The following is a 115,343-nucleotide window of genomic DNA, read 5'->3' on the forward strand; positions in this document are numbered from 1 at the left end:
AGGCCACAGGCTTTCATGGCATGTCCGTCTACATGAATGGTACAGGCACCGCATTGAGAAATACCGCACCCGAACTTTGTTCCCATCAATCCCAGATGCTCACGTATCACCCATAATAAGGGCGTTTGTGAGTCAGTCTCCACCGATTGAGTCTGTCCATTGATCTTGAGTGTATAGGCTGGCATAGTATGAAAGATATCGTAAATTATCACAACTTAAGGTAACGAAAAATCGGATGGAATGAAAGCACAACTATACTGGCAAATGTATCCGTTTACCAGCGTAAAATGCTCTGCAAACTCCTACAACAGGAGGATACTACTACCTGCGCTGTGCTGCCAGCCATTCCATAATGCTTGCAGGTCTCCCATTGATCTCTACCAGCGAACCATCCGCGTCTCTCCTGCATTCGTTGGCATGGCAATAGATCCAGGACCAGTGACCTGGATAATGAAAATCCTCACCGCCAAAGAAGCCAGTGATATCTACCACATGATCATAAAGTGAAAGATATACATTCTCTGCTCCGACAGCTTTCAAACGCTCGTAAACCGGAATCACCGTGTTTTTGGCAACAGTAGTAGAATCATCTTGTGAGTGAACAAACCAGATTGGTATATTTTTAATACTTTCCAGTTGTTCATCTGTTACATACTGTGCGTGATAAGCTAGTGCACTGGGAAAGGCAGCGGCGAAATAATCCGGATGTAGCAAAAGAAGTTTCAATGTCATATATCCACCATTAGAACAGCCTCCCAGGTAAATACGGTCCATATCTATGTTGGGGTTTTGGGCAACAAAGTCTTCAATAAGTGCCATCAAAGCCTCGTTATACATATCGTTTTGCTGTCCGCGGGTTGACCCTCCCCGACCATCGTCCATCCAGCGTGTAGGAGTCTGAGGAACCAACACATATGCTCCGTCAAACAATGTCTGTATCTCATCAGAAGCGTAGTTGGCCGCACGGTTGGCAATGAGTGGAATGGACGGGTCCGTACCGCCTTCTCCTCCCCCATGTAACCAAATGAGTAAAGGTGATTTTCCACTGCCTGATACAGGCGCATAGGAGGCATAAGTCAGGCTAACGTCATCATGTGTGAATTTACCACTCAAATTGAAGCGGTCAAGGAGCGGCATGATGCGATTCACTTCAGTATTCCATGTTTGCTTAGAAGAAATATCTGTAATGGTCATTTGATAATCTATCCAATTGTTACCGCTGCACTTTTCGTTGCGGGAATATTGGATAGGAGAGCCTAGTGGTAAATTAGGTGCTACTTCAAGCACCAATGTTATATGCTCACCTTCAGGGACTACATTCCCATCAGCGTCTGAAACATAGGCATACACTACGCTCCTGTCTCCGGAGGCCTGATCTGCCGGCAGATCTACGCAATCAGTATGTCTCTCTACAAAAACCGAATAGGCCTGATAGTCAGCTGAAGTAACTGTTTCATCTAAATGCAGCACAACTTTATTGACGGCCGGTCCCCAGTCGTAGCCTTCTATGATGGCAGTATATTCTCCTATTTCAGTTGGAAAAGTGTTTTCATCCTTCAGGCCGCTTGCCAAAGACATATAAGGCAGGAACCCAAGGGCTAATAAAGTCAGTAAAAGTAGGTTTTCCCTGTTCATATTTGCTTGTTGTATTAGGTTATCCATTTGCAGGAATTGAGTAAACCTGAGTAGTACGTTATTCCTTAAGTTTGAATCATGATCTCAACGAAAGCAGATTGCTGATGTTATACCTCTTAGTTACAGAAAAATTAACTAGCTAAGGTGCTTTTTAAAAAATTCAATGGTTCGGTCCCAGGCGAGTTCAGCTGCGGCCTGATCGTAGCGAGGCGTAGTATCATTATGAAACCCGTGATTGACTTCAGGATATATATAGGCCTGGTATGCTTTGTCATTTTCTTTCAATGCAGCCTCATAATCCGGCCAGCCTTCATTTACCCGTTTATCCAGGCCAGCATAGTGTAATAGTAATGGTGCCTGGATATCAGGAACCATTTCGGCGGAAGGCTGCCCGCCGTAGAAGGGAACTGCCGCATCCAGACCCGGTATTTTTACAGCCATCATATTTGAAATCCAACCTCCGAAACAAAAGCCAACCACGCCGACTTTGCCGGTGCAGTCTTCATGTTCCTTAAGCACTCCATATGCGGCGATAAAGTCTTCAAGCATCTCGTCACGCTCTCTCTTGCGCTGCATTTCCCGGCCTTCATCATCCGTACCCGGATAACCTCCAAGGGGCGAAAGCGCATCAGGCGCCAAGGCGATAAAGCCCGCTAATGCAGTTCTCCGGCATACATCTTCAATGTGAGGGTTCAAGCCGCGGTTTTCGTGCACTACCACGATACCAGGCATTTCCATGCTGGACAGCTGGCCTGACATATTCGCTGGCCTGGCCAGCAAGCCCTTAATCTCTCCTCCTCCCCGGGGTGAGTTGTAGGTGATATACTCAGCGTCCAGCCTGGGGTCATCTTGTCTGACCTGAATTTTGTTGAGGTAGTCGGGCATGATAAAGCTGAGTAATGAGGCTACCGTTATGCCACCTACTGCATAGGTAGATAGCTTATCCAAAAACTGCCTGCGATTGATGCGGTTGTGTGCATAGTCATCATACAGGTTAAAGACTTCCTGACTGACATCTTCTTTGCTGAGTTTTTTCATGGGGCTAGTGTTTAATGGGTTGTAGGGTCCAACTGCTTACCAATATAGGGTTTATTCTTCTGTAGTTGTGCATCCAGAGAAAAGCGGCCGGGGCCGGTGAAGAACAAGGCAATAAATGCGAAGCCAAAAAGAATTACTTTTTCCTGCTGTCCATATGCATCATCAAAATGAGCGCTAAAGTAAGCTGTCGCCATGGTAATGATCAGAGGAATCAGCGCCGCCCGGGTAAAAAGGCCCAGCATAAGGAGCAAAGAACAGAGGACTTCGGCAAAGACTGCCAAAGCCAGGGAAGCCGCCGGTCCTATCCCAAAGGGATCAGCAAATCTGATTTCTTCAGTACCAAATAAGCGGGTAAGCTTGCCAAAGCCATGGCCATAGATCATTGAAAAACCAAAAGCCAGACGTAAAATGAGCAGACCATAATCCTGAAAACGTGGGGGGAGTTCTAAACGAAGTAAATTCATTGCTTTGTGGTAATTTGATGATTTTGTGAAATAATTATCGATAAATTATTACAATCATTGAATAGCAGGTAAAATATTCTTTGAACGACTCAAACCATCCCACAAACGACAGATTGGATGAGGGGCATACATTTAGCATATTGATCGTATTTTTGAACCATCTGTGAATCTGATGCAATACAAATGGAACCAATGAGATCAAGTGGATTGCAAAAGCAGGTATTTTCAAAAGGCTGTAATGATAACAAAGCCACCCTTTTGTAAGAATGGCTTTGCCGGATTTCATTCATTATTCTCCCAAAATAGAATAAATCATTTTTACTTATGAAAGATCCTGTATGCTAGTTGTGGTAAACTAAGTGGTATTTTTCTAAACAATTTTCAGTATCATACCAATGCTTTCCTGCAGTACTCCAGGCACCTGGCCACTTCTTGAACTGCATTAGAGCTTTCAGGAATTTCATACTCCAGTTCTACGGTAGCGGGGAAGCTATACTTCTGATCACGCATGGTTTGAAGGACTTCAGTAATAGGCGTATCTCCTTCTCCCCAGGCTAAGTTGGCCTGTCCATGTTCAGGAGTTTGTCGGTCTTTCACATGCATGCTCATAATCCTGTCGTGTTTGGCATTGATCAATTCCAAAGGGTCAGGGTTGCCAGCTGCCACATAATGTCCAAGATCCAGATTCATGGCATTGTATTTAGACTGGTCCAGTGCAGTATCCCAGAATGTAGGCGTTTCCTGAGTATGACCGTGGTAAGCCACATACATTTTATGTTTCCTGGCCAGTTTTCCGAGACGTTGAGTATGTGCATCATCGCTCGGATGCTCAAGTGTCACATGGCTGGCTCCTAATGCTTGAGCAGCCCTCATCCCATAGCTTATCTCTTCGTTGGTATTATCTTTCCCGAAGGCGTTAGGTTTGAATCCATAGATAGTCACTCCGGCATCATTGTACATTTTTTTCATCTGGCTAAATTTATCCATAGACACCTGCTGTCGCCAATCAGCTACTTCCTGATTATAGGCTTCCATCTGCGCCCGCATATCGGCCAGCTCTTTTTGCTCCTCTTCCGTTAACGCTTCTCCATCCCGCTCTTTTCTGTACAATTGATAGAAAGACCTACGATCAACCGGGTTTTCAGGCTTGCCGGCAAAAGCCTCTGCCGGATCACCCATAAGCTCTATGGCACTGATGCCTGAATCTACCACATACTGCAAAGTAGCCTCCGCACTCTGGTCGGGCATACTGCGGAAAGAATATGTAATGACGCCAATCTGCACATCATTGATGAGAGAGTCAGGCTTATTATAACGCCTGATAATATTTGGCGCCGCGATCAGCGAAGGGGCGGCAGTTACGCCAGCCACGAGTGATGCTGCTGTTCCTATAAAGCGGCGACGGGTTAAACGGTTTTGTAGGTTGTTGTGCATGATCTAAAAATATTGATGATGAGATTAAGTAGTAAAATTAATTATACATATATCAAATGGTGCTTCATCATTTTGCCAGGGTTAGACAAGAAGAAGGTTGTAAAGATACGAAACTCGTTCCTGTAAAACCTACATCCTTTTTTCCAAAACAACCTACTTCCCGAGCTTACACGCACCTGCAGCTCAGACTGATTAAAACCGCTTCTGTCCGCTGAATTCCATTGCTTCTCCTTTGCCAAAACCGTAGCTTACACCCAGCGTGATAAAGCGACCTCTCAGCCGGTAATCGTAGAGGTAAAAGGATGACTGTCGGGTTTCTGACTCAAAAATGCGGCTGGCAAACACATCCCGTATGCTCAGGTTCACTATAGTTTTACCTTTCATGATTTTTTTGCGTACACCCAGGTCAGCAAACACATAGCCCGACATCTCACGCTGAAAAGTCAGATAACCGGATTGATAGTTTCCCGTAATCTCTACGTCAAAATCAGCAGGCAAACCAAATTTAGAGGTCATACGGGCCGACCACTGATCCGCGTTGAAGTCAAATGATGTGCCTTCAAAATCACCTTCCCGTTTAAAATAGTTGTAATTAAAATCACCATTGAGCGACCACCAGTCTGCCGGATCGTACTTGGCATTTACTTCTATTCCGGTAGCTTTATTGGTACCTATATTCTCAGGGCGGGTAATGCTAATGTTATCTTCAAAGGTAGTTACATCTTCTACCACATCTGTAGTATAACGATAGTACACTGCTGCATTCAAAGAAACCGGTCCCTGATCAAAAATACCATTTACTTCATAAGAATCGGTATACTCAGGCAAAAGCTCAGGGTTTCCTGTACTGATGTTATAATTATTTCGGATATTATAAAATGGATTCAGATCCCACAGCCGGGGTCTTGAGATTCTTCTTGAATATCCTCCCTGCAAAGAAAAATTGTCAAGCACTTTATAAGACAAATGAGTTGAAGGAAAAAGATTGGTAAACAGAAGCTGATTGGATTCATCAGTATCCTGTAATACTGTCTCCAGGTCCGTGTTCTCTACCCTTAGCCCTAGTTTTACGCCAAACTTATCTCCTTCATAGGCTCCGGTACCATAAATGCCCAGCACTTTCTGATTATAATCAAACAGATTACTGAGTTCCGGAATTTCAACCCAGCGGATATCCTCCCATTCGCTGATCGCATAATCATTGGACACATCATTAATGACATATTGCGCTCCACCTTCCAGCGTGATCTTATCGCTGAATGGATGGGTATAATCCAGTTTAAAAGTATATTCTCCCTGGTAAAAATTATTAACCGTTTGTTGTCTTTCGCTAAGGCTTTCGTTTCCAATGACTGGCATATTTTCAAATTCTGAGGACTGGTCTTTGCCAAAGAAACTTCCTAACGCGCTGAACAGCAACATCTGGTCTTCATGCCTCTTAAAGCTTTTCTTGTATTGCAACTCATATTGGTATTTAGGATTCGTTGCCTCTGTTACTTCGTTTCTGCTCCACTGAGAGGTCAGGCTGTTGGCAGCATCATACTCGCTGAATAAGGAATTAGAATATTCCGTTTCAAATTCATAGGCAAAGCTACCGGTCAGTGAAAGCACATTTTGAGCGTTGATGTGGTAATCCGTTCCAAGAATGACGTTGATAAACTTTTCATTCTTCTCGCTGTCTCCCACACTATTGACGGTAGTGTCATTTTCCAGGTTCCGGTTGATGGTCTTGAAGTCTTGCGGAAATGTACGGTGTCCTATGCCTATCTGGCTGAAAAGGTTAAATTTCTCAGTCCGATTATTGAGACTAAAGCCCAGGCTATGATTGTTAGGCACACCGGTATTAAGGGTCACTGAACCATTAAGCCCTCGTTTCTCTTCCTTTTTGAGGATAATATTAATGATGCCCGATGTACCGGAAGCTTCATACTTGGCTGAGGGATTGGTGATCACTTCAATGCTCTCAATCATGTCAGCAGTAAGGGTGCCGAGTGCGTTACCTCCCTCGCTGGTCAGTACGGAGGGCTTGCCATTGATCAATATCTGAACGCCTGTGCTACCTCTTAAGCGTATCTGCCCCTCAATATTTACGGCCACCGAAGGAACATTATTGAGTACTTCCAGAGCGCTGGCACCAGTGCTGCTCAGATCTGAGCCTACATTGAATACCCGCTTGTCAAGTTTGAATACAGTCTGTGATTTTTCTCCCTGCACTACTACCTCATCCAGTGTTTCGGTGTCTTCAGACAAGGCAATTACTCCCAGCTCAACCCTGCGGTTGACAACATCAAAATCAGTAATTTTCAGCTTTATAAAACCAATGAACCCAACTTCCAGATAAAAATCAGCAGCTTTCGTTTCTAGGCTGAAAGAACCATCGGCGGCTGTAGTAGTACCGGAAATCAGTTGGTCGGTTTGAGTATCCAGCAGTTTAACCGTGCTATATTCAAGAGCCTGGTGACCTGCATTTTCTACTACCTTCCCGCTGATGGTGATGGGCTTATCCTGCGCCATCGTGGGTTGAAAGATAACAAATAGCATCAACATACAAATGGGAGCGAATTTCATAGCGCAATAGATTAATTGAATTGACAGGACAAAGAAGTAACTCTTTTTTGATATAAGAAAATAACTTCTTTGAACAACACATCTTTTCCCGTAAACGACATTCTCACAGCTTGAAGATGGCTACATGTCGTTGAGCGGAGAAAATATGTCGTTGAGCTATTTGGTTTTTACCAACTATCTTTAATTACTTATCTTAGGATAATGGTACAAAAGGTTAAATCTGCACTGCTCACCTCCAGGGAGTTATTCTTCCAACTGGTGCTGCACGCGCTGGTGTTCAGTTTTTATGTATTTGACAGAGAGCATCCGCAAGTTGCATTTCATCTTGAAGCTTATCAATTTGTATTTTTTCTAAATTATACGTTGGCAAATGCCTTTATCAGCTATTTCTTATTACCTCGTTTTTTCTATAAAAAAAAATATATTCACTTTTTTGCCTTTACAGCACTGATCGTAGGCGGTGTCATCTTTATTGAAGAGTTCCTTCTGGAAAGAATATACTTTCCAGATTCGCGAGGCTCCAGGTTTCCGGGCATTCTGTTTAGCTTGGGACAGGTGCTTCCCCTTATCTTTATACTTTCGGGTTTCAAATTTGCCTGGGATGCCCTTACTAAACAAAGGGAACTGGATGAGCTGAAAGCGATGATCAAAGAAAGTGAACTGCAGTTTTTAAAGTCTCAGATCAACCCTCATTTTCTGTTCAACAATTTGAACAATTTGTATTCCTATGCCATAGAGAATTCTCCCAAAACACCTGCCATCATTCTGGAACTAAGCTCAGTACTGCGCTATATGTTGTATGAGTGCAGGGAAAAATATGTTTCTTTATCCAAAGAAATAGAGCAACTGAAAAACTTCACGCAGCTCAGTGAGCTGCAAATTGAGGAAAGGGGCGTAGTAAATTTTACTACCCATGCTATACGTCCCGGCTATCAGATTGCGCCGCTCATACTTATCGTTTTTATTGAGAACGCCTTCAAACACAGTCAGTCCAGCCAGTCCAGCAACATTTGCATTGATATAGAAGTCTGGCTGTCAGAGGATGGAATGCTGGAATTTCATTGTAAAAACAACTACCATTCGGAAAACAATGCACATGATAGCTCCCAAGGCATAGGCCTGGAGAATGTAAAAAAACGTCTGCAACTGCTTTACCCTAATGCGCATCAGTTAGACATTCAACAAACTGACCTTTACTATGAGGTGCGTCTGTCCATGCAGCTACAACAGACTACACAAACTACTCACTATGAATTGCATTATCATTGAAGACCAGCCTCCCGCCCAGCGTATTCTCAAAAAATACATTGAGGATATGGGTGATTTAGAACTGAAAGCTACTTTCGCCGATGCTGTTCAGGCCATGGAATACCTGAAAACCGGATCAGTAGACCTGATATTTCTGGATATCCACTTACCCAAAATATCCGGTATAGATTTGCTCAAAAATATGCCTCGTCTGCCTCCGGTAATCCTGACAACTGCGTATTCGGAGTATGCGCTGGAAAGCTATGAATTTGATGTGGTAGACTATCTTCTAAAACCATTTTCCTTCCAACGATTTGTTAAAGCAGTGTCCAGGGTACCTGTGAAAAACTTTATGCATACGCAATTAGATGCCACTGGCGGTCCGGTACACAGCCGTAATGAAATCTTTATCAAATCTGGATATGAGTATATCAGAATTACGGTAGACGACATCATTTACATCAAATCAGATGCTGACTATAGCGAAATCTTCTTACCCGACAAGAAGTGCTTATCTTCTGATCCGCTGCGGAAATGGCTGGAAGTGCTGAATGACCAACAGTTTGTCAGAGTACACAAATCTTATATTGTGAATGCTTCCAGAATTATCAAAGTCATGGGCAATCAATTGTATATGAATAATAAGGCAGTAGTGCCTATTGGCAGAGCATTTAAGGATGATTTTACCGAAAGGTTTCTCAACTGAGAAACTGAAGGATGTTGTTTACCTCCAAAGAATGGTTGTTCAACGATTCTTTTTTACCCTAGCTGATAACATGACTAATTTGCACGCGCACTTAAATAGTGCGTTTTAGTTGTTGAAAAAAGTCTTGCCGTTGGCAGGGCTTTTTTTGTCACTTTCAGGCCAGCATTCCTAAAGCCAACAAATAGTTACAGAAATATCTATCACTATAAGTTATCCCCATAGGTTTGATGCAGGCCTCCCTACTTCATCCATCTACTAATTTCTGTATAACTCTTCATAATCATCCATAGAAGTCCCCTCACTGAAGTGGCGGATGTTATAAGTGAAGGTAAGCATAAAGTAACGCTGCAACACCCTGGACTGTACATCTTCTATGTAGGCCTCCTCAATGTTACGCCTGATATTATTGTTTTGCTTGAGCAGGTCATACACATTAATGCTCAGCTCGCCTAACTGATTTCTAAACAGCTTTTTACCAATACTCATATTCCATAACAGGAAGCTATTATCCAATCCTGCGGAAAGACCGGTATTCAACTGATGTTTCAGGTCAGTCCGGTAAACCAGCCCTTCCCAAAGGATCCAGTTGTAACGCAGGCGAGTGGTCTGGTTAAAATAGTTGTTGTTGAGCGCAGGTCTCAGAGAGTTTTCCACAATGTTATAACTGGAACGGGTGGACACCCTGAAGTCTACATGCTCACTAATGTTACTGCTGAGTGAAGTCCCCAACCTGAAACTGCTGGCATTAGCCAGATTGATTTCATCATTGATCAGACCGGGCTTTCTGGCATAACGTACCGAACCGCTAAAGTGGATATTGGAGGCTATCAGATCTAAGGGCTGACCATAGCCGATATACGAACGCACATCATAATAGCCATCAACATTCACGGTGGTGCTCAGTTGTGAGCCTTCTTCCAGTACAATACCCTCAGCGATTTCAGTGGGTTTCTCTGCTATCAATGTGCTGTTGGTAATATAATCGCTTACAATAGTGGATTGCAGCACCGCATAGAAAGTCTTATTGGTTTCCGGATTGTGTGATTTATAGCGTGTTCTTAACCAGTTATTGTACGATTGATTCAGATTTGGATTTCCCGTTCTGAGTTGCAATGGATTGGAGTTATCAATGACTGCCTGCAACTGCCCTACTGAAGGCTCTCGGGTCCAGGTGCGGTAGTTAAATTCTATGTTTTTGCTATCATCAAATTTGTAAACAAGACGGGCAGAGGGAAGCACACTTTCAAATGTACGGTCCATTTCATAATCCTGAGGAAACAACTGATCGTTCAAGAGGCTGGCATGCTGATACTCCGCTTCAACCTGTACCCTGAGTTTCTCCGTTCTATACTGATAGCCGAGCTCGCCTTCCTGCGTCAGGTAGCGACTTTCAAATGTATTGCTAATAGCTGTATCCAGCAGGCTGTACGCATCCTCCCCTTCCAGAAAATCATAGGTACGCTTGTCCGAATCATTGAGGGTATTGCCAAGCTCGTATTCAAGCTCAATCATACTGTGCTTGCTGAGGGGTTCAGTATAAGAGATATTACCTTCCCAGTCAAAGCCTCTTCTCTTCAGATGTGTATACTGGTTGAGCTCTTCGCTGCGCTCCTCCGCATTATAAAACACATTGCTGGCCAGGCGGTAGCGATCGTCCTGATTGGCATGGTAACCAGTATTCAAACGGAAGTTAAAACTACGTCCTTTTTTGTTGAACTTATGACTGTAATACATGCGGTTGCTGAAGTCATAATTGTAATTATCAGAATTTGAAGTGTTTTCGGTCTGGTTGAGTAAGCCATTGTCAGTATCTGTTTCACCCGTAAAGTAAGCGTCAACAATGTTATCCTGCAAAGAGATAGAAGGGCGTATGAGGATTCTGTTCTTTTCATCAGGATTATATTCAAAGCGAACATTCATCTGATGGCGGGCATTACGGGTAGTAGAGCTACTGTTTTCGGAATACACCTGCCCTGAGTCTGAGGGCAGCACATAGTCTCTTATCCTGTTTCTGTCTTCTTCACTTTTCCTGTGTGTAAACGTGTAGCTGCCGCTCAACTCTACCTTATCATTCCATGAGTTGATAAAATTTACACCCAGTGTATTGGTATTGATGATGCCATTTTGAGTACGGCTGTCTCCAGAGTTATTTGGATCGGAGCTGTAGTTGACTGTATTGATGTTATTGCTCAGACCGGTAACGGTCACCCTGCGGTCTTCATTAAAGAAGTTGACGCTTGCCCCTGCCATATAACGATCATCAGTACCGTAGCCGGCAGTAGTTTTACCAAATTGTCCTCTTCGGCGATTAGGTTTGGTGATGATGTTGATGGTACGGGTTCTTTCGCCATCATCAAAGCCGCTGAGCATGGCTTTATCACTTTTTTCGTCATATACCTGTACACTGGCGATGACTTCTGCCGGTAAGTTTTGTAGGGCAGCATTTACATCTTTCCCGAAGAAAGGCTTACCATCTATTAAAATCTGCTGTACATCTTCACCCTGGGCCTGCATCTTTCCATCCTGCATAATGATGCCCGGCATTTTCTCCACCAGATCCTGCGCGCTGGCATCGGGCGCTGTTTTAAAGGCTCCGGCATTAAACTGGGAGGTATCTCCTTGCTGCTGCCCTGCCAGCGCTTTGGCAGTAACTTCAATTTCCTGCAAGGTGGTGGTTTCTTCTGAGAGCAGGATCACTCCCAGATTCAAGGGAGCCTGCTGTAGCTGGATTTTTTTGCTAACCGGCACAAAGCCTATAAACTGAACTTTTAAGTGATAGCTTCCAGTATCCGCTTTAAGTCTAAATTTTCCTTCAATGTCGGTCACTACGCCCTGGCTGCTGGCATCAGAAACCTTTTCTAACACCACGGTTGCTCCGGGCAGACTGGTATCATCAGATGAGCTTTTGATAGTACCGCTTACGATTGAATTTTGTGCATAAGTTTGAAATGTGATAAATAGTAGAAATAACAAAAAAGAGATACGCTGCATCTTTTGTAATTTTTTTAAGAGTGGTTTTTATTATTTGATGACCAGAGGAAAAATGCTGATAGCAGAACGCACAACTTAAGCAGCATAGCCGCTATTATGCGCTCCATCCTATAATTACAAAAAAATGTCCTAAGCCTTAAAAGAATTCTGTAAAAAACTGAAGATAAAGCAATACTCCTTAAGTAATTTCATGTAAGATCTCACAAATAAGCTTCTATAGATTAAAAAATTCCCACCAATTGGACCTAAACCAAAGAATCTTCCTTCCCTTGCCTAACGTATTTGTTGTCAAGCCAGGAAGAGCATGTGCTTGATTAGTGCTGGCCGTATTTCTAAGCCTGCTTTAGATCTCTTTTTTCGTTAAATATACCTTACTGCTGTGTAACCTTCATCTGGAATAAACTGCCCATTGGGATATTCACTGACAAAAGAAATTTCCCTCCACGCTATACCGTTTAAAGCGACGATTTTCCATTGTGGAATCCCCTTACCGGGCGGGTATTGATCGTCATTTTTCAATGCTGAGTTATGGCCTATTCTGGGCACGACCTTAATCAGTCTTTTATCCCCATATAATGACCATTGCGAATTTAGAACACTCATTTTTCTTTGTAAATAACCAGCTTTTTCGTCATGGCTGACAGGAGAATTAATATTACCATATTCTTTCTCTGTATGGTGGCTTGCAACCTGAGAATATCCGGCAAACTCAAATTCTTCAGGCTTTGGTAAATGAACGGCTGTAAAAAAACCAGCCCCTTGACTTAGTCTACCTGTTTTAAATCCTAAGCGATCTTCAATTTCTCTGAGTATATGCCCCTGAAGCCAACGCTGGGTAGTGAAAAAACCCGATCGGTAAATTATGTTTGTGAGGCTTTCCATAAATTTAATGGTTTATAAACATACTTTCTTATTCATATTGATACTGATATTTGAATAATTACAGAGGGTTCTTTAACCTTCCAATCTCTGTTATTTTCCTTTCGTCTCAATCCCCTAGAACAGGGCGGGAATATTTAGTAAACTACAAAATTACCCTCATTAATACTGCATGCATTTGAGGGAATGTATCATCAAAACTTCTTTCGTCATTCCGTAGTTTGGGAAGGAAGCTTAGCCATTCCAGGCTTTAGTTTTACAATATTTTCATGCCGAATTAGATGCACCGGCAGCGTGGGCTGATACTATAACAAGTGTGGGAGAAGGTTGTCTTTCAGTATTGCATGGGATGCTCCGCATGCCGCGAAGGGATCTTGTTTTGAGTTACTCAAATCTATGTGCCTGCGATGAACTTTATGTTTCATGAAATTGCCATGCTTCTCATCACAAAAAGTTTCTTCCTGAATGACAAGCGCAACTGACTTAAGTTTATTTCATCTTCGGCAATGGAATTAAAGCTTTCAGATACTCCGTCAAGTTTAAAACTTGAATTGATCTAATAGCTTCAGTAACATACTGAAGCTAGAAGGTCTCAATCCTTTTTTCGTCCGTAGCTTGTGGGAGATAGATGTCATTCAGGAGGAATCTTGTTTTAACTTGCTTAAAGTTATGTGCCTGCGATAAACTTTAATATTTATAAAATTGCATGCTTTTCATCACAATAAAGTTTCTTCCAGAATGACAAGCACAACTGACTTAAGTTTATTTCAACTTCCACAATGGAATTAAAGCTTTCAGATACTCCGTTAAGTTTAAAACTTGACTTGATCTAATAGCTTCAGTAACATACTGAAGCTAGAAGGGGAATGCTACTGCGTTTCAAAGTAAAATAGTATACCCTTTTTGCCAAAGCTGAGGGCATTGGCAAAGATTCATCTCCTGACTTGCCCCTTCCTTCAGCCCGTTTCAGAACTTTATGTATCGGATATGTACCCTGGTCCTGGTATAAACTTTTTGTATGCCGCACCGCACTCAATGCCATAAAGTTAAGCTTTTTATGTAGCTCGCTTCAGTCTGTGACTGAAGTAGAAAGATTGTTCAAGTCTTTGACATGAATGTATCCTAAAGGTATAAACTTTCAAAGAGTAGTACCTTGCTCTTAAACTACATGAAGCCAGGCTTAGGTATCGTCAGCAGGAAAGTGAGCAGAATATCGTAAATGTATATTCTCTCCCACCCTATCAAAAATGTTGTAAATTGTGCACGATTTACAGTATTTCTAATCTATAGCAGACCTAACTGATGATTAAAAGAACTATTTTGTTTTGCTTTGTTGCGGTATGCCTGATACATATGTCTGTGCTGGCGCAGTTGGCTAAGCCCGTTTTTTCTTCCATGGATGTGTTTGAACTGGAGTGGGTCTCTTCTCCGCAAATTTCTCCTGACGGTAGCATGATCGTGTACGAAAGAAGAGGCTTTGACATCATGAAAGACCGCAAAACCTCCCGCCTCTGGCTGATGAGTGCCGACGGACAAACACATTACAAGCTTACCGAACAGGATGTAAACGAATCCAATCCAAGCTGGTCACCGGATGGTAGTCGTATCGCTTTTACCAGCACTACGGAGAATGGCTCAGAGATTTACCTGTATTGGCTGGAACATAACCGGCTTGCACGGCTCACCCAACTAGAACGCTCACCTTCTAATTTGTCATGGTCGCCCGATGGTACACAGCTGGCTTTTTCCATGCTGGTACCGGAGAAAGCCCCCATGCTGGTAAGCGCCCCTTCCAGGCCCAAAGGGGCCGAGTGGGCCGATCATCCTCGTGTCACTACCCGGCTAAAGCATGAATCGGATGGTTCCGGCTATATTGAACCGGGCTATCATCACTATTTCGTAATTCCCGCTGAAGGTGGTACTGCCCGGCAGATTACCCAGGGAAATCACATGCATAGAGACGAGCCAGTGTGGACCCAAGAGGGTGATGCCCTGATTTTTTCTTCCAATCTCAATGAAGAATGGGAATATGACTTCCGCAATTCTGAAATCTATAAAGTAAGTATCGCTGATGGTGAAGTAACAGCCCTCACAGACAGAAACGGACCAGATGAAAGCCCTGCACTATCACCCGATGGGGAGCAGATTCTTTATGTAGGCTTTGATGACAAGGTACAAACTTATCAGGTGAGCAAGGTGTATGTGATGGATGCTGATGGCTCCAACAAAAGAGAAGTTCCTGTTGAGCTGGACCGGAGCATATCCAATCCGGTATGGAGTGCGGATGGCAGAGGCTTTTATTTTCAGTATGATGACAAGGGAAATACCAAAATCGGTTTTGCCAGCCTTAATGGTAATATGAGTGAAGTCACTGGAAACCTGGGAGGCACATCCATCGGACGACCGTATGGCGGAGGCTCTTATTCGGTGTCTGAAAACGGTAATATCGTATTTACCCACACTACACCCTATCACCCTTCCGAGCTGGCAATGGTGAAAAGAGGTAGTGAGGCAGCACTACTCACACATCTCAATCAGGATCTGCTGGATTACCGCCAACTGGGCGAGGTGGAAGAAATCTGGTATAAGTCTAGCGTGGATGATCGTGATATACAGGGATGGATGGTGAAGCCTCCCTCTTTTGATCCCAGCAAAAAGTATCCGCTGCTGGTAGAAAATCACGGAGGCCCAATTTCCAATTATGGAGATCGCTTTTCTCCCGAGATGCAACTGCTGGCTGCCGATGGCTATGTGGTTTTTTATCCTAACCCGCGGGGTAGTACCAGCTACGGAGAAGAGTTTGGCAACCTGCTTTACCATAACTATCCCGGTGATGACTATCATGATGTAATGAATGGGGTGGATGCCATGATTGAGCAGGGGTTTATTGCCGAGGACAGCCTTTTTGTAACCGGAGGTAGCGCGGGAGGCATTATGTCGGCCTGGATCATTGGTAAAAACAATCGCTTCCGTGCTGCTGCGGTGGTCAAGCCGGTTATGAACTGGATCAGCAAAACCCTAACTGCGGACAATTATTACGGCTATGCTAACTCCCGTTTTCCCGGTCAACCCTGGGAGAATATAGAGACTTACATGAAGTTATCTCCTGTCTCACTGGTCGGTAATATTGAAACACCTACCTTGGTGATGGTAGGTACAGCGGACTTGCGTACTCCGCTTTCGGAAGCCAAGCAGCTTTACCATGCGCTTAAAATCCGACAGGTAGAAACTGCGCTGGTAGAAATCCCCGGTTCTTACCATAACATCTCAAACCGTCCCAGTCAGTTGATCACTAAGATTGATCATATTTTAGCCTGGTTTGATAAGTACAGGGAATAGTGAACCAAAATATCCCACCAGGAGTAAGAATCTGATTTAAATTATTGCTAATAAAAAAAAATTCGGTGAGCAATGGTGCATTCCAAATTGCTCACCGAAATAGGTTTTAAGAATGACCCACACTATTTGAAAGTCCTGACCTAACCCTTGTGCTCAGGCCTAATGAACGTTGCAGCAATTGCTGCATCATATGATAGGCTTTGCTAAAGCGGTAAGGTGGAAAATCAAAACGAAGGATAAATTCTGAGGGTTTACTTTCTTTGATTAGCATCCCCCCCTCAAAATCAAAATCCAGATATGGAATGTCATGTATTGATTTTTCGCTCCGGTCACAGTGAAACCAAGTGCCTCCTGAGGACTCCAAATACAGCCTCAGGCTACTGTAGCTACCCGGCTCTAACATTGATAACAATTTGGAGCTAAGGAATTTTCCTGTAAAAAGCCCGCTTATCTTCAGCGAATAGGGTCCTGATACCTCCTGAATATGATGTTCAGTACCATCCTCAGCTATAGCGGTAATCCGGGTGAGGTTTAGCTCCATTTCGGATATATCATTATGTGAAGCAGTGGAACTGGTTAATACAAGCTCCTGGGTGAGTCTGTCCCTTTCATAACTTTGATACATTCCTACCGGAAGCATTGAATACGATAGATAATTTACTCTTTTCATGGTTTTACTCTTTGTGAATTATTCTGTGAAGCCTGATTTTACGCAACTCTAATTATAATGTTGCCAAAAAACAAGCATATTTAATATCACTCCATTCAATAATTATACCCTTTTTGTATTAATAATTTAACGTTACAGGCATTTCATTATTAAACAAACTATTTTATTGATCTGGGGATTACCTCACTATGGATACTTGTAGGAATTATTGCAAAATCACTTGTTCAAAAATTGATTTCAGCACTTTCTTACCCATGAAACTGACCGCTGATGGTAAATTCCTCAACCACGGCTAGCATGCTTTTACACTCCCATCTTTATAGTTGCATTACACAAAATGAGCAATGGAGCGGTAGAATGCTGCTTTGTTACAGAAAGTATCCCTTCCTCCTGGCGCTTGTTTTATTAGATACAACTATGTTGAGTATTGTCGTGTTTTTCCCCAGAAAAAATGCACAAGACATTTATCTACAGGTAGATTAAGCGCATTCTTAAACTGACACCGTCAGATATTCCTGATAAACATTATTTGTTAGCATCAATGAACTTGGCTAAAAGTATAGCAATGCACATATCACGCTTAATATTTGATTCATAGCCTTATTTGTTGCAGCAATTATGATCAGCTATCCTTTATCCTTATTTATTTTTTATATGCACAAAGTATGAAATCACAAAAGCTTGTTAAAAACCCAAAAGTCTTATGACTTGCCTCTTAATTTTGCTGAACTTCAGGGAGTATCTGTAAATAAGACTGCCATTTAGATTTAGCAAAAAAACCAATAAGCAGATGGTACAATGCGAATAGCTCCAGGGCAAAAGGCAGATAACCCAGGTAGCCCAACAAGGGCATCTCAAATACATGCCAGAAATCAACATAGGGTACGGTATAGTACCACTTTGGACTGGAATAAATGTTCCACAACTCCCAGAAGAAACCGCAGATCAGTGAGGCCACCCAGAGTGCTATCACCTCCTTCCAATCGCCCCGGCCAGTATGCTGAATCAGTGTTCTATGCCCTAAAATATTGTTCAGTGGGTCTAAAATCAGGTAGAGTGACATCCATATGAATGCCGCCGAGTATTGCGGATATATAAAAAGACAGGCAAACATAAGCAGGCCCAGTGTCAGCATGATAAGCCTGCTTGATCGACTATTTCCAATCCGTGGACCTGAAGCCATATTTTGAATCCAGCGAAAGCTACCCATCCACTCTGATGTACCAAATATCGCCGGGATTACAGTGGAGAAGCTCATGCTCGCGTATAAAAAATAGGCTACATCTGTAAATTCCTCTCTATGCGTATAATGCCAGTATTGGGCTTTTTCGTTGAGTAATTCAAACAGCCACCAGGCCGGTGCTGAGACGATGAACAAAGAAAAGTAAGCCAGCAGGTTACGGCTGATCAATGAATTTCCTTTTCGCATATAGGTGAGTGCATCAATGGAAAGGCAGTAACCCAGCCATAAAGGAAAGAATCCTATATGCGTCCGTAAGCCTTCTAAATGCCAGTTGAGATACCAGAAAACCAATACAAACAACAATCCTACCCACCCCCACCATGGAAATTTATTTTTTCCTCTTAAGTCTTTATTTTGAGCCATGCTATCAAATAAAATACAATCGTTTGGTAATATTTTGACCCAACCATCATCGGGATAAAGTTACTTTCACAATCAAAGCTTTCTAGAATTATGCGTCAATTTTTTCATACTTCAGGTAGTTTCCAGGGTGCAGCGTAATGAGCTCTGGTCAGTTTTTCAGCTTCTTTGTTCTGCAAAATCGTATTTGCTTCCTCATCCCAAAATACTTTCTTGCCAGTCCGGTATGAGATATTTCCTAACTGGGCATTAATTGCTGCCGCCCTTCCCATTTCTATGGTACAGTTTGGCTGCTGACGACTTTTTATGCATTCCAGAAAGTTTAGGGTATGTGCGCCCAGGCCATTACCATTACTTTTCTGAACAGGCATAGCGTCGGTCATATACTTAGCATGCTCAATCTCCGGCAGTACTTCCCATTGTTTTCTGTCTATCACCAAAGTAGCGTCTGTCCCTACAAATGCAACCCCCGGCTCACTACGATTATACGGGCCTACGGCTGTACCCATGGTCTGTTCCCAGAACATGGAAAAATCCCCAAAATCATAAACCACCTGCAGTGTATCAGGGGTTTCATAGGCACTATCAGGAAAGGCGTAATTTCCGCCTACAGCAGATACCGAAATAGGCGTGGCGACTTTCATACCGGCCAAAGCCATATCTATCATATGGACACCCCAATCGGTCATCAGCCCTCCGGCATAATCCCAGAAGTAGCGAAAGCTGCCATGAAAACGATTGGGATTGAAAGGCCTGTCGGGCGCAGGTCCCAACCACATTTTATAATCCACACCTTCAGGGACAGGCTCGTTTGGTTTTACTGGAAAACTTCTGCCATAGCCAGTACAGGCCCAGGTTTTTACCGTTCGGATTTTACCTATTTTTCCCGAATGAAGATATTCCAGCGCATTATTCCAATGAAGATCACTACGCTGCCACTGCCCTACCTGAACCACCCTGTTGTAGCGTTTTGCCGCAGCAACCATCAGCTCACATTCCTCAATGGAATTAGCAATAGGTTTCTCCACATACACATCTTTGCCAGATTCACAGGCATGTACCATCTGCAAGCAGTGCCAATGATCAGGGGTACCAATGATGACTGCATCAATTTCTTTGTTATCCAGTAGCTTTCTGTAGTCAGTATATAGCTCAGTTTTGTCACCATATTTCGCTTCCAAATCCCCTGCCCTCTTGTTGAGTACATTTTGATCTACATCACAAAGGGCGATACACTTTACTCCTTCGTGGCTGCGCATGGTGTTAAGGTTATGAAACCCCATGCCGTTACACCCTATCAGCCCTATCCTGATTGTATCATTAGCGGAGGTAGAGAAGCGATTGCTTGACGTTGATTGAGGTTGTCCGTATGTGTTTTCGCCCACCAGTCCTATACCGTAAGTAGCTAAAAGGGTGTTTTGCAAAAATTTTCTTCTACTAGGATTCATGCTGTTATTGTTGTATCAGTTTAATGGAAATGAAAAGCATCTTTAAGCTAAAAAAAAAGATGTGAAATGAATCAGTTTTGATTATAATTTCAGTCTTTTTTCCTATGCATCTGCGCTTTATACTCAATTTATTTTCCTGAGGGCAGGAAGCGGAGCGAAGTATGCAGATGGATTAAACTGAAGGAATTTTAGAATATTTTGAACTCTAAAAAGAGACTGTTTTCTGTTGAAGTTATCAACCTCAAAAATTCAACTTAGACTGTCTCTAATTAGCCATGATATATTTATTAGCAGATAAATTTTGGTATATTAGAGAGAACTATAAAACTACATAACACTAAAAATATGGCTGCTTTTACTATCAAAGTGAATGGAAAACAGCATCAGCTTGATGTTGAGCCGGATACCCCTGTTCTTTGGGTACTCCGCGACCACCTGGATATGGTGGGGACCAAATACGGCTGTGGTATTGCGCAATGCGGCGCATGCACTGTACATTTCAATGGTACTGCTGTCCGTTCCTGCTCCCTGCCTATCAGTAGCGTAGGAAGTTCCGAAATTACTACAATTGAAGGGCTATCCGAAGATGCTACGCATGCGGTACAGGCCGCCTGGCTGGAGCATGATGTACCTCAGTGTGGTTATTGTCAGGCCGGCCAGATTATGAATGCGGCATCTTTGCTGGCTAAGAACCCTAGCCCAAGCGATAAGGAAATTGAAGATGCGATGGACGGTAACTTATGCAGATGCGGCACTTATCTGCGCATCAAGGCGGCTATCAAGACTGCTTCTCAAAAGATGAATTAACACTTTTAATGAAAGAATCATGACTTTAATCAAGACAAAATTTAATAGAAGATCTTTTCTTAAAGTGTCATCTGCTGCTGGTGGTGGCATGCTCTTAGGCTTCAACTGGTTAGCATCTGCCAAACCCGTAGCTAATGCATTGGATGCAGTGCCCAATGAATGGTTTGATGTCAATGCTTTCATCAAGATCGGAGAGAATGGGCTGGTAACCATTATGTCGCCTAATCCTGAGATTGGTCAGAACGTTAAGACAGCCATGCCCATGATTGTAGCTGAAGAACTGGATGTGGACTGGAACAATGTGGTAGTAGAACAAGCACCGCTGGATACTGAGAAGTTCACCCGCCAGCTTGCTGGAGGTAGTCAATCCATTCGTCAGGGATGGCAAAGCCTGAGAATGGCAGGTGCCGCAGCCCGTCGTATTCTGATGGAAGCTGCCGCTCAGGAGTGGAAAGTACCGCTCAGCGAGCTGAGCACCTCCAAAGGCATGATCAAGCACGCCAAGTCGGGCAAATCTATCAGCTATGGAGATGTAGCTACCCAAGCATCCAGTATAGAAGTACCCGAAGAAATTGAGCTGAAAGATCCAAAAGACTTCAAGCTGATCGGTAAAGCAACCAAAAATGTTGACGCAAAAAAAATTGTGAGCGGGCAACCCCTCTTTGGCCTGGATTATAAAAAAGAAGGCATGCTGATTGCCATGATCACGCATCCTCCGGCTTTTGGGATGAAGATCAAATCAATGGACGCCAGCAAAGCGAAAGCGATGCCGGGTATCAAAGATGTATTTACCGTACAAACGGCACCGCCCGAGCAGACCTGGTCCGATATCAATGCTTTCCCTGAACTAGTAGCCGTCGTGGGAGATTCTACCTGGCAGGTAATGAAAGCCAAAAAGGCACTGAATATCAGCTGGGAAGCAGCAACCCCAGCTGAAAGCACCGAGGAATACAGAGCAGCCCTGGACAAAGCGGTAGAAACCGCTCCTGAAGAAGCTTCACGCAAAGATGGTGATCCTGAGACAGCTTTTGCCAACGCAGAAAAAGTAATAGAGAAATCATTTGAAGCTCCGTTTCTGCCGCATAATACCATGGAGCCTATGAACTTTTTTGCCCATGTTACTGCCGATAAAGCTGAGTTGGTCGGCCCGATACAGACTCCGGAAAACATGCGGAAAAGTGTTTCCAGTTTGTTAGGCATGCCCGAAGAAAAGATCACAGTAGATATGACCAGGATGGGCGGAGGTTTTGGCAGAAGGTTGTATGGTAATTTTGGCCTTGAAGCTGCTGCTATTTCCAAAAAAGCCAAAGCTCCTATCAAACTCATATATACCCGTGAAGACGATATGACACAGGGGACTTACCGTCCTGCCTACAAAATGAAATACCGCGCTGCGCTGGACAAGAATAATGAATTGATTGGCTTTCACGTAAGAGGAGCGGGTATTCATGGCGGCCCGGTATTTGCCAACCGCTTTCCTGCCGGAACTGTGAGCAACTACCTGGCAGAGAATGTGGAGGTTTCATCTAATATATCCACCGGTGCATGGAGAGCCCCCCGCTCAAATTTTGTCGCCGGAGCGGAACAGTCCTTTATGGACGAAGTAGCAGAAGCTGCCGGTAAAGACCCTATAGCATTCAGGCTGGAATTGTTTGACAAGGCTATAAAGAACCCTATTGGTGAAGATAACGATTACGATCCTGAGCGCTACGCTGGTGTGCTGAAGCTGGTCAAAGAGAAATCGGGCTGGGGTGAAGATATGCCGGGCGTATATCGTGGTGTATCCGCTTATTATTGCCATAATTCTTATGTAGCTCAGGTGGTAGACATGATTATGAGTGATGGTAAGCCTAAAGTGAAGAAGGTCTGGTGTGCGGTTGATTGTGGTATTGTTGTCAACCCCGAAGGGGCACGCAACCAGGTGGAAGGTGGAATAGTAGATGGTATTGGCCATGCCATGTACGGAGCCATCACCTTCAAGAATGGTGTTGCCCAACAGCAAAACTTCAACAAATACCGCCTGATCAGAAATAGTGAAGCGCCTACTGAAGTAGAAACTTTTTTTGTGGATAATGGTATTGACCCCACAGGCTTAGGAGAGCCTTCTTTACCTCCTATCATAGCTGCTTTGGCCAATGCTTTATATAAAGCCACCGGACAACGTATGTACAGCCAGCCTTATATTGAAGAAGGCGACAAAGTAGTAGGTTAAACACTAATCTTAACATTAAAAAGACCAGCTTCTATTGAAGTAGCTGGTCTTTTTTTTGTTTATGAAATGTCAAAAATCTGCATACTACAGATCTATTAACTGATTTTGATAGAATTTATTTAAGCTCAGCCGACTGCGCCCATAAATTGATATCACCATCTTTGGCATACTGGTTAATCTCTGCCAGTTCCTGCTCTGAAAAATCCAGATTGTCAATTGCTTTAACGCAATCTTCTACCTGCGATACTTTACTGGCTCCTATCAGTGCAGTAGTAATTCTCTTATGCCTGAATACCCAGGCGATCGCCATCTGTGCTAGGCTTTGACCACGCTTTTGGGCAATCTCATTCAGCGAACGAACCTTAGCCAGGTTTTCTTCGCTAAGAAAATTTGTCTTCAAAGATTTATCCTGACTTGCCCGGCTACCCTCAGGTATACCTTTCAGATATTTGTCGGTAAGCATCCCCTGAGCCAAAGGAGAAAAGACAATTGAACCTATGCCTAATTCATCCAAAGCATCCAGCAGACCATCTTTCTCAATCCAGCGGTTGAGCATAGAGTAACTGGGTTGATGGATAAGGCAGGGGGTCCCCAGGTCTTTAAGGATAGCTGCCGCTTCATGCGTACGTTGAGCATTATATGACGAAATACCCACATATTGTGCCCTGCCCGAACGAACGATATGATCCAGAGCCATCATCGTTTCTTCCAATGGTGTATTAGGGTCAAAGCGATGAGAATAAAATATATCCACATAATCCAGGCCCATTCGTTTTAAGCTCTGGTCGCAACTGGCAATTATATACTTACGACTACCCCACTCTCCATAAGGGCCCGGCCACATGTCATAACCCGCTTTGGAGGAGATGATCAGTTCATCCCGGTAGCCGGCAAAATCTTCTTTTAAAATACGCCCAAAAGCCATCTCAGCAGTACCAGGTGGTGGGCCATAATTATTGGCAAGGTCAAAATGGGTAATGCCCAGGTCAAATGCCTTCCTGCAAATTGCCTGCTTATTGGCATGAGCCACATCATCTCCAAAGTTATGCCATAAACCCAGTGATATCAAGGGCAGTTGTAAGCCACTTTTACCACAGTAGTTATATTTCATTTTTTCATAGCGATCCTGTGCCGGTATCCATTGCATAGTTAGATTGATTTAAATTCCACATGCGCCAAAAATGAGAATTTCTTGCTGTGAATCAAAAGTAATTTGCCAATCACTTCCCTAAATGGATTGAAAAGTATATGCCGGAGAAGTCATAAAATAAACATTATTATATGCAAAAAAATGACTAAATTATCATCACGAAGGTTACCTTCTCCCCTGCGATTCACTAATTATACTACCTACTCCGCCTATGACTGACAATGACATCATAGCAAGTATCCGAGAAGGTGATGATCAACTGGTCTCCCATACCTACTCCAAGTACAGGAAGCCGTTTGCACGCTGGGTAATGAAGAAATATCATTGCGATGAAGATAACGCAATTGAGTTATATCAGCTTGCCTTCACTACCTTTTACGACCAGGTTATGAGTGATAAGCTCAAGTTTATTACTGCGTCATTAAAGACTTACATATTCGGTATAGGGAAAAACAAGTTTTACCAGCAAGAGCGGGAAAACCGTCGTTTTGACCATAATATAGATGAAATGAAAGTACATGACAACGGAGAAGCAAGCCAGCAAAATCATGAAAAAGAAAATCAATTTATAGCCATAGAAAAAGCGATGCAAAAGCTGGGCAACCCCTGCAAGAGCATCCTGTACCTGTATTACTACGAAGGCCGCAGCATGGATGAAATAGCTAAAAAACTGGATTATAAAAACGCCGACACAGCTAAAAACCAGAAGTGTAAATGTATGTGCCGCCTGAGGAAAATGTTAGATAACAAAGTCAAAGTAAATGATCAATAATGTGGACGACATGACGATTCAGCGTTATCTCGACGATGAGATGGATGAGGATGAAAAAACAGATTTTGAAATGAAGCTCCATCAAATGGACTCATTACGAGAGCGCGTGGAAGAGTACCAGATGATTGTTGAGGGCATCAGGTACTATGGCGAAAAAGAAGTCAGGCACAAAGTATTGCAACTGGAAGCTGAGGCTGCGGCTCAAGAAGAAAAAAGACATTCCATTGTGACAAATTGGCTATACCGGGGGGTTGCAGCATCCCTACTCCTCTTGTTGATAGGTGCACCTATATACTGGCAGCAGGATGAGCAAAGGTATGCCCGTATTTTTAATAAAAACTTTGAGCCATACGAAGTTTTGGGAGGTACTACGCGCAGCGCGAATACCGAAAAAGACCTGGTGCTGCCTCAGGCATTTGAAGCCTATTATAAAGGTGATTATACCGAAGCCAGAGAACTCTTTATTGTGGCCAGCGGCCAGGAGGACCGTCCATATATTTGGTTATACCTGGGAAATGCATATCTTGCTCATGATGAAGATGATAAAGCGATACCTGAAAAAGCAGTAGAAGCATTAGAGAAAGTATTGGCATATCCAGATGTAGACCTTAAGACGCAATGGCGTACGCATTGGTACCTAGGATTGGCTCATCTCAAGCTAAATCAGGAAGAAGAAGCTAAGCAACATTTTGAGATAGTACAGGATACTGATGAGTATGGGGAAGAAGCCAAAAATATTTTAGAATCTATTTACTAACCTAAACCACACTACTACCATGGGAGACGGACGTGTAACTGACATCAGACCACGAACATTAAAAAGGATAAGCTATTACAAAAGCGATGAAAAAAGTAAATCTTATGCTGACAAAATAAAATTAATTGTAAACGCTCTGGAAAAACAGCAGTCAGTTGAGATTCAGGGTAGAAAAAAGGCATTCAATATTCCCACAAATAATAACGATCACTCTAACGTTTATTTCACACAGAATAATAGCAGTGAAAGAATTCCGCATATAGATGGCATCCTGCTTGATCATCAAACAGGTCAACTTCGCTATTTTATTGCCAAGGAAGATGTAGTCGGGAAAGGCTTGCTTGAGAAAATCGTTGAAGGGAGTAAGGTCAGCTTTTCAAGCGAACCCAGGGGCCTTTGCGAGATTATATTACATAAAAGAGACGCACAAAATAATATCATCGGTGATATTGACTTAACTGAAAGTGAGCCAGCCATCGTTGAGTTTGTTGAAATAGAAAGCATAGATGAATACCCAGAAATATCACCCCAATACAAACCTCTCAAATTAAGAGACTAAATCCAGGCCATTACCTATTAACTGCCTGACCTGTAGGTTTTATAAATAATGGTGATCAGTGTTAGGCTGAACACGATCAGCCCCATGAAAATATACAGTTGATATGAGGTATCAGGGAATGTAAGTTCAGCATTGCCTAAGGGCACTACACCTGCCCAGCATTGTGGGTGAGCATATGTACTTTCATTGATCAGGTCAAGCTTAGCATTTCTTATCGCTTTGCTTACTTTGGGCTCTTGGGCAAGATGATTGTAAATCCTGTTCATCAACGCTTGGGTTTGAAAATCATCTATCTGCCACAAGGACATCAATACAGATTTGCAGCCTGCGTACACAAAACTTCTTGCCAGGCTAAAATTCCCCTCCCCTACAAAGTGCTTACCCAGGCCTGACTCACAGGCAGTGAGCAGCAATAGCTTTGCCTGAAGTGGTAAGCTGTATAGTTCATAGAGATTTAGGTTTCCATCTTCTTCATCATCAGGAAAAAAGATAAAGTGTGAGGCAAATGGGTTTGCCATATCGGCTATTCCGTGGGTTGCAATGTGAAGGATATCTGCCCCAGGCGCATTCTGCTTAAATCTTTTTTCAGTAGCTTCTTCGTTAAGAAAAACTGTGGCCTCCGGAAAAACCTGCTGCACATATCGTACTTCTCTTTCTGCTCCTATCAGGGAAGGCAGATCCCCATTAAGTTTGTTAAAATCGTTAATCCCAAAAGCCATTATACGTAGCTTTTTGTCATCAAAGTTTGTTTTTCGTTGTTTTTCTCCAAAAGCAATACTGGCAGAAAACTCATATGAGATTTCATGATCATGTATTAAAAATGGAAGCTTCTCATAGCTCACAAAGTCTTTTTGAGTATCTACTTTAGCTTTTACAAAGCTTTCAAAGGGTATGGTCGTTAGGTCACCATCCAAAACGATGATCAGTTCTGCTTTGTCTTTTCCTTCAATTACTGGTGCTAATAATAATTGATAGAGCTGATACGCACTTTCCTGATATTTAAGAAAGTTAGCATAGGAAGGCCCGTTAATATCATCATTCACTAACACATCCTGATACCGTTCTATCGTCACCTGAACAGAGGAAAAATCATGTACTTGGTGGACTTTAACCGTATCAGTAGCAATCATCAAAACATAGATTGCTGTATCCCCCCAGCAGTAAGAGATTAAAGCTTGATCTTCAGTAAGCTTAGCTCTGACCCTGTCTAGTGTAACAGTAGGTGACTGATGGGTTAACTGATGAAAGTTTGGGTAATAGGATTCAATATGTTGACTGTATAGCTCTAGCTCTCGTAATACGTTTGCTTTTTGTATTTGTAATGCACTGCTGTTAAGTAGCTCACTCTTTTTTTGTTCCTGCGCAGTGATTTCAGACTCCAAATAAGCAAGCTGAGCTTTTAAGGATTGCTCTCTTTGGGTAAGTGAATCAGGTAGTATATTTTTATATCTTTCTCCCTTTTGTATAGATTCTAAAAGGACCATAGCCTTACTTTTTTCCATATATTGAAAAATGTAGTTCAATAATGAATCTTCAGGTTGAGATTGATATAATTGATAGCAAGCAGCGATCGCTTTCTCATAGGTAGATTTATAGTTAGCTGATAGGATCAGCTTTGAACCTTCAGTTGTAAAGTTGGCCCGACTGAGGCCCATAAATCGGTCAAAGAGTTTAAAGTATGGAAGCGACTTTTCTAAATATTCTTGATCATCATGAAGTAAATACTGTTTAAACAGCAAATCAGTCACTGCATGTAGCGCCTCCTGTATGGTTTCCAGATCATCCCCTGCCTCAATATTTAAATCAAGCGCGTTTTCTTCCCCTTCATCACTGATTTTTGAGCTCTGTAAGCCTTTCTGATAGTAATGTATTGCACTATCAGTTTGCTGAGCAGTAGCAAAGGCACGACCTATGTCAACATACAAGGTAGCTAACTGTGTATGCTTTTCTTTATATAAATGTTCTTTTACCTCTTTACTTTTACGGTAATAGCGAAATGCTTCCCTTAACCTTCCTTTTTTCCAATAAGCATTTCCTAAAAACTGATAACTTTTTGCAGTGATATCTTTACCGGCATCCGCTTTCAGAGCTTGGTTTGCAAAAGAAATAGTGCTATCATATTCTCCTTTTCTAAAAAAAAACCTTGCCTGATTAGCATTGAGAATTGGAATCACATGCGTCTGAAGAATTTGCCCTAATGTAGCGTAAGTGATTGCATTTTTGTTAAAATTTAATGCATCATTGATGCTATCCATATCATAGTAGATATTGGCCAACAAACTGTTTGAAATGACTCTATCAAAAGTTGTAACATCATCCAGGTTTTCATAGCTATCCCTAACCAGGTGGGCATATGCTAATGCTTTGTCATAATCTCCCAGATGGCGGCTGGCTGATGCGAGGCTATAATATCCATTGATGTATGAGCGGCCCAGTACACCTAGTTTCTCTCTCTGTTCAACAAATCGTTCGAAATATGACAATGCTGAATAGGGGTTTTGTAAATCATAAAGATAAATACCTCCAATCTTCTCAAGCAATTCTGCTACGCTGAGGTGATTTTCACCGTAATAGTCCTTCTTAATTTCCAGGGCTTTCAGATAACACTCAATTGCTTGTGTAAATCTACGAGCTTCAATATTCAGTTCAGCATTAGTAATCCAGGTGAGAGCAAGCAGGGTGTCATTTTCAGATAGGCTAATGCTAAAGATAAGTCGGGCAGTATCCAGACTGGCTATTGCTTTTGACCAGTTAGTCGTATCCGAGCTGTAAAGAGAAGCAAGTTGATTCAGTACCTTCACTAAATGAACATTTTCCTCCAGCGCCATAAGATGTTTCTTAGCTGATTCGTAGGTTTGTATTGCCAGTTCATCTCTTCCTTCCGCTTTGTACTGATCTGCCTCTGCAATCTGATCATGAATAGCATCCACAGTATCATTCAGGTAGGGAGCAGCTATACAAATCTGAATTCCCAATAGGAATATCAGTGTAAAGTAGTATTGCATTGCTAAATCATTTAAGGAAAATACAAAAAGCCAAAGTATATTTCAGCTTTTCTGTATTTTTTTCAATACTACTTTTGAAGCTAAAATCAACTATCGCTTTCCCTATAATCAAGTCTTAGGAAAAATATATGACAGAAGCAGCGCAAAAGGAAAGACTAAGACGCGATAGGTTCTTTCTTGTCATTTGGCTGTGTCTTCCAGCGTTTGTGCATCCAAACCCATTGACTTGGTTCCTGACGAATCAGTTTTTCCAGCGCATTGGTAAACCGCTGGGTATTTTCCTGAATGTCCTGCTCATTACTGCCGCTGCGGCTCACCTCCACTTCCGGTAGAATTGTTACCAGATGTCTCTCGTTTGGCAAACGATGTACTGCCATTGGCACTACTGCGGCATCAGACTTGAGTGCAAGCCAGGCAGCACCAATTGGCGTATAGGCGAGTTTTCCGTAAAAATCAACAAATGTACCTTTACCCTTAGGTATATCCTGATCAATTAATATAATAAACACCTCGCCTTTCTGAAGTACCCTCAGGGGCTTAAGCAAACCTTCATCACTGTATATTACTCTCGCTCCATAATCGGACCTGAAATCCATCAGCAGTTTATTCATTTTGGGATTGTGCATACGTTTGCCAACGGCACTGGTAGGGTAACGGAATGATAGAAACTGCCCGATCAGTTCAAATGCTCCCAGATGACAGGTTAACGCAATCACCCCCTTATTTTTCTGGATAGCGCTTTCTAAGTACTGTAAACCCTGGTAATCCACTATTTTTTCAATGTCTTTTTTTGTTCTGAAAGAACGGGCAATAAATATATCGGCCGCATTTTTAGCCATATTCACAAATACCTTTCTGGAAAATGCTTTGATTTCCTGCGTATTGATTTCTTTACCATAAGCGTATTGAAGATGATTGGCTATCAGTTTCCGGACTGGCTTCATCAGGTAAAAAGCCAATAAGCCTAATTGATGATAGAAAGCCAATGTCCACTTTCTGGGAAAACTGTCCGTTAGCCAGAAAAGCAGCTTAATAAACTTGTATAGGGCTGCGTACTTAACTCTTTTTCTGATTTTTTTCCAGCGCATACTTGAGTAGGAATTACAGACAGCAAGAAAAAAAGAAAATGCTAATTCTCATAAAATTTAAAGTAAAATGACATTAAAACTGAGCCTGCCATGGCCTCATAGAGGCACATAAGCCCCTGATAATATGGACTTTAACAATGTTTTTAACTTTAATGATTATTATTCTAAGAATTTAAAATTGGTGCTGTAGGAAGCAAATAAAAAGTAGTTGTTTTTAGCACCAATGCGTCTTATCACCTAATCGCTAACATATGTTTGCAGCTTATTTTTTGTGACATATGACTTATACACACGTCTAAGCACTAATTGGTAAAAGTATTTGCGTATCAAGACTGAATAGGCTCAGTATTTATATCTAGCAAATTCTTAACATTTGACAAATATGTAAACAAAGTAATAAGTATTAAAATGCTCTATGACACATTTTTTATCATTTGGTATCTCTTTTTTCTAATCGTACTGATATTTTTATTCATCGGCAGGTTACGCAGAAAGAAAGATTAAATGATCATTTCAGGATTTTATGCATAAATCCTAAATGCTCCATTTAAATAGTTGATTACATTTTTAAGGCTTTTCTTTTTATCATAGCTGTATATTTCTAATTTAAGTAAGCCAAAAAAGCCGGAGGAATGGAGGGAGAAAGCAGTATTTACACTTTACTTAACCTACATTCTATGTTGCGCACTTACTTCAAATTCGCTACTCGCACTTTCTGGAAAGATAGATTTTATACCCTGCTCAATATTATCGGGCTGGCGATAGGTATTGCGGTTAGTATTATCATTTTGCTCTACCTACAAAACGACCTGACCTATGACCAGCATCATGATAAGCATGCGCAAATTTATCGGCTGGTCACTAATGTTAAAGGTCCGGGCGTGGAATTTCATAGCGCCAGTGCGGCCCGTGAAATGGCTCCTATGCTTTCAGAAGTTTATCCTGAACTGCTTTCGTTCGTCAGATTTCAGGGTATGGACCGCACCCTCGTTAGCGTAGCTGGGCAAGGAGAGGAAAGTATGTACAATGAAGAAGACTGGGCACATGCGGACTCCACAGTATTTAATGTGTTTACGCATCCTTTTCTGGAAGGAAATCCAGACAACGCTCTGAAAGAAAAAAACAGCATTGTGCTGACTGAGAAGCTGGCAAAAAAATACTTCGGCGATGAAGAAGCACTGGGGAAAAGTCTGTTGCTGTATGAAGCCAAAGAAAACTTTACTGTCACCGGTGTAATTGAAGACCTTCCCGATAACTCTCATCTTAAGTTTGATGCATTGGTTTCCTACATTGAAGTCCGTGAGCATGCCATGCGGGATGGTGAGTTTGTATCGGAAGCCATCTGGAATCCTGATGTGTACACTTACCTCCTGTTTCCGAAGGGCTACAATACTACCGATTTTTTTGAGAAGCTTCCTCCCTTCCATGATAAGTACATCAAACCATTTGGAGATCAGGTGAGCAGTGAGCTTTGGTTTTATCTGGAACCGTTAGCCGACATTCATTTTCACTCTGAACAGGAGGATGATCAGCCTCAGGGCAACTACGCTTATATCTATGCTTTTGGCGGGATCGGTTTATTCATTCTGTTATTAGCATGCATCAATTATATGAACATGGCTACCGCTCGTTCGGGAAATAGGGTGAAGGAAATTGGCATGAGAAAGGTATTGGGGTCAAGCCGTAAAGCGCTGATTTATTCTTTTTTAGGAGAATCTGTTTTGCTTTCAGTACTTGCTTTATTGATCGCTTTGGGCATAGTAGCCATCATTTTGTATGCCACGCCTTTCAACAATCTTATAGAAAAAGATCTTACCTTAAACCTGCTGGAAAACGGTCTGCTATTCAGTGGGGCTATAGGCATTGCTTTATTGATGGGTATTCTTTCCGGTTTGTATCCAGCTTTTTACCTGCCTTCACTATCAGCTGTTCAGTCCCTGAAAGGCGCTTTTAAATCTTCCGCATCGGGTATCGCTCTCCGTAAATCATTGGTCATTCTGCAATTCACAATTTCTATTGCGGTGGTGATCTGTACCCTGCTGATGCAGGACCAGATCCGATATGTTCGCAACCTGGAGTTGGGCTTTAACCGTGAACACCTGTTGTTGGTGCCTATACAGGATACACTGGTACAAAAACAACTTCCTTACATCAAAAATGAGCTGGAACAGTACGATGGAGTGATAGCGACTACCGTATCGTATAATATACCCGGATTGAATGTGGGTGGTCAGGTTTTTCAGGTTGAAATAGATTCCAGCCTTACTACCCAGGCTTTCAACACTTTTTATGTAGGGGAAGATTACCTGAAAACGATGGATATTCCCATACTAGCAGGCAGAGATTTCAATGAAGGTTTTGCCGGGGATAAAGATGGTAAGTCTTTCATCATCAATGAAACAGCCGCGCGTGAACTCGGCTGGTACAAGGCTGGACAAGAAGGAGCCAAACTTGAAGATGCGTTGAGCGGCAGGCTTATGTTTTTTCATGGAGAGGAACTGGGCAATGTGGTAGGCATAGTACAGGATTTTAATGTCAGCTCTTTACACAATGCCATTGAACCCACCATTATCATCCCTGCCAGACGTGAAGGAGGAATTTTGTATGCTCGGCTAAAAGGCGAAAATTTACCAGAGACCATGGATCATATCCAGGATAAATGGTCAGTGTATGACCCAAATCACCCCTTTGAATATTTGTTTCTGGATGAAAGTTTTGACGAACTCTACAGGGCGGATGAGCGTCAAAGCACGCTCATTTCTGTGCTTTCCGGTATTTGCCTGTTGATCTCACTATTAGGTATATTAGGACTTTCAGCATTCACTGCGGAGCAGCGCACCAAAGAAATAGGTGTTCGCAAGGTGATGGGCGCGTCTATTCCTCACATCGTATTTTTACTGTTTAAAGATGTGATGATACTCGTAATTTTCGCTTCTATACTTGCCGCTCCTATCGCCTACTACCTGATAGAGCGCTGGCTTCAGGACTTCGCCTATCGTACAGATATCAACATATTATTATTTATATTGGCAGCATTAGCGGCACTACTGATTGCTTTCATAACAATGAGCTTTCATTCTTTAAAAACGGCACGTTTGAATCCGGTAATAAGTTTGCGTTATGAGTAAATCGATGATGAAAAAGAATACATATACCCTGGAAAAGGGTGAGCTGGCAGATTTTCCTGAAATCGTTGAAGTTTGGGAAGCTTCGGTGAGAGCTACACATCATTTTCTGACAGAAGAAGATATTTTATATTTCAAGCCCCTCATTCTTCATGAATATCTGGACGCGGTAGACTTATGGGTTGCCCTGGATCAGAAGCGTAAGATTATTGGTTTTCTTGGCGTAATTGATGATAGCATAGAAATGTTATTTATACATCCTGAACACAGAGGTATGGGGGCAGGAAAGCTTCTCCTGCATCATGCTATTGATACATTCCATGCTAAATACGTAGATGTTAATGAGCAGAACGTGCAGGCGGTAAATTTTTACAAAAAAATGGGCTTCATCACACAAGATCGTTCAGAAAGAGATAGCTTGGGAAAACCTTATCCCATACTACACATGAAGCTCAAGCCGACCTAAGCTAATTTAATGATGAGACACATCAGTTTCGTATGTACTACTCTCCTTCACCTTTGGCATGCCTATATTAACGTTAGGAAAATAACTCATGTACCCCACTGTTGATTGCGCTGCCTTTTGTATTGATGACTAACTTTATCATTTCAGGTTTGTCAGGCACACAACGATACCCCTATCGCTCAGCCAAACACAATAACAATTATTTTAAGCCGATGCTAAGCGCATCAGGTGCTCACCATCTTTTCCTGCTTTTTCAAGAATGAATGCCCAGTGGTTACAAATGAATAATCAATAGTTACTAATCAGTGCGATTATTCGCTATTATTCCAATTATCAACCTTAACCCATACCCATTATGAAATTTTTAAAAGCAGAAATTTTGTTCATCCTGCTCATCATCACTTCCTGTACCGATGAGCAAGAAAGCATGTCTATTTACCCTTCTCTGGCAGATAACACTGAAAAAGTGGCATTTTCAGCAGAATCTTCATCATCAACAGTTGTAAAAAATACGCTCTACGATTTTGCTCAAGAAACTCTCTCAGACATGTATGGTGTAAAGTTCAAGCTAAATGAAACTACACTGCTGGATAAGGCTTCTCTCCTGATATGGATTGCTCAAAATAAAAAGAATAAGTCCTCGGCAATAAATAAAGAAAACCAGAGGTTGCTGAGCAAACTTTTTAAGCAAGATGATATCAAAGCCATTTTGATCAATACACCTGGTCACGCAAAGTTTCAGCAGGCCGTATATATATTGGTACCCAAACCATTTAGGGTAGAGGATTTCAATTCAATTGGTGCGGTACTGATTACAGACTCAGCTTCCAGCTCATCAGATAGTGATGAAGGTGGTGGGAACGGAGGAAATGATGATGGCGGAGACGATGATGACGAAGATGAAGACGCCGAAGAAGTATGTTATACACAGTCAGGCACATATTTAGATGCTACACAACAACAGAATTCTGACAATCCACTATCAGGTTGCCCTCCCTGTCTGGTTGAGTGTGTAGATTGTAACAGCAGTCTGGCTGGACAAGATGATTGCGTAAACTGCTCTGTTTAAAAAAATACTCCGGCTTAGAAAGTTTAAGGCCGGAGTTTAAGCTATCTATATTTTATACATACAATGAAAACTGTGGCTATTGAGCTGCTGCAGTTCAGCATGTGTTAGGAGACTATCCGGAAACGTAATTTCCCCCAACATGTGATGCCGAGCCAAGAGCGATCACCGTACGGGCACTATTTTCCTAGAGGCAAGAAATTTTCCATTGCGACCTTAGGTCAGTATGACATTAAAAGAAAGGTTTCCGGATAAATTCTAAATCTTGTTGTAATTGTCTGATGGAGACTAAATTCAATTCACATTTACTTGTCAGTTGAGGATATCCATTTAAGAACTCAATCGCTTATATTTGCCTCCTGACAAAGAGATCAATGAACAAGCCCACAATAATTGCTTTTGACGCTGACGATACCCTTTGGGTGAATGAAACAATATTTACCTCTACGCAGGAGAAATGTAAAGACATTCTAAGCGGGTATATTTCTCCAGAGCTTATAGAAGAAAAGGTTTATGAAACAGAAAGGCGTAATCTGAGGCATTTTGGCTACGGTATCAAAGGCTTTGTGCTGTCTATGATTGAAACCGCCATTGAACTGTCAGAAGGCAAAGTTTCTGCGAAAGAGATTCAGGATATCATTGGGTTAGGTAAAGAAATGATCACACACCCGGTACGCTTACTCAATCAGGTAGAAGAAACGATAAGACTACTTTCTGAAGATTTTGAGCTAATGATCATCACCAAAGGAGACTTGTTTGATCAGGAAAGTAAAATAGCTCGCTCCGGTCTCGCAGGATTCTTCAAACGAATTGAAATCATCAGCGAGAAGGACAAATCCAGTTATGGAAGAGTGATGTTGAGAAATGATATCAATGTAAAAGACTTGCTCATGGTAGGTAATTCTCTGAAGTCTGACATACTTCCAATCTGCGAACTGGGTGGCAGAGCCGTACATATCCCATTCCACACTACCTGGGTGCTGGAACAAATCTCTCATCATAAATTGGCACACATACAGTACGACGAGCTCGCTACCATAACCCAGTTGCCAGCCTATTTGAAGCAAAATTTTTAGGCTGGATGCATCTGGTCAAGAAGAATAGCTCTTTGCAACTACTTTTTGAACAGGGTCAGCTTTTTCAATTTTTTCTTCAGCCCACTCCTCCTCTTCTATTTCAGCCTCATCCTCTTCCTGTATATCCTCTGCTCTCGGTTCATAATTGAGCGTAATATATATGGGGAAGTGGTCTGAACCAATGTGTGTCAGTCGCTCTATGTTGACCAAAGTAAAATCATCGGAATGAAATATATGATCCAGTGGCCAGCGAAGTAATGGATAGGAAGCATGAAATGTATTGAAGAAGCCTCTGCCAATTCTGGGATCCAGAAGACCGGAAATCTTCTTAAATAGATTGGTGGTACGAGACCAGGCCACATCATTAAGATCACCGATGACAATTGCGGTGTGGTCATGTGCCTCAATCTCTTTACCGGCCAGCAGCAGCTCGGCATCTCTGTTAGTAGAGGTGTCTCTTTCCGTAGGGCTGGGAGGGGTGGGATGAAGGCAGTATAAGCGTACTTTTAGCCCGGAAGGAAGCTTTACCCAGCTTCTGATAGAGGGAATATTTTCCTCAACCAGATGACGAACCTCGGCATCAATAAGCTCCAACTTAGAGTAGAGATGCATACCATATAGGTTATCCAGTGGAATTTTTACATTGTAAGAGTACTTATCTTCCAGCACACTTAATGCTTTTTCCCAATGCTTATCAGACTCAAGTGTCAGTAGTATATCCGGGTTCTTCTTATTGACTAAGTCTATCAGCTTCTGGTATTTACGATTGGTGGTAAGCACATTACTTACCATGATAGAACATGTATTTTTCGGATCACTTCCCTTAAACCGAATTACCTGTTTCTTGGCCAGTCGTGTATATGGAAAAATTCTCACGCCCTGATATATCAGACAATATACCAATACGACAATCAAACCATAATGCCACACTTCATCAAAAGAAAGTGTAAACCCTAACCCTATAAGGGCAGTGATGTTGAGAACGGATATTTGAAGGCGGGGAAAATCAAAAACCCGGATCCACCATTGGTCAAACTTGAGTAGTGTGGCAATTGTTGCTATAATAGGCAAGGCGCCTATTACTAAAAAAATAATTTGTAATATCATGATACGCTTTATTTTTTAGCTGGATTGATCGTATCAGTTTGAAAAGCATTCATAAAAATGCTTTATCAGATCTCAATTGGTCCTTTAAGAATATGGTACCAATACAAAGGAAGTAATTTTGTTTACAAAATAGGTTATGATATGATTAATTTTTATCATAACCACTAAGATATAGTCCCTATATACTTGGCATTTATCATCATACTTACCAGCTCATGGCAACATTACAAACACAGGCAAATACCAATAATGTGAGTGACGGATCATATCATTACCGTTATGATAGTAGCAGAGAAGGAGACTGGTTATTTATCGGCTTTTCGCCATCTAAACAAAACCTGACGATCTATATTAGGTCCGGCTTTGATTGTTATCAGAAATTGATGTCAAAGCTTGCTGTGTACAAAACCGCTAAATCCTGCCGCCATGTCAAAAAGCTGGAGGATATAGATTTGAAAGTACTGAAAGCTTTGGTTCACAAACCTGTTGATTAACTGAGATAAATACCCCAGCAAATAATGAATAAAAAAGATTAATACATCAACTGACAGATAATAATTGATATGGATTTACAACTTAGAGATAAAGTAGCCTTAATCAGCGGTGGAAGTATGGGCATAGGATTGGCTGTAGCTGAAGCCCTGGCAAAAGAAGGGGTTCACTTAATCCTGACGGCCAGAGATCAGCAACGCCTGGATAAAGCAAAAAAAACACTAAAAAGCTTTGATGTAAGTGTAGAAACCTTTGCTGCTGACATGACCCAAGCGCGAGACATAGCCCAATTAGTAGCGTATTCAAGAAAAACTTTTGACGGAATTGATATTCTTATCAACAACGCGGGTAGTGGAACAAATGAAAAGATTGCCGAAGCAGAAGATGATAAATGGTATTACTACTGGGACCTGCATGTGATGGCTGCCATTCGCCTTTGCAGGGCTATACTTCCAGCGATGAAGCAAAGAGGAGGAGGTGTGATTTTGAATAATGCTTCTATCTGTGCAAAGCAACCCCTTTTTTATGAGCCCATTTATAATACCACTAAGGCGGCCCTGGTCATGTTCAGCAAATGTCTGGCGGAAGAAGCCATCAAAGATAATATTCGCGTTAATACCATCAATCCAGGACTCATACGGACGGAAGCCTGGGAGGAAGCAGCCATTGAGGAAGGGCAAAAACAAGGAATAAGCGCGGATGAATTTTTAAAAAAAGTCGCTGAAGAAAATACTCCTATCGGCCGGTTTGCCAGTACAGAAGAGCTTGCGAACTTTTTCGTTTTCCTATGCTCCCCCTTAGCAAGCTATTGTGTGGGCAGCAGCTATTATGTAGATGGTGGCTGGCTTAAAGTTGTTAACTAATGACATAAAGCGAGGGTCTTTTGAATGAAATATTTTATTACGCTATTCATTTCTTTACCCTGACCCACACGAACCAAATTGGAAGCAATATTCCAAAAATCAATGTCGTAATTTTTTTGAGAATCCGGAATGATCCCGGATGGCAGGAAGGGTTTAAAACGCAAGGAGCCTTAGAGGACTTTCCTGCTAAAGTGAGTGCAATAAGCAGGCTTAAATGTAATACAGGAAAAAGGCTATAAATCAGCTAGTGAATTTGATTTGGTGGATTTATGATCCTCTTTGGTTGGTTTATGCCTGCTGCTTTTAAGAAACAGACGCATGAATATAAGGAGCAATTCAAGCAATTTGCAGAAGCTAAAGCAGAGATCAGGCAAGTTCAAAACAGCTCGCATAAGTAGCCTTGTTTTACGCTCTGGTTACTTGCCCCACTACTTAAGATGATTGCATAGCGGGAACAGGTAATGCTTTAAATTATATAAAGCTCATAAACTTCATTCTTTTTTTCCTCCCCTTCCCTGTTTCATTCCCGGTACAGTATAAACTTACTTATTGATTGGTTTGAGGTTTTTTAATTAAATTGACTAATCAACAACCTATGCAATACACATTTCTGACTGTATGTACACACCCACTACTAATAACATTTTGTTTGGCCGTTTGCATCAAAAAATCTTTAAAACGCTTAGTATTCGTTACATGATTGCACTCTCTACCATTGCTTTCATGATATTACTTAGCAACTTATTGATACAACATAAACTCAACCAAATACTGAATGACTCACGTGTGATTAATGTGGCTGGCAGGCAAAATATGCTAAGTCAGCGTCTTTCTAATGCTGCTATCAAGCTCAGAACTACTCTATCAGCTCAGGAAAGAGCTGAAATCTCCCGGGAGATGGAAACGACTTTGAACTTACTCACACGTTCTCAAAACGCCTTACTCAGCAGTGATCCCGAAATGATGGTAGAGGCAAAAAACAGCTCTGAAACCCTAAAGCTATATGAAAACCTGGACTCTGCTTATCACCAAATGGTTCATCATGGTTATGCACTTCACAAATTAAATAGTGCCGCTCAGGTGTATGATAGTACTCAGGCCAGATATCATATTAGCTCAATTTTGGCTCAGGAGAATGTGTTTCTGAGTGGAATGGATGCTATTGTCAATCAATATGATATAGAGTCCAGGGCAAGGGTGGACAATCTGATTGAAGTGGAACAAACACTCATGATTATCGCCTTAGGAATTATTTTGCTGGAGGTAATTTTCATATTTCGTCCCCTGGCCCATTTTATCAAAAAAATTGTATATACCCTCAACCAGTCCAGAATACAGGCCAAAAATCTTGCTCATGAACGTACTATCCTTCTACGCTCATTACAACGTTCACAGAAAAATCTGTCTAATGTATATACCGCCATAGAACAAACCACCTTATTTGCGAAAAGCAACCTTTCAACCCAAATTACTCATGTCAGTTGTCAGTTTTTGGCGTTTATGGGATATGTTAATGCCCCCTACCCCGTATTACTTTCAGACTTACTTCAGGTGAAAGATAGTTTGCTGAAGCAAAAGCTTAGCTATGTGAAAAATCACGGGTCCTGGAATGGCGACTTACGTATCAGATCTATTGATGAAGAAGTAAAATGGATCAATATGACCATACTGCCTGTAAGAAATGATCAGGGTGAACTTTATGAATACCTCTTCCTAAATACTGATATCACTCAAAAAAAAGAAGCGCAATTCAAATTACAACAAGCAAAAAAGGAAAAAAGGCAACAAAAGCTATATAATCAACGTATTCAATCTATTCTGATAATGAATGCTCAGGAAAAAGAAAGAAAACATATAGCCATGGATCTCCATGATAATATTGGGCAATCTATTACTGCTTTAAAATATTATGTGGAAGCATTATATTCGCAGCCAGAAGCTTTACAAGTAAAAGAATCATTAAAAAATATCAGCGTACAATTGCAGGATACCATTAAAAATGTGCGTAGAACTTCTTTTTCTCTTATGCCAAGTGTACTGGAACACTATGGCATTGCTTCTGTGCTGAATAATTTTGCCGTTGAGATGCAGCGCATCACCGGCCAGCATATCGTTTTTATCAATACAGATAATTTTGACCAACGACTGCATGCTACTGCTGAAACCAATTTGTACAGAATTGCGCAGGAAGGCGTCAATAATGCGCTGAAATATGCCGAGGCTACAACTATAAAAATTATTCTGAGCAGTGAAAGCCAAAAATTGTATCTGGAAATAATTGATGACGGGCGAGGTTTTGACCTTAATCAACTTACAATTTACCCTGATAAAACTTCAACAGGGCATGGAATTGCCAATATGCAAGAAAGGACAAAATATCTGATGGGTAGATTCAAAGTTGATTCCAGCCCCGGACTAGGCACCAGAATATTGATTCAGGTTCCATTAAATAAAAATAAGCATTTTATATATGGTAACAGTATTACTAGCTGATGACCACAATGTGGTAAGAAACGGGCTTAAACTACTTTTAGAAAATGAGGAGGATATTAATGTAATTGGTGAAGCTTCTAACGGAAAAGAAGCCATAGAAAAAATTAAAGAATTACAGCCAGATATAGTACTGTTAGATGTGAGGATGCCAGTCCTGGACGGAATTGAAACCCTTAGTGAATTAAGTAAAAATTCTGCAAAAACCCGTTCTCTTGTCCTGTCCATGTATGCACAGGAAGATTATGTACTTCAGTCTGCGCGCTCCGGAGCTTCAGGTTATATATTAAAAGATGCTTCCAAAGACGAATTGATTACTGCTATCAGGACCATTCATGCCGGCAATAAATATTTTAGTGGAAGTGTATCTAATATTATCGTTGAAGGCTATCTACATAATCTACAATCTCAAAAGATTTTCCAGAATTCCCACCAGCTCACCAAAGCAGAGAAAAATGTACTTAATCTCGTAGTGCAGGGACTTTCCAATGCTGAAATTGCAAATAAGCTAAACATCAGCGTGAGAACTGTTGAAACCCATCGCTTTAAAATCATGAAAAAAATGGGAGTGAATAAGTCAAAGGATATGATACAAAAGGCGCATAAAGAAGGTTGGACACAAGCCTAAACTCAGTATTTTCAACCGTATTTGATGTGAGTTTTAAAATATAGTATTGCATTTTTTTATTTATTGCTATTTTTTTTCTTCCACACAAAGAATTACAATCTCTTTAATAATAACTTTCAATAGCCCGCATTTTTTGATATTAATATTTTTTATTAATGATTAATATCAAAATATTATAAATTACTTATACATAAATACGTAATTATATACGTAAATACCCCGCAATATCCATTTTTTATTACGTACGTTATTTGCGTAAAAATAATAAATCAGCTTACTTGCACATAGCAAAATTAAATTTTGAATTGCTAAAACTTACCTAATTAATTACTATGGAAAACTACGTATTACTCCTCAATTCTATGGCAGAAGCTCAAACTGCTGCGGATTTAGGGACTCAAATTTCCCAAACACTCCTTACTACCAACAATGTATGGATGATGGTAGCCACATTCCTGGTTTTTATCATGCACCTGGGTTTTGCAGGCGTTGAAGCTGGTTTTACCCAAGCAAAAAATACAGTGAATATTCTTTTTAAGAATACACTGACTCCGGCAATAGGGTTAATCACTTATGCATTGGTTGGATTTAATCTCATGTATCCGGGCGGAGAAGGCTTCGTATTTGGATTTGCAGGTTTCAATCTGGGCCCTGGCGCAGATTATGATTCACTTACTTATGCCGATGGTGGCTACACATACTGGACTGATTTTTTATTCCAGGGCATGTTTGCCGCTACTGCCGCTACAATTGTATCAGGTGCAGTTGCGGAGAGAATCAAAATTAACGGATACCTTATCTTTACAATAATCTTTGTAGGGCTTGTATACCCTGTTATCGGTAGCTGGCAGTGGGGTGGTGGCTTTTTGAGCTCTTATGGATTTTATGACTTCGCAGGATCCACACTGGTACACTCCGTTGGGGGTTGGGGAGCATTGGCAGGAATTATCATACTCGGTCCACGTATTGGAAAATATGCTAACGGAAAAGTTAATGACTTTCCCGGATCAAGTGTCCCTCTGGCAACGCTTGGCGTATTTCTACTATGGTTTGGTTGGTTTGGATTCAATGGCGGATCAGTATTATCTGCTGAACCTGAAACTGTTTCCAAAGTTTTGGTAACAACATCCCTTGCTGCTGCTTGTGGTGCTATAGGAGGATATGTAATGGCTTACTTTACTTTTAAAAGGCTTGATCTGGGCATGGTACTTAATGGTGTACTGGCTGGTCTTGTAGGTATAACAGCTGGTGCTGACCTGATGAGCGCTTATGAAGCTATGATTATAGGCTTATTAGCCGGTGGTATTGTAGTACTATCCGTTATACTCTTGGATAAACTAAAGCTTGACGACTGTGTAGGCGCTGTTTCAGTGCACCTAACATGCGGAATTTTTGGCACTTTGGCTGTTGGTATATTCGGTTCCATGGCGAGCTTAGATCAATTTATCATTCAGTTGGTGAGCATATTGGCTTGTGGTGCTGCTGCATTCTCAAGTGCCCTCATCATATTCTTTGTCCTTGATAAAGCATTAGGATTAAGAGTATCTGCCGAGCATGAAAAAGAAGGCCTTGATAGCCACGAACATGGGATCAGAGGGTACACTATCATTTATGAATAGGAGAGGCTACTTTCCTCAATACTATTTTTTCTATGTAATAATAGTGCGAAATAAAATAAACCGAGGTTGCAAAAAAACAACCTCGGTTTAATCACCACCCTATTGCATTTATCTATCATCACATCATACAAACTATTAATTCACACAATCTATAATTATTACAAAATGAAAATCAAAACCAAACTATTTACGCTATCTATGATATTTCTGACTTCTGTGTTGTATGCTCAGGAAGTAGAAAAAAATCCACTTCAAATATCAGGATCTGTAGATACTTATTATAAATACGATTTTTCGGGTTTTGAATCTGAAGCTGGAGCCTCTAATATTTCTACAAGCTTTGCAGACCAACAAAACTCTCTTTCTATTGGCATGATCGATATCGTTCTTTCTCAGGAACTGGGAAAAGCGAGTTTTGTAGGTGAAGTTGCTTTTGGACCACGTAATGCCGGCTCAGCGGGGCCTTCCGGAAATTCAGGAGTTATGGAGCCCCATATCCAGAACCTTTACGTATCCTACATGCTAACTCCCGAACTGGCAATAACCGCTGGTTATATGGGTACGTTTGTAGGTTATGAGGTTATTTCTCCTACCGGTAACTTTAACTATTCCACTTCTTATCTTTTTACAAATGGACCCTTCCAGAATGCAGGAGTAAAGCTTGATTATACATTCTCTGACCGCGTTTCATTGATGGTTGGCATATTTAACGACTGGAACCTATATAATGACAGTAATGGTATGTCTGATTTTGGAGCGCAGCTTTATTTGGTACCGGTAAATGGATGGGATGTATACATCAACATGATCACGGGCTCCCCTTCTGGTACTGAACTAGACCTTACGACCGGCTATCAAATCACTGATGATTTCTATTTGGGACTCAACGCTGCCGACTATTCAGCTCCTGATGATGATGGAGGTTTTTCTGGTGCAGCCCTTTATGCCCAATATGCCCTTACTGACAATTTCTCACTTGGGTTTAGAGGAGAATCATTCAGCACCAAAGACTATGATGATGAAGTAGGTTCAACAGTTGAAGGCTCAACTGTAAACGCATTCACCATATCAGGTAACTTAACAGCCGGCCCATTGACCTTTATTCCTGAAGTAAGATTTGACAATGGTGAAAATGAAGTATTTGTGAATAATGACCTGATGCCAACTAAAACCGCATCACAATTACTATTTGCCCTAGTATATGCATTTTGAAAATCTCATGTTGAAGCTTCCCGTACCAGTAACAATAATTTGCATTTTATTGATTTTAAGGGGCTATTCTCAACCTCTTGACTACTCTTATACTTCAGAGGGTAAGTTAGTCTTCTCGGAGGTAATCACTGTGGAAGAAGCTGAAAAAAATGACTTATTCGCATTGGCTGTTGAAAGCTTCTCTAAGGAAAACAAGGTCAGAAAGGATAAGGAAAACAAAACAATCAGGGTATCAAGAAGCTATACCTTTCATGAAAAGGGAATCTTATCCCGGACACCTTATGCTGAAATTAATTACCAGCTTTTTCTTGAGTTTAAAGACAATCGCTACAGATATCAGCTGAAGGATTTTGACTTTCTACCTTATGCACGAAACCGTTATGGAAAGTATGAGACTGTGGAAAGAAAAAGAAAATCTCTGGAAAATGTAATACAGAACGATAGTGACTGGAAAGAACAGGAAGAAGCGTTTCTCAGCATGCTTAATTCAGAAATAGACCTGTTGAAACTTACTATGCAGGGAAATCTTCCAAAAAAAGCTGATGACTCTGTAAGTCAGGTTATTGAATTAAAAGAGGAATGGTAGTATTCAATCAGTTTAGTACCAAATATTTGTTTGCTGTAATAGGTGTAATACTTCCTTCAAGTAAGAAATAAAAGCGATAATTTTGAGGAATAAAGCACTAAGCTCAGTCATTGGCTGAGCTTTTTTATTTCCAAATTAAAACATTTCATAATTTTTTTCTTTAATATAAGAAAGAGAGTAAATAAAATTATTAATTATGGAATGGTTGGATTTTCAGTTTATTGATGACTTAACACTTTTATTAGAGTCAAATCGCTCTTTTTTGCTTCATATTCTTCCTTTAGTAATGCTCATAATGGTATTATATAGCTTTAGCTTCATGGAAGTAGAAAATACTGAAGAAGACACAAAAGACGAAATTTAATTTTGATAAAACATTTGTAATACCCTTTATAGACTACCATCATTCACTTTTTACCACCAAATAATATTTGGTTTTTAAAAGTGAAATGAATAGTAGCCTCGTACTCCTTTGCTATTTACTCCCTCTACTCTTACCCTACCTCTGATCTTGGTTAGAATTTCTTCTACCTCTTTTGGACTGTTGACTGGATACTGATTGATGGCTGTCACCACAAAACCTTCTTCAATGCCAAGCCTGCGTATCAAACCTTTATTCACTTTATTGATCTTGACGCCTCCATCAATACCTAACAAATCGGATTCAACTTTGGAGACACTTTCTAATTCAGCCCCTAATCTTTCGGACATATAAACATCACGCGTAATAAGGCTGGTGGTACCTTCACGGTTAGTAAGTTCAAGTTTGATAGTACCCAATTTATTATTTCGCTTATATACTACATTGATCACATCGCCAGGACTGTGATATGAAATCAATTCTTCAAAATCACTTCTTGATTGTACATTTTCCTGATCAATCTTAAGGATAATATCCCCTTTTTGAAGGCCTGATTTTTCAGCAGCACCATAACGCTGTAAGTAGCTGATGACTACACCATTAAGTTCTTTAGTATTAAGCTGATCTGCAATCTCAGAATTTATATCAACGACCTCAGCGCCAAAAAAAGCTTTCTGTACTTCACCATATTCTATGATATCGTCTGCAACCTTGGTCACAATATCCACAGGTACAGCAAAACCATATCCGGCATAAGATCCGGTTCTTGAAAGGATCGCAGTATTAATACCAACCAGATCTCCATTACGATCTACCAGTGCTCCTCCGCTGTTTCCGGGATTAATAGCGGCATCAGTTTGAATAAAAGATTCAATGGGAAATTTACTTTGAAGAATATTAATCTCTCTTCCTTTGGCACTCACGATACCCGCCGTAACAGTTGAGTTAAGGTTAAATGGATTACCTACTGCCAGTACCCACTCTCCTACCTTCAGGTTTCTTGAGTTGCCTACACTGATTGATGGCAGTTCTTCATCATCTATCTTAAGTACTGCAAGATCGGTAGAAGGATCAGTACCAATCACCTTCGCCTGATATGTTCTCCGATTATGCATCACCTCTATTTGCGTGGCATTATCAATGACGTGATTATTGGTAATAATATAACCATCGCGTGTATAAATCACACCTGATCCGCTGCTGACCTGCTGGTTCGTTCTTCCTTCAAAAAATAACTCTAACCAACTGCTCCCACTATACTCATTCTCTGCAATAGTTTTGATATATACCACGCTCGGCGTACTCTTAATTGAAGCCTCAGCAAAGTCATCTCCCACAAAAGTCTTATCATATGATTTTTTTTCTTGATACCCATTTTCAACATAAGCATTATAAGCCCATTTGACATCTGACTTCTTTTTTTTAGGTTTCAAATAAAAATCTGTGGGTGTGTTGATATTATTTTCCGCGAAGAATAATTGCTGGTAGGTAAAAGCTCCTCCAATTCCAGAAAAAAATCCAACGAAAACAACAATAATGACGTTCTTCATATCTGTTGTATTTATTTGTTAATAATGCGCATAATTTAAGCTTAGCAAAAATAATGCATTGTAAATAAGAATTTTGTCAGTCTTTAACTTCCAACAATACATCAAATTATGGCCGAAGATTTTAAGATAGTTAGTGAAGCTAGTAAAGAACAAAAATACCAGGCGCTACTTCCTCAGATCAAGGCACTTACTGAGGGTGAAACGAACCTCATTGCCAACTTATCTAACATAACAGCTGCGCTTAAGCAGACCTTCAACTTCTGGTGGATTGGGTTTTATTTGGTAGAGAAAAACGAACTGGTATTAGGCCCCTTCCAAGGCCCGGTGGCATGTACTAGAATACAATACGGTAAGGGAGTATGCGGTACAGCCTACCAGGAGAAGAAAACAGTCCTGGTAGCAGATGTAGATCAGTTTCCAGGGCATATTGCCTGCAGTGCTGACTCACGATCCGAGATTGTAGTTCCGGTGATCAAAGATGGTGAAGTGCTGATGGTGTTAGACATTGACAGCTCCTTTTTGAATGACTTTGATTCTACTGATCAAAAATACCTTGAACAATTAGCTGAAGTCATCAGCAGCATTGCTTAGGTCTTTTGGCTTTCTGTATAAATGAATCGGTTGATGTCTTCTTTCGCCTGTTCGTTTTGCTGCCAGTACTGCCTGCTATAAATATTTTTGAACTTCCAGTTCTTTTCACTTAGCTGAAATGGCCGATAAGCATGAATGTCTTTTGCCGACTCGCTCTGGAAATAGATATCGTCGTCAGTATTAATTAGTCCAATATATTTGCCTTCCTCATTTTTGATGCTCAGGTCTGCAAATGGCAACTCCCGAATGGCTTGGTGCTTATCTATCTCTTGGTCTGTCCATTGTTTGAGCTTATTGGCTAAAAACCATTCAATATGGTGATCACCAAGCTCGGGTAAGGTCGGCACGTACTTTTGATGAGATACTTCCCAGGCGTATTCCAGGTATTTTTTTAGTAATTTTGGACCTTCATTTTTAGTGTTGGAAACCTCCATTTGCTGTGGCATAATGCTCGTGACTAAATAAATCTTCTCTTTGGCACGTGTAATAGCCACATTGAGACGATTCTCTCCTTTGGCCTGATTAAGACTCCCAAACTGAAGCATAAGTTTGCCATTTTCATTGGGAGCATAAGCCGTAGAAAAGATAATGATATCACGTTCATCTCCCTGAACGTTCTCAATATTCTTGACAAACAAATGATCAGGAATATGGAAGTTCTGCGCTAGTGCCATAGCTTCAAGCTCGTCCTGTATTAACTCCTGTTGCTTGATATTGAAACAAATAATTCCAATTGATTTAGCAGGATATTCCTTAACCAGCTTTTGTACTAACTTGACAACTTCTTTACCTTCTACTGAATTTGTTTGCTTTTGCCAGATTCCATCAACTTTGATGTACTGTATAGCAGCTTGCCCGCTATTCGCGTCATAGAAATTGGGCAACAGGCGAAGTTTATCATGATAAAAGTGATGATTGGAAAAGTCAATCAGATCCAGTGTCTTGCTGCGGTAATGTCCTTTTAGCTGGAGACTATGTAAATAACCCTGGGCCAGTTCAAGTAAGGATGTAGCTTCTAAAGCCAAAGCCTCTTCCACCTTTTCTGATGCATCGTCTTCCCACCTCGCCTGGTACAGATCATTGGGACTTAACTGCTGGCTATCTCCCGCAATGACTACTTGTTGCCCCCGGTACATAGCAGGTATCCCTTTTTCAGCAAAGCATTGAGAAGCTTCATCAAAAATTACCAAATCAAACATGGGCTTCTCGTTGAGCGGAAAGATAGCTGAAACGGTTTCCGGTGATGCCAGCCAGCAAGGAATTAGGTTGAATACCTCATCTTCAAAGGTGCCTATCAATTTTCTTAAGGGCCATATTTTACGTTTCTTGTTGATCTGATGGTTAAGATCACGGTAAGTCACCATGTTATTGAGTCGGTTGTACTCTACATCATAATAAGTGCGCTCTCTAAGTTTTAAATGCAAAATCTCTTGGCTGATCTGTAGTTTTTCTTCTATACACTGTTGAAGTTCCTGCTCCAAATCGGTCATCTGACGGGATGAAACCATACGAAGCTGAGGAAATTTGGCTTCCAGATGATCTATCCAGGCAAGTCTTAAACTATTCTGAAAAAATTCAGTAATGCTATCTTCAGCACTGTCATCACTTTCTTCCAAAAGGCGACTTATTACTGCTTTCTCATATGGCTCAAGGTTAAAATTTAGGGTATCAAAGTCGCACAAAGCATCAAAGTCACGATCCAGGACTTTAAGTAATGACTCACTATGTTCCTGGGTGATAAGCTTACTGTGTTGTGCAGGTGTCAAATAGCTTTCCCATGCTTTAATTTTAGGAGCAATTTTATCCAGTACTTTAACTAAAGCTTGGGTACGATGAATTAAATCATGATAAGCTATGGTCTTGATGTTAAAATATTCATTAAAATTTCTAAGGGAACGAAAAATTAAAGTAGCATTCAGTGCTTTTTCCTGATGCAAAAACCATTGTTGAATACGTTCTTTGTCAAAGTTAGCCGAAGACTCTTGGTCAGGTACTTCCATCAACCATTTTTTCTCCCTAAGCTTGGACAAATTATGTTCAAGGTTTAGGCGGTTATCAATTTTCTCAGCAATGACCTGAAAGCTTTTTTTATCCAGGCTAAGTTCATTTTGTTCTAAAACTCCTTCAACATATGTTTTGTCTTTGGAAAAGAGTTTCCACCACATCCAGCTAAATACTCCATTCCTGGCCTCTTCCGCCTCAGAAATCACTCTTTGACACTGCCCTAACTCTTCCGAAGAAAGGATTATTTCCGGTCCATGCCCCTGGTAGCACTCCATTACGATTCGCTCAATATTTGAAAGCCATAGCGGGTCAGCATCTTTTTCAATATTGGGCACCATATGCGTGAAGTATGCATATACTTCCTCATCATCCAGATAACTTATAAAGCTGGAAATATCCTCTGTGCGCTGCTGCAGATTTTCACAAATCACAAAGTCAACATCGGTCTTTAATATATCCTGAGTTTCTGATTCAATCTGATATTTAAAGGCTGGAACATCTTTAATTAGCTCTCTGATTTCCTTTAAATCTTCTACTGAGTACTCAATGAAAGGTTTTCTGCTGTAAAGAGGATAGCTTTCTTTTTCAAACTGATTGGAATAAGCTGTGAATGTGCGTAGCTTTTTAATAAAAGCCTGCATCTCCGGAATATAAAACTGGCGGTACTCCTGCTTCATATTCACCGATGGCTTATTGATATCTGATGTCAGATATAACTCTTTTACTGAGACTCCTGCTTCGCTTTCATCAAACAGGGCTTGCTTAAATTCATCCAGCTCATCACAAATCTGTTCTATTCGGCGACTGTATTGCAGAAAGTTTCTTTCCAGATAAATGGTATCCAGGCTGTTATTTTTATGCTGGTATTCGTAAAGTGAATCTATCTGCTTATTAATCTGAGCATAGATATCTTTTCTGTCATTTTTAAAGTCATGGACAAGAGCGATAAACGGGTCAGCATCTTTTTCAGCTAATCGCTTATACACTACATCTAAAGCTGCTTTCTTCTGACAGACGACCAGCACTCTTTTACCCTGAGCGATATAATCTCCAATCAGATTGGTGATCATCTGTGACTTTCCGGTTCCGGGAGGACCTTGAACAACCAGTGAGTTTCCTCTTTTTACAGTTCTGATAGCTTTCTCCTGATAAGCGTCCATCGGAAAAGGACAAAAAATCTGTTCCTCCTTGATCCGGCTGGCGTAATCAATGTACTCCTTGCTCAGTTTCTCTTTCAAATCTACCTGCAAACCTTCCAGATTGGAGTAGACTATCTTTTCTGTTGTCGCCCTTTTAGAAAAAAAGTCTTCAATATCAGGCAAAAACTGGTTTTCAATCAACTTCAGATAATCGGGCACAAGGTAAGATCCCGCCTGAGGAAATATTCCTAAAACTGCTTCAGGATATAATTTTAGCTCTCCATCTTTTTCATTCTTCTCCAATTCATCTCTGGTAAATTCCTGAAAAGCCTGCAGCTTATCCACAAAAATCTCCTGATTGAAATTTAAAGTGAATTCACTTTCTTTAAAGAGTTGATACAGAGATGTGCGAAAAATTCTACTATCTGTATCAAAGTCGTCAAATCCTTTTTCAGCCAGGTTTTCATCAAACGGAAGCTGATTATAGTAAGCGTATGCTAACAGAAAAGTTTTATTGAGCGCGACACTGACCTCATCCCTTACACTCAACACCCACTGCAGTCCCAGTTCTTTGCTTTGCTCTTGCTCCAGGTTTACTGGAAAAAACATCAGAGGACAGCGAGCGATGGTACCATCCGAAAACTTGCCTTTTACAAAAGGCCAGCCAATGTAAAGGTCTTTGGAACCCTGCTCATCAAAGATAAACTTCTCTGTGCGTGATAATTTTTTGAGCTGCTGGCTTATTTTGTTACTACTTTCATCTCTGCTATCAAGCACCGCACAAAGAGGCATTTTGTTTCCACTCAAACCTTCCAGGTCGTGAGCACCTCCTGCGATGAGCCATTCAATAATCTTGTAAGATGAAAAGTTGTTAAGAAAGTCAAACTTATGCACATCTACAAACTGCTTAGCCACAAGGCGAGCCAAATACAGCGAACGATTATTACTTGTGATATTTGTAAGTCTCCTAAGATAGGATTGTAATATTTTGTGCATAGTTACTGGGTGGATGAATCGTTTCAGGGTAAAGTGTACGCAGAGGTATCTCTCTCATGCGTTATTAAATAACTATATAGGGTAAAAGTTTTACAAGTAATTCTTCTTTGATATAGTACACCTCCCTCAATTGTTCAGTAGAAGAAAAGTTGCCATATATTCTACGATGATTCATAATCGCTTTCGCCAATTCATAATCAATATAAGGATGCTTCAGTAAAGATTTAAAATCAAGCTCATTGATTTTTATTTTTTTTGTCTCAAAGTCATTTTTTATAAAAGTATGATCTTCAAGTGTTTTTAGCGCATCATCACTGATATGATAAACTTCCTTCAGTTGGTTGAAATTGTGAAATCCCCCAAGTTGGTCTCTATACTTTACTATGCGAGCAGAAAGAACAGTACCTATTCCTTTCAGCTGCTTAAGTTGAAGCGAATCAGTATGGTTAATATCCAGGTAAAGCTTTTCATCTTTGGGAACTTCAGCTTTTGGTTCTGAATCTAATAATGTCTCATTTTTTGCAAGAACTGCTGATTTCACCTTCATCTTTTGCTCAGGAATATCAATATAAGCTTCAAGCTGCTTATAAAGGTGAAGCGGGAAGTCGTAAATTTTCAATAAGTCTTTAGCTTGATAAAATCTACCTCCCTTGTTACGATAGCTCAGTATACGATTTGTTAATCTCTCACTAATGCCCAATTGCCTGAAAGTATCAAATGAAGACGCGTTGGGGTTAAAAGGAAATAAAGTTTTAGGCACTTCTTCATTTTCATGCTGAGCAACCGGCTGCTGTATTGATGCTTCAAATTCGCGCATCAAAGAATCCAGAATTTTTAGGTCAGTTTCTTTTTCCTGGTAGCTGTTGAAAGCTGTATTTTCAATATAAATTGTGCCAAAGATAGCAACTGTGATTAAGAAGAGTAGGAAGAACAAGCCTCTGGTTTCGGTTCTTGAAAAACCAAAATAATCTCTAATCCAGGCAGAGAGGTATTTTATCATGGTTTTATCTTCTTCAGCGCAATTTTCTCCGCGATTTTTTGATAAAGCACTCCCTTTTTAGAAGATGTATGCACCAAATCATCGGCATGGATATGTGTATGGATTTCGCAGATATCAGACACTTCCAAAACTACCAGTGGTAAACGTGACCATTGTCCACGAGCTAAGAATTTGATTTCAGATTTCCAATGATCATATAAGGCATGACTAATGATCAACGCATCATAACTCTCTTCATCAATAGCTCTTTCAGCAGCCTGTACATCTTTAGCAATATTAAACTCAAAGGCACATTGATTTAAAAACCAGGCGATATAATCTATTGGAATTTCCTTGTCTTTGATGACTAAAAGCTTCACTTTTTCTTCTGATAGTATTGTTGGTTCAGAAAATCTAAATATATCTTTTTCAGATGCCAGCCCTCCATGCGCAGTAAGTTTGTTAAGATATTCTTCAACCAAAGTATTACTGAATAAATTTCTCATTGAAGTGGGGAAAGCCAGATGAATTCTCAATGTGATCAACTGAAGAGCAATAAATATGATAAAAACCACCGTGATGATTAAGATGCTTACATTTAATTTTTGAAGGAAAGCAATGCTATTGTCATTTTCCTGAATAAAGGTTTGTTCAATTTCATTCATCAATCCTAAAAAAGAACTTTCGTGAGCACATATTTTTTTAACCGTTTCCTTCTTCAGATGATCATTGTTAACTACCAGTAAAAACTCTTTAACGGCATCTGATATTCCATCTTTATAAGGCTCTATTTGGTTAAATTTTTCTTTGATAAGTGTGTTGCTGTTCCCAAATAAGGCCCCTGTTCCAAATTGGAAGGCAAAATGATTTTGAGACCATCGTTCATTTAGTAAAGCAATTTGCTCAAGCTCTTCTTCCAGCCCCATATTACGCTCACCTACATGTGATGCAAAATGATGCATATGATGAAAAAGATCTTTTTGCTCATGAATACGGGCTCTCAGCTCAGAATTTTCCCTTGAAATAGCATATATTTTTTCGGAAACTAAGTGCGTCAGTACCGTCAAAAACAGGATGGCACCGAGGGTGATAACTTTATTACATTCCGGGAGGTCAAGCCTTTCCATTAAGAGCCGCATCATATTGGATTTTGAATACCTTCACAATCTACGACTGTGTCCGTATACAGAACCACACGAATTCTCGGCATCTCAACAGATGTAAACTATTCTCAGAATTTTAAGAAATTATGTGGGTGCAATATTGTAAATCAGATATTTCTGTTTTGTGACATTCTTAGTAAATTAAAAAGAGAGCGGGCATTATGGTAGTTTCCTTTCCAGATCTGTGCTTTCTGGTCATTTTTAGATGAAGGGTGAGTATCTAATCCGTTGGTATACCAACCGCCATGTTCATGATCAATAATGTAATTTTTAGTATAATCCCACAGGCGCTCAAACTCCTGTTGGTAAATACTATCCTGCGGGTAAAAGGTAGAAAACAGATAAAGGGAATTGAGTCCTTCTGATTGTGACCACCAGTTTTTCCTGTCATCTATTATCGTGAGTTTTTCATCACCGGGTAGATAATACCCTCTTTCCAAAATACCGCTATTTTCAGGATCAAAGCCAGTAGCTAATGTATGATCCACCATGAGCTTGGCTCTCTCTAAGGTTTGTTTGTATTCATATTCTTCTAAAGCTTCAGAAGCTTCCAGGAGCAAATAGGCGGTTTCTATGTCATGGCCAAAAGAAACGTGGTCTACTCCATAATTAGCTTCACGAACTGCTTCGGCAGAGTCCAGATAGGATACGGGTGTCCAATCATTGTAAAAGAACAAACGTAAATATCCCTTATCAGAGACCATTTTGTCACGTACCAGATGAAACATTTCTTTGAGACGTGCTTCCAGGGTATCATCCGGCCATACATGATACAGCTCTGTCAAAGCCTCCAGCACATGGATACTGGTATTCTGATCTTTGTAAAAATAAGTTTGAGAAGGAAACACCTCCTCTTGAAACATGAGGCTGTCAATCACCTCGCCCTCTTGGGTTAATGTTGGGTAATAACCCAGGCCCACAGGATCATGGGCATGCTCATCTACCCATTGAAAAGCCTGCTGGGCGAATTCTAATACTTCTTCATCTTCAGACAAGTTGTAATAAGCAGCCAGTGCATAGATACCAAAAGCATTTCCATAAACTCTTTTCAGCTTATTGTTGACATTATCCATAATGGGCTGACCGGAACGGTCGACCAGCCAGTAAAACCCTCCATTTTGCTGATCCCACATTTTATCTCTCAGAAACTCATAGCCGTGACGGGCAGCTTTGCTGTACATAGAATCCTCAGGAAAGCGTTGGGCAGCTTTGGAGAGCGTCCATACATGGCGGGCCTGGGTGACGATCATTTTTTCCTGCCTATCCATTTGTTGCCAATCATGTGTAAAGTTGGTCAGAAAACCTCCCATGGTAGTGTCAATCGTTCCTGGGTACCAAACTTTAAGGAGGTTGTCTACTAACTCATAACGGACTTCATCCGTAAAATCCATAGCGGTTGTGTCAACGGCACCGGACTTCTCTTCAGCAGCAGGCTGACAGGCCGCAAAGAGGGCGGCTAACGAAATAAATAAGCTGAAATACTTCATATTGATAATCAGGTAGCTGCTTTATCGTGTTCCAGCCTGGTTTTATCTTTTTCGTCTTTTTTCAGCTGATCATCCTCATCATCCACTGGTTTGCCTCTCCAGTAAGTCGCTAATGATGAGCCAGTGATATTCATGACAGGTCCAAATATCGCTGGAGCCAGACCTACAGTAGCTACTTTGCCTAACTCATTGGCCAGCGCAGAGGCCAGGCCTCCATTTTGCATGCCTACTTCCAAAGCGATAGTTCGGCAGTCTCTTTCCACCATACCGGTAACCTTTGCTCCCCAATAGCCCAGAAAATAGCCTGAAATATTGTGAAAAAATCCCGCGACAATCAGAACCAATCCTACATTTAATAATTCGTCACGACCGGCGGCGGTAATGATAGTGATAATATACGCGATGCCAAACATTGAAATGATTGGCATGGCATCATCCAGCCATTTAAATTTTCCGTGGAAAAAGTAGTTGAAAATTAAACCGGCAGTCACCGGAATGACTACGATTTTCATCATGCTCCACATCATACCCAAGACATCTACCTGTATAAATTCTCCACCCAACCAGGCCATCATATTAGGGGTAACAAACGGGGCTAGTAATGTCGCAAATGCAGTAAGCGTTACTGATAAAGCCAGATTCGCCTTCGCCAAATACGCCATTACGTTGGATGCCAAACCACTCGGTGAAGCACCTATGAGAATAATACCCGCTGCAATTTCCGGTGATACCCCCAGTAAATTCGCTAATCCGAAACCTACAAAAGGCATGATGGTGAATTGGAAAAACATACCCAAGAGCACACCTTTGGGCATTTTAACTACCCCGGCAAAATCTTTGATGCTCATGGCAGTACCCATTCCAAACATAATAATTTGTAGTAATGGTGTGAACAGATTTTTCAGGTCAAAACCATTGACTTCCTGAAAATAGGAAGGATAAAACATGGCAACGGTGACAGAGGCGAAAATAATTACTGTAAAAGAAAAGCCTCGCAAAAATGAAAATCCCCGAAATGCTATGGCAAGAAAAAGAAAAAAGGCTGTCAGTAAGAGACCTATCCCACTTTCCAGCCCCATCAATAACATAATGACTACTGCTAATGCGCAGGCAAACGCCAGGCCCAACATTATTTGGTAAATCGTTTTAGTCTGTTTCATATTCATGTATTAGTACAGCACAAATTAACAAAAAAGAAAATGCCAGGCTTAGTTAAAAACCTGGCATTTCAAAAATAATATTTAACTCCAGAGTCTATCAGCAGAGTCCACAGTATCCCACTCAGGAGTCGGCGCAAAGTATTTGGTACCTTTCTTCATATGTTCTTTCACTACATCCTCATTGAGTTCCACCCCCAAGCCGGGTTTCTCCGGTACTACTATATGCCCATCTTGTACAATAGGTTTCTCAATTCCGGTGACCAGGTTTTCCCACCAATCTATATCCACTGAATGATGCTCCAGTGCGATGAAGTTCTGAGTGGCAGCCGCGCAGTGTACATTGGCCATCATGGATACTGGCGTACCGGCAAAGTGCATCATCATCGGAATACCATTTTCCTCTGCATAATCACCGATTTTTTTGGTTTCCAGAATTCCACCCGAAGAAGCGAGGTCAGGATGGACCATATCAATTGCACGAGCATCAATGAGTTTGATAAACTCTTCTTTCAGAAAAATATCCTCACCGGTGAGTGTAGGTGTAGTGATGTTGTTTGTAATCTCCTTCCACTTTTCAGTATACTGCCAGGGCACCAGGTCTTCCAGGTAAGCCAGGCGATACGGCTCAAGGACTCTGCCCAAACGTATGGCTTCATTGGTATCAAAATGGCCAAAATGGTCGGCTGCCAGTGGAATCTCATAGCCTACCACATCTCTCACCTGCTTTACATACTCAGCAACTTTCTCTAAGCCTTCATCAGTAATCTGGATTCTGGTAAAAGGGTGGGCTGTGCTTCCGTAGCTGCCATATTCACGACTCCACTGCTGCCCGATGTCATACATGTTACTGTTGATGACCGTGTTCTTTTCGTCTTTCAACATTTGGATACCAAAATCCATTTTCAGGAAAGTATAGCCCTGGTCTACTCTTTCTTTCATGCGCTTGGCGTAGGTGATAGGGTCAGGAGATCCGGCGGTATCGCAGTATAAACGAACTTTGTCACGAAATTTACCTCCCACCATTTGATAGGCAGGGACGTTATACGCTTTACCTGCCAAGTCCCAGAGCGCCATTTCCACTGCACATACACCTCCTGCCTGACGGGAATGTCCTCCAAACTGCTTAATTTTCTTAAAGATACGATCCACATTACAGGGGTTCTCACCTAAAATACGGCTCTTCAGAAAAAGAGCGTATTTCGGACTGGCATGGTCACGAACTTCGCCCAGGCCATAGATTCCCTGGTTGGTATCTATTCTGATCACCGGACAGGGCATGGGGGCGTTGGCAATTTCCACCACGCGCATATCCGTAATTTTCAGGTCAGTAGGGCTGGAGTTTTTGTTGACTTTTTGGGTAGAGAACTCAAGAGTTTCTTCAATTGACTTGTTCATAAAGCCGCCTAATGCCAGCCCGCCCAGCCCCGCTTTCTGGAAGAATTCCCGTCTTCCATTGGTGGAGGACTTCTTTGCTGCCTCCTGCTTAACTACTTCTTTGTGGGCAGGCATTTTTAATAATTCATGTATCTTTTTAGCATTCATAGTTATTAGATTGATGTATTAGATAATTATTGGGTTAACTCCAGAGTCGGTCCCAGGAACGTACTTCATTCCATTCTTCAGTGGGCGCAAAGTATTCCTCTCCTTTGGCAAGATGTTCTTTTACTACATCTTCGTTAAGTTCTACACCTATGCCCGGCTTCTCAGGTACATTGACATAACCATTCTGAACAATGGGCTTTTCAATGCCTGTCACCAGATCTTCCCACCATTCAGTATCTACTGAGTGATGCTCCAGGGCAATAAAATTGTATGTAGCAGCTATCGCATGCACACTACCCATGAAGGAAACTGGAGAAGCAGCATGATGCACCGCCATTGCGATTCCATATTCCTCCGCCATATCACCAATAAGCTTGGTTTGCAACAAACCTCCGGCGCTGCCAGGGTCGGGATGCACAATATCCACCGCTTTGTTCACGATCAGATCTTTGAAATAATCTTTATGATAAATATCCTCACCCGTCATCGTAGGAGTGTCCAAAGCTTCCGTGATGGTCTTCCAATCCTCTGTATTTTGCCAGGGCACCATATCCTCCAGCCATGAAAGTGTATAAGGCTCAAAGGCTTTGCCCAACTTGATCATGCTATTTACACCCATATGGCCAAGATGATCAATACCCAGAGGAACCTCATAACCTATTGCCTCCCGTGTTTTGGCAATGTACTCGGTAAGCAGCTCTATTCCTTTCTCTGTGATTTGTACTCTGGTCAGAGGGTGTTTGGTCTGCGCATAACTGGTAACATCGCGGTCTGTCCAACCTCGCATCTCACCCCAGCCTGCAGTGTTAATAAGTGTGCCGGGTATATCTTTAATCAGGCCAATTCCTACGTCCATCTTGAGGATTGTAAAGCCTTTGTCTACCCGTCCCTTCATGCGTTGGGCAAACTGATCAGGATCACTCACCGTAGGGGTATCTACATAGATGCGCACTTTATCTCTGTATTTGCCCCCAAAGAGTTGATATACCGGCACTCCATACGCCTTTCCGGCCAGGTCCCAAAGCGCCATCTCTACACCGGAGACTCCCCCACCCTGGCGACCGTGCCAGCCAAACTGCTTGATTTTGCGAAAGATACGTTCCACATTACAAGGGTTATCTCCCAGTATCCGGCTCTTGAGAAAAAGCGCATAGCGCTTATCTGCTCCGTCTCTTACATCTCCCAAACCATAAATCCCCTGATTGGTATCTATTCTGACCAATGGCACATTACCATATTTGGCAATGCGCAGGTCAGTGATCTGTAAATCTGATGGGGCAGAATGTTTGTTGACTTTCTGCGTAGTGTATTCCAAAGTCTCTTCTATCGGTTTGCCCAGAAAAGCAGAGCCAACAGCCAGGCCTCCCAGGCCAGCTTTCTGCATAAAATCACGCCTGCCGTTGCCGGATTTTTTTGCTTTTGCACTTTGCTCCGTGCCTTGCAGTCTTTTAATCCATTCTTTTTGATTTTTCATGAGTACAGGTTGTGTATTAGTAGTTTTGAATTTACCAGACTCTTCCTTCTAAGAATTCATCGAGCTCTTCCCTAGACATAGGTAGCATATCCGGATTATCATCCAACCAACCCAAAAAAGCTTCTTTGATGTCATCGGTCCAACGTGAATCTATCTGACCCGGAGTAAAGGTTCCTTCTCTCAACATCTGATGACCAAACTGGTCACGCAAAGCAATAAATTCAGCATTGGTGATCACTTCTTCAGCCAGATGGGCAGGAATAAATATTACGCCTTCTCGCTTGGCCAGAACCACATCGCCCGGCATGACGGTAGCTCTTCCTATACGAATGGGGGTATTAATACCGGTAAGCATCATATCTTTGATAAATGAGGGGTCCCAGCCACGTACATACGCATTGAATCCTTCAATTTTAGAAAGTCCTTCCAGATCTCTGGATGAACCATCAAAGACAACGCCGTTGCCGGATTTAGCATAGATGGAATTGCCCAGGTTATCGCCAATGAGCGTGCCATCAACTATTTTCCCAAAGCCGTCGGCCACATACACATCACCCATTTGTAGTTCATCAATAGGCCATGAGTTTGATCCACCAATTCTTCCGTCTGCCTCACCCTGCGCTTCAATATCTTCAGCTACATCAGGGCGGGAGGGCATATATTGAGCTGTAAGGGCACGTCCGGCAAAAGGTTGGTCTTGATGAAGCATTTCCCATCCGCCATCAAACTGGTTATTGTAACCTTTATTACGCAGCACTCCCCAGGCCTCTTCTATTGAAATATTTTTAGCTCTATCCAGTAGTTCCTGAGCTACTTTTGGTCGCCCGTCTGGATAGCGCTCTCCTTCCCAGTCAGAAGTTAACTCCATCATTTCCTCCTTACTTAAGGTTACATGCTGCGCCACAGTAGGTGAAGCAAAAAAAAGTAAGCCGGAAAAGATGAAAAAAATCAGGTAATTACGTTTCATTATTTTGTTTCCTTTAAATTGTTAATACTAGTGTTAAAAACTTTTATTTAATTTGAAATAAAGGGTTGAACTTATGAACCAGGCTTTAAATTAACAAGCAAAAACTTCATGCTATGCTTAAGCAAAGAATGGCACATTCTCATCAGCATACTTTCTTAGCCCTTCTTCATTGATTTCTACGCCTATACCCGGTTTGTTAGAAAGCGGTATGTGCCCATCCACGACCATCTCACCCTCAAAGTCTACTATCTCTTTAAACATAGGATTTTTATGAAAATAGATCTGCCACTCCAGTATCATAAAGTTTGGTACCGAAGCACACACATGGCTGGAAGCCATAGCCCCCAGATAAGAAGCGACCATATGAGGGGCGAAAGGAACATAATATAGATTTGCCAGGTTGGCAATTCTTTGCGCCTCACCCAACCCTCCTGCTTTTTGTAAATCAGGCATGATAATATCTGCTCCACCAATCTCCAGCAGACGGCGAAATGGATGGGCCAGGTATAAGTTCTCACCGGTACAAATTGGTGTGGAAGTTGACTCCGCTATCAGTCGGTATGCTTCCAGATTTTCAGCAGGGATGGGTTCTTCCAGCCACATCAGGTTAAGAGGTTCCAGCATATTGGCGACTTTCATTCCTGTAGTTAAATCATACCTGCCGTGCATATCGCAACAGATATCTATGTTAGGACCAACTGCTTCACGGGCAGCGGCAACCTGATCGTACATTCTTTGCAACTCTCCGGGGCTGGCAGTCCAGTTATATTTGTCATATTTATTAGGGTCGTTGGCTTGATCAAGGTCAAATTTTACAGCGGTCATGCCCATGTTCACGGCTTCAGTGGCTGCATCCGCAAAATCCTGAGGAGAGGGCAATGAACTCTGATAAAGTGCGGTATCCATATACACCCTGATGTTATCTCTGAATTTACCACCCAAAAGTTGGTATACCGGCATATTTAGCGCTTTCCCTGCCATATCCCAAAGGGCAGTCTCTATGGCAGTAAGCGTAGCGACATACATACCGGACTGAGCCCCTTCAAAAAACCCTCTGCGGCGAACATCCTCAAAAATACGGTGCATATTGAGAGGGTTATTTCCTTTAATACGCTCTCCCATCATTTTTACCAGATGATAGGTGCCGGGCGTAGCATCTACTGCCTCGCCGTGCCCGACAATATCCTGATTACTGTACACCTTGACAAACAGACTATGCCCGCCACGGATGTATGCACATTTGACATCAGTAATCTGTAAATCGGATGGTGCTGAATATAAAGACTGTTTTTGAACGGCGGCAAAAAGATCATTGGCAAAATTTGCAAAAAGAGAGAGGCCTACTGCTCCGGCAGCGCCTTTGGACATAAATGAACGTCTTGAGAAATTTTTGGTCATTGGTTTTAGGTTTAGGTGTTATTGGGTATGGGCGTAGGAGAGTTTGAAGGTTTAGGAAGTTATAGAGTTTTATAAGCTCAACTCATAATCCTTTACCCAAAACTCTTCACTCACCAGGTCCGGTTTTCAAGTATTTCCTGAATTTGCTCAGGAGGGACCGGCAGCTCGTCAACATTGGCTTCTAACCATTGTGAAAAATCCTTTTCAATCTCATCAGACCATCGCGTATCAATCTGACCGGCAGTATATTTTTTTTCTCTCAGGCGCTGATGTCCGAACATGTCCCTTAACCTGACAATCTCAGAGGTCTTCACTACTTTTTCAGCCAGATGGGCTGGAATCACACTTACTCCACCTTCTTTCCCTAAAATCACATCTCCGGGGACTACCATCACACTACCCAGATTGATAGGTACATTCATGCCAATCAGTGTTGTGTTTTGCCCATGAGAGGGGTTATGATGGGAAGGGTGATAACTTCTGACAAAAGAAGTGAATTCGGGTAACTCTTTGAGGCCTTCTATGTCCCGAATGGCTCCATTATAAACGATTCCATTACCGGAATTAGCATAGATAGCATTGGCCAGATTGTCTCCTATGGTAGGGCCATCTTTATGCGCTCCAAACTGATCTGCTACGTATACATCACCGGCTTGAAGCTCATCAACGGGCCATGAATTCTGCCCTTTGATGCGTCCTTCTTCATGCCCTTTGTCAAGGGTAGATTGATACACATCAGGCCTGCCTGGCATAAAGAGTGCAGTATATGCTCTGCCTACTAACACCTGCTCAGGGTGTATGCTAAGCCAGTCTTCTTCATATTGATGCTGAAAACCCTCATTTTTCATTACTGCCCAGGCTTCCTCATGGGTAACTAACTTCATCCGTTCAAGAATTTCATCCGAAACCTTAGGGCGGCCATCTTCAAAACGCTCACCTTCCCAGAGGGGTGTGTAAAGCAACATTTGATCTCTGCTAATCGTCTGGGCTATCGCAATGTACTGGATAAAGATCAGGCAAATGAGCAGCATGCTCACTTTAAGGTTGTTTATTCTCATGGTAGTATTTATCAATTCATAGGATAGGCTGGATTGGATTTCCAGCCTATCTTTGTAATATACAATTCATTTTTTTCCTATTCGGCATCCCACCAGACCCTGGTGTCAAGATTATCCGCTCCCATACGAGAAATTGCAGCATTTACATTTTCCGAATTCACAGCAATCTCAGAAGATGGATAGGTAAGCCTGCGAATAAAGTCTCCCGAAATATCCTGATTAGGAAATGGATTGGGATCTAAGTCAGGGAAGCCACTTCTTCTGAAGTTAGCAAATGCCTCAGGCCCATTCAGGAAAGAAGCTACCCAGTATTGGGAGTTGATCTGCTCAAGCGCATTAGCATCATCAAAGGGATTAGCAGCTAGATATGCGTCAATCTCAGCCTCAGGGATAGTAGAATCTTCATCATACAGCGCCATTTGTTGCATATGAGCCCTAACCCCTGCGTTGTAAAACGTTTCCGCAGAACCTGATATCCAATCCCGGGAAGCAGCCTCAGCCAGCAGTAGCTGCGTCTGAGCGGCAGTCACCAAAAACATGGGTGAAGTCTGCTGAACCACCCGGTTACGGTCTGCCTGAGAGAACTCATAAAAACTGGCTAAATCCAGCTCTGCGGCTACCTGCCTGGCAGTTTCATCATTATTACCCATCGGCATACCAATCTGGATATCAGGGTCATTAGAGGCAATAGCAGGAACCTGCTCCGGGCCGGAAGCGGCACCTACATACCTGACTGCAATAGCTTCAAGCCTAGGGTCATCATTTTCCTGTAAGTATTCAACAAATGGAGCAGCGAGATAATAATTGTTGGCTTCAGTGGCGTTTAGCGTACGACCGGGTCCGTTTACGTAGTTCGCGTCATGCCGAATTAGCGCATTTTCATCATTAGAGGTGATTACACCATTTTGAAAAGCCCGTTGAACAACCTGCTGAGCGGTAGAAGGATCAATTTTACTGTGACGCATTCCGGCTCTGAGCAGCAAGGAATTACCATATTTTTTCCACAATTCTATGTCACCACCATACAATACATCCGCATTCTCAATAGTACCGGACGCATCAAGCGCAGGAGTAGCCTGACTGAGTTCGCTGATAATATCCGCATAAACCTCCTGCTGAGGATCATAGACGGGAAAGAAGTTTTGGTCAGTAAATGCTTTTCCTCCTTCAAAGTATGGAATATCCCCATAGGTATCGGTCAGCAGCATAAAAGCATGCGCCTGGAGAATACGCGTCATCTGAAGCAGGTTATTTCTTTCGGGAACATCTTCAATACGACTGATGATATCGCGGGTAGACCGAATTACATTACGATAATAATTCACCCACATATTCTCCGTTGAATTGCGGTTATCCTGGTTAAAATTTGCACCTGTCAATACTCCAGAGTTTGGAGTGATGATCTGCTGTACAATTCCCATATCGTATACCAGCACTGAACCAGGATATGACATGTTGATAATCGCACTATTAAGCTGAAAGGCAGGGTCAACCGAAGTGGCCTCGGTCTCATTGGTATTCAGTTCATCAAAACCTTCATCACAGGCTAAGAGCAAAACAAGGACCAATGGAAGAAAACGAAATATAAATAACTTATTCATAACGATGGGTTTCTAAAATTTTACATTCAAATTAAATCCAAGGCCACGAGTTGTAGGTAAACCGGTGGACTCCAAGCCAACAAGGTTATCAGAAGTAAATCCAAATGACTCAGGGTCAATATTTGGCACCCATTTCTTCAGCATCAACACATTGTTGGCTACGAAATTGAGCCTTACTGCTTTGGCAGGGAAGCTCTCAGGCAGGAAGCGTGAGAAGTCATAACCTAAAGATACTTGACGTAATTTCCAGTACCCCCCATTGTAGACTATAGGTTCTACCAGTTGCTGAGAGCGTACCACTTCCCAATAGGTCTGGGGATCAGCAGCCACAGTATTGGGCTCTCCCTGTTCATTTACACCCTCACCAATTACGCCACCTTCACGACCTTCCAGTGTCATTTTGTGCAGACCATGACGCGTAGCGTTGAAATTGGTACCTGACATCATCTGGTTTCCTAACTTGAAGTCTATCAGGAAAGAGAAATTGATACCCCTGTAATTGAAGGAATTGGTAAACCCACCAACCCATTTAGGTAAGGCACTGCCAAAAGTTACCAGGTCATCAGTACGAAGTGCGACCCCATTCGCTCCGAATACCTTGCGTCCCTGCTCATCTCTTTTATAGCCAAAGCCAGCCAACTGACCCATCTCTTCACCTACAATTTGCTTCAGGAATCCGTTAAAAACATGGCTACCTACCAGAATTTCTTCACCCGGAGTTTCAGTTTGTAGCTTCAATATCTCGGTAATATTATACGATCCGTTGAATGTGAAATTCCACTGAAAATTATTGGTTACCACTGGTGTGATATTGAACAACATCTCCAGTCCACGAGTCTGGCTTTCCCCACTGTTGATCAGCGTATTTACAAAGCCTGAACCATCAGAAATCTGAGCGGTCACAATCTGGTCAGTGGTGTTCTTCTGATATACAGCCAGGTCCAGACCTACCAGATCCCCAAAAAATCTCAGCTCGGTACCAAACTCAATTTCTGATGCTCTCATTGGCCTTAGATCCGGATTAGGGACAGTATTGCCATTGATATTCGCTACCGGTTGCATTGCTCCTGATGGATTGGCGAAAAGGTTGGCGTTAACACCATAAAACAGCACATCAGAATAAGGAGGCACATCAGTATCGCTCCCTACTTCTGCATAAGCAGCTCTGAGTTTTCCGAAACTTAACCATCCGGATACATTATCCATTGACTCCGAGAAGACATAGCTTGCCGATACTGAAGGGTATGATATGCTTCGGTTTTCAGCTGATAGTGTGGAAAACCAGTCGTTACGGAAGGTACCATTCAGGAATAGGCGATCTTTGTAAGACAGCTCAGCCGAACCGTATATTGAATTCACGCCTCTTTCCGATAGCGCATAGGTTGGATCTTTCACACGGCCATTCTGCACGGTATAAAGGTCACGGATCACAAAGTCGGTAACCTGCACGAAGTTGCGGTCCATCCTGCGGTACATGCGGTTTCCACCCACGCTTAGGTTAACTCCAATATCACCAAATTCTTTGTAGGCATTGACCAGTATATCGGAGTTGATCTCTCTAAATCTACGTGCCTCCTGGGTATAGATTCCATTTACAAAACCTTCAGGAGCCGGTGGGCGCGAGGCCTGTCCTGTAGGATAATTGTTGGCTTCCTGATCCCTTGACCAGTAGTCCTGACCGATACGTCCCTGGACATACAGCCAGTCCGTGATATCATATTTCAGGGCAACGTTACCAAACACCCGGTCACGACGTACATTCTGAAACTGCTCGGCAAGGGTAAAATATGGATTTGTACGGTTTCTGAACCTTGAATACACGAACTCATTGCCCTCCGCATTGTATTTGTTTTCATCCAGCAGATCCAAAGGCATAGAGTTAGCCATATTGTAAAGAGCCACCGGAATAGTATTATCCTGTTGGGCCACGTTGGGCGGATTTTTGTTGTATTCGTTGGAATAGTTAAAGCTACCGGTTACACTAAACTTATCAGACAGACTGTAGTCAAATCCCAGATTGATGGTTCTGCGCTCATAGGTATTGTTAGGTACGATACCTAAGCTTCTCAAATTGGAGAGGGAAAGGTTAAACCCTCCTTTTTCACTACCCGCTGCCAAAGAAATGGTGTTGGTTATGTTCTGACCATTTCTGAAGAACTTATCAACACGGTCATACACTGGCACATAAGGTACTTCTATACCATCAAATAAGATTTGTGTCATGCCGGGTTGAAAGCGCTCACCGAATGACCACTGACCGGAAGTAGGGTTGGGTGAGGTAGGACGCACACCATTTTCTCCCTGCCCGTATTCGTACTGATAGTCAGTAAAGTCCAGGGGTTGCTCATTGGTGTAGTTCAGGTTATAGGTAACACCTATGCCTGTTACTCCTCTCCCCTTTTTAGTAGTAATCATGATCACTCCGTCTTTGGCTCTTGATCCATAGAGCGCTGCCGCTGCGGCTCCTTTTAAGACTGTCATATTCTCAATATCGTCGGGGTTGATACTGGTAAGACCGTCTCCTCCATCAGAAGTAAGGCCGGTACCATTGTTACCCAAAGCATTAGGGTCATTTCCTCCCGGATTTGTGCCAAAGTTGGTATTGTCAATAGGAATACCATTCACTACTATCAGGGGGTTATTCTGTCCTGAAATGGAAGATTGTCCTCTGATTCGGATTTTGGAAGTACCACCTGGCCCTGTACCCATGTTTGAAATATTTACCCCGGCGATTTTGCCTTGTAGCGCATTCATCACGTTTGGGGTACGGTTTACAGTAAACTCTTCAGGATCTACTGTGGCAGTAGCATACCCCAGCGTCCGGGAATCTTTCTCTATACCCAGCGCTGTTACCACCACTTCGCTCAGCTCAGTAATATCAGTTCGCATCGTGACATTGATGGTAGACCGTCCGTTGATGTCCACTTCCTGAGAAACAAACCCTACCAGAGAAAAAATAAGGGTGCTGGCATCGTCAGGAGCACTGATTGCATAGTTTCCATCAATATCGGTCACCGTACCTATATTGGTTCCTTCTACCAGTACGTTGACACCCGGTAAGGGGCTCTGGCTTTCAGCATCAGTTACCCTTCCTTTTATGCTTTGTTCTACATCATCGCTACTCAGATCAGCTGCCATTGAGGAAATTGAAGCAATAAGCTTATCTTTTCTATATTCCTGCTCAGTTGATGCCTCATTCTGAATGCTCTGCTGATTTATTTTCCTGATACTCTTCTCTTTCTCTTCCTGGCTAAGTATTACATAAGTTTGCGCATCAATTTTTTCGTAGGTAAGTGAAGACTTAAGGAGAATTTTTTTGAGGTTGTATTCCAGCGCTTTATCAAAATCAAGCCTCACTTTTACCTTTTGGTCCTTGACATACTTCTTTTCATATAAAAAAGAAGCATCATACTTTTGCTGTAGTTGCTCAATTACATCTTCAAGTGAACTGACGGAATACTCCTCCTGCCAAAGCAGGGAAGTATTTTCATTAGAGGCCAGCACCTGTGATTGAGCGTAGACGATGCCTGTATTGCTAAAAAGCAATAAGATAAAGCAATAGCCTATCAGATTTTTGTAGAAGGTTGTTTTCATTGGGTATGCATTTAAGGTTCATAGGAATTGAATCGTAGTGTATTATCTTGACGTGTGATTGAAATTCTAAAAAGCTTTTCCACCGCCTGTAACAAAGTGTTAAGGTTTTTGGCAGTGACCTCTCCACTAATTTTCATCGTTTTCAGCTGTTCATCCTCAAATACTATTTTAAAGCCGTAGGTATCTTCAAGTAGTATTGCGATGGTAGAAAGAGGGGTATCATCAAAAAACAGCTTCTGATCTTTCCAGGCACTATACATCTCGGCCTGCACGTTTTTCTTAGATACTTTCTGAGTAGTTTTTGAATATTCAATCATTTCCCCGGGCTCCAGGGTGGTCGCTTTTGTTTCGGTCTTAAACTTCACTTTTCCACTCTCCAGTACTACCTGAGTATAGTCTCTACGGTTTTGTACATTAAAGCTGGTACCCAAAACCTCTATTGTACCTCCCTCCTCAGTATTTACATTAAAAGATGAGCGCAACCCTTCTATGCTTCTTTGTACTACATGAAAGTAAGCCTCTCCTTCTAAGTCTACCTTTCTTTCCCGGCCTATCAGCTCACGTACATCAAAGCTTAGATGAGAGTTGGCATTTAAAGTAACTTCAGAGCCATCAGGCAGACGCAATGATTTAGTTTCACCGTAATCAGTCTTTATATTCATCTGATAAGATGCGCTGTAAACCCACCAGGATGCGATTGCTACCATCAGCAGTGATATTGTGGCTGCAATCACTGAGTAGTAATAACTTCGCTGCCCGAAGGGGTAGCTGTAGCTACGCTCTTGAATGCTGCGCTCCACATTGGTCCAAGCCTGCTCAATCTCTTCCATGGACAGGCTTTTTTTCTTAAATTGTATTCCTAGAATTATCTTCCGGGCCCCCTCTATCCGTTCCCCCTGTTCGGGATGTTCAGCCAACCATAATGTCCACTGCTCCACGGCTTGAACATCAGACCGCTTCACATACTGTTGGAAAGACTCACTTTCTAGAAGTTCGTGTAGTGAATAAGAATTTTTCAAGTCAATTAGCTTAGTTGATAATTAACTAGAGCAGAAAAGCTTAATTTTATACTCAGTTGTGGCGAGATAAATATGTTTAAGCTAAATTTCAGCACTTTTTATTCTTAAAAATTCCTGTGGTAGCTTAAAAAAATAAACAATAAAATCTCTGTGAGATGTCAGGTATTTCAAAGAAAACCCGTTTCTATTAAACAATCTGTAAATTTTCATTGATTTGTATTTATGAATCTTTTTCAACGAATATTTAAAGTGTTATACCAACTGTCTGGAGGAAGGCTGTTTAAAAAATATAGCAACAACCAATGTGAAAATTCTCCTGGAATAGCTGAGCTACAAACGTGGAAAGTGGACTGGATTGATGAGCAGGGAAATAAAGGAACTTATGAGTCTGGGGAGACAGACGTACAGGAAGCGGAATGGAAGTTTAAGTATCTGTACGATGACACCCGGAGAATCATCAAGATGTATGAAGGAAAGCCAAAGCACTAAATATTATTGTATAAGTAAGCTCCAGTACAAGCAGAAAAGCCCTGGCAACATTAATGAGTAAAGCACCAAATGTTTAAGTTCATCCTCTTCTCGCAGACGTTGTATCGCCCTGAATACACTATTGACCACCGATTGATAGTTCATCCCCAGTATTTCAGCAATCTGCTGATAGCTTAGATTTTCATAATACTTTAGGTAAAGAACTTCACGTTGCCTCTTAGGCAGATTATTTAATGAAGTGGCAATTTTCTTTTTGCGAATTTCGTTTGTTTCATCATCTACAATGATCTCTTCGTGTGAAAATGAAATAGGCTGAACATGAGCATCAAGGTGTAAAAAACGATGATGGTATTGTTTTTCTTTTTGTATTGAAGACCTTAGCGCTTTGAAGAGATACGCTTTTACATGCGATACTTCACTGATATTCTTACGCCCTACCCAAAGCTGATAGAAAAGTTGCTGAACACACTCATGAGCAGGCTCTTCTCTCCCGTATTGTCGGCGAGCGTACTGAAACAGCGCGTTATAATGACTCTTAAAAAGTTGGGAAAATGCAAGGTGACTCCCCGCCAGAAAATCCTTCCAGCAATTCTGAGGATTATTCAATGATTCTGAATCAGTCATTTAGGTTGTTGTGAAATGCGCAAAAGCATTAATAATCTTAAGTAATTTTTAAAAGAAATACAATGCATCAGCCTGTGAAGGCAAATTATTTCCTTTTCAATTGATATTGGGATTGATACATCTACATCTGAATGGAAATAATGTATACTTAAGCATGGCGGATGCTCTGGTTAAATATTTGGCATTGGACCAGTTAATTGATACATGCCATAGATTTTTTGTAGATTGGCTCATCTTATCCAAGCCTGTTTTCATTTATGAACCGCAGAAAATTTCTTCTGAACTCTTCCCTAGGCAGTGTCTCACTTTCTGGCCTTGGTCTTTCATTAAGTTCCTGCCAACCCCAGGCAGTCGAGTCCGAACTTACAGCTCAGGACACTGACACATTTGCACCCGATTTTGAGCTAGATGAAATTACTATCGCTGAACTTCAGAAAGGTATGGAAGATGGTACTTATACTGCTGAAGCCATCACACAGCTTTATCTGGAAAGGATAGTGGCCATTGATAAAAATGGCCCTTCCCTAAAGGCTGTCATTGAGCTCAACCCTGAAGCACTGGAAATTGCACAACGACTGGATGAAGAGCGAGCAAACGGAAATGTTCGCGGCTCACTGCATGGCATTCCTATCATGCTCAAAGACAATATTGATACCGGTGACCGTATGCAAACTACTGCCGGAGCACTGGCAATGGAAGGACACCAGGCTGAAGAAGATGCTTTTATCGTCAAACAACTCAGGGAAGCAGGGGCGATCATTCTTGCCAAAACAAACTTAAGTGAATGGGCTAATTTTCGTTCTACACGCTCATCCAGCGGATGGAGCAGCCGGGGTGGCCAAACCAAAAACCCTTATGCTACCAACCGTAATCCCTGCGGAAGCAGTTCGGGCTCAGGAGTGGCTGTTTCAGCGAATCTCTGTGCGCTGGCGATAGGCACAGAAACCAACGGTTCCATCGTTTGCCCTGCTTCCACCAATGGCATCGTAGGCATTAAACCTACTTTGGGATTATTGAGTAGAGCAGGTATCATCCCCATTGCCCATACGCAGGATACTGCCGGCCCTATGGCACGTACTGTAACTGATGCAGTAGTCATGCTGGGCACCATAACAGCCGTGGATGAAAAAGATTCTGCGACGCAAACGGAAAGCCGAAAAGCACTAACTGACTATACGCCTTATCTGAACGAAAATGGATTGGAAGGTAAACGTATCGGAATATGGCGGGGAGCTATGGGCTTTCATGAAGAAGTAGACGCATTAATGGAAGCCGCTTTTGAAAGGATGCGTCAGCAGGGAGCTACATTGGTAGACGTGGAGAAAGTACAGGCTGATGAACCCCTGGGAAATGCGGGTTTTCAGGTACTGCTCTACGAGTTTAAGGCTGACCTGAATCAATATTTGCAGGAACACCCAAATGCGCCGGTCAAATCCCTTGAGGAAGTCATCGCTTTCAACAAAGCAAATGAAGCAAGTGCCATGCCTTACTTCAAACAGGAAATACTGGAGAGAGCCCAGGAGAAAGGTGACCTGAATACTGAAGAATATAAAGATGCTCTGGCCAAGATAAAAAGAGTAAATGGCAAAGAAGGCATTGATTTGCGTATGCAAGAACATGATCTTGATGCTATCATCGCTCCTACCGGAGGACCTGCTTGGCCAACCGACCTGATTACTGGCGATCATTTTCTGGGAGGAAGTTCCTCTCCTGCTGCCCAGGCCGGCTACCCAAATATCACTGTTCCCGCGGGTTTTGTACATGGACTTCCTGTTGGGATTTCAATTTTTGGTAAAGCCTGGACGGAACCTGAGCTGATCAGCATCGCTTACGCCTATGAGCAGGCCAGTAAAAATCGGAAGAAGCCTAAGTTTTTAACCCATATTGTGTGAGGTAAGAGTACTTACAATTCATTATTTTTAGATTAAAGACCGCTAACTTACTTTACTAAACTTGAGCATTATGAGAACTACCCAACTTTCCTGCTTACTGCTGCTCCTGCTTGTTTATGCCTGTGACAGACCGGCAGACATGGCTGAAGAAGAAAATGAGATAGAAACCTACACCATTGAGCAGTTTATGAACACTGAGCAAATCGGAGGTAGTGCATTCTCACCGGATGAAAGTAAGGTGATGTACTCCAGTAAGAAAACCGGCATTTACAATGCTTATGAAATACCTGTCAACGGCGGCGAAGCAACTCAGCTGACTGATTCTGACAGTGAGTCAGTATTTGCCTACTCTTACTTTCCCGAAGATGAGCGTATTCTTTTTTCCAGTGACAAAGGAGGTAATGAGATCAACCACCTTTTTGTAAAGAACCTGAATGGAGAGATCACTGATCTTACGCCTGACTCTACTGCCAAAGCTCAGTTTATGGGCTGGGCATCGGATAATCAGAGTCTTTACTATGCTTCCAACAGTCGCAATCCCCAGGCCTTTGATGTCTACGAACTTAGCATTGATCAGATTGATGATGTGGAGAATAGCGTAGCTGCTTATCAGCCAAAAATGTTGTTTGAAAATGACGGCCGTTTTTATCCCGGACCTATATCAGAAGATAGGAAGTACATGGCACTGACCGAAAGTATTACCCGCCAGAAGGTAAACATGTATCTGCAAAACCTGGAAACAGGTGAAACTACCATGCTCAACGACGGTGAAGATGAAGTAGCTTACAGTCCACAGTACTTTAGCAAGGATGGCAGCAAACTGTTCTTCTTATCAGACAAAGACAGTGAGTTTACTTATCTGAGCAGTTATGATCTTGGTAGCGGTGAAATTACCAAAGTGGAAGAAGCACCCTGGGACATCATGTACGCATATTTGTCTGAGAATGGAAAATACAGAGTAGTAGGTATCAACAATGATGCTCGTACAGAAATCAAAGTTTATGACGAAACAAGTGGTGAGCAGGTGAGTCTGCCGGAAATGCCTGACGCAGAAATCACTTCTGTCAATATATCGGACAGCGAAAAGCTGATGGCCTTTTATGTCAACAGTTCTACCTCTCCTAACAATCTTTATGTATATAATTTTGAAACCGGTGAGTATACGCAGCTTACCGATACCATGAATCCTGAGATAGATGAGGCCGATCTGGTAGAAGGAGAAGTGGTGCGCTATACCTCCTTTGACGGCATGGAAATTCCTGCCATTCTTTACAAACCTAAAGTAATAGCTGAAGGGGAAAAAGCCCCGGCTATGCTCTGGATACATGGCGGTCCCGGTGGTCAATCCCGCTTAGGCTATAGTGCGCTCATTCAGTATCTGGTAAATCATGGTTACGCGATTTTTGCCGTAAATAACCGCGGTTCTTCCGGCTACGGTAAAACTTTTTTTTCGGCCGACGACCAGCGCCACGGTCAGGATGACTTGCAGGATGTGGTGGAAGGAAAAGCGTACCTGACTAGCCTGGATATGATTGACTCTACCAAAATTGGAATTATGGGGGGTAGCTACGGCGGCTACATGACGCTGGCAGCATTGGCATTTGAACCTGAAGTCTTTGACGTTGGCGTAGATATCTTTGGTGTTTCCAACTGGCTACGCACCCTCAAGAGCATTCCGCCCTGGTGGGGCGCTGCCCGTGAATCTTTATATAATGAGATGGGTAATCCTGAGACAGACTCAGCTATGTTGTACAACAAGTCCCCTCTTTTCTTTGCAGACCAGATCACAAAGCCCCTGCTGGTATTACAGGGCGCCAATGATCCTCGTGTACTCAAAGTTGAATCTGATGAGATTGTAGAAAAGGTAGAAGCCAATGATGTGCCAGTAGAGTATGTAATATTTGAAGACGAGGGGCATGGGTTCCTGAAAAAAGACAATCAAATTGAAGGATATCAGGCTATATTGGAATTCCTGAATCAATACCTTAAGGAGGAAGAGCCAGTAGAGGCCAGTTTATAAAGAACATTTATCAAAATGAATAGCCACTCTAGGTGAGGGTGGCTTTTTTGTTTTCATGCATTCACCACCGCTTTACAGTTTCTCCCTTTCGGAGATACTTGACAAATTCATACGCCTTTTCAATGAGCCTCCACAGTGATTTAATGACTTTCACAAATATGATTTCTATGAAAAACCAGACAAGGACTTGGAGGATGAGTTCAAATACGATGATCATGAATATGCTTTAATATCAAACATCCTTATCCTTAGCTTACTAACTTCTCAATCATTTCTTTTTGTCAAGCATGTAAGAAAAATGAATCGCCAATTCTTCCTTTGTAGGTTTAGTAGAGCGATAAAATTCTACCGCATGTTCATCTTCCTGTTCGGCCTGTACAAATACTTCTTCAAATCCGCTTTCCTGACAGAAGCTATTCATCTCAGCAATCAGTCTTTTGCCAATTCCCTGCCTTTGGAAATGTATAGCTACCCCCAGATCATAAATATATGCCAGAGGCCGCTCTGCATAATATTGCTCAAGTACATAGGCTGTCAAGGCTCCGACTACCCTATTCTCCGAAAATGCCGCGAACACAAAAAAGTCAGTCTTGCTCAGTAGCTTAAGCAGATGCTGAGAGGAAGGCATGCTGAAGTTTCGCATTTCAAAGACCTCTTCAAATAGTTTGATAACTTCCACGAATCGGTCCAGGTCATCAATTTCAAGCTTTTCTACTCTTACTTTTGTATTGGCGCTCTTCATGATTATTTAGTATGATGGATTTCAGCATGCTGTGCTTTAGCTTGGGCAATAGGATGCCTGAACAGAATGATTCCAAAAAGTACTGCAAACAAAATATACACAATTCCTGCAACCCTAATTACAGTAGCGCTTTCTACATTGGAGAAAAGGCTTTTTGTAAGTGCAATGCCGGCAATCATAAAATGTATGAAATTCGCCAGAGCGATTGGACGGTTATAAATACCTCCAATCAGGCTGGACTTTGTCATCCAGTTCAGCATTCCAAAAGCAAAATACATCGCTCCTATGGTCTGCAAGAGCAGAATAAGCGTATTATTTACTTCCAACCCTAAACTAACAATGACTTCATCAGGCAGAAAAGTAAATACTATACCTGATAAAGCTAAGAGAATAGCAGACGTAGTCATCAACAGTTTGGTATTCATTCAAATTGTATTTAATGATGCTTTGTGGTGATCATACTGACGATAAGCTTAAGTTACAAAAGGCAATAACACTTTCAACCTGATGGTGTGAGTTCTCACGTGTTTCTGGTGCATCCAAATGCATTTATATCTTCTGCATATCCAAAAATCAAAGGACTACCTTAATCTTTTTGACCTCTGCTTAGTTAAGCATGGGTTGTCCGTTAAACATTGATCAAAAAAAGAATTACATATAGCTGTGACCCGCACACTTCTGAAACAAACTAATCTGAGAATCATTTTCAGTATCACTTTAATGGCAGTAATGGGCGTTTCCAGCATTGCTCCTGCTTTCCCCCAGATAGAAAAAGTGCTCAATGTCTCTGCCCAGCAAGTCGGGCTACTAATCACTGTATTTACCGTACCCGGCGTGATCCTTACTCCAATACTGGGGGTGCTGGCCGACCGCTATGGCAGAAAAAAAATTTTAGTCCCCTCCCTCCTGCTCTTTGGTGTAGCCGGAGCCGCCTGTTTCTTTCCCGAAAGCTTTCAGACCTTGCTTCTATTAAGGACACTGCAGGGCATCGGCGCTGCTGCCCTGGGTTCTCTAAATGTAACCCTGATCGGCGACCTTTATGAAGGCAAAGAAAGGGCTACTGCGATGGGTTTTAATGCCAGTGTACTAAGCATGGGTACGGCTATGTATCCTGCCATCGGTGGAGCAGTTGCTTTATTGGGATGGAACTACATCTTCCTCCTGCCGCTGCTTTCCATACCTGTCGGACTGATCGTACTGTATAAGCTTGATAATCCTGAACCGGAGAATGATATCAACTTCAAAGAGTATCTGGGCAATACCTGGCGCGCAATCAACCAGGTGCCGGTCTATGTGTTATTTACAGTAAGCATCATCACCTTCATTATGCTCTATGGCGCAGTGATCACGTATTTTCCTTTTCTCACCGATCAGTCTTTTGAAGCTTCTTCTCTTGAGATTGGCGTGCTTATGTCATCTATGTCCCTGACCACAGCATTTACTTCCTCACAGGCAGGGAGGTTGAGTGAGCTGTTTAGCATACGAAAGCTTATGCTGCTAGCCTTTATTTTGTATGCGATAGCATTAGTACTTATCCCCCTGATGCCTACTCTATGGTTACTGCTGCTCCCGGTCATGATCTTCGGAGTAGCGCAAGGAATAAACCTGCCCAGTTTTATGACTTTGCTGACCGGCTATGCTCCTATAGAGAATCGTGCGGCTTTTATGTCTATCAACGGCATGGTGTTAAGGGCCGGACAGACGCTGGGACCGGTAGTTATGGCATTCTTTTTCGGTTGGCTGGGCATTGTGTATGTGTATTATGCAGGCGCTGCCTTTGCCATCCTCATGTTTCTACTCATTCTCTTTTTCCTGAATAGGCGCTAAATGAAAAAGTATATGATAAGATTGGTGTTCTTATTACCTTAACTTATCAGAGGTCCTGATCTTCTACATAAACTACCCCTTCTTCCTGAAGGGTAAAAGCGCGACTCAGGATGCTATTGCTTTCATTAAGTGCTCTATCCCTGATCATGACAGCAAGCTTTACCGTATCGTTACGGAAAAAGCTTTGTATTTCGGCTGGCTTAAATCCGTACTGGAGCACACCTTCCAAAGGTTTTCCATTCGTTAAATCTTCTTTCAATGGAGAAACACGGCCTCCTAAAGGAGCCGTACACCGCTCCTTACGCCAGTCATATGCTGTGAATTTACCCTCATCTCTTCTAAAAACTGTTACTTCAAAGTAATAGTAGTAGTAAGGGTTAAAGCTTACCTGAATCGTATCATTGATCACTTCCTGCCCCATATGATTGGGTGGAGGGCTAAAAATCTATTCCACATTAAGCTATACTTCTTTAGGCTTTGAGGTTAATGAAACTAAGCACTCACCCCAAAAGGATCAAGCAGAGGGTAACCTTTGCTACTTCTCTGCAACCAAGGGTAACAAATAAATTAGTTTCCTTCACTGACCGTTGGTCAAGACCAATCACACTATGAAAACCATTCATTTGATCCTCATCTCCTCATCAGAAAATTTGTGGAAAACAGTAACAGCTATTTTCTGTGCATTCCTACTACTCACATTAGCAACGAAAGTGCAGGCCCAGAATTTTCCTGATTCCAGGGTAGGGTTACGGGCAGGAGCCAATCTCAATAGCTGGACCAATGATTTCCCCTATGTAGAACTCAACAGGCAAAGGATTTATCCCGATGCATGGGAAGCTACAACTGGCTTTCACCTCGGTATATATTTTAATGTGCGCCTCGCTGAATTGTTTGCCCTTGAACCGGCTATTATGTTTAGCCAAAAAGGAACCGGAACTTCATTAGACCTTGGAGGAAGTAGCTTTGCCAAAGGAACTATCGTTTCAAATTATATTGATATCCCCATTCTCATGAGACTTTATGTAGCTGAAGGGTTTAACTTATTCCTCGGACCACAGCTTTCTTATCAGCTCGGCAGTACATATAGTCTCTCTATTGACAACGAGCTCCTCATTGATGATGAAGACACTTCTAATGACATCAGTGAACTGGATGCCGGACTTGTGCTTGGCTTAGGCTATGAGTTTGAGGAAGGGTTCAACATTAATTTAAGTGGTGAATTTGGCCTTTTATCAGTTGACAGCTATAAGGAGTTGGACACCTATGTGCGTACAATCCGCTTATCGGCGGGCTATACTTTTAAATGATAATCATCCACCAATTGTATAGGTCTTCTTTCAGTTAAGTACTCTATTATTGGGATACAGTACTTCTGCTTTTGGAAAAATGATGTCTGGAAATATACATTGAAGTAAGCAGTCCTATCAATGCGACAAACGCCAGCATACCAAAATAATAGCGATATCCCATGATGTCTGGAAAACTATCTACCAGCCAGCCGGATAGGGTGTGCTGAAAAGTGTCAGGAGTAAAGCCTATAAACGAAACAAAACCCACAGTGATACCGGTCAGTGAGATGGGAATGCCCGTTTCCTGCATAATTGCGAAATAGACTCCTCTAAGTGCGAAAGCTCCCAGCGAGGCAAGAATTACCTGTACCCATAAAAGCCAGATCAGGTTGGCAGTGGGAGGAATCAGACAAAGCGTAAGGAAAGTAATGATCAGGACAACAAACGAAGCACTGATCACCCGGGAGCTGCTAAAGCGGTCGGCCAGAAAGCCACAGCTAATCGCAGCAATAGGACGCATCCAGTCACGAACTGTACCTAAGAAAGCACCAAACGTTTTGCTTTGACCGTATGCTTTTTCTGCATATGCGGGAAAATCAAATCCCCCTACATACATCATATAAGCACAAAAGATGATCACAGCCAGCAACCAAACCTGTGGCATTTTCAGCGCCTTTACGACTCCCTCTTTCCTGTCTGTACCAAGTTGTTCAAGCTGTTGCGGGCTTGAGCTGTAGTGCTCTTCCGGAATCACAAACCAGATGATGATACCAGTAATAAACGGAGCCAGGGAATATATGAGCAATACACTGCTCAGGCTCTCCTGCACATGAGCTCCTATAGCATAAGCGGCTGTTGCGATAGATGCCAGAAGGGCGGCAACCATTCCCCTTCCACCATCAAGTAAACCAAAACTTATGCCTTGATTTCCCGGATTGCCCCAACTTCTGGTGGCTTTGATCAGTGCAGCCCAAAAGGTAAGAATGGAAGTAATTCCCCAAAACGCATGCAGTACTAAAAGCATCGGATATGAAGGAATGGTGAACATAAAAAAGCCTCCCGCACCCGTAGCCAGTAAAGAGAAGGTTAACAAACGCCTTGCCGAGAAACGATCGGCCAGCCAACCGCTGGGAAAGTAAGAGAGCACGGCCATAATGCCGAACAAGGTGCTTAACCAACCTACCTGCGTGCTAGTGATGCCAAAAACAACTTCCATGCTTGTCTGAAAGGTTTTACGCAGGTAAGGAATCAGATAAATGCTTTCCCCGGCAAGGATAAGTCCGATGATATATAAGTAGTGATGAAGTTTGTTTAGGGTTTTTGAGGCCATTGAGCGCTCAAGATAGTAAATTTTAAGGCAGTCACCCTGATATGCGGTTTAAAGTCTGAGCTTTACGCAGTACAAAACTTTCGTATATCAAATAAAAACTACTGATGTGATATGTAATTTTTGAATATGACCTTCTGAAAAAAAGGGGCTTTACCCCATTGATAACTTCCAGTTTCACCCGTTTATAAATAGTCACCAGAATTTGAGATAATGCCTTTGCTGACGAGAATTAGAAGATAGCATATGTTACTAAAGAACTTGCACTACTTTCCCCTGCACTCAGATACGCGCGAGTTAGTCATTTCTTTTCTTTATTATGTGCCTGACTGATCATATGGTGAATGATTAGCCATTTATCATTTTCCTTTTTATATACCCGGAGATGATGATTTTCTCTATCTTCCATGGCTCTGCCATCAGGCCATTTCTGACTTTTTCTAATATTGGTAGGTCTAGCCAATGCAAACTCATCATTCAGATAAGTAATCTCAGGGGGCCATAATTATTTTTTCCGGACATCACAAAACCCATACTGAATATGGTACTCAGTACATCTTCCAACTCCTGCCTGCTCTGCACTCTGTCACCAAAAACATTTGTCCAATTTAACTCTTCCGCATAATCCTGAATTGCCAACGATACATCTTTTTTTTCCCAGGCAATATCCCAGTTACTAATGCTTTGCCTGATTTGTGCTTCATCTGCTAAAGGAGCTCCACCAGGATTATATTGACTGAAACAAGGGATGGATACAAACATTAAAAGCAAAAAGATTGAAATAACCATATTCTCAGGATTTAATTCCTCAACTTTTACATACTTGACTTATGCGAAGGTGATACCATCCACCTGATTATTGAGATAATATCAGATCATCTAACCTTATCCTCTCTAATTCTACTTTCTTCCTCTCTGCTTACTTTCAGCTCTCCTCCTTAAGACTGCTAAAAACAATCATAAGTTCATGGGCATCTCAAAGGTGAAGCAGGTTTCTTCGTCATTGGATTTGACAAGGAGCTTCCCCTGATGTGCGCGTGCAATTTCAGATGCAATATAGAGCCCGAGTCCCAAGCCCTTTTTTCCCGGCTTTACTTCACCTCGTGAGAATGGGTGAAAGAGCTTTGCCATGGCAGCATCTGGAATTTTCTTTCCCTGATTCGTTACCGAAAGCACAAATTTATCCTCATCACTGCTGGCATACACCTTAACAGGCTTGTTTTTTCCCCCATGCATAATGGCATTGCCCAGCAGGTTGGAGAACAGTTGAGCAATACGGTCGGCATCTGCATGTACAGTTCTCTTTAACTCAATCTGGCTTTCAATATGCTGCTCGGCGGACAATGTACGCATTTCGGTAATCACCTGAAGCAGACTTTTTTCCAGGGTATCCTGATGTTCAGCAGGTTTGAGGCTGATACCTCCTCCCAGGCGTCCTCTGGCAAAATCCAAAATGTTATTTATCAGCCCCTCCATCCTGAAGTTTGTGGTCTGGATAACTTCTACTATGCGCTTAGCGCTCTTGTCTAAAGGCATTTCCAGTAGGAGTTCGGTGCTTGCTTTTGTGGTAGCTACCGGATTGCGAAGGTCATGGCCTAATATGGCAATAAACTGCTCTCTGAGTTCAGCCATTTCACGCTCCTCTCTGAGCTGCAATTCAGTATTATCCAGTTGATCAACAGCATTTAGATGAAAAGAAATAAGATCAGCATACAAATTAAACATCCCAATAACTTCCGGGGTATTTACAGTGGCAGGTTTGGTATCCAAAGAGCAAAGCGTGCCAAAGAAGCTACCATCTTTACGATAGATAGGCACTGAGATATAGCTCTGAAAGCCATACATCGCTGGTATAGGATGACAATTGTATTTCTCGTCCTGATCCACGTGGTTAATAACCACAGGTTTATCGTGTTGACGCACTACATCGCAGAAGGTAGTTTCTATTTTTAACTCATCACCGGGCTTGAGTCCAAAAGGAATCTTGTCTAGCACACTACAGGTAACCCATCTGCTCTCAGTAACGCGGGCTATGGCAGCAAAACTCATTCCTGTGGTTTTGCATAAGACATCTAATAAGGTGGGCACGATTGAAATACGACTGACGGCATCAATTTCAGCCTGAAAATCTACTGGGTCTTTAGGCACAGAACAGTAATTTTGATCGGGTTAATTTATAATTGGAATATATAAACAAGAACGGCTATAAAAAATTCAGGGCAAGTCATTTTTTTTCTTCACCGTACCTAACTCCCTCACATCATTTTCTGGTGCTTATCACTGGTTACAAATATTTTTCAATCAGGCGTGAGGGCTTTTATGAAACGTTTTTACCGATCTCTGCCGGCACCGGCATGATGTAGAGAATGGCATCCGTTTCCTGTCACTCCATCGTTGAACTGCTGGAAAAAGTACTGGATAAAAATATTGATGTGATCAAAGTCAATAATCTCTATTAGATGAAAGGGAATGAGTTTGTTCATTCAGTCAGGGACTATGATTTTCAAGCCTGTACATGAGCTTTTACTTTCAGATGTAATTGAGCGTATAGCCTGCATTATGAGGTAGCCTATGAATATTAAAGAGCCATTCAACACCTCATTGCTTTAGCATCACCGCTACGGCTAAGATCAACAACCCAAGTGATTACAAAGTCTAAAACTAGGTCCGGGCATCAGTAGATCTGTCTTGCCAGCCTTTCTTATGATATCATGATCAGGCTTCATCAGATGCCATGAAAACATATATATTTTATATCTTAATAATAATGATATAATTATATAGATTTCCTCAATGAGAACTTGATGCCATCTTACAGGCTTAAATAGTTGTTGACTACAGGGATTACAATATTGTTTTTACGCAATGCTTAGGTATGGACAGTTAAAATCGGGCAACAATATAGGTTTGGTCATATGTAATTTCCTTTGACTTTTGGTTCACCTTAAAATATAAAAAGATGGCAGCCGATTTGATTTTCCCAATGAAAAATAATTTCAGTCAAAATGGTGAAGTGGGAATTTGTACCTGTATATCACTGAATTGGGCAAAAAAACACTTAAATACAATCGCGGATTAAAGAGCTATGGTGAGATTGGCCTGACAGATCATACGATGAATGCCCAAATGTCTATGTTGCGTAGATTTGACCATGATCCAGTTAGTCAATCAGGATTGGTAGACTTACAGGATATTGGTGGGGATAGAGTGATTACTTCTGTTGACGATGTGATCAACATTACCAAGCAGAATACGCCACATGTTGCCATATTCTGGACCGATACCCATACAATGGGCTACCGATACAGTCATTTAGAAAAAGAATTTTTTGACAATGAAGTCGGATTATACCGCGCTAAAAAAACAACAGACATCAAACAAATCATGAGCAAAACCATCAGTCCTTACGGACCGGTTAAGGGGATGCGACTGCTTAAGCTCAAAGCCTAGGTAAGTGAATATACATAAGCTCTACGCGTTCAGCTTGCGAATGATTTGCATTTCACCTTTTGTAACTTAGATTTCCTGCATCAATATCCCAATGCTTTGGCATCACCGGTACGGGTCACATCAGCGGCTCCCTCAAGGCTGCCATCGGGTCGCACCAATATGGCTTCAGTCCTACCCAACTGTTCAAAAAACCGTAAGTCGTGCCCTTTTGCTTTAAGCTGATCGGCTATTAGGCTGTCAATGGCACCTTCTTCTACCACGATGCGATCGGGCAGCCACTGTGAATGCGTTTTTTTAGCGTTTACGGCTTCCTGCATCGTCATACCATAGTCAATCACATTGATTATATTCTGGTAAATCACATTGATGATGGTAGAACCACCGGGGGTGCCCAGTACCATAAACAAGTCTCCATTTTTTTCTACAATGGTTGGGCTCATGCTGGACAGCATACGCTTGCCGGGCGCTATGGAATTGGCTTCTCCACCTATTAGTCCAAAAATATTAGGAAAACCTGGTTTCAGGCTGAAGTTGTTCATCTCATTGTTCAGGAAAAAGCCCGCACCATCTACCATCACTTTATTGCCAAAATAGGCCACCAGTGTGGTTGTAATAGAAACGGCGTTTCCCTCCTTATCTACGATGGAGAAATGTGTGGTTTCCAGGCTTTCTATCCGATCTACCTCACCCGCTTTGATCTCTTCTGAAGCTGTAGCTTTGTTCATATCAATACTGGCATTACGCTCACGTATATACGCTTCGTCCAGCAGCATATCCATAGGCACATCATAGTAGGCAAGGTCACCCATATGCTCTGCCCGGTCGGCATAGGACCTTCTTTGCAGTTCTGTCATAAGGTGAATACTTTCAGAAGTATTATGGCCTAAGCTTTTTAGCTCGTAATCATTTGAGCCTTTAAGCAATTGCACGATGATGATGCCACCGCTGCTGGAAGGTGGCATAGAAATGATGTTAAAGCTATCTCTGTACACTCCCTGAATGGGTTCTCTCCATACTGATTGATAGTTTCTCAGGTCTTCCAGGGAGATAATCCCTCTCCCTTCCTGCATTTCATCAACAATTAGTTTTGCAGTTTCTCCCTCATAAAAGCCTTTCCTTCCCTGATCACGGATCCTGCTGAGCGTAGCAGCCAGATCTTTCTGTACCAGTCTATCCCCCTGCTTCCACAAACTGTCTTTGATCAAAATCATATCGGCATCATTCCATGCTTTGAACCTATCCATCGCATCATTAAAGGTAGAGGCATCGTATGCTGTCACGGCAAAGCCGCTATCGGCTACATCTATGGCTGGCTGTATCAACTCGGCAAATGGAAGTGTCGCAAACTTCTGGTGAATCTGCTCCATACCATCTACGGTGCCGGGTGTGCAGGCGGCAAGATGTCCGTAAAGGGCCTGCTGGTTCATGACCGAGTCATTTTCATCCAGAAACATATCACGGGAAGCCTGAGCAGGAGCAGTTTCTCTAAAATCAAGAGCCCCTTTTTCTCCTTCAGCCGTACGATAGACCATATAGCCTCCCCCGCCAATGTTACCTGCTTTCGGTAATACCACTGCCAGTGCGTATTTTACAGCTATGGCAGCATCAAAAGCGTTTCCTCCTTTTTTAAGGACATTTAAGCCAATTTGCGTAGCAATAGGATGGGCTGAAACTACCATCCCATTGGGGGCTACTACACCCTCACTTTCTTTTTTTGGCAGTTTCAACTCTTTTAACATTGCATCATTATCCGCTCCGCTGCTGGAACAGGAGCAAGTTAAAAAGCCAAAAATGATCACTAAACTGAATTCAATTATAGCGGCGAAACGCTGGCAGAAAAAAAGCATAAAAAGGCGTTAAATAATGAATTTAGACTAATACAAAGAATATTATTTCAATTATACCCAATATTAAAATTTATCATAAAGATAAAGTTAAAAAATTCAGTATTTTATTTTAAAACATTAAAAACTCTTTTCTACTAAGATTTTACTGCACCAAATAGTTTCCTGTTTGAAATACAAAGCTGTATAAAACCAATAATGAGCAATTCAATGAATCAGACATTACAATAAGTATTAATTACTTAGGTTAAACTTTTACTACATAATCATTTATCTTTTCTTGCAGCATGCTAACTTCGCTGCCAAGCTTAATTTGCAAATAATCACTTTTCACATGCCTAAGATTGATTTTAAGAAACAGGTATTACCACATCTGGTCGCTGTCATCATTTTTCTGATTGTCACGATCATGTTTTTTAGTCCGATGTTCTTTGAAAACAAAACTTTGCAGCAAACCGATGTGCTGATGGGCCTCTCCTCAGGGCAGGAGTTGAAAGAGTATCGTGAACGTACCGGAGAGGAAGCCCTCTGGACAAATGCCATGTTTTCGGGTATGCCAGCTTACCTGATCAGTATCCGCTATCAGGGAGAAGCGATCATTGATTTTTTGCAAAACCTTTATTCCTTTTGGTTACCCCGCCAGGCCGAAGTCATCTTCAAAGGCTTTCTTAGTTTTTATATTCTCTTAGTAATCTTTGGGGTACGCCCTTATCTGGCAATCGCTGGCGCCATAGCCTACGGGCTGGGTACTTTTAATATTGTCAGTCTGGGGGCAGGACATATCTGGAAGGTGGAAGCTATCGCCTATATGCCGCTGGTGCTGGCGGGTATCCATCTGACCTACCGGGGGAAACTGCTCTGGGGATTTACCCTTACGGCAGTAGCTCTTGCCCTGGAAATAGATAGTAACCACCTGCAAATCACCTATTACCTCCTTCTGGTAGTTTTAATCTATGGCATAGCCATGCTGGTGGACGCTATCAAAAAGAAAAATTTAAAACCGTTTGTTACCCAATCTCTCATATTGATTTTGGCAGCGGCCCTGGGTGCGGGTACCAACCTGGGAAGACTATGGAATACCTATCAGTATGGTCAATACTCTACCCGGGGACCTTCACCCCTCAGTGAAAGTGTGGCCAGTGGAGATGACGAAGGCTTAGACAGAGATTATGTATTTAACTATAGCATTGGGATAGCTGAAACCTTTACCCTGATGGTACCTGATTTTTCCGGTGGAGCTAGTAATCGTAATATCGGTATGGACTCAGAACTGGCCGAGATGCTGCAATCAGCCAATGTAAGTCGTCAGCAGATTCAGGGCTTTGTCAGCAATGCCCCTACCTACTGGGGTAGCAAACCAAGTACTGCAGGACCTACCTATGCAGGTGCAATAGTAGCTTTCCTCTTTTTCATTGGTTGTTTTTTCGCTTCCAAAAAACACCGTATCTGGCTAATCATTGCCACGGTTTTTTCCATAATGCTGAGTTGGGGTAATAATTTCAGCAGCTTCAATTACCTTATCTACGATGTGCTGCCGGGCTACAATAAATTCAGGGTAGTGGAAATGGCTTTGGTCATTGCCCTGCTGTGTATTCCTATTTTAGCCTTTCTGGGCATAGAACATTTGCTGAGAAGTGAGTGGAATGCAGGGACGAAGAAACGGTTCTTTATCGCTTCAGCAATACCTCTGGGCCTGATGCTGCTGCTGATTGTATTTGGTGGTGTATTTAGCTTTTCGGGAGCAGGCGACAGCCGCCTTGCCCAGATGGGAGGCGAGGCTATGGTAGATGCAGTAAAGGAAGATCGGGTTTCGCTACTAAGAAGTGATGCTTTTCGCACTCTATTCTTCTCACTCCTGGCTGCTGTACTGATCTTCTTTTACAAGGGTAAAAAATTTGCTTTTATCTGGCTGGCTGTAGGTATCATAGCCCTCTCTTCAGTAGACATGTGGACGGTGGCCAAAAGATTTATATCCGAAGACAACTATGTCAGGGAACGCAATAAGTTTGATGTGATGACTGCCTCGGAAGCTGATAATTTTATACTGGAACAAAATGAAAACCGTGCCCGGGTGCTCAACCTGCAAAATCCCTGGAATGATGGTATTACTTCTTATTATCATTCTTCTATTGGTGGGTATCACGGAGCAAAACTGGGCCGCTACCAGGACCTTATCAATTACTACCTTAATGATGAGCTGGTGGGAATCATCCAAAACTTACAGAATAACAGCACGAACTTCACCAACCTACAAGTGCTTAATATGCTCAATGCACGTTTTTTCAAAGCTGGGGCTGCTCAGAATGCGGTACTCATCAATGATCAGGCACTGGGCAATGTCTGGCTGGTAGGCAATATTCAAAAAGTGAGCAATGCCGATGAAGCCATTGAAGCCTTAAGCACTGCTGACCTGGCCAGCACAGCGATTTTGAATACTTCAGACTTTTCAATGGAGCAGAACAGCTTTAACCAGCAGGGAGATATTCAAATGACAAATTATGAACCCAACGAACTGACCTATCAGGCCGATGTGCAGGAAGAAAGCTTCGCTGTCTTCTCAGAGATTTATTATCCTGAAGGCTGGCAGGCCTATATTGACGATGAACCCGTGGAGCATGTGCGAGTAAACTATATTTTGAGAGGACTCAGCATACCCGCCGGTCAGCATAGCATTCGTTTTGAGTTCAAGCCACAATCTTATTATGTAGGCAGTTCTGTGTCGCTGGTTTGCTCTATACTGCTAAGCATCATGTTGGTAGTAAGCCTGGGGATGAGTGCCAAAAACTTGCGTAAAGAGAGCTAAGTGATTTCCAACATGGAGCAGAATCAACCCATATTATCCATTGTGATCTGTACCTATAATCGGGAAGAATTTATTGGCAAAACACTGCTGCATCTTCATCAGATGGCTCTGCCTTACGCTGATTTTGAAGCCATAGTAGTCAACAACAACAGTACGGACAAGACCGAAAATATCTGTCAAGAATTTATCCATAAGCATTCTGATATGCAGATCAGATATTGTCTGGAAACCCGGCAGGGTCATTCTTATGCCCGTAACCGCGGGATTAAAGAAGCTTCAGGAGAATTCGTTGCTTATATTGACGATGATGCCTTTGTACATCCGGATTTCGGAAGCAATATCATCCGCTTTTTCAATGAAAATCCGGAAGTGAATGCGATTGGGGGTAAAATCATTCCTGCATATCAGAACGGCAAACCCAAGTGGATGTCACATTATCTTCTTCCTTTGGTATCCGCTTTGGATATGGGTAAAAATCCTAGGCCCTTCAAAGGAAGGAAATTTCCGGTAGGGGCCAACGTCACTTTTCGCAAATCTGTGTTTGACCGCTATGGCATGTTCAATGTCAAGCTGGGACGTATCGGAAGTGGATTGATGGGGGGAGATGAAAAAGAGATGGTCTACCGCATGAAAAGGAACGGTGAACAGATCTATTATGTACCTGATGTGGTGGTTGATCATGTAATTCCTCCAAAGCGATTGCAGATGGATTATATTCGCGGACTGGCCGAGGGCGTAGGGCAGAGTGAAAAAAGAAGACTAGAGGGAGAATCTTTAATGCCCAAAATCAAACGAGCACTGGAAGAACTGGTGAAAATCGGGGGCACATTAGTTTTAATGCTCCTCTACACCGTCAAAGGTCAGTGGGCCAAAGGCTGGATGCTAATCAAATTCCGATATTGGGTGCTGATGGGATTTTTGAAAAGATAGAAAAGAAGACCGAAGTCAGAAAACGGAAAACTGAATCAAATACAACTTCGGTCTTCCGTCTCCTGACGTTCCGACTTAAGAAACATGAAACCAAAGCATATAGCATTTTTTGACAATTTATTGGCTTCGCTACTTACAACAGTGAAAGTCATCTTGCTCAGTAAATTTTTTATTAAAAAACCTGATAAGCCAAGTGATTTTGAAGATTGTGTACTGCTAGGAAATGGCCCTTCGCTGAAGCCCTTTCTTCAAGACCATCTGGATTTCCTCCAGAACAAAGCCGTCTTCTGTGTCAATAACTTTGTGAGGACGCAGGCCTATACTACTGTCAAACCTTCATATTACGTAATTGTAGCGCCAGACTTCTGGGCTGAGGAAGAAAAGCCCCACTGGAAGGAAGAGCGCTATAAAATATTTTATGAGCTGGCCGAAAAAACAGATTGGGAGCTGGTACTCTTTGTGCCTGCACTGGCAAAGAAACATAGAGAGTGGAAAAAAATACTGCAACAGAATCCTAAGATCAGCATTGCCTACTTTAACAATACTCCGGTAGAGGGCTTAACTTTTCTCTCTCACTTTTACTTCAGGCAATGGCTTGGTATGCCTCGCCCTCATAATGTATTGGTCGGCACCATCACCATCGCTTTAAATATGGGCTTCAGTAACTGTTATGTTACCGGGGCGGATCATTCCTGGCTAAAGGAAATTATAGTTGCCGACGATAACCGGGTGTACCTGAGTCAAAAGCACTTTTATGATGATCATCTGAAATCCAAAACCTACACCGACGAGGCCCGTCCTATGTATGTGGGAGGGACAAAGCAAGAACGCAGATTGCATGAGATATTATACAAGTTTTATTATTCATTTCGTTCCTACTGGGAATTACTTGATTATGCTAAAGAATTAGGGACACGAATTTATAATCTTACTCCTGGCTCCTATATTGATGCTTTTGAACGCAAAACACTAGAAGCAAAACATGGCCAATCAGCAACTTCGTAAACATATCAAGCCAACGCTTACTGATAAGTACCGTATCTGGAAAATTCGGAGACAATTGGGTAACTGTGGGTCAGGGGTATATTTTGAAAAGAATAGCGCTTTCATGCGTTACCCACATCTGATTTCCATAGGTAACAATGTGATCGTAAAGGAAGGGGCCAAAATATGTCCCTGCAATGAAAGTGCTTCAGTAAGCATTGGTCATAATACAACCATTGGCTACCATACCTTTATTTTTGCTTCAGCCTCCATCAGCATTGGCAATGATTGCCAGATCGCTCCTTTTGTTTATTTGGTTGACAGCGATCATGCTATTGCTAAGGAGCAGTTGATGAACCAGCAAGCTAACCTCACAGCACCCATCAAAATAGGTAATGATGTGTGGATAGCGACCGGAGCCAAGATTTTACGTGGCGTAACCATTCATGATGGGGCAGTGATCGCGGCGGGAGCCGTAGTACGCGAAGATGTGCAAGCCTATGAAATTGTCGGAGGGATTCCGGCTAAGCATTTAGGGTTCCGTGAGTAAATTTGTGCTTTACTCCTTCAATTCATACTTTTTTCTAACTTTGAATTTCATTTTTCAAGCCTAAGCGAACATGCAAATAGGAGGTATCATCTTAGCCCGCTACAATTCCCGTCGTCTTCCGGGCAAAGCCCTTAAAGACATAGGCGGTAAACCGATACTTTTACAAATTTATCAGGCATTAAGGCAATATTTCAGTCAGGGGAATATAGTCGTGGCTACATCCTCCTCTCCTACCGATGATCCTATTGCCGCTTTTTGCAAGCAGCATCAGATACATTGCTACCGGGGCAGCCTGGATAAAGTAGCCGAGCGTTTTTATGATTGTGCAAAACACTTTGGCTTTGAATTCGCTTTTCGCATCAACGGAGACAACCTATTTGTAGAAAGCCGGTGTATTGTACAAATGATGGCAGACGTACAGCAAGACGCGTCCTACGATTTCCTGAGCAATGTGAAGGAGAGGACCTTTCCCTTCGGCATGAGCGTGGAACTGCTGAACACTGAGTTTTATGGTCACTGCCTTGAGAAATTTCAGCAGGATGCACGCTATCAGGAGCATGTGACGCTCTATCTGTATGAAAATGAAAACATAGGTGAAAGAAAATATTATTTTAATACGAAAACACCGGAAGCCAAAGGAGCGCATCTGGCGATAGATACTCCGGAAGATTTTGAGATTGCGCAACTGATCTATGCGCAAATGCTAGAACCTAATAATACACCTCCGCTAGCCGATTTGATCCGGTATTACAAACAAGCTAAGAAAAAGTATGAAGCATCCCTGGAAAGGTAAATACGGACCACTCTTAATCGCCGAAATTGGCGGTAACCACGAAGGCAATTTTGAGTATGCTCTCAAACTTACTGACCTGGCCATTGCATCAGGAGCAGACTACATCAAGTACCAGATGTACAGTGGTGATTCTCTGGTAAGCAAGATGGAAGGCGCACAGCGCAATGCCCACTTCAAAAAATTTGAACTCTCTCAAGAACAATTCATCATACTCGCGAACAAATGTAAAGCAGCCAATGTAGGTTTCATGGCTTCGGTATGGAATCCTGATTATCTGAGCTGGATAGATGAGCACATGAGCATCTATAAGATTGGCTCCGGTGACCTTACCGCTTATTCGGTAATCCGTGAGATTGCCAAAACCGGCAAGCCCATGATTCTTTCTACCGGACTGGCTACTTTACAAGAAGTTTTGGAAACAGTAGCTTTTATCCAATCCTTAGACGACAGATACAAAGAAGCAAATTACCTTTCTGTCCTTCAATGCACTTCTATGTATCCAATACCGTTTGAGGATGCCAACCTTTCGGTCATGAACCTGCTCAGACAGGTGACTCAACTGCCTGTAGGCTACTCAGACCATACGGAAGGCAGCAGAGCACTGGAGATCGCCGTTGCTATGGGAGCGGAGATTCTCGAGTTTCACTTTACTGATGAACGGGAAGGTAAAACCTTCCGTGATCATAAAGTTTCTCTGACGAAAGATGAGGTTCTAACATTAGGCCAAAAAATTAAAGACATTCGCAGCCTGCAGGGACATTACCTGAAGCGTCCCCTGGAAGTAGAAGGAGACCATCGTATCAGTTTTCGCCGGGCAGTCTATCCGGCGCATGATCTTATTGCCGGAACAGTCATTAAAGCAGAAGATTTGGTAAGTTTGCGACCAAATCATGGCATAGATGCCCGTGACTTTGACAAAGTGATTGGCAGAAAACTCAAAACAGAAGTACAGGCACATCAAAAATTAGACTGGAACTTATTTGAATAATAAAAATATGGAGTGGTTCAGAAAAGACCCTTTGACAATCAAACAGCAAGCCCAAAGCCAGGAACACTGGATCAGGGAAAGTGAGGAAGGCTTTCAGAGTTTTCCTGTAGATACCTACTTGGGAAAGAAAACTGATCTTCTATCGCTGAAAAAGAATATCGTTGGCAACATCAAAAAGACATTAGAATATTTTCAGAAAACCCGCACGGAAGTATATGCACAGGCAGGTTCAGAGATGGTCAAAACATGTCCGGTCTGCGAAGCCAGCTCCGATAAGGCGGTAAAAAAACTGAATGTCTATGGTGCGGAATATGCCCAGTGTCTGCAATGTACGCATGTATATGTACTGAACCGGCCTAATCCCAATGCCATTCACAATTTTTATCTGAGTGATGTTAACTATGCATCCACTTACACCGATAAAAGTGCTGCAGAATCCAGACTGCAAGCTATTGCCGTACCCTGGCGCGACTGGATGATTGAGGTGTTTGAAAAACAGTATGGTTTTAAGCCAAAAAAAATTCTGGATGTAGGCTCAGGAGCCGGTCATTTCGTGGAAGCCTGTCGCCGGGCAGGTTTAGAAGCTGATGGCATAGAGCTCAGCGAAGCTAGCCGTAAATTTTCTAAAGATATCTGGGGCATTGAACTGGATGGTAATGATTACACCGAAGTGTATGAGCGATATGCAGGCTATGATGTAGTGACTTTTTGGGGGCTTCTGGAACATACCCCTAACCCCAAAGAACTACTGAAGGTCACACAATCTATTTTTGGGTTTGGTAAATCGGGGATGGTCATCGCCAAGCTTCCCCGCTGGAACTCGCTGAGCGGATTTATTCAAAATATCCTCAACCAGAGCATTGTACGTCACCTGGACCCTATGGGGCATATCAGTTGCTATACCGATGGGTCAGCAGCCGAAGTCTATTTTCAGACAGATTTCTACCCTACTGCTGCCTGGTATTACGGCATGGATGTCTACGAACTTTTTATGCAGCTCGGGCACAAGCTGGACCAGTATGATGTTCTTACACAGACCAGCGAAGTGCAGCTCAATTTGCAGCAAATGATGGATGAAGCCAAGCTCTCGGATGGGCTCACGCTGGTAGGAGTTCCCAAGGATAAGTACAAACATTAAGATAAGCTTTTGACCTATGTCAGCAGTGGAAAGTGTAATGGATCATCAGGTGCTGGTGAGTGTGTACATCACCAACTATAATTATGGAAAGTACATCACCCAGGCAGTGGAAAGTGTGCTCCAGCAAACGCTGGACGACTTTGAGATCATCATCATTGATGATGGTTCCACAGATAATTCCCGGGAGATCATAGAGGATTATGCCCGGCACCCGAAGATCAAGGTGATCTTTCAGAAAAATAAAGGGCTTAATGTGACGAATAATATCGCATTGAGAGTTGCTAAAGGCAAGTACATCATGCGGCTGGATGCCGATGATTTTTTGGACCAGAATGCCTTATTGGTGATGTCTAATACCTTAGAAAGAGATCCTGAACTGGGCCTGGTCTTCCCTGACTACTACATTACGGATGAAAGCGGCGATCCTGAATCTATTCATAAGCGCCACGACTTTGACAAAGATGTATCTTTACTGGATCAGGCAGCCCATGGTGCCTGTACCATGATACGATCCAGCTTTTTAAGAGAACTGGGAGGTTATAATGAGGATTATAGCTGTCAGGATGGCTATGAGCTATGGGTGAAATTTACTGCACAGCATAAGGTATCCAACATTAATACTCCGCTATTTTATTACCGGCAGCATGGCAGCAACCTGACAAAAAATGAGACACGTATCCTCACTACCCGGGCTACGATCAACAAAGATTATCTGAAAGCGGATCAGGAAAAACAGCAAACTATCGCAATCATTCCTGTACGGGATGCTAACTCGGTGAACAACAAGCTGGCCTTCACCTTACTGGATGACAAGACTTTTCTGGAACATAAAATAGATCAGGCTGTGCTGGCTGAAAATATTTGCCAGGTGATTGTCAGCTCTCCTGACGAAAAGGTGAAGCAGTTTGTAATGGAAAAATACCAGAATCAGGTTTCGTTCATCAGTCGTCCCAGTGAACAGGCGAGGCTAAACGTAGGTCTGGTAGGGACAGTCAATCATATAATGACACAAGAGGTTGTTAGCCACCTCAAGCCTACGGCTCTAGCAGTGTTGGCCATTGAATTTCCTTTTGTAGATGCGCTTACCTTAGACAATGCTATCAATACTTTATTTCTCTTTAATTCAGATTCACTGATTTCTGTACGTCCGGATACACATTTATTTTTTCAGCATCATGGACATGGCATGCAGCCTATACTGAATCAGGATAAATTTACCAAGCTGGAAAGGGAGTCACTTTTCAAATATACAGGTGGAATTTCTGTGACCAAGACCACTAAGTTCAGAGAAGAACAACAATTTATTACGGGTAAAGTTGGACATGTGGTTATTGATCAGCAGGCCAGCCTGGGCATTTTTAGTGAGTATGATTTAAAAGTAGCCCGTTTGCTGGCCAAACATTCGCTAGCACAGGCTTAGTTATGATAAAATTTAATCAACAACACTTACTGATCACCGGAGGTACCGGCTCTTACGGGCAGGTGTTGGTAAAAAAGCTACTTTCAGCAAATACCGACCTCAAGTATGTCACTGTTTTCTCCCGCGATGAGTATAAGCAGTACGAAATGCGGCGTAAATTTCCTACCACACAGTATCCTGCCTTGCAATTCATGATCGGCGACATACGCGATCAAGAGGCACTACTGCAAGCTACAAAAAAGGTAGATATCGTTATACATGCTGCAGCCCTGAAGCAAAATATCAGTGGTGAACAATTCAGTGATGAGTTTATCAAAACCAATGTGGATGGCACCCGAAATCTCATTAAGGTAGCTTTACAGAATGAGGTAAAACAAGTTCTTTGCCTTTCGACAGATAAAGCGGTCTATCCTACTACCCTCTACGGAGCTTCTAAGCTATGTGCGGAAAAACTATTGCTTGCTGCCAATTCAAAGCAAAAAAACACGACTGTATTTTCTGTACTCCGTCTTGGAAATTTATTTGGTTCACGAGGCTCCATTTCTTCTGATCTGAAAAACAGGCTTGCAGATGAAACCATCACCATCACTGACCCTGATATGTCCCGCTTCAGCCTGACGATGGAGGAGAGTATAGCACTTACCCTAAAAGTGTTAGAGGTGATTAAAGGGGGTGAAATATTCATCCCTAAAATGGATACTTACCGTTTGGGTGATCTCATGATCGCCTTGAACAAAGATGTTGAAATTAAAAGCTCAGGACCACGCCTCACGGAAAAAACACATGAGATCGCGCTTTCTTCAGAAGAAGCTCGCTTTACGTTTGAATGGGAAAACTTTTATGTGTTTATCAGCCCTACAGCAGGACCATATCTCTATTGGCAAAAAAAAGGGAGCCCTGTGCCTCATGATTTTGAAATGAATTCTTTTCAAGCTCCCAAGCTAAGTATAGAAGTTTTGAAACGATTGATTGATACCCATATTTGATAATGCATAACTTCTTACCTTCAACTTTTAACATTTAACCTCTCGCTTTGGGCATACTACAGCGACAGACGATCAAGTCTACTATTTATATTTACGCAGGTGTACTGATAGGTTTTGTCACCAGCGCATTGCTTTATCCTAAGTTTCTGACCGAATCTCAGATCGGAGTGATTGGTCTTCTGGTATCCTGGAGTTCTATTTTTGCCCAGCTAGCTACGCTAGGCTTCAGTGGTGCTACTATCAAATTTTTTCCTTACTTCAGAAATAAAGAAAAACAACATCAAGGCTTTTTATTTTTGATGCTGCTCGTCATGATGGCTGGCTTTGGGCTTTTCCTGCTTATCTTCTATTTGATCAAACCCTGGATGATAGAGGACGCCGGCGAAGAATCTTTACTGGTGGAATATATCAATCTACTGATTCCTTTTACCCTTTTCTCCCTAGTCTTTACCCTGCTGGACATCTATAACCGGGCTTTATACAATGCTTCAACCGGCTCCTTACTTAACGAAACTGTAGCCCGCCTCTTTGTACTGTTTCTGGTCGGTCTTTTCATTTGGGACGTTTATCAATTTGAAGGTTACGTTACCTGGTACGTACTTTCCCGGGGGGTACTGGTACTTTTGCTGCTGGCTTTTCTTTTCTGGAAAGGTGAGCTCAGCTTACGTCCGGATTTCAGTTTACTGACGAAAGAGCGAAGCAAAGGAATGCTTAGCCTTAGCCTGTTTAGCCTCATTACCGGTTTCGGCAACCTAGCCATCATCAGAATAGATAGCATTATGATCAACAGTTTCTATTCTGACGCTGAGGTAGGCATCTATCTCACTACTTTCTATTTCGGGACCCTGGTGCTACTTCCCTCCCGGGCGCTGAGGGGTATAGCACCTACGATGGTTGCCGATGCCTTTAAAAATAATAATTTAGGAGTTGTTAATCGCATATATACCAAGAGTACGATCACCCAACTGGTAGTCGGATGCTTTTTCTTTCTGGGGATCTGGGCAAATATTGACAATGTTTTTGAGATACTTCCCGAATCTTTTGAAGCCGGTAAGTACGTCATCTTATTTGTAGGTCTGATGAATATACTGCGCATGGTGGGAGGCATTAATGATGTGATCATCGGCTACTCCCAATATTATAAAGTAAATACCTACATCATGCTAGGCTGGCTGGCTTTGATTATCCTGACCAACTGGTGGCTGCTTCCCCTCATGGGAATTAGTGGAGCTGCTTTGGCTTCTCTGATTTCGGTACTTGTCGTGAACCTGATAAGGTTTGGTTTTTTGTATATCAGGTTTGGTTTTCAACCCTACAACAAAGGTCACCTGATCATTCTGTTTATCTCTGCAGCTACTTATTTGGTAGTATTCTGGATTCCTGCTATTTCTACTTACATACTGGATATCCTGATGCGAGGGGTATTGATTACTATCATATTCACCACTTCCATCTATTACTCCAAAACGGACATGGACATCAATAAATTAATTGATGATAAACTGAAAAGTATCAGGGATTTTTTAAGTTGATTTCCCTTCTTATTTCAGTAGTTTTTGCAAACATCCTGTAATATATTCTAACTCATCATTCTCAAGCTCAGGATATAGTGGCAGAGACAAAAGTTGTGCTGACTGCTTACTGGCAATAGGTGTGTCATGCTTAGTGTACTCCTGAAATACCTGCATATCAGCCACCGCTTCAGGATAATGAATGGCTGTGCCCACGCCCATTTTTGCCAGCTCCTTCGCCAGCCAGTCTCTTCTGTCAGACTGTATCACATACAGATGATATACATGATGAAAGCCACTTTGTTCAGCAGGTAGTTGAATCGGTAATCCTTTCAGCGCTTCTGTATACTTCCGGGCCAGCGCACGTCTCCGCTCATTCCACTCCTCTAAGAAACCTAGTTTAAAATTTAGTACCGCTGCCTGAAAAGTATCCATCCGGCTGTTGCGACCCAGGCGAATGTGCTTATTTTTTTCTACTTGTCCATGACTGGCAATTTGCCGGCAGGCTTCTGCCAGTGCATCATCCAGGCTTACGATAGCTCCTGCATCCCCTATCCCGCCCAGGTTTTTGGTAGGATAAAAACTGAATGTCCCTAAATCTCCCCAACTACCTACTTTCTTTCCATCAATAGCTGCACCATGCGCCTGTGCGCAATCTTCTATGACTTTGATCTGATACCTGGCTGCAAGTGCACAGATTTTAGGCATATCTGCAGGGTAGCCGCAAAGATGGATAGGTATGATCGCTTTGGTCTTTGACGTTATTTTTGCTTCAATCTTTTCAGGGTCAATAGTATAGGTTTCAGGATGGTTATCTACAAATACGGGCTTTGCGTTAAGCAGGCATGTGGCCTCAGCTGCAGACATCCAACCATTGGCAGGAACGATCACTTCATCCCCCTCTCCTATCCCCAGGGCACGAAGCGAAATTTCCAGTGCATCGGTACAGTTAGCACAGGCAATCGTATGAGAGATATTCAGGTAAGTCGCAAAACTGTCTTCAAAAGCCCTTACAGCTTTTCCACCCAAAAGACTATCTTGGAGCATGACTTCATTGAGTAATCGTTGTATAGCAGAAAGTGTCTGCTTTTGTTGCCTGTACAGGTCCAGGAAAGGAATTTTCATGAAAAATGAAGCAATACGTTTTATTTAATGAATTTTTTTTAAAATTTACGGTCAATTATAATGAATACTTCTTATTAAAAGTACGTTAATCAAATAAGCCCTGTTTGAGGCACTCATTTTCGCTACTTCACTGATAAATTCGTTATACACAATAGTTATACACACAAATCTTAGTCATTTTTTTCTATGAAAAAAATTGCGGTATTGACCTCAGGAGGAGATGCACCTGGTATGAATGCCTGTTTGAGGGCAGTAATTAGAGGAGCAATCTATCACGGTATAGAAGCATACGGTATCAAATATGGATATAACGGCCTCATAGAAGGTGATATCTATAAAATGAAATCTTACTCGGTAAGTAATATTATCCAGAAAGGGGGTACTATATTAAAATCAGCCCGAAGTGCTGAGTTTCGTACCAAAGAAGGCAGGAAAAAAGCTTATCAACAACTACAAAGAAGAGGTATTGAAGGCCTGGTAGTGATTGGAGGTGACGGTACTTTTACCGGAGCCAGTATCTTTTATGAAGAATATGGCTTCCCTATTGTGGGAGCGCCCGGTACTATTGATAACGACCTGTACGGTACTGATTACACCATTGGTTTTGATACCGCGGTGAATACCGCACTGGAAGCAATTGATAAGATCAGGGATACAGCTAACTCACACGATCGTATTTTCTTCATAGAGGTGATGGGTCGTGATTCAGGCTATATAGCCATCCAGTCAGGTATTGGAGGGGGCGCAGAGCTGATTATGGTGCCCGAAACCAGTACTTCTATTGATGATGTAATCCATGACCTCAACCAGGGCCGAAATACTGAGAAGACTTCATCCATTGTGGTAGTAGCTGAAGGTGATGAAGAAGGCGGAGCAATGGAGGTAGTAAACAAAGTAAAATCAAGGCTTAAGGGGAAAGATCTTAAAGTATCCATACTGGGTCATATGCAGCGTGGAGGCGCTCCTACTGCTATGGATAGGATCATTGGGAGCCGATTAGGACTTGCTGCCTTAGAAGGGCTGCTAGGAGGTAAGAAAAACATGATGGCAGGTATCATCAACAATCGTGTGGTGTACACTGACTTCAAAGAGTGTATCAATACATCCAAACCACTAGAGCAGGATCTGTTGAGAATGGTCAAAATTTTGAGTATCTGATTAAATTTCTGGTATGGGCTACCTGCCAATTATTCTTGCCTTGCTCGGCTTTGTTTTTCTTTGGGCTATTGTGAATTATAATAGTATCAAAGTTAAGAAAGTGGAAGTCGAGCTGGCTTCTAGACAAGTGTTTCAGTTTGCCAGCCTACGCAATACCATCATCAAAAGAATGGCGAACATTGTGCATGAAGATGATACCCTGCAAAAAATTGTAGGACAGGTACGTGAACAATTGAATGAGCTCACCACGGATACCAATAGTACGCAAGAGAAAATAGAAGCGGAAAAAAAGGTAACTCAATCTGTAAACGATATACCAGAAGGTTATGTGAAAAATTCTGCGTATAGTGAGGCATACCATCAACTTCAGCTGGCTCAGAACAATTACCAGAAAGCAGCCTCCGTATATCATAAAAGACTAAAAGAATATCATGAGCTGCTCAATAGATATCCTTCTAAAATGGTAGCCAAGGTATCGGGGTTTAAGCCTGTCAGTGCTTAGTGTTATGCTGCATTAGTGTTAAGATGTTGATCATTTTAAGCCCAGAATTCTAACACTACTACATTAAGAACTACAATCTTATAAAACCTAAAACCATTATTCTATTCCTCCGGATCTTCTACCGAAGCAAATAAATTATTCAGTGTTTCTGCGTATGTAGGATGTGCCAGCACACCGTCTCTCAGGTCTTCGTAAGTCAAACCTCCCATCATTGCGATTTGAATCATTGACATCAACTCACCCCCGATGTCAGCCAGGCAAGAAGCTCCTAAAAACTGTTTTGTATCTGGATCTATTAGCACTTTCAGCAAACCTCGAGTGCGGTTAGCCTCTATCGCACGAGCTGCGTGAGACATGGGCATCTGAGAAATCTTGTACCTCTTGTTTTCTTTTTTTGCCAGTTTCTCATTCAATCCTATTCTCCCCAGTTCTGGCTTGGTGAACATCGTATATGGCACCATGCGGTTATTTATAGTTCTTTTCTTTTCACCGAAGAGGTAATCATTAATTATACGGAAATCATCATAAGAAATATGTGTAAATTCGGGCCCGCCCTTACAATCACCTAAAGCAAAAACGCCATTCACATTAGTTTCCAAATGTTTATTGACATCGATATAGCCATGCTTTTTAAGCTTGACATCTGTTTTTTCTAAATTCAGCGTTTCGGTATTGGGATCAGTACCTATTGCAATAAGTAAATGTGATCCTTGCAGCTCTTTTATGTTATCCCCTTTGAGGCTAACACTTATCCCGCTAGCTGTTTTCCTGACTTTGTCCAGTTGACTGCTTAAATAAATCGCTACGCCTTCCTCTTCTAAAACCTCCTGAATTGCTTCTGATACATCTTCGTCTTCTTTAGGCGCAAGTTGTGTTTCATCCTGAATGATAGATACTTCACTCCCCAGCCTTCTATACATTTGCCCAAACTCTAGACCAATATAACCTCCTCCCAGAATAATAAGATGCTCAGGAAGTTCTGTCAGTGACATCATCGACTTTGCGGTTAAATAATTCACATCAGAAAGTCCCTCAATCTCAGGTACTCTTGGACTGGTACCTACATTGATGAATATTTTGTCAGCGGAAAATTCTTTCAGCGTAAATTCACTTTGATTCTCTTCCTTTATTTTTACCTGTAGCTGCTTATTACTTACAAAACTTGCTTCTCCAAAAAAATAATCAATATCTTCGGTTTCAGCCATTTTCTTTTCAATGCCTTCTCTCCACTCCTTCACTATGCCATCTCTTCTTTCTATTACTTTTTTAAAATTAGTTTTTGGCGGGTCGGCTTCTATCCCTACTTCTTCTGCAGTACTGACCATATGGCTTACATGCGCAGAAGCAACCATCGTTTTGGTAGGCGTGCAGCCATAATTTATACAACTTCCACCGGGATGTTCGCGCTCAATTACCGCGATTTTCCATCCTTTTTCTGCTAAGGTAGCTGACAGAGGGTTTCCTGCCTGCCCTATTCCTATGATGATTGCATCGTATTTTTCCATTACGGATAAAGGTTCTGATTAAAAAAAATCTTATTACACTAAAAAAATAAGTAGAGGTGCCTTATCATGTAAATACATGACTCTTTCTCGCCTATAAAATTTATATATATTTCAATCAAAACTAGAGGATAATGTTTGTATGTATTTGAAAAATTTAAGAGGGTTAGCCTTAGAAATTGACCAGCAAACCTCCACTCACACGATCTGCCAGCCCTACATTTCTGCCACTTACATTTTTGCCATAGCCAAGAGAAATGCCAAACGCTTCTGAAAAAGGGTAGTAAGCATTCAAACCGATTTGGGTATAGTTTACACGTGTTTCATTAAAAGGTACTCCCCCTATATCTGGAGCATCGCTGTCTGATATTTGAGTTTCTGACCATAAGTCTACGTAGAACTCAGCCGCTGCAAAGCCCAGTTTGGCACCTAGGACCGTTGCATTAGGAACATCCTTGGTTCTGACAGAGTAGCCTGCATTGAGGTTGGCAAACCAGCCGTCATTGGATTGATATTGTATCAGTATTTTGGGGTCTATACGGGTAGATTGATTCCCAATTGAAAGCACGGCGTTGGCTTCATAATCGCTCAGTGGTGTAGATATACCTAAAGCCCCAACAAATGATAACATTCCGCTTTCAGATTCTATCTGTATAGGATTCCAGTTTAAAAACAATGTAGCATCTTGCAGGTCGCTCACATCCTGGTTTACCATAGGATCATCACCTTTTCCCTTTGCTGCGATATAGGGCAGGTTCAGGATAATATCCAGATGATCTGTAAGCCCATAGACAGTATATAGCGTTAGGCTCTGTGTGGTAATTTGTCCACCATAAGGAGGTGGGGCAGCCATTTTTTCATCGCCAAAATAAAACTCATCGTAAGATTCCCATGCGTATGAAACAGCAATTGTACCCTTGCCTTGACCTTGATTAAAACCACTAATCAAATTTTGTGCGTTTGCAGAAAGACTGCATGTACCAATGATTGTCAATAAAAAAAATAATTTGTGGCTGTAGCGTAAAGTCATTTTTTAAAAGTTTGGATATTAAAGTGACTATTGTTTTGCAAATAGTTGATAGCATAAGATTCACTTATAAATTTTAGATTAATGTCAAGCAGGTGACATTTGTATTATTAAATACACTTACAAAGTTCCCGGAACTATGGCATGTAATAAGTGCTTATTTTTTGTTCAATATTATCCACCGATATCCCTTACCTTTAACACATTCTATAAAAAAAGCCTTTACTGGTTTTGATTTATTATGAATATGTACGGATGCATTACAAATAGTAAATAGTAAGCTTTCACTAAAAGAAATTTTTATGGTGAATTTCACTCAGCAGTCATTCGTCGTACTGTTGCTTTCTATATTTATTGGATTCTTCACTACCTCTTTTGCTGTTGGACAAGTATCAATGTTAGATAGGGCATATGTCAAGCTGAAAGAGCAGCAACTGCAAGAAAGTCGGCAAGCTATTGATATGGCAGCAGAGCATCCTAGTACTTCTGGAGATGCAAGAATGTGGTATTTAAGAAGCTTTATCTATAAGGAGCTTGCTTCTCATGAAAAAAATATCAACCCGCAAAAAGAATTCTTGAATGTTAGCTTAAGTTCGGCTTTCGAATGTTTGGCTATTGACACAGCAGGGCAATATACCAAAGCTTGCCAAGCTATTCTCAAGCACAATTATACTGCATATTTAAACCAAGCCATATCATTTTTAAACAATAAAGATTACCAACAAGTACGCTCCACTTTGAAGCATATATTGGAAAATGAAAACCAATATTCTATTTTTTTTCTTCCTGACGCTTTATTCTACAATGGATATGCATTATTTCAGGAAGGCAAGCAGCGAGAAGCGCGAAATTTTTTCTTTAAGGCATTACAGTATGGTTACCAAGACCCATTAATTTATGAAATAGAAGTCATTTATAGAATGAATGACTCTCAAATAGATAGTGCCCACTGGTATCTTGATAAAGGGAGGAAATTTTTTCCCGGAGATGAAAATTTGCAAATTACTGAGCTCAATTTTTTGATGAAAACAGAAAAATATGAGCTTGCCCAACTTGCTGTTGAACAATTTCTGGACCAACACCCCCAGCATATCGAGACCTTACTTATGGCAGGAACCATTTACGAAAAGCTGCAACTAACTTCAGATAATGATGAGCAATATTTTACTAATCAGGTCTCAGTATACGAGCGCATATTAAAGATAAATGAAGATCACCTACAAGCAAATTATAATTTAGGCATAGCTTACTATAACCGTGCGGTTAGATTGATCAATCATGCTGCCCAAAATTATGATATCGATATCCTGGCTTTTAATCAACTCCTTGAAAAATGCAGTGCCTTATTCTTAGAAGCATTACCGTACATGGAAAAGGTGAGCAAATTAGATAATACCCATGTCAACGCGCTGAAGGCTCTGGAAGGTATTTATTATAATATCAATGACTATGAACGCTATAATTTTGTAAAAATCAGATTACAGGAGTTATAAATATTTGTATGAGATTTCTACTCGTTATTTTTTTTCTTCTAATTAGTTATTGCGTTGATGCTCAATCCATAAATGAGTACAAGCAAACTCAAGATCAGATACATACAATTTACCTATACAATTTTAGCCGGTATTTTGTCTGGCCTGATACAAATTATGATGAATTTCTGATAGGGGTCATGGGAGAGCATGATGTTTACGATGAGATTCGGAAAATGGCTGATTCTAAAACCGTTGGTGGTAAGCCTATTAAGGTTAAAGCTTATGAGAATCCAAAAGACATTGACCAGCACTGCCATATTATTTTTATACCTTATGAAAATAGCTACTGGCTTAGTGAGGTGCTGTCCATTACACAAAATCATCCCATACTTGTAGTGAGCAGCAAACCTGGTATGGGTAAATTTGGTAGCCTACTCAATTTTGTAGCTCATCAGGGTAAAATAACATTTGAAATCAATGAAGAAGCAATTAGAAATCGGCAATTAAAATTTGCTCAACAAATCAAAGCTATTGGCCGCATTCTATAATGTATTCTCGTTTTGTAGGTTTTTCTCCTTCTCAAGATCCTTTTTTGAACCACTTCTATAATTTACTTCAAAAGTAAATTGGGTATAACCATTATCTTCAGTGTAAGCTACACCTCCCGCAAGTTTTTCTGCAGCCAGATGTGCTATATATAGTCCCAGGCCGGTGCTACTCTTTGTTTCATGCCCACGGAAGAACATGGTAAATACTTTGTCTTTTACTTGAGGAGCAATTCCTACACCATTATCTTCCACGCTAATCCTTAACTCGTCTAATTTAGTAACTTCCGCAATTACCCTTATCCATGAGTCAACTTTTTGGCTACTGTATTGAAGTGCATTTTTGATAAAACTCTTTAATATTAATGTGATGAGTGTTTGATCTGTTAGTATGTACAATTCGGGCTCACAAAGTATTTCAAAAGAAAGAGAAGATACTTGATCTCGATAGCTGGTATTTACTTCATCATAAATCTGCTGAATGAGCGAAAGTAAGTTAATGTTTTTAGTTTCAATGTTATGGTTACGAACATGGTGGATCTGTAATACCTTTTGAAGTGTGGTACGTGCTTTGGTACAATTATCCTGTAGTTTATCAAAATACTGATCTAATCCTGTGTTATCACCAGCCTCCATAGCAGCAATTTGCCCTAATCCTTCAATACGCGCAATAGGCCCTATAATATCATGGTATGCGCGATACACAAATAAGTCTAATTCTTTGTTCGTTTTTACCAACGCTTCATTTGTAGTAGCTAGCTCTTGGGTTCTTTGATTCACTCTTTCTTCCAAGGCTTCATTTAAATTAATCAAATCATCATTTTTCTGTTGAATAGTAAATTTTGCCTCTTCAAGTTTTTGGTTTTGGAGTTGTATATTATGGTGTTGTTTTTCTATAAATTTATTTTTTGCGGTTAGTTCACTTGTCCTTTCCATGACCAGAGTCTCCAGCATACGATTACGCTTTTCCACTGAAGTTACCCGGTAATAATAGGCACAACCTGCTACACCAATGACTGCGATAAACACAATGATTTTAAATAAAAGCGTTTGATACCATGCTGGATGTATCACTATCACTAATGGATCCATGAGCTCAATAAATTCACCCTGAGAAGCTCGCCCTCTCACATAAAAGCGATATGTACCAGGCGTTAAGTTGGTATATGAGGCCAGGGTACGATGATTCACCGGCTTCCATTGTTGATCCAAGCCTTCTAAACGATATTCGTATTCATGGTGCTCTGAGAATGTAAAGGATTGTAATGCATATGAAATTTCAAAGGCATTATCATCATAAGCTAAATCTACTTGTTGAGGAACAGATTTGTTAGGTTCAAAACTTATTTGTTGCTCCTTTGAATCAAATTCTGTGATTTCAATGACAGGTTTTTTGTAAGGTTTTTCCTCTGTTGAACTTTCTATTTGTATTATGCCATTTAAGGTACCAAGCATTACCTTCTCTGCAGTGGAAGTTTCACTATAATGTACTAGTTCTTTTCCGTTGAGAAATTCCTGATTTGAGTAGTTTTTTATTTTTCCACTCGAACAGTTGTAAGAAGAAACCCCCTCAATTGTGGCAATCCAAATTTTGTCAAAGCCAGTCTTGGAGAGTGAAGTGATACGGTTACTAACCAGTCCGCTTTGTTCATTAATCTGACTGAACTCTTTGGTTTGAAGATCTAATCGGCATACGCCCTGATCAAAAGTTCCTATATAAAGTTTTCCTTGAGAATCCAATGACAGACCAGTAATTTGATTGCTTGGTAGTCCCATTTGACCTTTATCTTTTTTTGTATAATGAGTTAGCTGCCCGGTATTTCTATTCCATTGAAAAATCCCCTGGCTCAATGTGCCTATCCATAAATGTTCTTCATTTTCGGCAAAAACTTTCGGAGTGAAAACTAAATTTTCTAATGGAATAAGTTCAGAAGCAGAATGAATATTATCATCCTGTCCGTTCCAGTAAAAAAGTCCATGTTCAAGTACTCCTATCCATAAAGTCCCTTTTTGATCCAGGTATATTGATTCTATTGATTCATTAGTACTGAAGGTGAGGGGTAGTGTATAATGTTTCCATTTTTTTTTATTATTATCCCAACGCAAAAGTTTACCTTCAGATGTGCCTATCCAAACGCCCTCTCTATCATCAATACTTATCACTGAGATCATACTGGTACTGAAGGAAATGTCTTCAGATTCGTTTAAGCCAATGTCATGTTTTATGAGTTTTTTTTCTTCCTCTATCCATTGAAACATTGAAGCACCTGCGGTTCCCATCCAGATATTATTTGTACGATCTGTTGCGATGGCTGTAATAGGCTGATTTATTAAAGACTTTGGATTACTTCCTAAATAAGAAAAGTAAATATTGTCCGAGTGAGCCAAATCAACTCCCGCGGCAGAAATAACCCATAAAGTGCCAAATTCATCTATACTTATCTGGGATACATTGTTATCACTAATTGAAAATTGATTGGTTATCGACTGTGAAAAATTATAGAGCAAAGGATATTGAGTGTTCCAGCAGAAAACACCTTTATCCTGCGTAGCCATCCAAATGTACCCCCTGTTAAAAAATATATCCTGTATGTATTCGTTGGCAAGCTCTGGAAATGCCTCACTAAATGTTTCTGTTCGCCGATCGTAATGATATATGCCCTTACCGTAAGTACCAATCCACAAAGTGCCCTCTGCATCTTCTTCCAGACAGAATAAATCATTCGTCAATAGCGAGCCTTTCTTGTTCGTTGCCCTATATTGTTTAAAAGTCTGATAATGAGGGTCTATTCTGAACAATCCACTGCCAAAGGTGGCAGCCCAGAGCATTCCATTTTTGTCTTTGTGTAAATCCATCACCACAGAAGTGCCCAGCATTTGGCTTGAATCGTTTTGATCTTGATAAGATGTGAACGTCTGTTGTTGTTCATCAAAATAATAGATCCCTCCCCCAAAGGTACCCGCCCAAATGGCGTTATTTTCACCTTCACATAAACTAAGTACAGATGTAATTTGTCTATTGGTATTAGATGGAGAGACTAGTGTATATTGTATGTAAGATTTTTCTTTTGAAATAAACCTTAAAACCCCATAATTTTTTGTACCTATCCAGATATCCTCATCAGATGTCTCAATCATTACCTGAACCTCAATACGGTTCAGCGGGATTCCAGTATTAGTAGAATCTACAACCGGTATAACTTCATGACCATTGTAATACACTAGACCTTGCTTAGTACCAAACCAACTATTTCCTTGCTTGTCCCTCAAAAAACAATTGACTTTTCTACTTGTAAGACTATCCTGTATAGCAGGTTTGAAGTGATCAAAACGAAAGTTTTTTTCCCATTGTTCGTTGGATTGCCCGTAAGCACTTAAACTCACGATCCAAATTAAGATGAGGATCACTTTTTTATTGATCATATGCTTGTCTTTTTGTGGTAATTTTAATGATCGTATAGGGAGCGGGTTGAAGCAACAAACCGGGGTTGATTGATAAGAGATGATCTACAGACACTTGATATTTCTCAGCAATTTTTTCAAGATCTGGTTTTGCTTCTAATACATATATTTCTTTGGTTGGATTATAGCTTGTATTATTGCCCGATATCTTAAACTCAACCCTCCTGCTGTATGATAAATATTTAGAGGGATCAACTTCTTCTTTTCCTCTAGGTACTATCTTTACGCTTTTTGCTGCTACACCATTTTCGATCATGGCCTGGTACACCGCTGCCCCTCTGCGTTCACTTAAAGTATAATTGTATTGCTGACTCCCAACAGAATCAGCATAGGCATGAATTTCAATGAGTACATCAGGATGCTTTTTATGAAAATCAACAACGTGACTTATGATGGGGAGGGCCTCTTTGGTGATTTGATATTTATCTGTCTGAAAGTAGATATTATCAAAGGAGGCTACAAACTGAGAGTCCTCCACCACAGTAATTTCTAAACTTTCTAAGTATAGCGAAAGTATGTCATTCAAGTTATTATTCTGGTCACCCAATAAGATTTGTTGAGACTGTCTGTATTTTACTTTTTCAAAAGCAAAGGTACCATCTTCTTTCGTTTGGGTACTAATATTTTTGAGCTTATTGCCAAGAGAAACCTTGATGGGTTGATTTTCCAATTCATTAGTACCTACTTTGCCCCTGATATTCACGATATCCGGACTTGCCTTAAGAATTGTGTGTAGATTTATTTGCTGATGCTTCCCTTCATTTGCGATATTAACTTCTGAAAGTGCCTTCATAGCAAATTGTCGACTGTTTACCGCTTTGTTTATTGCGTTTTTTGACTCCTGAGGCAAAACCTGCCAGAAATTATTATCTTTCCCAGATTCATCAACATTTTGGTTTTGCAACGCTCTGGAGCGATAAACTACCATGAGGTAAAATTTCTTCTTATCTTCTTCCGACAAAGAATCAAGCAATCCTGAATCTTGATGTAGTAAAATAGTCGCTGAAGCTTTTTGCTCAAACGAAATTGCGCGAGCCATACGATCTATTTGCTCCTTTCTTTCTTGAGGAAGTAACTCATATTGATGTTGTACATCATTGATTGTCGCTTCATCTGATAAAGCCAGGTGGGTGAAATATTGATACGTCAAGGCTCGTTCTAGCTTTTCTTTTTCTTCTGCAGGAAGTGTCTGCCATTGGTACAGTTCTTCTAAACTCACTGAATGATTCAGTAATTCTTGAAAATACTTGATTCCCCGTTCGCTTGATTGGTCTATCCATGCCTTCTCCTCAACAGATAACTTTTCATAGGTGTAGTTTTCGTCTAGTAGATTATCTTCGCTTTCTTGCAAAAACTCCTTGATCATCATCAGATGAACCAGTTTTTCAATCTCCTTTTTTTCTTCCATAGGCAATTCCTCGTACCAATGGTGAATGTCTTCACTCCATGTCGGGATTTGCAGAGAGAGGTAAAATGACTTTTTATGGGCTAATAAGGCTTGTATCCCTTTTTTATCTATCGGTGAGGTGAACTTATGCTGGCTATCTAGAGCCTCGAGCCCTACATCATCAGAAATCAAAGCGTTAAAAATTTTTTCACGAACGGTTCTCTGCAACCTTTCCTTTTCCTGGCTGGGCAAAGTTGTATAAAACTTATAAGCTCCTTGTTCTTCTTCCGAAAACTGAAAATAAAGCTGACTTATCCATTTATCCCATAAGGTTTGGTTACCAAGCGCAAGCAAAACCTTTGGTTCAGGAATATATTGAAATTTGAAAATATCAAATTTTCCGCTCGTATTACCACGGTTTGAAGTGAGATAACCATTGTTTTCTCCTAACCAAAAATAGGTGTCATCTTTTGAAGAATTAATGGGTTTTCCCAAATTGAGCACTTGATTTAATGAATTATCTAAAATTTGGTACGACATAAAAATATCATAGCCTCCCCAGCTTTGATGTCCATTAGAAGCAAAGAATAATATCTTTTGTGATACATCCCAGTAGGGTGAGGTGTCCTGATAGGGTGAATTAATATCGCTCCCTAAATTTTTTGGCTGTTGCCATTTTCCATTCACTTGCGTACACATCCATAAATCGCTTTCACCAAATCCGCCTGGCCGATTGGAGGAAAAAAATAAAGTATCTCCAGAAGCTGATAATGAAGGATGCTTACTGAAGTAGCCTGGCATATTGATTGTCTCCGGTAAGGCCTCTGGTGTTTGCCAATGTCCGTTTTGAAAGTAACTGACATATATATGATAATCTCCCCGAGCGGTATATTTAGTTAAAAAGTACTGTGTTTGATCTGTACTGATGGCACCAGGCCCTTCATCCAGGGGAGAATTTGTTGAAGAAAAACGATGCGTGTCTGTACTTTCATGCCATCCGTTTGAATCTAAGACAAATAGAAAATTATCACTAAAAGACTCGCCATGTTGATCATGGTACTGATTCCCTCTGCTTTCCTGGCGGGTAGAGGTTACTACTAGCATATCAGTATTAGGGTAGGGAAAAGCTGCTAAATCATGACTTTCAGAATTGATTGGAAATGGCATTTTGACCATTTCAATATCTTTGACAGGGGTAAGCGGGTTACTTTTTACTACAGATATACTCGTAAGTTCTTCTTCAGCTTTCGAAATCCAAAATTCATATTCTGGCTGTTTAAATCGCTCTACATACTGGATAAAGTATCTAAAAAAATATGCTGCCTGATCATACTGAGCAAGTGACTTATGCACTAATCCTAGATTGAGTGTTATCAGTGGATATTCGCTTTTCTCTTGTAACTTTACTCTTTGATAATGAGTTAAAGCTGATTCGTATTGAAACAGGTAACGGTAACAGTCGCCTAGATAATAATTAGCTTCCTCATGCAAACTATCATAAGTGAGGGCTTTTTGGTAGAAGTTGACAGCTTCATAATATTGCCCCTGATTATACTTTTCAAAAGCAGATCTCAACAGTGCTTTCAATGGATTAGGCTTGCCCATTCCAAATGCGAAAGTGTTAAATAGAAAAAGTAGATGTATTCCTATCAGTATGGGTTTTACTTTTGTAGTCATATAAGGGGGGTATAGCGTTTTTTAGTGAGCTGATTATGACTTTTTAGGGTATATATCAGTGATGCTTCCCATGCATAACCCGTGCTAGAGTAATTAATGGTAGGATGATGTGAAAAGTCAGCGCTAAAAGCGAATTGCAAATTGTTGTATAAGACACCGCCAGAAACTGCAATTGCGTCATCCCAACGATACCATAAGCCACCCATCAAAATAGTCTTATGCTTCTTTCGTACAGTAGCCTGCAATACCTCATACTGAAAATATGAACCAATGCTTAGATGATAGTTTGTATCCTGCCATAGCATTATAGTCTGGGGATGAACCTTCCAATTGTTATGTGCATAAGAGATACCTGTGTGCCATTTCAAAAGTAAGGGTAAGCGATTTTCCAAGTTTGTAAAAGAAATATCAGGACGGTTCATATGGGCTATTGAAATTCCACCTAACCACTGCCAGGGACTTAACAACTGGTTCTTAAAAGCATTGTATGACCAAACTGCTCCTGCTTCTGTGGTTACGTATACCAAACCTTGCCTCATGAGGTTTAGAGATGGTACAATATTGGGGTCATAGCCATATTCAGAGTCATACTGAGAGCCCCATTGTAAATTATCCGGATCTATGCTCCTTTGTATCAAGCTCGTGGCTATTCCAAATGAAATTACGTGCTGTTGCTTGTAGTCTAAGGGCAAGTTATATGCGCCTGCGATCTGAATTTCGTTAAATTTTAACCAGGCTTTGGCACCTGCTACCTCACGAGAAAACTTCAAACCCAATCCGCCCTTAATACTTCTTCTCGGGTATTTTTGTATGATTGGATAAGTGAGCGATGCCGAATAAATAGGATACGCGTTAGAAAAAGTATTCCATTGGGAACGATGATGAGTAGCAATCAATGGATGGGTGGAGCTCCCAATCAGGGCGGGATTCACATTAATTGGCAGGACAAAATACTGACTGACCGGCACTTGTTGGGCATAGCAAGTACCAAAACTGATGAACAAAATCAGCAGGCATAATTTTATTGTGTCATTTCCTACGTATAAAGTACAAAACATTGCTAAAAATTCACAATTATATCCGAACGCTGAAAGGTAGTTCCAGACAGAAATTTTCCGGAAATGATATACCTGTATTTTGTAATTGAATGAGATAAGTTGCTCTGTTTCCAACCATTGTCCATAGCATCAAGGAGTGAGGCAGTTTGATAAACCCATCTTCCCCACTGGTCCTGTATACCAAAATGAAAGTTTTCAAAGGATATATATTTGCCGTAGACTTTGATGCCTTGATCTTCGATATTGGTTGCTGAAGTAGAATAGGCATTTGGGACAAACACTCTTTCTAATGCACTAACTTCAGAAAATCCAACGCTAAGCCAGGGAAGTGTTGTTTTTTTGCTGCTGGTAATTGTGAAACGACTTTCTTCATTTGTCAGGTATTGAACCCCCAAAGTGTTTAGCTTGCCATCAACTTCTTGCAGCGCCATTACTTCCAGCGCATCCTGATAATATAAATAATCCTGTTTATTGCTTTGAAAATTCAGGCTAAGGGTTGACCCAAGATAAGTTCCTGATAAAACATTTTGTCTCCAATACGGAATGTTTTTCTGTGGTAGGTAAGTTACTCCTAAAGTAGTATTCTCTCCACTCACATTATGTAATGTCAGTGGTGCATATTGATCAACTGAACCCACCGGGAAAAACTTTTCTCCCTCACCTTGATGATATAAATAGCCTTGAATGTATGAAATAGCACTGCTTTGATGAATAGTGGCATTCTCCTGAAGAATAAGTTTGCTTTTTTCAGGCACCCTCAACATTCCTCTATTTAAGGATAAATGATCCTGAATATAGAAAGTACCTTTTATATTTTTTTTACCTCCATATATTACTTCCACCCCACCGAGAGTAGTTGATGTACTGCTGATGATTTGGTCTTCACCTTTCAGAACTAAAGTGCCCTCTGATGCTTCATATTCTGAATAGTTGAGTATATCTTCTTCCGCTACTAAAGTACCCTGATGAATTAGCTTTCCATGGTTAATTACAGATTTGTTTGTTGTAACAAAGGATGTAACACTTTGTGAAAGCACTCCTTTTTGTACAACTATTTGACCGGTAGCGAAGTTGATGTAGACCAAATTCATTATTAAAATCAAATACAACGTATTTATTTTCCACATAAAATGTAGTTAAATCACTTTTACTGAATTATTAAAAGTTATTAATCACCACTGATTAGTACATTCCAAGAAGAACCATTCCATCTCTTTATACTCCCATTTCCTGAACTATCCAGCCACAACATTCCGTTTTGGCGATCAGCTAATGCAGGTTGGGAACCAATGTTGAGTTGTCCGTTCATTCGCTTTCCATTTTCCCCTCCCCCTCCCAGACCGCTAATTTCCGCCCAATTGTCTGAATCAGTTCCCGTTTTGCGCCAATATCTATCTTCATTATGCCTGTAGTATAAATCTCCTACCTGTCCCCCACTAAAACTGCCACTTTCAGGATTAATAGTACCCGTGAACCAACGTGCTTCATCATCACTTCTTTCATTTGAAGGCACCCATGCAGATCCATTCCAGCCAAGTACCTGGCCATTAGCTGGGTTGGGTGCATTGACTGCCTTACCTTGTAGCTTGGATATGTTTGCATTTCCAATAGCGTCCAGTGAAATGTCGCCTGAAATACTTCTGGAAGCCACTGTACTACCCTGTCCGATAAGTAGTTCTCCACTATTGGTATTGATGGTCTCCAGGCTTCCATCTACTGCTTGAATCAAACCCGTGCCCGCTACATTGCTGTTGATCTTGTCACGCGTAACCGCATCGTCTGAGATTTTGGTTTCCGTTATGGCGTTGTTTGCCAGTTTAGCATTTGTGACAGCTCCATCAGCAATTTTGTTAGTGGTCACTACGGTGTTTTTTAATGTAAATGTACCATCAGATTGTAGTACCAGATCGCCGGTTATACTGACAGAAGCAACTGTTGTCCCATTTCCTACTAATATTTGTGCATCAGCACTTGCATCAAAAGCAATCGCCTTATCCGCGTTGCTCCCTACCCATATATTTCCTTCAGTAAGCGTTGTAGCACCTACCAGACCACCAAGGTTTACTGTGTTTCCGTTGGAAATTTCTAAGGAGGTTCCACTTGTAGTTAAAGTTTGTGCATCTGTATTATCCAGATAAGAGCTAAGGTCAATCGTAGAGGCAGATGCGTTATTGGTTATTTTTAGTTCGTCATTGATTAGTGACAGGTCTTGTATCTCATTTCCAGAATCTGAGTCAGCATCGTTCACATTGTCAGTTGCAGAAACAGTGAAATTTGGATAAGTACCGCTAACGCTCACCGCGCCACTGCCAGTGATACTGACAGTCTGGTCGGGGGCTGTATTAATAATTTCATCACTACCGTTAATATCTATACCTGAGCCGGCTGTGTAGCTATTTCCCTGAAGACTGCTCAAGTCTACTATGTTTCCGCCAGAAATTTCTAGCTGGCTACCACTTAATGACAATGTTTGTGCATCTGTATTATCTAAATATGGTAATAGGTTGATGGCAGTTGCCGAAGGGTTATTAGTGATTTTTAACTCGTTGCTACCTAGAGTCAAGTCTTGAATCTCATTGGTAGGGTTAGCATCAGCGTCATTCAAATCAGCTACAGACACTTGATAATCAGATCCGCTTTTAGTGACTATTACCGCTCCGCTTCCGGTTATATCAAACGGAATATCAGGTGCCGTATTAATAATTTCATTCTTACTGTTGATTCCGATACCACTACCTGCCTTATACTTATATTTACTGAAATTTACTGTATTACCGTTCGTGATGCTAAGTTCATCTCCCACCAAATCAAGCGCTTGTTTATCTGTATTGACACCAGATAAATCTACACTCTCCCCGTTTTCTAATGTTAATGTGTTATTGGAAATGGATAGCTTTAGGTCTTCTTTTTTTACCAGGGAACTGCCTAGCTCAATGGTATTACCACCGCTGATACTTAAGGATAAAGTTGTTTCATCATACATTAACGACGGAGCGGATAGTTGCTGAAACTGAGTCATTACAAAATTACGAGTAGCAACTTCCTGAGCATCTAAGGGGTCCGCTACGTTGGAGATTCGTTTACCTCCAGCATCCGTGCCTAAAGATAAGACTGATGACAAATTTTGTAATTCATTTGTAGAATCCCTATCACCAGTATTGTGTATAATATTCTCTTCAAATTTTATTCCTTTTCCTGGTTTTAATTGTGTTATTTCAGGTGATATATCCCCGTTTGATGGGTCAAGTTTGTGCCAGCTTTCTTCCCACCAGTAAAAAAACTTACCTTCATCTTCTACAAAGATCAGCAAGCCATTATCAGCAGCAGACAATTTTTCGCTTAATGCATTTGCTTCTATTTTGAGTAAACGGGGTACTAATAAACCTTGATCTCTTTGTGTGGAAACTAACTCAAGTACAGCATTAGGGTTCGGGTTTTCAGTACCCATCCCTACAATAGTCTGACTTTTAGCGTTTTTCGTCATTAAAAGCAGTAGAGTGATAATGCTTATCCATAAAATATACTTGTCTTTCCAGACGCCTTCCCTAAATATGTGTAATAATAGATAAGTAGAACTTGTCATAGAAATTCAGGATTCAATTATTCCTAAATATCACTGATATAGTCTCCTT

General features: G+C 41.5%; 87 protein-coding genes (1 of these 87 only partly in view). 41 read left to right on the forward strand and 46 right to left on the reverse strand.

Annotated elements, in window-relative coordinates; translation table 11 throughout:
- The 6 genes from OKW21_RS15500 to OKW21_RS15525 all read right to left on the reverse strand — a co-directional run.
- Positions 1–185: the 5' portion of a (2Fe-2S)-binding protein gene (locus OKW21_RS15500; protein ID WP_277480704.1), read on the reverse strand. Its footprint begins 304 nt before the window's first position; the window shows 185 of its 489 coding nt (coding positions 1–185); its start codon is at positions 183–185; its stop codon lies beyond the left edge, outside the window.
- 136 nt (positions 186–321) lie between these two features.
- Complete coding sequence (locus OKW21_RS15505) at positions 322–1,662, reverse strand: prolyl oligopeptidase family serine peptidase (RefSeq protein WP_277480705.1); 1,341 nt, start codon at positions 1,660–1,662, stop codon at positions 322–324.
- A 108-nt stretch (positions 1,663–1,770) separates the two neighbouring features.
- Positions 1,771–2,673 (reverse strand): dienelactone hydrolase family protein, encoded by a 903-nt coding sequence (locus OKW21_RS15510; RefSeq protein ID WP_277480706.1) that lies wholly within the window; start codon positions 2,671–2,673, stop codon positions 1,771–1,773.
- 11 nt (positions 2,674–2,684) lie between these two features.
- Entirely contained in the window at positions 2,685–3,137 is a 453-nt protein-coding gene (locus OKW21_RS15515) for a DoxX family protein (RefSeq protein WP_277480707.1), read from the reverse strand.
- A gap of 387 nt (positions 3,138–3,524) precedes the next feature.
- Complete coding sequence (locus tag OKW21_RS15520) at positions 3,525–4,571, reverse strand: sugar phosphate isomerase/epimerase family protein (RefSeq protein ID WP_277480708.1); 1,047 nt, start codon at positions 4,569–4,571, stop codon at positions 3,525–3,527.
- Positions 4,572–4,763: 192 nt separating this feature from the next.
- On the reverse strand, positions 4,764–7,139 hold the full coding sequence (locus OKW21_RS15525; protein WP_277480710.1) for a TonB-dependent receptor: 2,376 nt from the start codon (positions 7,137–7,139) through the stop codon (positions 4,764–4,766).
- A gap of 201 nt (positions 7,140–7,340) precedes the next feature.
- On the opposite strand from OKW21_RS15525, the gene OKW21_RS15530 reads away from it, so the two are divergent.
- Positions 7,341–8,408, forward strand: a complete 1,068-nt coding sequence (locus OKW21_RS15530; protein ID WP_277480712.1) for a sensor histidine kinase — start codon at positions 7,341–7,343, stop codon at positions 8,406–8,408.
- Positions 8,389–9,093, forward strand: coding sequence for a LytR/AlgR family response regulator transcription factor (locus tag OKW21_RS15535; RefSeq protein ID WP_277480715.1), 705 nt, complete (start codon positions 8,389–8,391; stop codon positions 9,091–9,093). Before OKW21_RS15530 ends, OKW21_RS15535 begins: the two co-directional genes overlap by 20 nt.
- Positions 9,094–9,348: 255 nt before the next feature.
- Here OKW21_RS15535 and OKW21_RS15540 read toward each other — a convergent pair whose 3' ends face one another.
- Positions 9,349–12,084 carry an outer membrane beta-barrel protein gene (locus tag OKW21_RS15540; RefSeq protein WP_277480718.1) on the reverse strand — a complete coding sequence of 912 codons (2,736 nt, stop codon included), beginning with the start codon at positions 12,082–12,084 and terminating at the stop codon, positions 9,349–9,351.
- Positions 12,085–12,444: 360 nt separating this feature from the next.
- The gene (locus OKW21_RS15545; RefSeq protein WP_277480719.1) at positions 12,445–12,966 is read right to left on the reverse strand and encodes a hypothetical protein; all 522 of its coding nucleotides are present in this window, start codon (positions 12,964–12,966) and stop codon (positions 12,445–12,447) included.
- A 1,299-nt stretch (positions 12,967–14,265) separates the two neighbouring features.
- On the opposite strand from OKW21_RS15545, the gene OKW21_RS15550 reads away from it, so the two are divergent.
- Positions 14,266–16,302 (forward strand): alpha/beta hydrolase family protein, encoded by a 2,037-nt coding sequence (locus OKW21_RS15550; RefSeq protein WP_277480721.1) that lies wholly within the window; start codon positions 14,266–14,268, stop codon positions 16,300–16,302.
- Positions 16,303–16,408: 106 nt separating this feature from the next.
- Here the strand turns inward: OKW21_RS15550 and OKW21_RS15555 are convergent, their stop codons facing one another.
- The 3 genes from OKW21_RS15555 to OKW21_RS15565 all read right to left on the reverse strand — a co-directional run bounded on the left by OKW21_RS15555 (position 16,409) and on the right by OKW21_RS15565 (position 20,023).
- Positions 16,409–16,972, reverse strand: a complete 564-nt coding sequence (locus tag OKW21_RS15555; RefSeq protein ID WP_277480723.1) for a hypothetical protein — start codon at positions 16,970–16,972, stop codon at positions 16,409–16,411.
- 715 nt (positions 16,973–17,687) lie between these two features.
- Positions 17,688–18,578: a hypothetical protein gene (locus OKW21_RS15560; protein WP_277480724.1), complete on the reverse strand. Its 891-nt coding sequence runs from the start codon at positions 18,576–18,578 to the stop codon at positions 17,688–17,690.
- A 104-nt stretch (positions 18,579–18,682) separates the two neighbouring features.
- Complete coding sequence (locus OKW21_RS15565) at positions 18,683–20,023, reverse strand: Gfo/Idh/MocA family protein (protein WP_277480725.1); 1,341 nt, start codon at positions 20,021–20,023, stop codon at positions 18,683–18,685.
- A 345-nt stretch (positions 20,024–20,368) separates the two neighbouring features.
- Here OKW21_RS15565 and OKW21_RS15570 point away from each other — a divergent pair, with 345 nt between their 5' ends.
- Positions 20,369–20,830 carry a (2Fe-2S)-binding protein gene (locus OKW21_RS15570; RefSeq protein ID WP_277480726.1) on the forward strand — a complete coding sequence of 154 codons (462 nt, stop codon included), beginning with the start codon at positions 20,369–20,371 and terminating at the stop codon, positions 20,828–20,830.
- A 19-nt stretch (positions 20,831–20,849) separates the two neighbouring features.
- Positions 20,850–23,042 (forward strand): xanthine dehydrogenase family protein molybdopterin-binding subunit, encoded by a 2,193-nt coding sequence (locus tag OKW21_RS15575; protein ID WP_277480727.1) that lies wholly within the window; start codon positions 20,850–20,852, stop codon positions 23,040–23,042.
- Between the two features lie 115 nt (positions 23,043–23,157).
- On the opposite strand, the gene mgrA is transcribed toward OKW21_RS15575, so the two are convergent.
- Positions 23,158–24,189 (reverse strand): L-glyceraldehyde 3-phosphate reductase, encoded by a 1,032-nt coding sequence (gene mgrA / locus OKW21_RS15580; protein WP_277480729.1) that lies wholly within the window; start codon positions 24,187–24,189, stop codon positions 23,158–23,160.
- Between the two features lie 214 nt (positions 24,190–24,403).
- On the opposite strand from mgrA, the gene OKW21_RS15585 reads away from it, so the two are divergent.
- From OKW21_RS15585 to OKW21_RS15595, 3 genes are read left to right on the forward strand one after another with little or no spacing between them, the layout of a single operon-like run.
- A complete protein-coding gene (locus tag OKW21_RS15585) occupies positions 24,404–24,964 on the forward strand; it encodes an RNA polymerase sigma factor (protein ID WP_277480730.1) in 561 nt (186 codons plus the stop codon).
- A complete protein-coding gene (locus tag OKW21_RS15590; protein ID WP_277480731.1) occupies positions 24,954–25,721 on the forward strand; it encodes a hypothetical protein in 768 nt (255 codons plus the stop codon). Before OKW21_RS15585 ends, OKW21_RS15590 begins: the two co-directional genes overlap by 11 nt.
- Before the next feature lie 19 nt (positions 25,722–25,740).
- Complete coding sequence (locus tag OKW21_RS15595; RefSeq protein ID WP_277480732.1) at positions 25,741–26,280, forward strand: hypothetical protein; 540 nt, start codon at positions 25,741–25,743, stop codon at positions 26,278–26,280.
- 17 nt (positions 26,281–26,297) lie between these two features.
- On the opposite strand, the gene OKW21_RS15600 is transcribed toward OKW21_RS15595, so the two are convergent.
- Positions 26,298–29,285 (reverse strand): CHAT domain-containing protein, encoded by a 2,988-nt coding sequence (locus OKW21_RS15600; RefSeq protein ID WP_277480733.1) that lies wholly within the window; start codon positions 29,283–29,285, stop codon positions 26,298–26,300.
- A 155-nt stretch (positions 29,286–29,440) separates the two neighbouring features.
- Complete coding sequence (locus tag OKW21_RS15605) at positions 29,441–30,373, reverse strand: lysophospholipid acyltransferase family protein (protein ID WP_277480734.1); 933 nt, start codon at positions 30,371–30,373, stop codon at positions 29,441–29,443.
- 677 nt (positions 30,374–31,050) lie between these two features.
- On the opposite strand from OKW21_RS15605, the gene OKW21_RS15610 reads away from it, so the two are divergent.
- The 4 genes from OKW21_RS15610 (at position 31,051) to OKW21_RS15625 (ending at position 36,106) form a co-directional block, all read left to right on the forward strand.
- On the forward strand, positions 31,051–33,501 hold the full coding sequence (locus tag OKW21_RS15610) for an FtsX-like permease family protein (RefSeq protein WP_277480735.1): 2,451 nt from the start codon (positions 31,051–31,053) through the stop codon (positions 33,499–33,501).
- A complete protein-coding gene (locus OKW21_RS15615) occupies positions 33,494–33,964 on the forward strand; it encodes an acetyltransferase (protein WP_277480736.1) in 471 nt (156 codons plus the stop codon). Before OKW21_RS15610 ends, OKW21_RS15615 begins: the two co-directional genes overlap by 8 nt.
- Positions 33,965–34,319: 355 nt before the next feature.
- Entirely contained in the window at positions 34,320–35,033 is a 714-nt protein-coding gene (locus tag OKW21_RS15620; protein WP_277480737.1) for a hypothetical protein, read from the forward strand.
- A gap of 371 nt (positions 35,034–35,404) precedes the next feature.
- Positions 35,405–36,106 (forward strand): HAD family hydrolase, encoded by a 702-nt coding sequence (locus tag OKW21_RS15625; protein WP_277480738.1) that lies wholly within the window; start codon positions 35,405–35,407, stop codon positions 36,104–36,106.
- Between the two features lie 15 nt (positions 36,107–36,121).
- Here the strand turns inward: OKW21_RS15625 and OKW21_RS15630 are convergent, their stop codons facing one another.
- Positions 36,122–37,213 (reverse strand): endonuclease/exonuclease/phosphatase family protein, encoded by a 1,092-nt coding sequence (locus OKW21_RS15630; RefSeq protein ID WP_277480739.1) that lies wholly within the window; start codon positions 37,211–37,213, stop codon positions 36,122–36,124.
- 215 nt (positions 37,214–37,428) lie between these two features.
- Here OKW21_RS15630 and OKW21_RS15635 point away from each other — a divergent pair, with 215 nt between their 5' ends.
- The 8 genes from OKW21_RS15635 to OKW21_RS15670 all read left to right on the forward strand — a co-directional run bounded on the left by OKW21_RS15635 (position 37,429) and on the right by OKW21_RS15670 (position 45,103).
- Positions 37,429–37,707, forward strand: coding sequence for a DUF1801 domain-containing protein (locus OKW21_RS15635; RefSeq protein WP_277480741.1), 279 nt, complete (start codon positions 37,429–37,431; stop codon positions 37,705–37,707).
- A gap of 69 nt (positions 37,708–37,776) precedes the next feature.
- Complete coding sequence (locus OKW21_RS15640; protein ID WP_277480743.1) at positions 37,777–38,568, forward strand: SDR family NAD(P)-dependent oxidoreductase; 792 nt, start codon at positions 37,777–37,779, stop codon at positions 38,566–38,568.
- Positions 38,569–38,588: 20 nt separating this feature from the next.
- Complete coding sequence (locus OKW21_RS15645; RefSeq protein ID WP_277480744.1) at positions 38,589–38,807, forward strand: hypothetical protein; 219 nt, start codon at positions 38,589–38,591, stop codon at positions 38,805–38,807.
- A gap of 457 nt (positions 38,808–39,264) precedes the next feature.
- Complete coding sequence (locus tag OKW21_RS15650; RefSeq protein WP_277480746.1) at positions 39,265–41,061, forward strand: sensor histidine kinase; 1,797 nt, start codon at positions 39,265–39,267, stop codon at positions 41,059–41,061.
- A complete protein-coding gene (locus tag OKW21_RS15655; RefSeq protein ID WP_277480748.1) occupies positions 41,039–41,686 on the forward strand; it encodes a response regulator transcription factor in 648 nt (215 codons plus the stop codon). Before OKW21_RS15650 ends, OKW21_RS15655 begins: the two co-directional genes overlap by 23 nt.
- Positions 41,687–42,018: 332 nt before the next feature.
- Positions 42,019–43,305 (forward strand): ammonium transporter, encoded by a 1,287-nt coding sequence (locus OKW21_RS15660; RefSeq protein WP_420870109.1) that lies wholly within the window; start codon positions 42,019–42,021, stop codon positions 43,303–43,305.
- A 165-nt stretch (positions 43,306–43,470) separates the two neighbouring features.
- Positions 43,471–44,517, forward strand: coding sequence for an outer membrane beta-barrel protein (locus OKW21_RS15665; RefSeq protein ID WP_277480751.1), 1,047 nt, complete (start codon positions 43,471–43,473; stop codon positions 44,515–44,517).
- A 49-nt stretch (positions 44,518–44,566) separates the two neighbouring features.
- The gene (locus OKW21_RS15670) at positions 44,567–45,103 is read left to right on the forward strand and encodes a DUF4468 domain-containing protein (RefSeq protein WP_277480753.1); all 537 of its coding nucleotides are present in this window, start codon (positions 44,567–44,569) and stop codon (positions 45,101–45,103) included.
- Positions 45,104–45,541: 438 nt separating this feature from the next.
- Here the strand turns inward: OKW21_RS15670 and OKW21_RS15675 are convergent, their stop codons facing one another.
- A complete protein-coding gene (locus OKW21_RS15675) occupies positions 45,542–47,014 on the reverse strand; it encodes a trypsin-like peptidase domain-containing protein (RefSeq protein ID WP_277480755.1) in 1,473 nt (490 codons plus the stop codon).
- Positions 47,015–47,122: 108 nt separating this feature from the next.
- On the opposite strand from OKW21_RS15675, the gene OKW21_RS15680 reads away from it, so the two are divergent.
- Positions 47,123–47,605, forward strand: a complete 483-nt coding sequence (locus tag OKW21_RS15680) for a GAF domain-containing protein (protein ID WP_277480757.1) — start codon at positions 47,123–47,125, stop codon at positions 47,603–47,605.
- On the opposite strand, the gene OKW21_RS15685 is transcribed toward OKW21_RS15680, so the two are convergent.
- The 13 genes from OKW21_RS15685 to OKW21_RS15745 form a co-directional block, all read right to left on the reverse strand.
- Positions 47,602–51,744, reverse strand: coding sequence for an AAA domain-containing protein (locus OKW21_RS15685; RefSeq protein ID WP_277480759.1), 4,143 nt, complete (start codon positions 51,742–51,744; stop codon positions 47,602–47,604). The genes OKW21_RS15680 and OKW21_RS15685 overlap by 4 nt on opposite strands.
- Positions 51,745–51,808: 64 nt before the next feature.
- Positions 51,809–52,744: a ComEA family DNA-binding protein gene (locus tag OKW21_RS15690; protein ID WP_277480760.1), complete on the reverse strand. Its 936-nt coding sequence runs from the start codon at positions 52,742–52,744 to the stop codon at positions 51,809–51,811.
- Positions 52,741–53,850: a hypothetical protein gene (locus tag OKW21_RS15695; protein ID WP_277480763.1), complete on the reverse strand. Its 1,110-nt coding sequence runs from the start codon at positions 53,848–53,850 to the stop codon at positions 52,741–52,743. The genes OKW21_RS15690 and OKW21_RS15695 overlap by 4 nt, the downstream gene beginning before the upstream one ends.
- 143 nt (positions 53,851–53,993) lie before the next feature.
- Positions 53,994–55,373 carry an AGE family epimerase/isomerase gene (locus OKW21_RS15700; RefSeq protein WP_277480766.1) on the reverse strand — a complete coding sequence of 460 codons (1,380 nt, stop codon included), beginning with the start codon at positions 55,371–55,373 and terminating at the stop codon, positions 53,994–53,996.
- Between the two features lie 8 nt (positions 55,374–55,381).
- On the reverse strand, positions 55,382–56,533 hold the full coding sequence (locus OKW21_RS15705) for a bile acid:sodium symporter family protein (protein ID WP_420870110.1): 1,152 nt from the start codon (positions 56,531–56,533) through the stop codon (positions 55,382–55,384).
- Positions 56,534–56,614: 81 nt separating this feature from the next.
- Positions 56,615–58,075, reverse strand: coding sequence for a mandelate racemase/muconate lactonizing enzyme family protein (locus OKW21_RS15710; RefSeq protein ID WP_420870111.1), 1,461 nt, complete (start codon positions 58,073–58,075; stop codon positions 56,615–56,617).
- A 34-nt stretch (positions 58,076–58,109) separates the two neighbouring features.
- Entirely contained in the window at positions 58,110–59,549 is a 1,440-nt protein-coding gene (locus OKW21_RS15715) for a mandelate racemase/muconate lactonizing enzyme family protein (RefSeq protein ID WP_277480769.1), read from the reverse strand.
- A gap of 31 nt (positions 59,550–59,580) precedes the next feature.
- The gene (locus OKW21_RS15720) at positions 59,581–60,516 is read right to left on the reverse strand and encodes an RraA family protein (RefSeq protein WP_277480771.1); all 936 of its coding nucleotides are present in this window, start codon (positions 60,514–60,516) and stop codon (positions 59,581–59,583) included.
- Between the two features lie 117 nt (positions 60,517–60,633).
- Positions 60,634–61,914, reverse strand: a complete 1,281-nt coding sequence (locus OKW21_RS15725) for a mandelate racemase/muconate lactonizing enzyme family protein (RefSeq protein ID WP_277480774.1) — start codon at positions 61,912–61,914, stop codon at positions 60,634–60,636.
- Positions 61,915–62,024: 110 nt separating this feature from the next.
- Complete coding sequence (locus tag OKW21_RS15730) at positions 62,025–62,972, reverse strand: RraA family protein (RefSeq protein ID WP_277480777.1); 948 nt, start codon at positions 62,970–62,972, stop codon at positions 62,025–62,027.
- A 77-nt stretch (positions 62,973–63,049) separates the two neighbouring features.
- On the reverse strand, positions 63,050–64,573 hold the full coding sequence (locus tag OKW21_RS15735) for a SusD/RagB family nutrient-binding outer membrane lipoprotein (RefSeq protein ID WP_277480779.1): 1,524 nt from the start codon (positions 64,571–64,573) through the stop codon (positions 63,050–63,052).
- A gap of 12 nt (positions 64,574–64,585) precedes the next feature.
- Complete coding sequence (locus OKW21_RS15740) at positions 64,586–67,711, reverse strand: SusC/RagA family TonB-linked outer membrane protein (RefSeq protein WP_277487702.1); 3,126 nt, start codon at positions 67,709–67,711, stop codon at positions 64,586–64,588.
- A gap of 467 nt (positions 67,712–68,178) precedes the next feature.
- Positions 68,179–69,186, reverse strand: a complete 1,008-nt coding sequence (locus tag OKW21_RS15745; RefSeq protein WP_277480781.1) for a FecR family protein — start codon at positions 69,184–69,186, stop codon at positions 68,179–68,181.
- Positions 69,187–69,435: 249 nt separating this feature from the next.
- On the opposite strand from OKW21_RS15745, the gene OKW21_RS15750 reads away from it, so the two are divergent.
- Positions 69,436–69,675, forward strand: a complete 240-nt coding sequence (locus OKW21_RS15750) for a hypothetical protein (protein ID WP_277480783.1) — start codon at positions 69,436–69,438, stop codon at positions 69,673–69,675.
- Between the two features lie 3 nt (positions 69,676–69,678).
- Here OKW21_RS15750 and OKW21_RS15755 read toward each other — a convergent pair whose 3' ends face one another.
- Positions 69,679–70,299, reverse strand: a complete 621-nt coding sequence (locus OKW21_RS15755) for an RNA polymerase sigma factor (protein WP_277480787.1) — start codon at positions 70,297–70,299, stop codon at positions 69,679–69,681.
- 257 nt (positions 70,300–70,556) lie between these two features.
- On the opposite strand from OKW21_RS15755, the gene OKW21_RS15760 reads away from it, so the two are divergent.
- Positions 70,557–72,191 carry an amidase gene (locus tag OKW21_RS15760; protein ID WP_277480793.1) on the forward strand — a complete coding sequence of 545 codons (1,635 nt, stop codon included), beginning with the start codon at positions 70,557–70,559 and terminating at the stop codon, positions 72,189–72,191.
- A 70-nt stretch (positions 72,192–72,261) separates the two neighbouring features.
- Positions 72,262–74,211, forward strand: a complete 1,950-nt coding sequence (locus OKW21_RS15765; protein WP_277480795.1) for a S9 family peptidase — start codon at positions 72,262–72,264, stop codon at positions 74,209–74,211.
- A gap of 268 nt (positions 74,212–74,479) precedes the next feature.
- On the opposite strand, the gene OKW21_RS15770 is transcribed toward OKW21_RS15765, so the two are convergent.
- Positions 74,480–74,953 carry a GNAT family N-acetyltransferase gene (locus tag OKW21_RS15770; protein WP_277480798.1) on the reverse strand — a complete coding sequence of 158 codons (474 nt, stop codon included), beginning with the start codon at positions 74,951–74,953 and terminating at the stop codon, positions 74,480–74,482.
- Positions 74,954–74,955: 2 nt separating this feature from the next.
- On the reverse strand, positions 74,956–75,378 hold the full coding sequence (locus tag OKW21_RS15775; protein ID WP_277480801.1) for a hypothetical protein: 423 nt from the start codon (positions 75,376–75,378) through the stop codon (positions 74,956–74,958).
- A 238-nt stretch (positions 75,379–75,616) separates the two neighbouring features.
- Here OKW21_RS15775 and OKW21_RS15780 point away from each other — a divergent pair, with 238 nt between their 5' ends.
- A complete protein-coding gene (locus OKW21_RS15780; protein WP_277480804.1) occupies positions 75,617–76,780 on the forward strand; it encodes an MFS transporter in 1,164 nt (387 codons plus the stop codon).
- Between the two features lie 46 nt (positions 76,781–76,826).
- On the opposite strand, the gene OKW21_RS15785 is transcribed toward OKW21_RS15780, so the two are convergent.
- Entirely contained in the window at positions 76,827–77,201 is a 375-nt protein-coding gene (locus tag OKW21_RS15785) for a hypothetical protein (RefSeq protein WP_277480806.1), read from the reverse strand.
- 187 nt (positions 77,202–77,388) lie between these two features.
- On the opposite strand from OKW21_RS15785, the gene OKW21_RS15790 reads away from it, so the two are divergent.
- Complete coding sequence (locus tag OKW21_RS15790; protein ID WP_277480809.1) at positions 77,389–78,087, forward strand: porin family protein; 699 nt, start codon at positions 77,389–77,391, stop codon at positions 78,085–78,087.
- Between the two features lie 46 nt (positions 78,088–78,133).
- Here OKW21_RS15790 and OKW21_RS15795 read toward each other — a convergent pair whose 3' ends face one another.
- The 4 genes from OKW21_RS15795 to OKW21_RS15810 form a co-directional block, all read right to left on the reverse strand.
- Positions 78,134–79,399, reverse strand: coding sequence for an MFS transporter (locus OKW21_RS15795; protein ID WP_277480812.1), 1,266 nt, complete (start codon positions 79,397–79,399; stop codon positions 78,134–78,136).
- A gap of 474 nt (positions 79,400–79,873) precedes the next feature.
- Positions 79,874–80,185: a Cif family virulence factor gene (locus OKW21_RS15800; RefSeq protein WP_277480814.1), complete on the reverse strand. Its 312-nt coding sequence runs from the start codon at positions 80,183–80,185 to the stop codon at positions 79,874–79,876.
- Positions 80,186–80,353: 168 nt separating this feature from the next.
- On the reverse strand, positions 80,354–81,544 hold the full coding sequence (locus OKW21_RS15805; RefSeq protein ID WP_277480817.1) for a GAF domain-containing sensor histidine kinase: 1,191 nt from the start codon (positions 81,542–81,544) through the stop codon (positions 80,354–80,356).
- Positions 81,545–81,726: 182 nt separating this feature from the next.
- Positions 81,727–81,879: a hypothetical protein gene (locus tag OKW21_RS15810; protein ID WP_277480820.1), complete on the reverse strand. Its 153-nt coding sequence runs from the start codon at positions 81,877–81,879 to the stop codon at positions 81,727–81,729.
- Positions 81,880–82,417: 538 nt separating this feature from the next.
- Between OKW21_RS15810 and OKW21_RS15815 the strand changes: the two genes are divergently transcribed.
- Positions 82,418–82,846, forward strand: a complete 429-nt coding sequence (locus OKW21_RS15815; RefSeq protein ID WP_277480822.1) for a hypothetical protein — start codon at positions 82,418–82,420, stop codon at positions 82,844–82,846.
- 80 nt (positions 82,847–82,926) lie between these two features.
- Here the strand turns inward: OKW21_RS15815 and ggt are convergent, their stop codons facing one another.
- Positions 82,927–84,573, reverse strand: a complete 1,647-nt coding sequence (ggt, locus tag OKW21_RS15820) for a gamma-glutamyltransferase (RefSeq protein WP_277480825.1) — start codon at positions 84,571–84,573, stop codon at positions 82,927–82,929.
- Positions 84,574–85,024: 451 nt separating this feature from the next.
- Here ggt and OKW21_RS15825 point away from each other — a divergent pair, with 451 nt between their 5' ends.
- The 10 genes from OKW21_RS15825 to OKW21_RS15870 all read left to right on the forward strand — a co-directional run bounded on the left by OKW21_RS15825 (position 85,025) and on the right by OKW21_RS15870 (position 96,814).
- A complete protein-coding gene (locus OKW21_RS15825; RefSeq protein ID WP_277480827.1) occupies positions 85,025–87,493 on the forward strand; it encodes a YfhO family protein in 2,469 nt (822 codons plus the stop codon).
- 12 nt (positions 87,494–87,505) lie between these two features.
- The gene (locus tag OKW21_RS15830) at positions 87,506–88,423 is read left to right on the forward strand and encodes a glycosyltransferase (protein ID WP_277480830.1); all 918 of its coding nucleotides are present in this window, start codon (positions 87,506–87,508) and stop codon (positions 88,421–88,423) included.
- 84 nt (positions 88,424–88,507) lie between these two features.
- On the forward strand, positions 88,508–89,428 hold the full coding sequence (locus OKW21_RS15835; RefSeq protein WP_277480834.1) for a hypothetical protein: 921 nt from the start codon (positions 88,508–88,510) through the stop codon (positions 89,426–89,428).
- Complete coding sequence (locus OKW21_RS15840; protein ID WP_277480836.1) at positions 89,406–89,957, forward strand: acyltransferase; 552 nt, start codon at positions 89,406–89,408, stop codon at positions 89,955–89,957. The genes OKW21_RS15835 and OKW21_RS15840 overlap by 23 nt, the downstream gene beginning before the upstream one ends.
- Positions 89,958–90,027: 70 nt before the next feature.
- Positions 90,028–90,750, forward strand: a complete 723-nt coding sequence (locus tag OKW21_RS15845; RefSeq protein WP_277480840.1) for a cytidylyltransferase domain-containing protein — start codon at positions 90,028–90,030, stop codon at positions 90,748–90,750.
- Positions 90,728–91,738, forward strand: coding sequence for an N-acetylneuraminate synthase family protein (locus OKW21_RS15850; RefSeq protein ID WP_277480843.1), 1,011 nt, complete (start codon positions 90,728–90,730; stop codon positions 91,736–91,738). The genes OKW21_RS15845 and OKW21_RS15850 overlap by 23 nt, the downstream gene beginning before the upstream one ends.
- Positions 91,731–92,876, forward strand: a complete 1,146-nt coding sequence (locus OKW21_RS15855; RefSeq protein ID WP_277480845.1) for a class I SAM-dependent methyltransferase — start codon at positions 91,731–91,733, stop codon at positions 92,874–92,876. Before OKW21_RS15850 ends, OKW21_RS15855 begins: the two co-directional genes overlap by 8 nt.
- 16 nt (positions 92,877–92,892) lie before the next feature.
- Positions 92,893–94,296, forward strand: coding sequence for a glycosyltransferase family 2 protein (locus OKW21_RS15860; RefSeq protein ID WP_277480847.1), 1,404 nt, complete (start codon positions 92,893–92,895; stop codon positions 94,294–94,296).
- Between the two features lie 2 nt (positions 94,297–94,298).
- A complete protein-coding gene (locus OKW21_RS15865; protein WP_277480849.1) occupies positions 94,299–95,282 on the forward strand; it encodes a polysaccharide biosynthesis protein in 984 nt (327 codons plus the stop codon).
- Positions 95,283–95,329: 47 nt separating this feature from the next.
- Positions 95,330–96,814, forward strand: coding sequence for an oligosaccharide flippase family protein (locus tag OKW21_RS15870; RefSeq protein ID WP_277480852.1), 1,485 nt, complete (start codon positions 95,330–95,332; stop codon positions 96,812–96,814).
- A 9-nt stretch (positions 96,815–96,823) separates the two neighbouring features.
- Here OKW21_RS15870 and OKW21_RS15875 read toward each other — a convergent pair whose 3' ends face one another.
- Positions 96,824–97,918 (reverse strand): DegT/DnrJ/EryC1/StrS family aminotransferase, encoded by a 1,095-nt coding sequence (locus OKW21_RS15875; RefSeq protein ID WP_277480854.1) that lies wholly within the window; start codon positions 97,916–97,918, stop codon positions 96,824–96,826.
- A gap of 186 nt (positions 97,919–98,104) precedes the next feature.
- Between OKW21_RS15875 and pfkA the strand changes: the two genes are divergently transcribed.
- Complete coding sequence (gene pfkA / locus OKW21_RS15880) at positions 98,105–99,076, forward strand: 6-phosphofructokinase (protein WP_277480856.1); 972 nt, start codon at positions 98,105–98,107, stop codon at positions 99,074–99,076.
- Between the two features lie 13 nt (positions 99,077–99,089).
- The gene (locus OKW21_RS15885; protein ID WP_277480860.1) at positions 99,090–99,578 is read left to right on the forward strand and encodes a hypothetical protein; all 489 of its coding nucleotides are present in this window, start codon (positions 99,090–99,092) and stop codon (positions 99,576–99,578) included.
- A 101-nt stretch (positions 99,579–99,679) separates the two neighbouring features.
- Here OKW21_RS15885 and OKW21_RS15890 read toward each other — a convergent pair whose 3' ends face one another.
- Positions 99,680–101,083 carry a mercuric reductase gene (locus tag OKW21_RS15890; RefSeq protein WP_277480862.1) on the reverse strand — a complete coding sequence of 468 codons (1,404 nt, stop codon included), beginning with the start codon at positions 101,081–101,083 and terminating at the stop codon, positions 99,680–99,682.
- 169 nt (positions 101,084–101,252) lie between these two features.
- Entirely contained in the window at positions 101,253–102,029 is a 777-nt protein-coding gene (locus tag OKW21_RS15895; RefSeq protein WP_277480864.1) for a transporter, read from the reverse strand.
- Between the two features lie 380 nt (positions 102,030–102,409).
- On the opposite strand from OKW21_RS15895, the gene OKW21_RS15900 reads away from it, so the two are divergent.
- On the forward strand, positions 102,410–103,600 hold the full coding sequence (locus OKW21_RS15900) for a tetratricopeptide repeat protein (protein WP_277480865.1): 1,191 nt from the start codon (positions 102,410–102,412) through the stop codon (positions 103,598–103,600).
- 8 nt (positions 103,601–103,608) lie between these two features.
- Positions 103,609–104,130, forward strand: coding sequence for a YfiR family protein (locus tag OKW21_RS15905; RefSeq protein ID WP_277480868.1), 522 nt, complete (start codon positions 103,609–103,611; stop codon positions 104,128–104,130).
- On the opposite strand, the gene OKW21_RS15910 is transcribed toward OKW21_RS15905, so the two are convergent.
- From OKW21_RS15910 to OKW21_RS15930, 5 genes are all read right to left on the reverse strand, one after another.
- Positions 104,125–107,550: a sensor histidine kinase gene (locus tag OKW21_RS15910; protein ID WP_277480870.1), complete on the reverse strand. Its 3,426-nt coding sequence runs from the start codon at positions 107,548–107,550 to the stop codon at positions 104,125–104,127. The genes OKW21_RS15905 and OKW21_RS15910 overlap by 6 nt on opposite strands.
- Positions 107,540–110,653 (reverse strand): OmpA family protein, encoded by a 3,114-nt coding sequence (locus OKW21_RS15915; protein WP_277480872.1) that lies wholly within the window; start codon positions 110,651–110,653, stop codon positions 107,540–107,542. Before OKW21_RS15915 ends, OKW21_RS15910 begins: the two co-directional genes overlap by 11 nt.
- Entirely contained in the window at positions 110,650–111,711 is a 1,062-nt protein-coding gene (locus OKW21_RS15920) for a PorP/SprF family type IX secretion system membrane protein (RefSeq protein ID WP_277480875.1), read from the reverse strand. Before OKW21_RS15920 ends, OKW21_RS15915 begins: the two co-directional genes overlap by 4 nt.
- A gap of 2 nt (positions 111,712–111,713) precedes the next feature.
- Positions 111,714–112,802 carry a hypothetical protein gene (locus OKW21_RS15925; protein WP_277480878.1) on the reverse strand — a complete coding sequence of 363 codons (1,089 nt, stop codon included), beginning with the start codon at positions 112,800–112,802 and terminating at the stop codon, positions 111,714–111,716.
- A gap of 77 nt (positions 112,803–112,879) precedes the next feature.
- Positions 112,880–115,195, reverse strand: a complete 2,316-nt coding sequence (locus tag OKW21_RS15930) for a hypothetical protein (protein WP_277480880.1) — start codon at positions 115,193–115,195, stop codon at positions 112,880–112,882.
- Positions 115,196–115,343: the final 148 nt, after the last annotated feature.

The organism is Catalinimonas alkaloidigena, assembly GCF_029504655.1.
GTDB lineage: Bacteria > Bacteroidota > Bacteroidia > Cytophagales > Cyclobacteriaceae > Catalinimonas > Catalinimonas alkaloidigena.

Coding starts and splice junctions, on each gene's coding strand:
- OKW21_RS15505 (WP_277480705.1), bottom strand. CDS start 1,662: ATGGATAACCTAATACAACAAGCAAATATGAACAGGGAAAACCTACTT.
- OKW21_RS15510 (WP_277480706.1), bottom strand. CDS start 2,673: ATGAAAAAACTCAGCAAAGAAGATGTCAGTCAGGAAGTCTTTAACCTG.
- OKW21_RS15515 (WP_277480707.1), bottom strand. CDS start 3,137: ATGAATTTACTTCGTTTAGAACTCCCCCCACGTTTTCAGGATTATGGT.
- OKW21_RS15520 (WP_277480708.1), bottom strand. CDS start 4,571: ATGCACAACAACCTACAAAACCGTTTAACCCGTCGCCGCTTTATAGGA.
- OKW21_RS15525 (WP_277480710.1), bottom strand. CDS start 7,139: ATGAAATTCGCTCCCATTTGTATGTTGATGCTATTTGTTATCTTTCAA.
- OKW21_RS15530 (WP_277480712.1), top strand. CDS start 7,341: ATGGTACAAAAGGTTAAATCTGCACTGCTCACCTCCAGGGAGTTATTC.
- OKW21_RS15535 (WP_277480715.1), top strand. CDS start 8,389: ATGAATTGCATTATCATTGAAGACCAGCCTCCCGCCCAGCGTATTCTC.
- OKW21_RS15540 (WP_277480718.1), bottom strand. CDS start 12,084: ATGCAGCGTATCTCTTTTTTGTTATTTCTACTATTTATCACATTTCAA.
- OKW21_RS15545 (WP_277480719.1), bottom strand. CDS start 12,966: ATGGAAAGCCTCACAAACATAATTTACCGATCGGGTTTTTTCACTACC.
- OKW21_RS15550 (WP_277480721.1), top strand. CDS start 14,266: ATGATTAAAAGAACTATTTTGTTTTGCTTTGTTGCGGTATGCCTGATA.
- OKW21_RS15555 (WP_277480723.1), bottom strand. CDS start 16,972: ATGAAAAGAGTAAATTATCTATCGTATTCAATGCTTCCGGTAGGAATG.
- OKW21_RS15560 (WP_277480724.1), bottom strand. CDS start 18,578: ATGGCTCAAAATAAAGACTTAAGAGGAAAAAATAAATTTCCATGGTGG.
- OKW21_RS15565 (WP_277480725.1), bottom strand. CDS start 20,023: ATGAATCCTAGTAGAAGAAAATTTTTGCAAAACACCCTTTTAGCTACT.
- OKW21_RS15570 (WP_277480726.1), top strand. CDS start 20,369: ATGGCTGCTTTTACTATCAAAGTGAATGGAAAACAGCATCAGCTTGAT.
- OKW21_RS15575 (WP_277480727.1), top strand. CDS start 20,850: ATGACTTTAATCAAGACAAAATTTAATAGAAGATCTTTTCTTAAAGTG.
- mgrA (WP_277480729.1), bottom strand. CDS start 24,189: ATGCAATGGATACCGGCACAGGATCGCTATGAAAAAATGAAATATAAC.
- OKW21_RS15585 (WP_277480730.1), top strand. CDS start 24,404: ATGACTGACAATGACATCATAGCAAGTATCCGAGAAGGTGATGATCAA.
- OKW21_RS15590 (WP_277480731.1), top strand. CDS start 24,954: ATGATCAATAATGTGGACGACATGACGATTCAGCGTTATCTCGACGAT.
- OKW21_RS15595 (WP_277480732.1), top strand. CDS start 25,741: ATGGGAGACGGACGTGTAACTGACATCAGACCACGAACATTAAAAAGG.
- OKW21_RS15600 (WP_277480733.1), bottom strand. CDS start 29,285: ATGCAATACTACTTTACACTGATATTCCTATTGGGAATTCAGATTTGT.
- OKW21_RS15605 (WP_277480734.1), bottom strand. CDS start 30,373: ATGCGCTGGAAAAAAATCAGAAAAAGAGTTAAGTACGCAGCCCTATAC.
- OKW21_RS15610 (WP_277480735.1), top strand. CDS start 31,051: ATGTTGCGCACTTACTTCAAATTCGCTACTCGCACTTTCTGGAAAGAT.
- OKW21_RS15615 (WP_277480736.1), top strand. CDS start 33,494: ATGAGTAAATCGATGATGAAAAAGAATACATATACCCTGGAAAAGGGT.
- OKW21_RS15620 (WP_277480737.1), top strand. CDS start 34,320: ATGAAATTTTTAAAAGCAGAAATTTTGTTCATCCTGCTCATCATCACT.
- OKW21_RS15625 (WP_277480738.1), top strand. CDS start 35,405: ATGAACAAGCCCACAATAATTGCTTTTGACGCTGACGATACCCTTTGG.
- OKW21_RS15630 (WP_277480739.1), bottom strand. CDS start 37,213: ATGATATTACAAATTATTTTTTTAGTAATAGGCGCCTTGCCTATTATA.
- OKW21_RS15635 (WP_277480741.1), top strand. CDS start 37,429: ATGGCAACATTACAAACACAGGCAAATACCAATAATGTGAGTGACGGA.
- OKW21_RS15640 (WP_277480743.1), top strand. CDS start 37,777: ATGGATTTACAACTTAGAGATAAAGTAGCCTTAATCAGCGGTGGAAGT.
- OKW21_RS15650 (WP_277480746.1), top strand. CDS start 39,265: ATGATTGCACTCTCTACCATTGCTTTCATGATATTACTTAGCAACTTA.
- OKW21_RS15655 (WP_277480748.1), top strand. CDS start 41,039: ATGGTAACAGTATTACTAGCTGATGACCACAATGTGGTAAGAAACGGG.
- OKW21_RS15660 (WP_420870109.1), top strand. CDS start 42,019: ATGGAAAACTACGTATTACTCCTCAATTCTATGGCAGAAGCTCAAACT.
- OKW21_RS15665 (WP_277480751.1), top strand. CDS start 43,471: ATGAAAATCAAAACCAAACTATTTACGCTATCTATGATATTTCTGACT.
- OKW21_RS15675 (WP_277480755.1), bottom strand. CDS start 47,014: ATGAAGAACGTCATTATTGTTGTTTTCGTTGGATTTTTTTCTGGAATT.
- OKW21_RS15680 (WP_277480757.1), top strand. CDS start 47,123: ATGGCCGAAGATTTTAAGATAGTTAGTGAAGCTAGTAAAGAACAAAAA.
- OKW21_RS15685 (WP_277480759.1), bottom strand. CDS start 51,744: ATGCACAAAATATTACAATCCTATCTTAGGAGACTTACAAATATCACA.
- OKW21_RS15690 (WP_277480760.1), bottom strand. CDS start 52,744: ATGATAAAATACCTCTCTGCCTGGATTAGAGATTATTTTGGTTTTTCA.
- OKW21_RS15695 (WP_277480763.1), bottom strand. CDS start 53,850: ATGGAAAGGCTTGACCTCCCGGAATGTAATAAAGTTATCACCCTCGGT.
- OKW21_RS15700 (WP_277480766.1), bottom strand. CDS start 55,373: ATGAAGTATTTCAGCTTATTTATTTCGTTAGCCGCCCTCTTTGCGGCC.
- OKW21_RS15705 (WP_420870110.1), bottom strand. CDS start 56,533: ATGAAACAGACTAAAACGATTTACCAAATAATGTTGGGCCTGGCGTTT.
- OKW21_RS15710 (WP_420870111.1), bottom strand. CDS start 58,075: ATGAATGCTAAAAAGATACATGAATTATTAAAAATGCCTGCCCACAAA.
- OKW21_RS15715 (WP_277480769.1), bottom strand. CDS start 59,549: ATGAAAAATCAAAAAGAATGGATTAAAAGACTGCAAGGCACGGAGCAA.
- OKW21_RS15720 (WP_277480771.1), bottom strand. CDS start 60,516: ATGAAACGTAATTACCTGATTTTTTTCATCTTTTCCGGCTTACTTTTT.
- OKW21_RS15725 (WP_277480774.1), bottom strand. CDS start 61,914: ATGACCAAAAATTTCTCAAGACGTTCATTTATGTCCAAAGGCGCTGCC.
- OKW21_RS15730 (WP_277480777.1), bottom strand. CDS start 62,972: ATGAGAATAAACAACCTTAAAGTGAGCATGCTGCTCATTTGCCTGATC.
- OKW21_RS15735 (WP_277480779.1), bottom strand. CDS start 64,573: ATGAATAAGTTATTTATATTTCGTTTTCTTCCATTGGTCCTTGTTTTG.
- OKW21_RS15740 (WP_277487702.1), bottom strand. CDS start 67,711: ATGGCAGCTGATCTGAGTAGCGATGATGTAGAACAAAGCATAAAAGGA.
- OKW21_RS15755 (WP_277480787.1), bottom strand. CDS start 70,299: ATGACTGATTCAGAATCATTGAATAATCCTCAGAATTGCTGGAAGGAT.
- OKW21_RS15760 (WP_277480793.1), top strand. CDS start 70,557: ATGAACCGCAGAAAATTTCTTCTGAACTCTTCCCTAGGCAGTGTCTCA.
- OKW21_RS15765 (WP_277480795.1), top strand. CDS start 72,262: ATGAGAACTACCCAACTTTCCTGCTTACTGCTGCTCCTGCTTGTTTAT.
- OKW21_RS15770 (WP_277480798.1), bottom strand. CDS start 74,953: ATGAAGAGCGCCAATACAAAAGTAAGAGTAGAAAAGCTTGAAATTGAT.
- OKW21_RS15775 (WP_277480801.1), bottom strand. CDS start 75,378: ATGAATACCAAACTGTTGATGACTACGTCTGCTATTCTCTTAGCTTTA.
- OKW21_RS15785 (WP_277480806.1), bottom strand. CDS start 77,201: ATGGGGCAGGAAGTGATCAATGATACGATTCAGGTAAGCTTTAACCCT.
- OKW21_RS15790 (WP_277480809.1), top strand. CDS start 77,389: ATGAAAACCATTCATTTGATCCTCATCTCCTCATCAGAAAATTTGTGG.
- OKW21_RS15795 (WP_277480812.1), bottom strand. CDS start 79,399: ATGGCCTCAAAAACCCTAAACAAACTTCATCACTACTTATATATCATC.
- OKW21_RS15800 (WP_277480814.1), bottom strand. CDS start 80,185: ATGGTTATTTCAATCTTTTTGCTTTTAATGTTTGTATCCATCCCTTGT.
- OKW21_RS15810 (WP_277480820.1), bottom strand. CDS start 81,879: ATGAACAAACTCATTCCCTTTCATCTAATAGAGATTATTGACTTTGAT.
- OKW21_RS15825 (WP_277480827.1), top strand. CDS start 85,025: ATGCCTAAGATTGATTTTAAGAAACAGGTATTACCACATCTGGTCGCT.
- OKW21_RS15830 (WP_277480830.1), top strand. CDS start 87,506: ATGGAGCAGAATCAACCCATATTATCCATTGTGATCTGTACCTATAAT.
- OKW21_RS15835 (WP_277480834.1), top strand. CDS start 88,508: ATGAAACCAAAGCATATAGCATTTTTTGACAATTTATTGGCTTCGCTA.
- OKW21_RS15840 (WP_277480836.1), top strand. CDS start 89,406: ATGGCCAATCAGCAACTTCGTAAACATATCAAGCCAACGCTTACTGAT.
- OKW21_RS15845 (WP_277480840.1), top strand. CDS start 90,028: ATGCAAATAGGAGGTATCATCTTAGCCCGCTACAATTCCCGTCGTCTT.
- OKW21_RS15850 (WP_277480843.1), top strand. CDS start 90,728: ATGAAGCATCCCTGGAAAGGTAAATACGGACCACTCTTAATCGCCGAA.
- OKW21_RS15860 (WP_277480847.1), top strand. CDS start 92,893: ATGTCAGCAGTGGAAAGTGTAATGGATCATCAGGTGCTGGTGAGTGTG.
- OKW21_RS15865 (WP_277480849.1), top strand. CDS start 94,299: ATGATAAAATTTAATCAACAACACTTACTGATCACCGGAGGTACCGGC.
- OKW21_RS15875 (WP_277480854.1), bottom strand. CDS start 97,918: ATGAAAATTCCTTTCCTGGACCTGTACAGGCAACAAAAGCAGACACTT.
- pfkA (WP_277480856.1), top strand. CDS start 98,105: ATGAAAAAAATTGCGGTATTGACCTCAGGAGGAGATGCACCTGGTATG.
- OKW21_RS15885 (WP_277480860.1), top strand. CDS start 99,090: ATGGGCTACCTGCCAATTATTCTTGCCTTGCTCGGCTTTGTTTTTCTT.
- OKW21_RS15890 (WP_277480862.1), bottom strand. CDS start 101,083: ATGGAAAAATACGATGCAATCATCATAGGAATAGGGCAGGCAGGAAAC.
- OKW21_RS15900 (WP_277480865.1), top strand. CDS start 102,410: ATGGTGAATTTCACTCAGCAGTCATTCGTCGTACTGTTGCTTTCTATA.
- OKW21_RS15905 (WP_277480868.1), top strand. CDS start 103,609: ATGAGATTTCTACTCGTTATTTTTTTTCTTCTAATTAGTTATTGCGTT.
- OKW21_RS15910 (WP_277480870.1), bottom strand. CDS start 107,550: ATGATCAATAAAAAAGTGATCCTCATCTTAATTTGGATCGTGAGTTTA.
- OKW21_RS15915 (WP_277480872.1), bottom strand. CDS start 110,653: ATGACTACAAAAGTAAAACCCATACTGATAGGAATACATCTACTTTTT.
- OKW21_RS15920 (WP_277480875.1), bottom strand. CDS start 111,711: ATGTTTTGTACTTTATACGTAGGAAATGACACAATAAAATTATGCCTG.
- OKW21_RS15925 (WP_277480878.1), bottom strand. CDS start 112,802: ATGAATTTGGTCTACATCAACTTCGCTACCGGTCAAATAGTTGTACAA.
- OKW21_RS15930 (WP_277480880.1), bottom strand. CDS start 115,195: ATGACGAAAAACGCTAAAAGTCAGACTATTGTAGGGATGGGTACTGAA.